We start from the raw sequence: 108,937 nt of genomic DNA on the forward strand, positions 1-108,937 counted from the left end.
CTGGTCGACCAGTCCGCCGAGGGTGATGGCCAGCTCGCGGGTCAGCTGAGCCTGGTCGCCCTCGGGCTCGGTGAGTTGACCGATCGCGGCCAGACAGAGGGTGCGCACGCACAGTGCGATCCACGCGTCCGAGCACGGCGGGTCGAACTCGCCGCTGAGGCGCCGCGCCGTGATGTCGGCCAGGATCGGCTCGTCGTGCACGGCCACTCGCGCCGCCTGCTCGAGGTGGGGGCGATGCTGAGGATGACGTCACGGTAAGCGGCGCTCAGCGAGATCGCCCGCGCCGCGAGGACTTCCATGGCCTCACGCCACGGCAGGGGCCGCATCTCGTCGAGGATCGTGGGCACCAGGTGCATCGCCGTCGTCCGCGCCATGGCCTGCAGCAGGGCGTCCCGGTCGGCGTAGTGGCGGTAGACCGTGGCCCGGGTCAGTCCTGCCCGCTCCGCCACCTCGGCGATGCTCGCCTGGGGGTTGTCCAGCATCGCTTCGGCCGCGGCCTTGAGAATGGCTTCGCGGTTGCGTCGCCCGTCGGCGCGCGCCGATCCCCTCGTGGACATGGGGTGAGGGTAGATCACCCCGTCGTCCACGAGGGAAACGGACGGGTGCACTCAGACCAGGCGGCCGACGTCGTGGGCCACGATCTTGTCCATCGCGCGCTCTGCGACCGCGGCGATCGTCATCGAGGGGTTGCAGGCAGCCGCCGTACCGGGCAGCAGGGCGCCGTCGAGGACGTACAGGCCCTTCTGGCCGAGCACACGACCCTCGAGGTCGCAGACGGTCCCCATCGAGGCGCCGCCGAGCGGATGCCAGGTCGAGGGTGACATGGCCGTGGTGTCGCCGAGGAATGAGGCGAAGCCCGCGATCTTCTTCACCCTGGCGTGGATGCGGGCAGCGCTCTCCCTGTCGCCGTTCTTGGGCCAGTGCAGAATCGCGTCGTCCTTCTCCGCGTCGTAGCGGAACTCTCCCCGGTCCTTGCTCACCCCGTAGCCCACCAGCATGGTGGTGGTGGGCCCCCACGACTTCTTGCTCGGATCGCCACCCGCCATCAGAGGTGGCAACGACGCCTGGATCACGGTGTTGGCGGTCGCCGGGTCCTCCCATGCCTTGGAGCCGTAGACGACGGGGCCGCCCTGCACCGGACCGAAGTCGTCGAAGAGGCTGGTCCACGTGTAGATCCGGTCGGCGTTGGTGCCCCAGTTGGAGCCCAGGGCCTCGGGAAGGTCGGTGATCTCGCCGCGAGCGGCCGACTTCAACAGCAAGCGGGTGGTACCGGTGCTTCCGGCGCCCATGATGAGCGTCGGCGTCGTGTAGACGACCTCCTCCAGCACCCTGCCGGTGGTGTCGGTGCGCTGGGCGCGTACCTCCCACGCTCCCGAGCGGGTGCGCGCGATGCCGGTCACGTTGTGCAGGGTGCGGACCTCCAGGAGACCCGTGGCCTCGGCAGCCCGGATGTAGGTCACGTCGACCGAGTGCTTGCCGCCGTTGTTGACACCGAGCGCGGCGTCGCCGTTGGTGTAGGTGGCCTTCATCTCGCCTCGAAGCTCGCGCAGTGCGTAGGACCAGTCGATGGGCATCGGGATCTTCTCGATGTCGTAGCCAGCGGCGAGCGCCTTCCTGGCGAACACCCGAGCCGCCTTGTAGTTGTCGCTGGAGACGAGGGCATCCGGCGCCGTCCGCAGTTTCAGCATGCGCTCGACCCGGCGGTAGTGGACACGGTGCATCCACTCGCGATCAAGCTCCTCGGGCAGTTCGCTGGCGAAGACTTCCGCGGACGGCTCCAGGCTCATCCCCTGGTAGGCCAACGACCCGCCGCCAAGACCAGCAGCGTTCATCACCGTCATGTTCTCGCCGACGACGCTCTCCAGCAGGCCCGTGTGCGGGGTCTCGAAGAGGGGGCGACCGAAGATCTCCGGCATCGACTCGTGCCACAGGGCCCGCTCGTCAAGGCTCGAGACCCGCGGAAAGGTGTCGGCGTCGGGCCCCGTCACCCACCGCTTGCCGCGCTCGAGCAGCGTGACTGGCACTCCCGCGCGGGTGAGTCGCAGCGAGGCGACGCCGCCGCCGAAGCCGGACCCGATGACGATGACGCGGCGCTCCTCCCGGCGCAGCGGGATGTGGGCCGAGGCCGGTCGGGTGCTGGCACCGACGGTGCCTGCGGCGCCGACGGCGGCGCCAGCTGCCATGAAGGCGCGTCGAGACACCGACCTCGGTGCGTGGGCAGGGGATGCTGTGGGCAAGTGGGGCACGTGTCCTCCCGAGAGTGAGCGAGGTCCGCTCGCTGCGGCCCCGCGGCGGCGACCACCTCCCTCGATGGCGCTCGTGGAAAGTAAGACAGATGTCTCAGATGTGGGCACGGTCTGGTCCATCCCTCGGACGTGGGGTGAAGACAGGGCCGCACCCACCGCAGTGCCGAGAGGGTGTCGGTGGAGCTCAGCCGACGTCGCCGTCGAGGTAGAGCCAGCGTCCGGCGCGTCGGGCGAAGCGGCTGCGCTCGTGCATCCGGCCGTCCTGCCCGCCGGAGCGCCACGTCGCCACGAACTCGACCTCGCCGGTCTCGTCGTCGGGGCCGCCGTCGACGGTCTCGAGGATCTCCAGGCCGGTCCAGACGGTGCCCGGATCCCCGGTCACGTCGTCGGGCCGGGTGCGCGGGTGCCAGGTCGCGAAGACCCAGTCGTCCAGGCCCAGGGCGAAGGCCGAGTAGCGCGAGCGCATCAGCGCCTCGGCGGTGGGCGGTCGCTCGCCGCCGCGGTGGAAACGGCCGCAGCAGGCGTCGTACGTCCGTCGCGTCGCGTCGGTCCCGCCGCACGGGCACTCGGGTTGCAGCACGCAGCGAGCCTAACGTTCGGCAGGTTCGTGGGCGCGCGCCTCTGGGGTGGCTGGTGTGGACGGGCTAGGTTGGGAGTTGTGACGAGCATCGCAACCCAGGCCCCCGCTCCGCGCACCGTGGGGGAGCTCAGGGCCTCCGGCCACGTGCACACCACCCTGCGCGAGGAGCTGCGCGCCAACCTGCTCGCGCGGCTGCGCGAGGGCGTCGACCCGTGGCCCGGCCTGCACGGCTTCGCCGACACGGTGATCCCGCAGGTCGAGCGCGCGATCCTCGCCGGCCACGACATCGTGCTGCTGGGTGAGCGCGGGCAGGGCAAGACGCGGCTGCTGCGCAGCCTGGTCGACCTGCTCGACGAGTGGAGCCCGGTGATCGAGGGCTCGGAGCTGGGGAGCACCCGTACGACCCGATCACGCCGCAGTGGACCACCGCCGCCCGCGCCCAGGGCGACGCCCTGCCGATCGCGTGGGTGCACCGCTCCGAGCGGTACGCCGAGAAGCTCGCCACCCCGGACACGTCGGTGGCCGACCTCATCGGTGACGTCGACCCGATGAAGGTGGCCGAGGGCCGCCACCTCGGTGACCCCGACACCATCGCCTTCGGCCTGGTGCCGCGCAGCCACCGCGGCATCGTCGCGATTAACGAGCTGCCCGACCTGGCCGAGCGGATCCAGGTCGCGATGCTCAACGTGATGGAGGAGCGCGACGTCCAGATCCGCGGCTACCTGCTGCGCCTGCCGCTCGACGTGCTGGTGGTCGCCAGCGCCAACCCCGAGGACTACACCAACCGCGGCCGCATCATCACGCCGCTCAAGGACCGCTTCGGCGCCGAGATCCGCACCCACTACCCGGTGGAGCTCGCCGACGAGCTGGCCGTGATCCGCCAGGAGGCCCACCTCGTCGCCGCGGTGCCCGACGTGCTGCTGGAGGTGCTGGCCCGCTTCACCCGCGCGCTGCGCGAGTCGAGCGCCGTCGACCAGCGCTCCGGCGTCAGCGCCCGCTTCACCATCGCGGGTGCCGAGACGGTCGCCGCCGCGGCGCTGCACCGCGCCACCCGCCAGGGGGAGGACGAGGCGGTCGCCCGCCTGGTCGACCTCGAGTCGGCCGTCGCCGTGCTGCGCGGCAAGGTCGAGTTCGAGACCGGTGAGGAGGGCCGGGAGACGGAGATCCTGACCCACCTGCTGCGCACCGCCGTCGCCGCGACGGTGCGCGACCACCTGGCCGGGGTCGACCTGGGACTGCTGGTCGAGGCCATCGAGGACGGCGCCACCATCGCCACCGGCGCGCAGGTCAGCGCCCGCGACTTCCTGGAGGGGCTGCCGCGCCTCGGCGAGTCGGAGGTCTACGACGACATCGCTGCCCGCGTCGGCGCCCGTACGCCCGGCGAGGTGGCAGGTGCGGTCGAGCTGGCGCTGGAGGGGCTCTACCTGGCCCGCCGGATCGGCAAGGAGTCCGACGGGGCCGAGACGGTCTATGGCTGAGCATGTGACGTCGGAGGGGACGCCGGTGCGAGCCGGCGCGGAGGAGGACCCATGCACGTCGAGCTGAGGGAGGCGACCGCCGAGGACGCCAAGGCCATCCGAGCCCTGGTCGAGGTGGTGCTGCCCGCGACGTACGACCAGATCGACCCGGCGTACGCGACCCGCGAGCTCGAGAGCTGGCAGGTCGAGGACATCCCGGACGCGCTCGAGGACGGCGTCTTCGTCGTCGGCGAGGTCAACGGGCGGATCATCGCCCTGGTCTCGGCGACCATCGACGACCGCGACCGCTTCGTGATGACCACGCTGCACGTCCACCCCGACTTCCAGGGCCAGCGCCTCGGCAGCCGGCTGCTCACCGAGGTGGTCGATTTGGTCGACGACAAGGCGCTGTGGACCCGCTACCCGGAGGGCGACGACAACGCCGCCGCCTTCTGCGAGCGGCACGGCTTCGTGGCCGAGGTGGTCGACGACCCGCCGTTCCCCAAGCAGGTCTGGGCCCGGCTGGACCGGGACTGACCGGAGCGACCGGCGACTGGCGGGGAGAAGGGCTGACGAGATGAGCAGGTACGAGCGCTACCACGGCGGTGACCCCCTCGCGCCCCCGGTCGACCTCGGCGAGGCGCTGAGCGCGATCGGCGAGGACGTGATGGCCGGGGCCTCGCCGGAGCGGGCGCTGTCGGAGTACCTGCGCCGCGGCCCCCAGGGGCAGCAGGGGCTGGACGACCTGGCTGCCCGGGTCGCGCGCAAGCGCCGTGAGCTCCTGACGCAGAACAACCTCGACGGCACGCTCGAGGACGTACGACGCCTCCTCGACGAGGCCGTGCTCGCCGAGCGCGGGCAGCTGGCGCGCGACGTCGCGATGGACGAAGGCGACCGTGCCTTCCGCGAGCTCCAGCTCGACGCCCTCTCGCCCTCGACGGCCGCCGCGGTCACCGAGCTCTCCAGCTATGACTGGGCCAGCTCCGAGGCCAGGGCGAAGTACGAGGAGATCAAGGACCTGCTCGGGCGCGAGATGCTCGACCAGCGTTTCGCCGGCATGAAGCAGGCGCTGGAGGGCGCCACCGACGAGGACCGCGAGCGGATCAACGAGATGCTCACCGACCTCAACGCGCTGCTCGCCGCGCACGGCCGGGGCGAGGACACCACCGAGCAGTTCGCCGACTTCATGGAGAAGCACGGTGAGTTCTTCCCCGAGCAGCCGCGGACCGTCGACGAGCTGCTGGACGCGTTGGCGGCCCGCAGCGCCGCCGCGCAGCGGATGCTCAACTCGATGTCGCCCGAGCAGCGCAACGAGCTGATGCAGCTCTCGGCGCAGGCGTTCGGCTCAGCGGAGCTCGCCGAGCAGCTGGCCCAGATGGACGCCCACCTGCAGGCCCTGCGCCCCGGCGAGGACTGGGACGGGTCGTCGCGCTTCTCCGGCGAGGAGGGCCTCGGCCTGGGCGACGGGACCGGGGTGCTCCAGGACGTCGCTGACCTGGAGGCGTTGGCCGAGCAGCTGGCCCAGTCCTACAACGGCGCCCGGATGGACGACGTCGACCTCGACGCTCTGGCCCGTCAGCTGGGCGAGGAGGCCGCGGTCGACGCGAGGGCGCTGGCCGACCTCGAGAAGGCGCTGCGCGAGTCCGGCTACCTGGAGCGTGGGTCCACCGGTGACCTGCGGCTCAGCCCGCGGGCGATGCGCCAGCTCGGCAAGTCGCTGCTGCGCGACGTGGCGACCCAGATGTCGGGGCGCCAGGGGCAGCGCGACGTACGCCGCAGCGGCGCCGCCGGTGACCTCACCGGCTCGGCGCGGCCCTGGGAGTTCGGTGACACCGAGCCGTGGGACGTCAACCGCACGCTCACCAACGCGATCCGCCGCACCGTCGCCGAGGGCAGCTCCCCGGCCGGGGGCGTACGCATCGGGGTCGACGACATCGAGATCGCCGAGACCGAGGCGCGCACCCAGGCGGCGGTGGCGTTGCTCGTGGACACCAGCTTCTCGATGGCGATGGACGGACGTTGGGTGCCGATGAAGCGCACGGCGCTGGCGCTGCACCAGCTGATCCGCACCCGCTTCCGCAACGACCACCTGCAGCTGATCGGCTTCGGCCGCTACGCCCGGACGATGGAGATCGAGGAGCTCACCGGTCTCGACGCGCGCTGGGACAAGGGCACCAACCTGCACCACGGCCTGCTGCTGGCCGCCCGCCACTTCCGCAAGCACCCCGGTGCGCAGCCGGTGCTGCTGGTGGTCACCGACGGCGAGCCCACCTCGCACCTGGAGTCGGACGGGCAGGTCTGGTTCAACTACCCGCCGCACCCGGTGACGTTGGCCAAGACGGTGCGCGAGCTCGACAACGTACGCCGGCTCGGCGCGCAGACGACCTTCTTCCGGCTGGGGGAGGACCCCGGCCTGGCACGCTTCATCGAGTCGATGGCGCGCCGCGTCGACGGCCGGATGGTCTCGCCCGAGCTCGACGACCTGGGCGCCGCCGTGGTCGGCTCCTACCTCGGCTCCCGGGCCAGCGGCCGGCAGGGTGGCCGCTACAGCGACTTCGGTGGCTGGGGCGGCTGGGGTGGCCGTGGGGACTGGGTCGGTTGAGCGCGCCACGGCGACCGGCCGGGTGCCGCGGGTGCACGGCGTTCGCTGCCTCCGAGGTCGCGGCCGGGGTCTGGGACAGGCGACCCCTTCCCGACTGACGTGTTGTGGGTCACACTGACCCCATGGGAGAGGGTCTGGAGGGGACCGGAACCCGGATGCGACAGCGGCTCGTGCCTGCCCTGCGGGAGCTCGGGCCGCTGCTGGCCGGGCTCGCGCTGATCGCTGCGGTCGGCGTAGGTTTTGCGTGGTCGCAGCGACCCGGCGACCCGCCGACCACCGGTCGGGCCCCGGCCTCGACCACGGTCGTGGAGGCGCCCACCGGCGCCGTGCGCGGCGTGGTGGTCGGGCCGGACGGGGAGCCGGTGGAGGGGGTCGTGGTGAAGGTCGTCACGGCTCCGTTCGAGCCCTACTTCGCCGGGCCCAACCCGGCCTCCGCGGTCCCTGCGGGGGCGACGTGGAGCGGCATCACGGGGCCGGACGGGACGTACGAGATCACCCGGGTCACCCCCGGCCGCACCGCGTGGTCGTGTCCCCTGACGGCGGCGACTGGGCGACGTGGTGGGTGGGCGAGGCGGCGCTGGCGGACGACGCCGAGGACGTCCAGGTGGAGGAGGACGAGGTCCTGCGCCTGGACCTCACCGCGATGCCGGCGGCTCGGATCCGAGGGGCGGTGAGCGAGCCGTTCGCGACCGCGGGCGGCTCCCGCGGGGAGACCGGGGAGTCCGACGGGTCGGTCACCGAGGTGGTCGTCGAGCGCCAGACCGACGACGCCTGGGTCGAGGTCGCCCGGGTCCGCCCCGGCAGGGCTGGCCGGTACGAGGTCGACGGACTGGCGGCCGGCCGCCACCGGGTGCTGGTCGACAGCCCGCGGAGCGGCATCGTCCACGCCCCTTCGGCCACCTCGGAGGACGACGCCCGCGTGGTCGAGCTCGGCGTGGGTCAGGCCGCGGAGGTCGACGTCGTCGTGCCTCCGCCCGCGCTGGTCACGGGCCGTCTCACCACGTCGACCGGGCTGCCGCTGCCGGACCGGGAGATCCGCTTCTCGACCGGGTACCGGGTGGTCGACCCGCGCTTCCCCGCGCTGCCCACGACGACGAGAAGCGTACGCACCGACTCCGAGGGCAGGTATGCAGTGCGGCTCGGCACCGGGCTCTGGTCGGTGCAGACCGACCTGCGGTGCCGCGGGCCGCAGCAGCGGGAGGTGGACGTCGTCGCAGGACAGGACATGGCCAGCGACCTGGTCGAGGACGCCGTCGCCACGGTGTCCGGGCAGGTGACGGATCGCGCCGGGAGGCCACTGTCCGGAGTGGACGTCTTCCTGAGCACGCCCGGCTCGGTGTGCGGTCAGGCTGCCACGACGGACGCCGACGGACGCTGGACGCTCACCGGCGTCGCGCCGGGCCGGGCACGGATCGAGTACGCCGTCACCACCCGCGGGTCCCAGCTCCGCTACTTCCACCCGGGTGTGACGAAGCCCGGGCTTGCCACCCGCGTCGAGGTCGCGCTCGGCGCCACCGTCACCGGGGTGGACGCGGATCTTCCGTGACGTGAGGCGTCACCGACGCCAACGCGAGGAGAAAGGTCAGGGCGCTGGTGAGCGCCGCGGCCAGTGCGTACGTCCGAAGGCCCGGCAGGATGCGGTGGAGCGGCTCGAAACCGCCCACCAGCATCCACACGGCGAAGCCGCAGGTCAGCAGCGAGTTGGTGAGGGTCACGGTCAGCGCCCACGTCGCGGCGGGGCGGAGGAGTGAGGTGAGGCCGCTCGGGACGACCCACAGCGAGGCCAGCAGGTAGGGCGCGACGAGGAAGTAGAAGATCCCGAAGGCGCCCCCGGCCTCGATCTCGTGCTCCGGGGACACGGGCCGGGTGGGGGACAGGATCCAGGCGGCCGCGATGCCACCCAGGCGCCGAGGGTCAGGAGCGCAGCGGTCAGCGCCGCGGTGCGGATCATGCGCCCACTGTGGTGGGGCTTAGGCCGGCGTGGGTGTGGGCGCGGTGCGAGGAGTGTGAAGATCCGGCGGAGACAGGTCGCTCGTTCCGTGACGGTCGCGTCGGAAGCGTTGTCCGTGGGGTGACGTCCATTCGAAGACCCCGTTGGCTGGGGATTCGAGGTGCCAGGCGGTGTGGGTCTTGAGCCGGTGGTGGCCGCGACAGAGGGGCGCGAGGTTTTCGGTGACCGTCGAGCCGGGTTGTGGTCGGCCTTCGGCTGCGGCGTCATGGTCGAACGGGACCACGTGGTCGACGTCGCAGCGTCGGCTGGGGCGGGTGCAGTGCGGGAAGACGCAGGTCTCGTCGCGAAGAAGCACTTGGCGGCGGAGCCGGTCGGTGGGTTCGTAGCGGTCCGTCTCGAGGGTCTGGTTGAGGTCGACCACGGGCAAGACCCGGATGTCGGTGTGGCTGGTGTTGACCCAGCGGCGGACCTGCTCCAGCAGGACGAGTCGCTGGCGGTTCTCCAGCTGGCCGGTGGCCCCGAAGGAGATCGACTCGTCGGGCTCCACGGTGGCGGTGAAGTGCAGGTGCAGGTCGACGCGGCGGGCGGTGGTCCGGCCGACCGTCTCCTCGTCTGCACCCGCGCCAGCGAGGTCGAGCGCGGTCTGGTGCCGGGCCAGCTCGCCCAGGGCGAGGGAGCGGCGTACGTCCAACGACTCCTCGCAGCCGGCGGCCTTCAACCCGGCCGCACCCGCAGCGACGGCCTGCTCCAGGTCGAGCGCATCAGCGATGTCGAGCTCGGCGTGGACCTGCATGGTCTGGGCGAACGGGTCGCGCTCACTCACGATCGTCACGTGCCGGGTGTCCGACGCCCCGTTCTCGTCCTCGTCGATCGCGAGGCCGTAGAGCTTCATCGCCCGCTCGATGAGCCGGTCGACGGCAGCGCGACCCATCTTCTCGATGAACGGAGCAACCTGAGCATCGATCCACGCGACGCCCTCAGCGGGCAACGCCGGGTAGGCATGGATCATGGCCTCGGCCACCAGCCGGGCTCGCCATACCGGCACCTCCCCGGCCGTCACCCGCGCCCACAGCCGCGGCAGCCGGTGCGCCAGCTCGAGCGCGTGTCCGATCAACTTCTTCGCCGCATCCGTCGACAACCCGAGCGCACCGCCGAGCTCGGCGACGGCGTACTCGTTGACCTCGAGGGTTCCGTCGCCCGAGATCGGTTCGAAACCGACGGGCGAGTGGAAGATGGCGGCGTCCGCCCCGTCCTCCCGGGCCGGGTGGGCGACAGCCCACTCGTAGGCAATCAGCAGCGTGTCCGCCTCCGCGCGACGCACCAGCGCCGCGTTGGCACGCGCCAACGCGACCAGGTCACTGGGCGAGGTCATGGATTCGAACATACATTCGATTCTAGGGGTGGTGCGTGTGCTGGACCATCCCCTTGACCGGGTATCCGCTCCGATAGCGTGCCCACTCGACCCGGGGGAGGAGAGCCATGGCTGTGCACGACAAGACGGACGCGCTGGTGCCGTTTCCGGTGGCGTGGGTGGACGCGCCCCCCACTGTCTCGCGACGGCTCGTGCTCGGCAGCGGCGTCGGTGCTCTGCTCGGCGGCCTTGGGGCGGTGGCACTGCTCCTCGACGGCGAGTATCCGTTGGGCTTCACCACCGCCTTGATCGCCGCCTTCTTCGGGGCGTCCGCTCACATCTCTTCCAGGGCGTGGCGCTGGCCCGGCCGACGTCGCCCACTGGTCGACAGCGTCGACGGGATCGGTCTGCGCTTCCGTGCGGGGGCCGGCGGGTGGCGCTTCACCGTGGGCGCCATGGTGGCGGGAGTGCCCTTCGGCGTGGCGCTGGGCTGGGCGGCGTACCACGACCCCACCCCCACCGGCCGCACCTGGGTGGCCCTCGTCAACAGCCCGATCCTCCTCGGGTGGTGCCTGTTCCAGCTCTGGAACGTCGCCACGGGCTGCCTGCGGCGCGGCGAGGTGCTCCTGACGCCCGAGGGTGTCACCTACAGCGCGTGGGGCGACAGGTTCAGCCTGCCGTGGGACCGGGCCGCGCGCGTCGACGCCGAGCTGTCGCCCGGGCTCGGGCGACGGGCGGCTCCGGGGGTCCGCGTGACCAGGCGCCCGGGCTTCTGCACGTCCCACGAGAGGACCGCGCGAGGTTTCAGCAGCACGGCGACGTCACACCTGCCCGACCTCGTCGTGCGGGCCGACCAGGTGGAGGGCGATCCGGCGCTGCTCGCGCACGCCCTGGCCTTCTACGCCACCCATCATGAGCTCCTCGAGGAGCTCGGCGACGCCCGCGCCCTCGAGCGGGTGCGCTCCGGGCGCGCCGTCGCGCCCCACCTGGCCCGCTGAGGTCAGCTGGGGAAGGCGATCCCCGTCTTCGCGTGGCAGCGGTAGCCGTTCGGGTTCTTCGCGAGGTACTGCTGGTGCGGGTCCTCGGCGTAGTAGTACTCACCGGCGGGCGCGATCTCCGTGGTCACCTCGGGGAAGCCCTGGCGCTGGAGCTCCGCAGCGTAGAGACCGGTCAGCTCGCGCGCGACCTCCTCCTGCTCGGGCGAGGTCGTGTAGAGCGCCGAACGGTACTGCGTACCGACGTCGTTGCCCTGGCGCATGCCCTGCGTCGGGTCGTGGATCTCGAAGAAACGCTTCACCAGGTCGGCGTAGGAGACGACCGACGGGTCGAAGACGACGCGCACCGCCTCGGTGTGGCCGGTCAGGCCCGAGCACACCTCCTCGTACGTCGGGTGCGGCGTCGTGCCACCGGCGTACCCCACCGACGTCGACCAGACGCCGGGCACCTGCCAGTAGAACTCCTCGGCGCCCCAGAAGCAGCCGAGGCCGAAGACGGCGACCTCCATGCCTTCGGGCACCTCGTCGGTGACCACGGGCGTGTCGAGGACGACGTGCTGGCCCAGGGCCCACGGGCGCGACGCGCGGCCCGGCAGCGCCTGGTCGGGCGTGGGGACGGAGGACTTGAGGCGGCCGAAGAGCACGGGAACTCCAGACGGTGGGGGACGGGAAGAGCGGTTCGCCCAACGTAACGCTTTGATGGTCGTGAGGCTTCCCGCGTAGGCTCGCCGGTGTGACTGAGCAGCAGTGGGACTCCGCCGGATTCGAGACCAGGGCCATCCACGCCGGCTACGAGCCGGATGAGATGACCGGGGCGGTCATCCCGCCGATCTACGCGACCAGCACCTACAAGCAGAACGGTGTCGGTGGCATGCGCGGCGGCTACGAGTACAGCCGCTCCGCCAACCCGACTCGTACGGCGCTCGAGGGCGCGCTCGCCGCGGTCGAGCGCGGTGCCCACGGCTTCGCCTTCGCCTCCGGCCTCGCCGCCGAGGACACCATCATCCGGGCGCTCTGCCGCCCCGGCGACCACGTCGTCCTGCCCAACGACGCCTACGGCGGCACCTACCGCCTCTTCGACAAGGTCGCCAAGGTCTGGGGCCTGGACCACACGCCCGCCGTGGTCGCCGACCCCGAGGCCGTGCGCGCGGCGATCGAGCCCGGGCGTACGAAGCTGGTCTGGGTCGAGACGCCCACCAACCCGCTGCTCAACGTCGCCGACATCGAGGCGCTCGCCGCCGTCGCCCACGAGGGCGGCGCCCTCTTGGTCGTCGACAACACCTTCGCCTCGCCCTACCTGCAGCAGCCGCTCACGCTGGGCGCCGACATCGTCGTGCACTCGACGACCAAGTACGTCGGTGGCCACTCCGACGTCGTCGGCGGCGCGGTCGTCGTCAACGACGCCGAGGTCGCCGAGAAGATCGGCTTCCACCAGAACTCCATGGGTGCCGTCCCCGGCCCCTTCGACTGCTTCCTCACCCACCGCGGCCTCAAGACCCTCGCGGTGCGCATGGAGCGCCACTGCGACAACGCCGAGAAGATCGTCGAGTTCCTCGACGGGCACCCCGCCGTCGCCGAGGTCATCTACCCGGGCCTGGCGGCACACCCCGGTCACGAGGTCGCCAAGAAGCAGATGAAGCGCTTCGGCGGGATCATCTCCTTCCGGGTCGCCGCCGGCGAGCAGGCCGCCCTCGACGTCTGCGCCAAGGCGCAGGTCTTCACCCTGGGTGAGTCCTTGGGCGGCGTCGAGTCGCTCATCGAGCACCCCGGTCGGATGACCCACGCCAGCGTCGCCGGCACCGAGCTCGAGGTCCCTGCGGACCTGGTCCGGCTCTCCGTCGGCATCGAGACCGTCGAGGACCTCATCGCCGACCTGGAGCGCGCGCTCGGCTGACCTGCCGGCGCCGCCTCCGGCGAGTGTGTCGCCGCTCACCCGGTCGGTAACCTGACTCGGTGACCAACGACGAGGGACGCGAGCGGGCGCAGCCCGCTGGACAGGGTGCCACCCACGACAGCGCGGGGGAGCGGCTCGCGGAGCGTCTCACCCAGCAGCTGGCCCAGCAGTGGGCGCACCTGCGGGCCGAGCGCCGGGCCGAGAGGCACGCGGAGCTGGCGGTGCCGCCGGTGCGCCCCGGGGTCTCGAACTTCTCGCGTGCCCAGGTGCCGTGGGGCCTCGACCTCGCCGCGGCCTGGTCGTGGCGCTTCCTGGTCATCGTGGCCGCCGGCTACGTGATCCTGTGGACGGTCAACCGCTTCGCGCTGGTCGTCTTCCCGCTCGCGATCGCGCTGCTGCTGGCCGCCCTGGTCTCCCCGCTCGTACGGGCCGCCCGCAACGTCGGCATGCCCGCCAGCCTCGGCTCGATCTTCGGGGTGACGCTGACCTTCGGTGTCGTGGGTGTCCTGCTCACCTTCGCCGGGCAGCAGGTGGCCAGCGGCGCCACCGAGCTCGCCGGCGAGGTGGTCAAGGGCCTCGAGGAGATCCGTGCCTGGCTGCGCGACGGCCCGCTCCACGCCTCCGACAGCCAGATCAACGACTACATCGGCGAGGCGCAGGTCGCGATCACCGAGTGGTCGAAGTCCGACGCGCTGGGTCAGGCCGCCACCCTGGGCTCCGCGATCGGCAACGTGACGGCCGGCTTCTTCATCGTGCTCTTCGCGATGTACTTCTTCCTCGCCGACGGCGAGCGGATCTGGACCTGGATCGTCCGCCTCTCGCCCCGTGCCGCGCGCGAGCACGTGGACTCCTCGGGCCGCGTCGCCTGGGTCTCGCTGACCCAGTTCGTGAGGGCCACGATCATCGTCGCCTTCGTCGACTCGGTCGGCATCATGGCGGTGGCCTGGTGGCTCGACGTGCCACTGGTCCTGGCGATCGGCGTGCTGGTCTTCCTCGGCGCGTTCGTGCCGATGATCGGTGCCACCGTCGCGGGCGCCGTCGCCGTGCTGGTGGCCCTCGTCGACCAGGGCCCCGTCGCGGCGCTGCTCATGCTGGTCGGCGTGATCGTGGTGCAGCAGGTGGAGGGCAACGTGCTGCAGCCCTTCCTGATGGGCCGCTTCGTCTCTGTGCACCCGCTCGGCGTCATCATCGCGATCGCGATGGGCCTGATCCTGGCCGGGATCGGTGGCGCGCTGGTGGCGGTGCCGCTGGCCGCCGCGATCAACGCGGTCGTGCTGCACCTCGCGGGGCGCTCCGACCCGGACGAGATAGCCACCACCGACGCCGAGGAGGAGCTCCTCGAGCCAGACGAACCCGAGCACCGGCCCGACGACACCAGCGAGGCGACCTCATGAGCCAGCCCACCCTGCCCGACATCGACGACGTACGCCGTGCTGCCGAGACCCTGCGCGACGTCGCGGTCCGCACCCCGATGGAGGAGTCGCGCTGGCTGTCGTCGCTCGCCGGCGGCCCGGTGCACCTCAAGTGCGAGAACCTCCAGCGCACCGGCTCGTTCAAGGCGCGGGGGGCGTACGTCCGCATCGCCGGCCTGACGCCTGAGGAGCGCGAGCGCGGCGTTGTCGCCGCCTCGGCCGGCAACCATGCCCAGGGCGTGGCGCTGGCGGCCCAGCGACTCGGCATCGCCGCGCGGGTCTACATGCCCGAGGGGGCGCCGATCCCGAAGGAGCGGGCGACCAAGGGCTACGGCGCCGAGGTCGTCTTCCACGGGCGGCACCTCGAGGACGCGCTGGCCGAGGCGCGGGCGTACGCCGAGGAGACCGGTGCCGTGCTGATCCACCCCTTCGACCACCGACCGACGTCGGCCGGGCAGGGCACCTGCGGCCTGGAGATCCTCGAGCAGGTGCCCGACGTGAAGACCGTCCTGGTGCCGACCGGTGGGGGCGGGCTGCTCGCCGGTATCGCGCTCGCGGTCAAGGCGCTGCGCCCCGACGTACGCGTCGTCGGCGTCCAGGCTGCCGGGGCCGCGGCCTTCCCGGAGTCGCTGGCGTCGGGCCACCCGGTCGCGCTGCAGCAGATGCAGACGATGGCCGACGGGATCGCGGTCGGGCTGCCCGGCGAGGTGACCTTCTCCCTCGTGCGCGACCTGGTCGACGACGTCTGGACGGTGGGGGAGGAGTCGCTCTCCCGTGCCCTGCTCTCCCTGGTGGAGCGGGCCAAGATGGTCGTGGAGCCCGCCGGGGCGGCGGCCGTGGCGGCGTTGCTGGACGACCCGCGCCGGGTCGAGACGCCGGCGGTGGCCGTGCTCTCCGGCGGCAACATCGACCCCCTGCTGCTGGGCAAGGTGATCCGGCACGGCCTGGCGGCCGCGGGGCGCTACCTCTACCTGCGGGTCTGCATCCCCGACCGGCCCGGTGGCCTGGCCCGGCTCCTCGCCGAGATCGGCGAGATGGGGGCCAACGTGCTCGAGGTGACCCATGAGCGGATCTCGCCCAGCCTGGCGATCGACGAGGTCGAGGTGCGGGTGCAGCTGGAGACGCGCAGCGCCCAGCACGCCGAGGACGTCATGACGCGCCTGCGCGAGCGCGGCCACCGCATCCAGGAATGACGAACGGCGCCCGGGGTGACCCGGGCGCCGGTCGTGGTGGTGCGTGGGACGTCAGCCGGTGAACGGCACGGCGTCGGTGATCTCGATGTGGATCTCCTTGCCGTTCGGCGCGCTGTAGGAGACCTTGTCGCCGACCTTGCGGCCGTTGATCGCCTCGCCGAGCGCCGACTGCGGGGAGTAGACCGAGAGGCCCTCCTCCTCGATCTCTCGCGCGCCCAGCAGGAAGGTCTCCTCGTCGCCGAAGTCGACGAACTTCACGGTGACCTTCATGCCAGGCTCGACGACGCCGTCGTCGGGCGGGGTCTCGCCGACCTCCGCGCGCCGCAGCATGTCCTCGAGCTGACGGATGCGGGCCTCCTGCTTGCCCTGCTCGTCGCGAGCGGCGTGGTAGCCGCTGTTCTCCTTGAGGTCGCCCTCGTCACGCGCCGCGCTGATGCGGTCGATGATCTCCTGGCGCTTGGGGCCCTTGAGGTCGTCGAGCTCAGCCTGCAGCTTGTCGTAGGCCTCCTGGGTCAACCAGATGGTGCCTGCGCTCTGGGTCATGGATTCACTCCTGTGTGGACAAAAGCAAAACCCGCGGGGCTCGTCGTGAGCGTCACGACCGTTTCCCTGAGAGCCCTGCGGGTGTCAGATGTTCAGGCCACTGTAGCAACAGGGGGCACAACGGCGGCCTCGACGACGCGGACTGCGTCAGCGCCAGCGCTTCTGGCCCTCCGCGCGGCACCCGACCACGTCGGCGCTGGTCGCCGCGCGCTCCGTACGGACGGTGACCTCCTGGACGCCGTCGCTCCCGGTGAACACGAGCTCGCCGACGACCGACTTGTCCCTGGACAGCGCCCTGACCAGGCACTCCGCCTCGTCGACGTCGGTCAGGTCGACCTGCACCCGGACGTCGACGGCGTGGTCGTCGACGACGTCGTAGCCGACCAGCCGGGACTCCGCCGCCGGGTTGCCGTGGAAGAAGGCGGCCCAGGCGACCCACCCCAGGAAGGCGACGGCAATCGTGGCGCTGAGGCCGACGGCGGCCCACCTGCGGACGGGGAGGGAGTGCCGTAGCGGGCGTCGAGCTCAGCCTGGGTGGTCACGCTCCAAGGGTGCCATCCCTGCCAACCTGTCGGCCCGCGCCCCTAGACTCGGGCGCATGTCCGCAGGTCCCCGCGCTGGCTTCCGCCTCATGCACGTGCACGCCCACCCCGACGACGAGTCGAGCAAGGGGGCTGCCTCCACGGCGATGTACGTCGCCCAGGGGGTCGACGTGCACGTCGTCACCTGCACGGGTGGTGAGCGCGGCTCGATCCTCAACCCCAAGATGGACCGGCCCGACATCGCCGAGAACATCACCGAGGTGCGCCGCCAGGAGATGGAGCGGGCCCGCGACATCCTCGGTGTCCGCCAGGACTGGCTCGGCTTCGTCGATTCCGGCTGGCCCGAGGGCGACCCCAAGCCGCCGCTGCCCGAGGGGTGCTTCGGCCTGATGGACCCGGTCGTCGCGGCGGAGCCGCTGGTCAAGCTGATCCGCGAGTTCCGCCCGCACGTCGTCACGACGTACGACGAGAACGGCGGCTACCCGCACCCCGACCACATCATGTGCCACAAGGTGGCGGTCGAGGCGTTCCACGCCGCGGGTGACCCCGAGCGCTACCCGGGCACCGGGGAGCCGTGGCAGCCGCAGAAGCTCTACTACCACCACAGCATGAACCGCCCGCGCACCCAGGCGCTGCACGACGCGATGCTGGCGCACGGCCTGGAGTCCCCGTACGCGGAGCGGCTGCAGAAGTGGACGCCCGACCCCGCCTTCGACGCCCGCATCACCACCCGGGTCGAGTGCTCCGAGTGGTTCGGCGTGCGCGACCAGGCGCTGCTGGCGCACGCGACGCAGATCGACCCCGACGGCTTCTGGTTCTGGATCCCGCGCGAGCTGCAGCAGGAGGTCTGGCCGACGGAGGACTTCGAGCTCGTCGTGAGCCACGTCCCCAGCGAGGTGCCCGAGGACGACCTCTTCGCCGGCCTCCAGCCGGACGCCTGACACACTGGCGACATGCACGACCTCTTCAGCGCCGACCTCGTCACCTCCTTCCTCACCTTCGCCCAGGACACCCCGCGTCCCGTGCCGGAGGACGACGAGGTGAAGGCCGGCTTCGTCGCTCTCTTCCTCTGGCTCGGCATGTGCGTCGCGGTGGCGCTCCTCGGCTGGAGCCTCATGCGTCAGTTCCGTCGTACGACGGAGGCCAAGGCTCGTGGTGTCTACGGCGACCCGGTCGAGGGCGAGACCTCCGACTCCGAGGGTGGCCCGTCCGACCACTGACCAGGTCGTAGGTGTGAACCCCGGATGACGGGGGTACAGGGAGTCCATGATCTGGGACGTGATTGGTTTCCTCGTGTTCGGCCTCGTTGTCGGGGCCGTAGCTCGGCTCATCAAGCCGGGCAAGCAAGACCTGAGTTGGGTGGCCACCTTGGGTCTCGGTGTCGTCGGTTCCCTTGTCGGAGGCCTGATCGCCTCGCTCATCGGCAGCGGTGACATCTTCGAGCTCAACATCATCGGCGCGATCATCGCGATCGTCGTCGCGGTCGCCCTGGTGGGTACGGCCGAGGCGATGACCGGCAAGCGCGGCGCCCGCACCTGAGCCGCAGCGCCCTTCACACAGCACCACACCTCAGCACCACCATCCAGAGCCGTGAGGCACGTCACCCGACGTGCCTCACGGTTTTGCTGGTCCCGGCGCCGCAGCCGTGCCATACTTTTGTTTGTTGAATCCCGAAGGTGAGCCGCTCAGCAGCAGGCTCCCTTCCCCCTGATCCGGGGTGCAGTCGGCGGTCCCCCCATGCGCCGACTGCACCCCTTTCCAGCATTTCGGGGGCAGGTCGTGGCGCCCGGGCGTCCTCGCACGTAGGGCGCACGAGCGCCCAGCCGTCAGGCGCCAGACGTCAGGCCCCAGACGTCAGCGGGCGGAGTAGGTCGCCAGCGAGACGCCGACGTAGTGGGCCACGAAGGCCAGGATCGTGAAGGTGTGAAACACCTCGTGGAAGCCGAACCAGCGCGGCGACGGGTTCGGTCGCTTCGTGCCGTAGACCACGGCGCCGAGCGTGTAGAGCGCACCGCCGACGACCACCAGGGTCATCACGGCGATGCCCATCGCGCGGCCGTACTCCATGGCGCCGTCGATGAAGCCGCCGAAGAAGAAGACGGGCGCCCACCCAAGGGCGAGGTAGATCGGCGCGGAGACCCAGCGCGGGTGGTTCGACCACCACAGCTGCATCGCGACGCCCAGCAACGCACCGGTCCAGACGATGCCGAGCATCGTCCACCGGTCGGAGCCGTCGAGCAGCAGCACCGCGAACGGCGTGCAGGTGCCGGCGATGAGCAGGAAGATGTTCGAGTGGTCGAACCGCTGGAGGAACTTCTGGATCCGCGGCGACCACGTGCCGCGGTGGTAGATCGCCGACACCGTGAAGACCAGCAGCGCCGTCAGCGCGAAGACTGACGAGGCGATCCGCGTCGTGGTGGTCGGGGAGAGAGCGACGAGCGTGACGCCGGCGGCCAGTGCCACCGGCGCGGTGCCGGCGTGCAGCCAGCCGCGCAGGTGGGGCTTGACCTCGGCCAGCGTCTCCTCGACGCGGTCGTGCAGATGGTCCATGCGCACCCGGAGCGAGTCGTTCATGACCCCAACCTACGGGGCCGACGGGAATAGGTCCGCTTTTCGGGACCGGATCTCCTCAGGCTGGGGAAGAGGCATCGGTAGAGTCGAGAGCATGGCCAACTGGAAGGACGCCGTGCGGCGCGTGCTGTACCCGGCGTACGAGTCGCGCGTGGTGAAAGGGCTTCCCGAGGGCCGCATCCCCCAGCACGTGGGCGTGATGCTCGACGGCAACCGACGGTGGGCCCGGGCGGTCGGCGCGGACACCGCCAGTGGCTACCGCGCAGGCGCCGACAACATCCAGCCGTTCCTGGGCTGGTGCGAGGAGGTCGGGGTCAAGGTCGTCACCCTGTGGCTGCTCTCGACCGACAACCTCAATCGCCCGGCCGAGCAGCTCACCGGCCTCCTCACCGCCATCGAGGGCGCCGTCGAGTCGCTGGCGGCCACGGGCCGCTGGCGCGTGCACCCCGTGGGGGCGCTGGACCTGCTGCCGGCCGCGACGGCCGAGAAGCTGAAGGCCGCCGACGAGGCCACCCGCGACGTCGACGGGCTGCTGGTCAACATCGCCGTCGGCTACGGCGGGCGCCGCGAGATCGCCGACGCCGTCCGCTCGCTGCTGCTCGAGCAGAACGAGAGGGGCGCCACCCTGGAGCAGCTCGCCGAGACGATCGACGTCGAGCACATCGCCGAGCACCTCTACACCAAGGGTCAGCCCGACCCCGACCTCGTCATCCGCACCTCCGGCGAGCAGCGGCTGAGCGGATTCCTGCTCTGGCAGAGCGCGAACAGCGAGTTCTACTTCTGTGAGGCGCTGTGGCCCGACTTCCGCCGCGTCGACTTCCTGCGCGCGATCCGTGCGTACGCCGAGCGCGAGCGCCGCTTCGGCACCTGACGCCCGGCGGCGCCGCCGCGCCGACTCTTCACGTACGCGTAACGCACAGGCTGCGGCGTGTCTCCCCACCGGCGGGGGCGCGAGGCGTACGTTCCGAAGCATCGGCAGGTGGGGAAGCCAGCCGATGCCAGGAGGCCCGCTCGTGAGCACTCACGACTTCGTAGGACACACCGTGGAGGTCGGCGCGCGCCGCCCGCTGCCCGTGTCCGGGAGGGGTCGGCACTCCGGCCCCAGGGTTTCTTCCTGGCCCGACATGATCTAGGGCCGGGCGAGAGTGCGCGCGCGTCCTGTGAGGTGAATCCAGTGGCCGCGACCTCTCCTGACCAGCGTCGTACCTACGTCCTCGACACCAGCGTGCTGCTGGCCGACCCGGGGGCGATCCGCCGCTTCGCCGAGCACGAGGTCGTGCTCCCCGTCGTGGTGATCACCGAGCTCGAGGGCAAACGTCACCATCCCGAGCTCGGCTACTTCGCCCGCAGCGCCCTGCGGATGCTCGACGAGCTCCGCGTCGTCCACGGCCGCCTCGACGAGCCCGTCGCGGTGGGGGAGGAGGGCGGCACCCTGCGCGTCGAGCTCAACCACACCGACGCCACGTCGCTGCCCTCGGGTTTCCGGCTCGGCGACAACGACACCCGCATCCTGGCGGTGGCCCGCAACCTCGCCGACGAGGGTGCCGACGTGACCCTGGTGTCGAAGGACCTGCCGCTGCGGATCAAGGCCTCGGCCGTCGGGCTGGACGCCCAGGAGTACCGCGCCGAGGCGGTCAGCGCCTCCGACACCGGCTGGACCGGGATGCAGGAGCTGATGGTCCCGGCCGCCGCGCTCGACGAGCTGTACGACGACGGCGTGCTGGACCTCGACGAGGCGCGCCAGCTGCCCTGCCACACGGGGCTGGTCATGGTCTCCGACCGCGGCACCGCGCTGGGCCGGGTGGGGCCCGACAAGCAGGTGCACCTGGTCAAGGGGGACGCCGACGCCTTCGGGGTGCACGGCCGCTCGGCCGAGCAGCGGATCGCCTTGGAGCTGCTGCTCGACCCCGACGTCGGGATCGTCTCGCTGGGCGGCCGGGCCGGCACCGGCAAGTCGGCGATGGCGCTCTGCGCCGGCCTCGAGGCGGTCATGGAGCGCCGCCAGCACAAGAAGGTCGTCGTCTTCCGCCCCCTCTTCGCGGTGGGTGGCCAGGAGCTGGGCTACCTGCCCGGCTCGGAGAACGAGAAGATGGCGCCGTGGGCCCAGGCGGTCTTTGACACCCTGGGTGCGCTGGTCTCGCCGCACGTGGTCGACGAGGTCGTGCACCGCGGGATGCTCGAGGTGCTGCCGCTGACCCACATCCGCGGCCGCTCGCTGCACGACGCCTACGTGATCGTCGACGAGGCGCAGTCACTGGAGCGCAACGTGCTGCTGACCGTGCTGTCGAGGATCGGGGCCAACTCGAAGGTCGTGCTCACCCATGACGTCGCCCAGCGCGACAACCTGCGGGTCGGTCGTCACGACGGCGTGGTGGCGGTGGTCGAGAAGCTGAAGGGCCACCCGCTCTTCGCCCACGTCACGCTGACCCGCTCGGAGCGCTCGCCGATCGCTGCGCTGGTCACCGAGATGCTGGAGAACGTCTCGCTCTGAGCCACGCTCGCTACGACGTCATCACCCCCGGTGCCTCCAGGTGCCGGGGGTGATGACGTCGCGCAGCGGTGGTGCGGCAGGTGGCTCAGTCGTGCGTGTGCGCGATGTAGACGTCGCAGTGGGCCTTGGCGGCGACCTCGCTCGCGATGCTGCCCAGCAGGCGTCCAGGCCCTTGACCCGTCGGGTGCCGACCACGATCAGGGCGGCGTCGAGCGTCTCGGCCAGGGTCACCAGCGTCTCGGCGGGCTTGTGCCCGGCCACGCCCTGGCCCACGACGCTGAGGCCGGGGACGTCGCGCTGCAGGGTGGCGGCGGCGTCGGCAGCGATCTGGTCGGCCGCGAGCGAGGGCTCGAAGCCGCCTGGCTGGCTCCGCGTCGGAGGTGTCGAACACCGAGACGACGTGCAGGGTCGCGCCGAAGGCAGAGGCGATGCGTGCAGCGGTGGCCGCTGCCTCCTGGGCGGGGACCGAACCGTCGACACCGGTGATGATGGTCTGGGTCACGGTCGACGTGCCTCATCGTTGAGCGGCGCGGGGTGTGCGACGGCACGACCGTATCCGGGACAGCCTGTGCAGTCATGTCGAACGGCCGTGGATTGTGACGGTTGTGACCAAAGTGGTGCTTGGGAGCGGTGTGGCCACGACTTGTGTGACCGGCGTCCCGAATTCAGCGGTTCGGTTTGCACGCCTCCCGGCCTGCGTGCATGGTTGCAGTGGTCCCGTTCCGCCGCTGTCCCGAGCACGACGGAACGGTTCCGCACGTCAGCCCCCAACCCCCGCGAGAGCTGTGTCGAAACCCGAGAAGTACGTCCCCAAGCACCGCGCCCCCGGCAAGCACAAGGCCAGGCGCGACCCGTGGAAGACCCTGCGGTCGACCGGTGTGATCACCGGCGTCGCGGTCGCCGCGACCGCCGGTGTCGTCGGCGTCGGCGTCCTGGGCGACGACGCTCCTCCGGCCACGGCCGACCTCACTGCTGCCGACTCCGCCGCGACCGCCGGCTACCTGGCCGACCGCGACGAGGCCGTGACCCGCTCCGACCGTCGTCAGTCGACCGACCCGGCCAAGGCAGCCGCCCTCTCCACGGCGACCGCCACCGGCGTGGTGACCAGCCACTCCCGGCAGATCTCGACCGAGGACCCGCGCGGCCTCGCCCGCGCCATCATGGGTGAGTTCGGCTTCGCCGACTCGCAGTTCAGCTGCCTCGACTCCCTGTGGACCCGCGAGTCCAACTGGCGCTGGAACGCCGACAACCCGAGCTCGTCAGCGTACGGCATCCCCCAGGCCCTGCCCGGCTCGAAGATGGCCTCGGCCGGCGCCGACTGGGAGACCAACCCGGAGACCCAGATCCGATGGGGCCTGGGCTACATCGCCGGTCGCTACGGCACCCCCTGTGCTGCCTGGGGCCACTCCGAGAGCGTCGGCTGGTACTGACCGCGGCCGAATTGTGGACGTCGTCCACACGAATGGCTGAAAAGCCCGCGCTGCGGCCGCTCGACTGACTACCCTCCCAGAGGCAGTCGCACGGACTGCCGGTAGCCGGAGGTCAGCAGTTGTCGAACCGCGCGCAGGTCCAGGTCGACCCCACCCCGTCACGCCCGATGTCCAGGCGTCGGCTCGTCGGGACGGCCGCGTGGGCGGTGCCTGCGATCACCGTGGCCGCCGCGGCGCCCGCGTTCGCCGGGTCGGGCAGCGACTCCGTGCAGCTCGTGGCCGGCAGCACCGGTGTGGTGCCCACCAGCGACTTCGGCGTCGTCTTCAACGACCTCCGGTTCTCCGGGGCGTCACTGCGGGTGTGGGGCACGCCCGGCCGGGGGCGGCGCTGGTCCTCACCATCTCCTTCGTGCCCTTCCCGGGGCAGCCGGACGCCCAGGGCGGGCTCTTCGTGATGGAGGCGATCCCGGGCTGGTCGAGCACGCAGGTGGGCACCCCGGTGAGCTCTGCCGTCTTCACCTACGCCGGACCGCTCAGCAACGGCGCCACCGTGGTCATCCCGGACGGCACCTACGTCGGCACCAACTACGAGGGTGAGTACGGGACCTACCACCTCACCTTCTCGCTCGCGCCGCTCACGCCCGCGGTGGCCTCCTTCGCCTCGGGCCCGGTGCCCTCGGGTGGCGCGGGCCTGCGGGCCACCGAGCGCGTCAGTCGCGCGGAGCGCGCAGCCGCGCGCGGCTGAGGGACCACACGACGTACGAGAGGGGCTGCACCGCCTGGGCGGTGCAGCCCCTCACTCGTGGTCGCGCTGCGTCAGCGGCGTACGCGCAGGGTCGCCCGGCCCTTGCTGGGCGCGGCCTTCGCGGTGCCCAGGTAGGCGGCCACGGCCCGTCGCTGGCCCACCCGCACCAGACGCGCGGTGCGCGGACGGACCTTCAGGCGGGCAACGCCGTCGACCACCTTCGCGGTGCCGACGACCCTTCCGCCGACGGTGAACCGCACGCGGCCGCCGTCCGTGCCGCTCACCCGAGCGGTCAGGGTGAAGGCGCGCCCGGGGCGTACGCCCCGGGCCGGTGCCTGCACCCGGGTGCGCGTCGCAGCCCGAGCGCCACTGGTGTCGTCAGCGGTCTCGTCGCTGGTTTCGTCTGCGGGGTCGGCAGTGGGCTCGACCTCGTCGAGCAGCTCCAGGGGAGTGCCGCCGGCAGCCGGGGTCACGACGGGCGTCGACGGCACGGCTCCCGGGACGTCGGCCTCGCACCAGGTCACGGAGACGTCGTCGACGGCCCAGCCGTGGATGCCGCCGCAGTAGTCGGTGCCGAGGTCGAAGCGCAGCTTCACCGTGTCGCCGGGGGAGACGCCGGCTGCGGCCAGGTCGAGGACGGTGATGCCCCAGGTCGCGCCGAGGTCGCTCGCGTCGTAGCTGGACCAGGTCCGCTCGCCGACGAGGGGGTTGCTCCGCCCCGGGTCCGCGGGGTTGTCCGTGATGATGGTCGTCGCGGGTGCGTTGTGCAGCCAGCTGCCCGCGGCGGCGCGGTGAAGGGGCCGTCGTTGACGCTGACCTTCACGTTGCCGCCGTCGTAGTCGCCCTCGAGGCTCACCTGGTGGCGGAACCGGAGTCGCGGCGACAGCGCGTCGGTCGGGACCGTCACGGAGGGGGAGAGGAGCATGGAGTTGCCGGCCACGTTGCCCGTCTGGCACTCCCCCTGGGGGTTGGCGGCGAAGGCCACGGTGCCGGCGGATCCGCTGACCCGGGACGTGAGTCCCCACGCGACCGCCTGGCTGTCGGCAGCCTTCTGCACCTCGGCCGTCCAGCCCGCCGCGCCGCCGTCGAAGTCCTCGACGAGGCCGGTGACGGTGGTGGTCCCCGCTCCGCAGGCCGAGGCGATGTCGCCGGGCGTGAAGCGCATCCTGAAGTTGCAGCGCACGGCGACGTCGGTCCGCAGCTCCGTCGCCTCGATGACCTCGTCGAGCTGTTCGCAGTCGGTGGCGGTCAGCGGCGTGACGGAGGCGGCCGGCGTGGTGTCGGTCAGGGTGAGGGGCTTCAGGGGCTGCCCGACCAGGGTCTGGCAGGACTCGGCGAGCGCGTTGGCGAAGTCGGGGAAGCCGCTGATGGGGGTGAGGTGTGCGGTGTTGGCGCGCCACCAGACGTGGGCGGCGCGGTCGAGGCCGACGCCGGTGACCGTGTGGCCGTCGAAGGTGCCCCCGTCGACGAAGAGTGAGAATGCGCGGTTGGGGACGCCGGAGTTGTAGTGCACGCCGCCGCTGTCGCTGGTCGCGCAGTGGTACTGCGCGTCGGTCACGGTGGCGGGGTTGCCGGCGCAGCGGGGGTTCCACATGTCGCGCAGGCTCGAGATCGACGTGGTCTCCCCGATGAGCCAGCGGTGCCGGTCGGCCGGGAGGGAGGGATCCTTGAGGTGCACCGAGGCGGCCACGCCGGCCGGCAGCGACTTGAGGCGGGCGCCGTCGGCCTGGCTGACCATCAGGAACGGCACGGAGGTGGAGACGTTGAGGAGTGCTGAGGGAGCAACGGAGGTGTTGTTGCCGATGATCACCCCCGGGCGCCGGCGGCCACGAGGTTGTCGGCCTTCACCTGGTAGGTGCAGGTGCCCCGGTCGGCGTAAGCCCACTTGCCCGCCACCTGGGCGGGGTTCGTGAGAGTGGTGCAGGCATCGGTGGTGAGGGGGCCACTGGCGTTCGCAGCGTCCGTGGCGACGACCACCTTCACGGTTCCCTCGCCGGTGACGGCCGGCGCGCCGTTGCCGCGGGCGACGTACGTGCAGGGCCCAGCCAGCGAGCGGGGCGAGACGACCTGCATCGCCAGGCTCGGGCTGCCGGTGCCGCTCGGCAGCGCCACGCAGTCGTCCGTGGTGCGCACGGAGTGGTCAGCGCCGTCGTCCTCGCGCTGGTTGAGCAGGTCGACGACCTCGCCCCACACGTCGGAGTAGGACTCGTTGAGCGCGCCGGGCTGGTAGGAGTAGACGAGACCGGAGGTGTGCTGGGTGTAGGCGTGACCCCACTCGTGGGCGATCACGTCGTCGGTCTCCATGCCGGGGCAGAGGCTGATGTACGACCGGTGCCAGGCCGCGTTGGCGCATCCGGTGAGGCGGTTGTCGCGGATGTGCATCGCGGCTCCGGCGCCGTCGTAGCCGTCACGGCCGAAGGTCGACCTGAAGAGGTGGTAGGACTCGGCGGTCGAGTCGAGCAGGTCGCGCTGGGTCTGGGTGAGGCCTGCGGTCGAGTCGCCCTCGGCCCAGGTCGGGGCCCAGGTGTCATCGTCGAAGCTGGCGGTCGGGCCCGTGCCGGTGTAGGAGCCCAGGGTACGGGTCAGGCCGTGCACGTCGCTCCAGCGGTGCAGCGGCTTGAGTCCGCGGTCGGCCAGGATGAGCTGCTCGCGCAGGCCTTCGCCGCCGGTGACCGTGACCTGCCAGGCGAGGTGTGCCGGGCCGGCCTCCCCGAGGGGGGAGCCCACCTCGTACACGACCGGGGTGGCGTCGGCCTCGAGGCCGACAGTGCCGGAGGGGTTGCCCTCCTCGTCGGTCGGCGGGTCGAGACGGACCATCTCCATCGCGCGGCGCTCGGCACGGGCAGCCGTGCTGGCGGGCGAGGTGGGCACGGTGGCCGTCGTCAGGCCCGGTACGACGCGGCCGTTGACGCTGACCAGGTCACCGTCGGCGTCGACGTTGGCCTTGAGCGCAGCGCCCCAGACGGGGACGTCGCCGTGGCGCTGGGAGTAGGTGAAGGTCGAGCCGAAGGCGTCCTCGATCTCGTCGGTGAGGACGAGCTGGTCGGCGGGGACCCCGAAGAGGACGGCGTGCTCGTCCAGCCACGCGCTGGCCTTCGGGCTGCCGGCGCTCGCGGCGCGCAGCGACGGCCCCTGAGGCAGCAGGTCGGCGTCGGCGCCGCGCACCCGGACGAAGGAGACGCGGCCGGTGCGGTCGTCGCGCGTGACGTCGAGGGTCCCATGGGCGTCGGCCCGTACGCCGGCCTCGGTGCCGGGCTGGAGCGTCGTACGCCCGTCAGGCGACGCGGTGGCGGTGCCGGGCAGGCTCAGGAGTGCGGCTCCGAGGGTCAGTGCCCCCAGTGCTCCGGCGAGGCGTGGGCGCAGGGGCGACGTCGACCGTGACGAGGGCAAGGGGTCTCCTGGGGGTGAATGCTGAACGGCGTCCACAATCTAGGGGAGGACGCCGTCCCGCGCAGGAGAACTGCCTCAGGCGTGCGCGCGCTGCTCGTGCCCCTCGTGCTCCATCGCCGGGTTGGGGTGGTTGCGCTCCAGCGCCGCACCCTCGACGTCGACGTTGGGGACGATGCGGTCGAGCCACCTCGGGATCCACCAGGCGGAGTCGCCGAGCAGGTGCATGACGCCGGGGATCACCAGCATGCGGATCACGAAGGCGTCGACGAGCACGCCGAAGGCGAGCGCGAAGCCCATCGACCGGATCATCGCGTCGTGGCTGAAGATGAAGCCCGCGAAGACCGAGATCATGATGATCGCCGCCGCGGTCACCACGACCCGGCCGGCCTTCACGCCGTGCTGGACGGCGACCCGCGACGGTGCGTCGTGGACGTACGCCTCACGCATGCCCGAGACCAGGAAGAGCTGGTAGTCCATCGCCAGGCCGAAGAGGATGCCGATCACGATCACCGGCAGGAAGCTCAGGATCGGCCCGGGGGCGTGGATGCCGAAGAGGTCGGCCAGCCAGCCCCACTGGAAGATGGCGGTGAGCGCCCCGAAGGTGGCGAAGAGCGAGAGCACGAAGCCGAGCGCCGCGGTCAGCGGGACGAGGATCGAGCGGAAGGCCAGCACCATGATCACCAGCGAGAGTCCGACGACGAGCGCGAGGTAGCCGGGCAGCGAGTTGCTGAGCTGCTCGGAGACGTCGATGTTGCCGCTGGCGTTGCCGGCGACGCCGATCTCGATGCCGGTGCCGAACTGCCAGCCCATGCCTCGCAGCTCGTGGACGAGCTCCTCGGTGACCTCGCTGTTGGGGCCCTCTGACGGCACGACCTGGAAGGCGACCAGCTCGCGGGAGTCGGAGACGCCGACCGGCGCGACCGCCTCGACGGCGTCGAGCTCCAGGAGGGCGCTGCCGACCTCGGCCTGCGCCTCCATGCCCTCTGCGTCGGTCTCCAGGGTGCGGCGCATGTCGGCGACGACCAGGAGCGGGGCGTTCATGCCGGGGCCGAACTTCTCCTCGGTCACCGTGTGCGCGCGGTAGGCGCTGGAGTCCTCGGGCTGGCTCGAGCCGTCAGGGAGTCCCAGGCGCATGTCGAGGGCGGGGATCGCCAGGACCACCAGGACGCCGACCCCGAGCAGCGACTGCAGCACGGCGCGGGAGGTCTTCATCGGGGCGGTGCCGGACGTGCTGTGGCTGAGCGGCACGATCGTGCCGCGCTGGCGCTTGGGCAGGATGCGGTGCCCGGTCAGCGAGAGCAGGGCCGGGGTCAGCGTGACCGCGATCAGGACGGCGACCACGACGCAGATGGCGCCCACCGTGCCCATCAGGCCCAGGAAGCCGATGCCGGTGACGTTGAGCGCGGCCAGGGCGGTGACGACGGTGGCACCCGCGAAGACGACCGCGTTGCCGGAGGTGCCGTTGGCCAGGCCGATCGACTCGTGCAGCTCCATGCCGCCGCGCATCTGCGTCTTGTGGCGGTTGATGATGAAGAGGGAGTAGTCGATGCCGACCGCCAGGCCGAGCATCAGGCCGAGCACCGGGGTCACCGACATCATGTCGACGGTGCCGCTCAGGGCCATCGAGCCGGCGACGCCGACGCCGACACCGAGCAGCGCGTTGACCAGCGGCAGGCCGGCGCCCACGAAGGTGCCGAGCATGATGAAGAGGGTGAGGGCGGCGACGGCCAGGCCGACGGCCTCGCCGACGCCGAAGACCTGCGGGATCGTCTGGACGAGGTCGTTGGAGAGCTCGATGTCGACGCCCTCGACCTCGGCGTCGAGGAAGAGGTCGGCCACGTCGGCCTTCTCGTCGAGGTCGACCTCGATGATCGGCTTCTCGAACATCACGGTGCCCAGCGCGGTGCTGTCGTCCTCGGAGACCTGGCCGACGCCGGCGGCCATCTCGGCGACGACGGTGGAGTCCTCGAGCAGGTCACGGTTGGCCTCGAGCTCGTCGCGGCCCTTCTCCAGCTGCGCGGCGCCTGCGTCGAGCTCCTCGCGGGCGGCGTCGAGCTGCGCCTGCTGGGCGTCGAGCTCGGCGAGCTGGGCGGCGGGGGCCCCGGACGACTCCAGCAGTGCGCGGCCTCCGTCGAGCTGGGCCTGGCCGTCGTCGAGCTGCTTGCGCCCCGCCTCGAGCTGTTTCTCGCCCTGCCGGAGCTTGCGCTCACCGGCCTCGAGCTGCTTGCGGCCTGCGGCCAGCTCCTCGAGACCGGACTGCAGCGTCCTCTCGGTGGCGAAGGGGTCGATCGCCTCGCGTACGCCCGGCATCTCGCCCGAGCGCTCGAGCAGCGCCGAGATCTCCTTGCGCTGGGCCTCGGTGAGCGCCTGGCCGTCCTCGGCGGTGAAGACGACCATGGCGGCGCCACCGCTGGCGGCCGGGAACTCCTCGGCCAGGGTGTCGGCGACCTCGGCGGTGGGGGTGCCGGGGATCGTCACGTTCGAGGTGAGCGCGCCGCCGAAGGTCGCGAAGGCGCCGACGGCGAGCCCGAGGGTGAGCACCCACGCCACGATGACGAGCCAGGCGCGGCGGGCGGAGCACCGCCCGAGTCGGAAGAGGAGTTCAGCCACAGGAGGGTGCCTTCGCGGTCTGGAGAGTGGAGGGGCGGGAGCGACCAGATGATACGCAACGTCTCGTCTTGGGAAGCGTACTCTGGGGACCATGAGCGTGGCCGACAGTTCCAGCACTGCCCACCGGAGCGGGCCGGTGCGCAGCGACGACGCCCGCCGGGCGATCCTGGTGGCGACGGCTGAGCAGTTCCTGGCCAAGGGCTACGAGCGCCTCACGATCCAGGGGGTCGCGGCCGAGGCGAAGGTCGGCAAGCAGACCATCTACCGCTGGTGGACCGGCAAGGCCGAGCTGCTCGCGGAGTGCCTGGTCGAGGGGCTGCTCTGGGACGACGAGCTCACCGTCGGCGACACCGGCGACCTGGTGCGCGACGTCTCCGACTGGCTCGCGGGCCTCCTCGACGTGGGGCGTACCGGCGTCGCCGAGCTGTTGCGCTCCCTGCTCGGCGCCGCGGCCGGCGACGAGGCCCTGGCCACCCACCTCGACGCGCTGCTGCGCGGGCAGCTCGAGGGCGGCATCACGCGTCGCTTCCAGCTCGGCCGCGAGCGCGGAGAGGTGGCCGAGGAGGTCGACACGGTGCTGGCGACCGACCTGCTGCTCGGCCTGGTGATGGTGCGCACGCTGACCCGGCGCCCGTCGACGACGGCCGAGGTCGAGGCACTCGTACGCCGGCTCCTCGCCCCCTGATCCCTCGCCCCGGGCGAGCGGCGGTCGCTCAGCCCAACAGGCGCTTCTTCTGCACCTTGCCCATCTCGTTGCGGGGCAGGCCGGCGACGAAGCGGAACTCGCGCGGGCGCTTGTGCCCGGAGAGCTCCTCGCCGACGAAGCGGCTCAGCTCGTCGGCGAGGGCCGACTCGGCGTCGGCGTCGGCGTCGGTCGGCGTGTGCGGGGCGCGGGGCACGACGTACGCGACGATGCGTTGCCCCAGGTCGGCGTCAGGCTCCCCGACGACCGCGACCTCAGCCACGGCCGGGTGGCCGAGCAGCGTCGACTCGACCTCGCCGGCGCCGATCCGGTAGCCGGCCGACTTGATGAGGTCGACCGACTCGCGCCCGACGATCCGGATGCGTCCGTCGGGGGCGATCACCGCGACGTCGCCGGTGACGAACCAACCGTCGTCGGTCCACGACTCGGCGGTCGCCTCGGGGCGGTTGAGGTAGCCGGAGAAGAGGGTGGGGCCGCGCACCTCGAGACGCCCGACGGTCTCGCCGTCGCGCGGCACCTCGGCGCCGGACTCGTCGCGCAGCCGTGCCTCGACGCCGGCCACCGGGACGCCGACCCAGCCGGCCTGGCGGAGGCCGTCGGCGCGGGTCGCGACGGTGATCAGCGACTCGCTCATGCCGTAGCGCTCGGCGACCTCGTGACCGGTGAGCTCCTTGAGCCGCTCGAAGACCGGCACCGGCAGGGCCGCGCTGCCCGAGACCAGCAGGCGGGCGCTGCGCAGCGCCGCGGCGTCGTCGGGGGAGTCCGCGACGCGCGACCAGATCGTGGGGACGGTGAAGAAGAGCGTGGCACCCGCGCGGGCGGCCTCGGCGTACGCCGCGGGGGTGCCCTTGCCGGTGTGCACCAGGCTGCCGCCGACGCGCAGCGGTCCGAGCGTGCCGAGGATGAGGCCGTGCACGTGGAAGAGCGGGAGGCCGTGGGCCAGCACGTCGTCGGCGGTCCAGTCCCAGGCGTCGATGAGGGCGTCGAGGCCGGCGACCACGGCACGGCGCGACTGCAGCACGCCCTTGGGCAGGCCGGTCGTGCCGGAGGTGTACATGACGAAGGCGATCGCCTCGTCGTCGACCGGGTCCAGGATGACGTCGGCCCGGGCGGAGACGTTGACCCGGACCAGCTGCAGGCGCCCCTCGCCGGGCGCGGCGTCGCCCCCCAGGTCGGCCGAGTGGGCCAGCCACGCCTCGGGGGCGGAGTCGGCCAGGATGTGCGCGAGCTCGGCGTGGCCGGAGTCCGGCGGCACGGGCACGACCTCCACGCCCGCGAGCAGGGCGCCGGCGATGCCGACGACGGTCTCCAACGTCGGCAGCGCCAGCACGGCGACGCGGCGGTGCTCCTCGAGGTCGTCGGCCACCGCCGAGGCCGCGGCCAGCAGGTCGGGGTGGCTCAGCCGGCGGCCGGCGACCTCGACGAAGCGGGTGGGGTCAGCAGCGAGCAGGCCGGTCAGCATGGTTCGAGGATAGGTCGAACGGACCCGGCCGCCGCCGTCAGGGACGAGTCATCGACTCCACGTCGAGGGCGGCGTCGAGCTGCTCCTCGGTGAGCTCGCCGCGCTCCACGAAGCCCATCGCCAGGACGGTCTCGCGGATCGTGGCGCCCTCGGCGAGCGCGGTCTTGGCGACCTTGGCCGCAGCCTCGTAGCCGATGTACTTGTTGAGCGGGGTGACCACCGACGGCGACGACTCGGCGTAGCGGCGCATCCGCTCGGGGTTGGCGGTGATCCCGTCGACGCAGCGGTCGGCCAGCAGGCGCGAGGCGTTGGCGAGGATGCGCACCGACTCGAGCACGCCGCGCGCCATCACCGGCATCATCACGTTGAGCTCGAAGTTGCCGGCGGCCCCGCCCCAGGCCACGGCGGCGTCGTTGCCGACGACCTGGGCGCAGACCATCAGGGTCGCCTCCGGCAGGACCGGGTTGACCTTGCCGGGCATGATGCTGGAGCCCGGCTGCAGGTCGGGCAGGTGGATCTCGGCCAGGCCGGTCGTGGGGCCCGACGACATCCAGCGCAGGTCGTTGCAGATCTTCGTCAGGCCGACGGCGTACGTGCGCAGCACGCCGGAGAGCTCGACGAGCGAGTCGCGGGTGCCCTGGGCCTCGAAGTGGTTGCGGGTCTCGGTGAAGGGCTGGCCGGTGAGCTCGGCGAGCACCTCGATGACGCGGGCGGCGAAGCCGGGCGGGGTGTTGATCCCGGTGCCGACGGCGGTGCCGCCCAGCGGCAGCTCGCGGACGCGGGGGAGGACGGCCTCCAGCCGCTCGACCGCCAGGCGCACGGTGGCGGCGTACCCGCCGAACTCCTGCCCGAGCATGACGGGGGTGGCGTCCATGAGGTGCGTACGCCCGGACTTCACCACCCCGGCGAACTCCTCGGCCTTGGCCTCGAGCGAGGTGGCCAGGACGTCGAGCGCGGGAGCAGGTCCTCGACGACGGCGAGCGAGGCGGCGACGTGGATCGAGGTCGGGAAGGTGTCGTTGGACGACTGCGACGCGTTGACGTGGTCGTTGGGATGGACCTCGGTGCCGGCGGCGGTGGCGAGCGAGGCGATGACCTCGTTGGTGTTCATGTTGGAGCTGGTGCCCGACCCGGTCTGGAAGACGTCGAGCGGGAAGTGGTCGACGTGCTCGCCGGCGGCGATGGCGCCCGCGGCGGCCTCGATCGCGGAGGCGCGCTCGGCGGAGATGACGTCGAGCTCGCCGTTGACGCGGGCGGCGGCCTGCTTGACCAGGCCGAGGGCGCGCACGTGGCGCGGCTCGAGCGTGGTGCCGGAGATCGGGAAGTTGTCGATCGCGCGCTGGGTCTGTGCGCGCCAGAGGGCGTCGGCGGGGACCTGGACCTCGCCCATGGAGTCGTGCTCGGTGCGGAATCGGGTCATGCCACGACCGTACTCGGATTGGGCCAACCGTCGAGGGGGCAAGAGGCAGGGGTCCCCCACGACAGGAGTCCCCGTGAAGATCGCAGTCATCGTCGGAAGCACCCGCCCGAAGCGTCTCGGCAGCGCCGTCGGCGCCTGGGTGCTGGAGCAGGCCGAGCAGCACGGCGGGGCGGAGTTCACCCTGCTGGAGGTCGCCGACTTCGACCTCGGCACCAACTACGAGCAGAGCACCGACAAGAGCTACGAGGAGCCCTCCACCCAGCGGTGGAGCGACGTCGTCGACGAGTTCGACGGCTACGTCTTCGTCACCCCGGAGTACAACCACGGCCTGCCGGCGCCGATGAAGAGCGCCGTCGACCTGCTCTACACCGAGTGGGCCGGCAAGGCGGTCGCCTTCGTCGGCTACGGCGGTGTCGGGGCGGCGCGTGCCGTGGAGCAGTGGCGCATGGTGGTCGCCAACCTGGGCCTGCTCGGTGTGCGTCAGGCGCTGCACCTGCAGATGGCCGACGACTTCGAGGACGACCGTGTCGCGCCGCTGCCGAAGCGGACCGGGGAGATGAAGTCGGTGCTCGACCAGCTGGTCGAGCTGACCGCCACGCTGCGCGGCTGAGCCTGCGCGGGCGTTTCCCTCGTACGAGGCTGGGTACTGCTCCGAGTGGACGTCTATGAACCCGAACCACGAAGGAGCACACCATGGCTGACGCACGCAAGGTCGCATTCCTGACTGCCTCCGAGGGGGTGGAGCGGGTCGAGCTGACCGAGCCGTGGGCCGCGGTCGAGGGCGCCGGCCACACCGCCGAGCTGCTCTCGGTCGACGGTGGCACGGTCAAGCTCTTCAACCACCTCGACGCCGCGGAGGAGAAGTCGGCCGACGGCAAGGTCGCCGAGGCCTCCGTCGACGACTACGACGCCCTGGTGCTGCCGGGTGGTGTCGCCAACCCCGACGCACTCCGCATGGACTCCGACGCGGTCGCCTTCGTCCGTGACTTCGTGGCGAGCGGCAAGCCGGTCGCCGCGATCTGCCACGCGGCGTGGACGCTGATCGAGGCTGACCAGGTGCGCGGCAAGCGCGTCGCGTCGTGGCCGAGCCTGCAGACGGACATCCGCAACGCCGGCGGCGAGTGGGTCGACGAGGAGGTCGTCGTTGACGGCAACCTGATCAGCAGCCGCAACCCCGACGACCTGCCGGCCTTCAACCGCGAGCTGCTCTCAGCCCTCGGGAGTACGTCGTGACCATGGTCAAGGTGACGTCGCACGGCGCCGAGCTGCACGTCGACGACCTGTACGGAGACCGGCGACCGATCGTGCTGGTCCACGGCTGGCCGCTGTCGGGCGAGGCCTGGAAGCACCAGGTCGAGGCGTTCAGCGACGCCGGGCACCGCGTGGTGACCTACGACCGGCGCGGCTTCGGCCGCAGCGGGGTGGCGGCCGACGGCGCGTACGACTACGACGCGCTCACCGACGACCTCGAGGAGGTCGTGCGGGCCCTGGACCTGAGCGACGCGGTGGTGGTCGGCTTCTCGATGGGCGGTGGGGAAGCCGTACGCCTGGCCACCCGCGCGTCGGGACGCCTCGCCGGCATCGTGCTCGCGGCGGCCGTGCCGCCCTACCTGCTGAAGACCGAGGACAACCCCGACGGCCCGCTCCCACCCGAGGGCGCTGACGGGATGAAGGCAGGGTTGGCGGAGGACCGCGAGGGCTTCCTGCCCGGGTTCGTACGCGACTTCTTCCGCGCCGGTGACGACGTCGCGGTGAGCGAGGCCGAGGTGGAGGCGGCACTGGGGCTGGCGCTGCAGTCGGACCAGGACGCCGCGCTCGCCTGCATCGACTCGTTCTCGCGGACCGACTTCCGTGACGACGTCGCGGCCGTACGCCTGCCCACCCTCGTCGTGCACGGCGACGCCGACGGCATCGTCCCGCTGGAGGGGTCGGGCCAGCGGGCCCATGACGCCATCGAGGGCAGCAAGCTCGTGGTCATCAAGGGCGGGCCGCACGGGGTGAACGTGTCGCACGCCGACGAGTTCAACCGGGCGGTGCTGGAGTTCGTGAACTCGCTGTAGGGCGCGCGCCGACGCCCCCGCCCTCTGATCAGTGGGGGAGCGGGGGTGCGGCGAGATCCGTGGTGCCGTGGCGGTCGCGCCGGAAGCGTTGGCCGTGGGGTGAGGTCCACTCGAAGACCCCGTTGACGGGGGACTCGAGGTGCCAGGCGGTGTGGGTCTTCAACCGATGGTGACCGCGACACAGGGTGGCGAGATTCTGGGTGGTCGTCGGCCCTGGCTGTGGTCTGCCTTCGCCCGCGGCGTCGTGGTCGAACGGGATCACGTGGTCGACGTCGCAGCGTCGGCTGGGTCGGGTGCAGTGCGGGAAGATGCAGGTCTCGTCGCGCAGCTGAACTTGGCGGCGGAGCCGGTCGGTGGGTTCGTAGCGCTCAGTCGCCAGTGAGGCGTTGAGGTCGACCACCGGGAGGATCCGGATCTCGGTGTGGGAAGCGGCGACCCAGCGGCGGACCTGCTCGAGCAGGATGAGGCGTTGGCGGTTCTCCAGCTGGCCGGTGGCACCAAAGGAGATCGACTCGTCGGGCTCCACGTTGGCGGTGAAGTGGAGGTGGAGGTCGACGCGGCGGGCGGTGGTCCGCTCCACGGTCTCGTCCGAGGCGCCTTCGCTGGGTGATCCGACGCCGGCGAGGTCCAGTGCGGTCTGGTGCCGGGCCAGCTCGCCGAGGGCGAGGCAGCGGCGTACGTCCAACGACTCGTCGCACCCGGCCGCCTTCAAGCCCGCGGCACCAGCGGCGACGGCCTGCTCCAGGTCGAGCGCGTCGGCGATGTCGAGCTCGGCGTGGACCTGCATCGTCGTCGCGAACGGGTCGCGCTCACTCACGAGCGTCACGTGCCGGTTGTCGGAGGGCGCGTCGTCGTCCTCAGCGGTGGTGAGGCCGTAGAGCTTCATGGCCCGCTCGATCAGCCGGTCGATCGCAGCGCGACCCATCTTCTCGATGAAAGGCGCGACCTGCCCGTCGATCCACGCGACGCCTTCCGCAGGAAGCGCCGGGTAGGCGTGGATGGTGGCCTCAGCGACCAGCCTCGCTCGCCACACCGGCACCTCGCCAGCGGTGACCCGTGCCCACAACCGCGGGAGCCGGTGCGCGAGCTCGAGCGCGTGCCCGATCAGCTTCTTCGCCGCGTCGGTCGACAACCCGAGCGCACCGCCGAGCTCAGCGACCGCGTACTCGTTGACCTCCGGCGTCCCGTCCCCCGAGATCGGCTCGATCCCCAGCGCGCAGTGGAACGCGGCGGCGTCGCGCCCGTCCTCAGCGGCGGGGTGCGCGATCGCCCATTCGTAGGCGATGAGCAGCGTGTCCGCCTCCGCGCGCCGCACCAGCGCCGCGTTGGCACGCGCCAGCGCGACGAGGTCGCTGGGCGAGGTCACGGATTCGAACATGTGTTCGATTCTAGACTTGCGGGAGTTGGGTGACCATCCCCCAAACTGGGGGTTCCGAACGCCTCAGCAGTCAGTCAGCCGCCGAAGCTGGCGCCCCTCGCCGTCGAAGTTCGCCGGGGCCAACCACCGCTCGTTGCGCGCCTTGACCGCCGGCCACTCACCGTCGAGCATCGCGAACCAGTCGGTGTCGCGGTTGCGGCCCTTCGTCACCATGTGCTGACGGAAGTGCCCCTCGAAGGTGAAGCCGTAGCGCACCGCCGCCTGCCGCGACGGCTCGTTGAGGCTGTCGCACTTCCACTCCACGCGGCGGTGGCCCAGGTCCTCGAAGAGGTGCTCCAGGAGCAGGTGCACCGCCTCGGTGGCGGCGGTCGAGCGTGCCAGCGTCGCACCCCACAGCACGCTGGAGAGCTCCACGGCGCCGTGCTCGGGTACGCAGGGCCAGCAGGTCAGCATCCCCGAGGGGCCGGCGTCGGGCACCACGACGTACGTCGCCCCCGGTGGGTGGTCGAGGAACGGCTCGACGACGCGCGCGAACTCGTCGAGCGTGCTCGGCATCTCGGTGGCCCGGTAGGTCCAGCGCTCCTCGTCGCCCTCGCCGCACAGGGCGGGGAAGAGCGCCTCGGTGTGGTCAGCGCGGAGGGGCTCCAGCCGCACGGTCCGTCCGGTCAGGGTCGAGCGCCCCGGACGACCACTGGGGGTCCATCCGGGCACGGGCGCCCCGACCGGCTTCACTTCTCCAGCGAGCGGATGCGGATCCCGGTCACCGGCACGGTCACGGCGCCGGACGGGTCGGTGAAGAAGTCGTTGCCCTTGTCGTCGACCACGATGAAGGCCGGGAAGTCCTCGACCTCGATCTTCCAGACCGCCTCCATGCCGAGCTCGGGGTACTCGATGACCTCCTGGCTCTTGATGCAGTCCTGGGCCAGGCGGGCGGCCGGGCCGCCGATCGAGCCGAGGTAGAAGCCGCCGTGGGTGCCGCACGCCTCGGTGACGACCTTCGAGCGGTTGCCCTTCGCGAGCATCACCATCGAGCCGCCGGCCGCCTGGAACTGCTCGACGTACGAGTCCATGCGACCTGCGGTGGTCGGCCCGAACGAGCCCGACGCCATGCCCTCGGGCGTCTTGGCGGGGCCGGCGTAGTAGACCGGGTGGTTCTTCAGGTATTCCGGCATCGGCTCGCCCGCGTCGAGGCGCTCCTTGATCTTGGCGTGCGCGATGTCGCGCGCCACGACCAGCGGGCCGGTCAGCGACAGGCGCGTCTTGACGGGTGCTTGCTCAGCTCGGCGAGGATCTCGCTCATCGGCTGGTTGAGGTCGATCTTCACGACCTCGCCGCCGGCGATCTCCTCGGCCATGCCCGCGTCGGGCATGTACTGCGCCGGGTCGGTCTCGAGCTGCTCGAGGAAGACGCCCTCCGGCGTGATCTTGCCGAGCGCCTGGCGGTCGGACGAGCAGGAGACGGCGATCGCGACGGGGCACGAGGCGCCGTGGCGGGGCAGGCGTACGACGCGCACGTCGTGGCAGAAGTACTTGCCGCCGAACTGCGCACCGATGCCGAACGACTGGGTCAGCTCGAAGACCTGCTGCTCGAGCTCCTTGTCACGGAAGCCGTGCGCACCCATCGAACCCTCGGTCGGGAGGTCGTCGAGGTAGTGCGCGGAGGCGTACTTCGCGGTCTTGAGCGCGAACTCCGCCGACGTGCCGCCGATGACCACGGCCAGGTGGTAGGGCGGGCAGGCCGCCGTGCCGAGCGAGCGGATCTTCTCGTCGAGGAACTTCAGCATCGACGCCTCGTTGAGGATCGCCTTCGTCTCCTGGAAGAGGAACGACTTGTTGGCCGAGCCGCCGCCCTTCGCCATGAAGAGGAACTTGTACTCGGGCTTGCCGGAGGTCTGCGGCGTCGAGTAGATCTCGATCTGCGCCGGCAGGTTGGTGCCGGTGTTCTTCTCCTCGTACGTCGTCAGCGGCGCGAGCTGCGAGTAGCGGAGGTTGAGCTGGGTGTAGGCGTCGTAGACGCCGCGGCTGATCGACTCGGCGTCGTCGACGCCGGTGATGACGCCCTCGGACTTCTTGCCCATCACGATCGCGGTGCCGGTGTCCTGGCACATCGGCAGCACGCCGCCCGCGGAGATGTTGACGTTCTTCAGCAGGTCGAGCGCGACGAAGCGGTCGTTGCCCGACGCCTCGGGGTCGTCGATGATCTTGCGCAGCTGCTTGAGGTGGCCGGGGCGCAGGTAGTGGGAGATGTCGTGCATCGCCTCACTGGTGAGCCGCCGGCTCGCACCTCGCTCCCTCCCCCTTCAGGAAGGTCTGGCCGTCGACCTCGAAGGTCGAGACACCCTCCGTGGTGACCAGGCGGTACGGCGTCTGCTCCTCGCCGTTGGAACCGTGGGTCGGCAGGGGTCGGAGTAACGGAATTCAGGCCCTGTGCTCACGAGGGTCATCCTACGACGCGCACGGCCTGTGACGAGTCCCGGTGCGGGAGACCCTGGACATCCCTGCGGGCCCTCGCTAGTGTCTCCGGCGTCCACCACGGGAGCCTGCGGCAGCGGGCTGAGAGGGAGCTGGGGCCGCTCCGACCGTCGAACCTGATCCGGGTCATGCCGGCGAAGGAAGCGTCCAGGAGCTGATCATGGTTGTGCCTCGTTCCGTCCACCCTGCCCACACCCGCGTGACCGAGGGCGACCTCGGTGTCCCGGTCACCCGCATCCGCCTGACCAACGGCGAGACCTTCGACCGTTACTGCACCTCCGGCCCGGCTCGGACCCGGAGGTCGGTCTGCCACCCCTGCGCCGGGCCTGGATCGAGGCGCGCGGCGACCACGCAGCGTACGACCGTCCGGTCACCCAGATGCACCACGCGCGGCGGGGCGTCATCACGCCCGAGATGGAGTTCGCCGCGGCCCGCGAGGGGTGCGACCCGGAGCTCGTACGCAGTGAGGTCGCGGCGGGACGGGCGATCATCCCGGCCTGCGTCAACCACCCCGAGAGCGAGCCGATGGTCATCGGCCGGCGCTTCCTGGTCAAGGTCAACGCCAACATCGGCAACTCCGCGGTCACCAGCTCGATCGCCGAGGAGGTCGAGAAGCTGACCTGGGCGGTGACGTGGGGCGCCGACACGGTGATGGACCTCTCCACCGGCGACGACATCCATGCCACGCGGGAGTGGATCCTGCGCAACTCACCCGTCCCGGTCGGCACGGTGCCGCTCTACCAGGCGCTGGAGAAGGTGGGCGGCGTGGCCGAGCGGCTCACCTGGGAGGTCTTCCGCGACACCGTCCTCGAGCAGTGCGAGCAAGGTGTCGACTACATGACCGTGCACGCCGGCGTCCTGCTGCGCCACGTCCCGCTCACCGCCCGCCGGGTCACCGGCATCGTGTCGCGCGGCGGCTCGATCATGGCTGGCTGGTGCATCGCCCACGACCGGGAGAACTTCCTGTACGAGCACTTCGACGAGCTCTGCGAGATCTTCGCCCGGCACGACGTGGCCTTCTCGCTGGGCGACGGGCTGCGACCCGGCTCGGTGGCCGACGCGAACGACGCGGCCCAGTTCGCCGAGCTCCGCACCCTGGCGGAGCTGACCGAGAGGGCCTGGCGCCACGACGTCCAGGTGATGGTGGAGGGCCCCGGCCACGTGCCCCTGCACCTGGTCGAGGAGAACGTGGTGCTCCAGCAGGAGTGGTGCCACGGCGCGCCCTTCTACACGTTGGGGCCGCTGGCCACCGACGTCGCTCCCGGCTACGACCACATCACCTCGGCGATCGGGGCGGCCGCGAGCGCCATGCACGGCACGGCGATGCTCTGCTACGTCACGCCCAAGGAGCACCTGGGCCTGCCCAACCGTGACGACGTGAAGACCGGGGTCATCACCTACAAGCTGGCCGCGCACGCGGCCGACGTGGCCAAGGGGCACCCGCGGGCCCGCGACTGGGACGACGCCCTCTCGCGGGCACGGTACGACTTCCGTTGGCACGACCAGTTCGCGCTGGCGCTCGACCCGCCCACCGCCCAGGCGTTCCACGACGAGACGCTGCCGGCCGAGCCCGCCAAGACCGCGCACTTCTGCTCCATGTGCGGGCCGAAGTTCTGCTCGATGAGGATCAGCCGCGACGTGCAGGAGCGTTTCGCGCGCGCCGGAGGTCCCGAGCTCCTCGACCTGAGCCCGACCGTCCGCGCCGACGAGTGAGGCGCGGCGGGTCGAGGTGGCCGTCGATAGGGTGCGCCCATGCGCTACTCACGACTCGGCACCACCTGACTCGAGGTCTCGGCGATCACGCTCGGCTGCATGAGCTGGGGCGACAGGTCGCGCGGCTGGCACCCGTGGATCCTCGACGAGGAGCAGGCGCGCCCGCTGATCATTGCGGCCTGGGAGGCCGGGGTCAACGCCTTCGACACGGCCAACGTGTATGCCGCCGGCTCCAGCGAGGAGGTCACCGGGCGGATCCTCAAGGAGATCGCGCCGCGCGAGGAGGTCGTCATCGCGACCAAGGTGCACGGCCGGATGCGCCCCGGCGCCAACGGAGCCGGGCTGTCGCGCCGCGCCATCATGACCGAGATCGACGCCTCGTTGACCTGGCTCGGCACCGATCACGTCGACCTCTACCAGATCCACCGGTGGGACGACGAGACGCCGATCGAGGAGACGGTGGAGGCGCTGCACGACGTGGTGAAGGCCGGCAAGGCCCGCTACATCGGTGCCTCGTCGATGTTCGCCTGGCAGTTCGCCAAGGCCCAGCACGTCGCCGAGCGCAACGGCTGGACGAAGTTCGTCTCCATGCAGAACTACTACAACCTGCTCTACCGCGAGGAGGAGCGCGAGATGCTCCCGCTCTGCGCCGACCAGGAGGTGGGGGTGCTGCCCTGGAGCCCGCTGGCACGGGGCCGCCTGACCCGCCCGTGGGGCGAGGAGACGACGCGCTCCGAGGGTGACGCGTGGGGCCGCGACCTCTACCCGGACTCCGACCGGGTGATCGTGGAGAAGGTGGCCGAGCGCCGCGGCGTCTCCCGCGCCCAGGTGGCGCTGGCGTGGCTGATGGCGCAGCCGCAGGTGACCTCGCCGATCGTGGGCGTCACCAAGCGCACCACCTCACCGACGCCGTCGCGGCGGTCGAGCTCGAGTTCACCGCCGACGAGCTCGAGGAGCTGGGGGCTGCGTACGAGCCGCACCGGATCGCCGGCCACGGCCCGGCGACGGTGCACGCCTCGCGCTGACCAGGGTGGCCGCCGGAGGTCAGGCGGACTCCGCCTCGCTGCCGGACTCGTCGCCCGGCTCCTGACCGGCCTCCTTGGCCTCCTTGCGACGGCGACGCTCCTCGCGGGCCGCCTCCTCGGCGGCCTGCTCGGCGCGACGCTTCGCCTCGTAGTCGCGGCGCTGCTGCTCGGCGCGCTCACGCACCTGGCGCAGGAAGGCGTCGTCGTTGCCTTCGTCGACTGCCGCGGCGCGGCCGGGGCGGTCGTACTCGGGGAAGTGCGGCGTCGACCGCTCACCCGAGCGCGGGCGCGCGGCCTGCGGCTGCCCGGCCACCAACCAGGCGATCGAGCCGACGACCGGGAAGAAGAGGATCAGCAGGATCCACGCCACCTTCGGCAGGTTGCGGATGTCGCCGTCGCGGCTGGTGATCGCCTGCACCAGGCAGAAGATGCACAGCACGATCGGCAGCACGTAGAAGACGATGATCCGCAGCATGGCCCCTCCGACCTCGCCCCGGGTCGTACGCCCGGAGGACGCGCTCATCGTAGGGGCGCGGCGACCGCTGGGCGAGAGGATTCCAGAAGCCCGTCGAGGGGGTTCTGCTACGGTCCGAGGTGTCCACACGGGAGTCCGCGGTAGCGGGCTGAGAGGGAGCTGGGACCGCTCCGACCGTCGTACCTGATCCGGGTCATGCCGGCGAAGGAAGTGAGTTCCCACTGTGTTGTCACCTGCGTCGTCACCTGCGTTGTCACGCCTGTTCTGCCTCGTCAGCTGCCGCGACGACCTGGCCCTGCTGCCCGACCTGGCCCTGGCCGGCGTCGACGGCTTCCAGGTGCGCGACCCCGACGCCACCACCGCCGAGCTGCTCACCCTGGCCCGGGTGACGATCAGCGCCGTCCGCCCCCACGGTGCCCGTGTCGTCGTCAACGACCGCCTCGACGTGGCGCTCGCCGCCGGCGCCGACGGGGTGCACCTCGGCGCCGAGGACCTGCCGGTCGCCGACGCCGTCCGCCTGGCGCCGCACCTGTGGGTCGGCGCGACCTGCCGCAGCCTGCGGGCCGTCGAGCGGGCCGCGGCAGCCGGGGCGACGTACGCCGGCTTCGGACCGCTCTTCGCGACCGCGAGCAAGCCGGGGCTCCCCGCGCCCCTCGGACTCGAGGCGCTCACCCGCGCGACCGGCCCGCTGCCCCTGGTCGGGATCGGCGGCCTCGACGCCGAGCGGGCAGCCGCTGCCCGCGCCGCCGGGGCGCACGGGGTCGCCGTCATCGGAGGGATCTGGCGGGCCCCCGACCCACTCTCCGCCGCGAAGGAGCTGGTGAAGGCGGTCGGCTGATGCGGGTGCACGTGCTCGGCGGCGGGATCGTCGGCCTGGCCTGCGCCGACGAGCTCGTCGCGCGCGGTCACGACGTGACGGCCGTCGACCGGCGCCCGGGCAGCGGAGCCAGTTATGTGGCGGCCGGGATGCTCAGCCCCGGCGGGGAGGCGTGGTTCGGCGAGGAGGTGGCGTTCCGGCTGGGGGTCGAGGCGACAGCGCTCTGGCCTGCGTACGCTGCCCGCCTCGGCGTCGGCCTCGACGCCCGCGGCACGCTGCTGGTCGCCCGTGACGCCGCGGACGCCGCGGCGCTGCGCCGCCACCTCGACCTGCTCGACCGGCTCGGCCACCGCGCCGAGGAGGTGGCGGCGGACGTCGAGCCCGGGCTGGGCCGCACCAGCCTGGTCGCCCGCCTGGACGAGCGCTGCGTCGACCCACGCGCGGTGGTCGCAGCGCTGCTGGGGCGACTGGGCGGCCGGGTGGTCGCCAACCGGCCGACCGAGCCTCCCGACGCGGTGGTGGCGGCCACCGGGGCGCGGCTGCCGGCGCCCTACGACCACCTGGTGCGCGGGGTGCGCGGCGAGCTGGTGGTGCTCGCTCCGTCGCGCGTGCCCGGCCACGTGGTCCGTGCCCGGGTGGGGGAGGAGGTCTACCTGGTGCCGCGTCGCGACGGCCGCCTGGTCGTCGGCGCCACCAGCGAGGAGCACGACCGGCCCCCGGTGGTGACGGCCGGCGGGCTGCTCCGCCTGCTGCGGGCCGGCCGCACGCTGTGGCCGGCCGTGGAGACCGCCGCGGTCGTCGAGACGCTGGCCGCCGACCGGCCCGCCACCCCCGACCACCTGCCGCTGCTCGGCCCGGCCGCACCCGGCGTCTGGCTCGCGGCCGGGGCCTTCCGCCACGGCGTGCTGCTCGCGCCGCTGCTGGCCCGGATGCTCGCCGACCAGCTCGAGGGTGCCGCCACCGTGCGGGCGCTCGACCCACGCCGATTCATGCCCGACCACGATCCCGACCAGGAGGAGGAGAGATGCAGGTGACGCTCAACGGGACGACGGTCCCGACCGCCGCGACGACCGTGGCGGCGCTGCTCGTCGAGCAGTACGAGGAGCTGGCGCCCGGGTGCGTGCCCACCGGGTGCGCCGTCGCGCTGAACGGGGAGGTGGTGCCACGCTCCGCGCTGGCGCACGCCCGGCTCCGGCCGAGCGACCGGGTCGAGGTCGTCGGGGCGGTGGCGGGCGGATGAGCGCACCGGAGCTCCTGGAGATCGCCGGACGCACCTTCGAGTCGCGGCTGCTGCTCGGCACCGGCGGACTGCCGTCGCCCCACCTGGTGGCGCCGGTCCTCGAGGCGGCGCGGCCGGCCCTGGTCACGGTCAGCGTGCGGCGCACGTCGTCCACCGCGCCCGGCGGGCTGCTCGACGCGATCGCCCGCTCCGGTGCCGAGGTGCTGCCCAACACGGCCGGGTGCCTGGACGCCGACGAGGCGGTGCTGACGGCGGAGCTCGCCCGCGAGGCGCTCGGCACCGACTGGGTCAAGCTGGAGGTGATCGGTGACGACGTCTCGCTGGTGCCCGACGTGGTCGAGCTGCTGCGGGCGGCCGAGGAGCTGGTCCGCCGGGGGTTCGTGGTGCTGCCCTACACGAGCGACGACCCCGTGGTGGCCGCCCGCCTGCGCGACGTCGGCTGCGCCGCGGTGATGCCGTTGGGCTCACCGATCGGGTCGGGGCTGGGAGTGCTCAACCCGTTCGCGATCGAGGCGGTGGTGGCGGCCGTCGACGTGCCGGTCGTCCTCGACGCGGGCATCGGCACCGCCTCCGACGCCGCCCTGGCGCTGGAGCTGGGGTGCCATGCGGTGCTGGCGGCCAGCGCCGTCACGCGGGCGGCGGACCCGGTCGCGATGGCCCGGGCGCTGCGCCTCGGGGTGGAGGCCGGGCGCTCCGCCCGGCTCGCCGGCAGGATCCCGGCCCAGGCCGTCGCCCGCTCGGCCAGCCCGCTCGACGGGAGGATCGCATGATCTCGCGGCTCGTCCTGCTGACCGACCGCCGTCAGCTCTCCCCGCGCCACGACCTCCTCAGCGTGGTCGCGGACTGCGTCGCGGCAGGGCTGCGTACGGTCGTCGTGCGCGAGCACGACCTGCCGCCCAGCACGCGCCACGGCGTGATCGTGGCCCTCAAGGCCCTGCCCGGGCTGACGGTGATCTCGTCGCGGCTGGCCGACGAGGCCGCCGACGGCCTCCACCTGGCGGCCAGCCAGCCGGAGCCGCCCGAGGGCTGGTGGGGGAGGTCGTGCCACCGCGCGTCGGAGGTCGCCGAGGCGGGGGCGCAGGGCGCCCGGTGGGTGACGCTGTCGCCGTGGGCGGCGAGCCTCAGCAAGCTGGGCTACGGGCCGCCGCTTCCGCGTCAGGCGTACGCCGGGCACGCGCTCCCGGTGCTGGCGCTCGGCGGCGTACGCCCGTCCAACGCGGCCGCGGCCGTCGAGGCCGGCGCCCACGGCGTCGCAGTGATGGGTGAGGTGATGCGCGCCGACCATCCCGGGCGTGTGGTCCGCTCCGCTGCGGGCGCTGGCATGACGGGCCCGACACCGGGGACGCCCCCGGTGGTGCTGACGGTGGCCGGCACGGACTCGGGAGGTGCCGCGGGCGTCGCGGCTGACCTGACCACGTGGTCGCACCTGGGCGTCCACGGGGCCTGCGTGGTGACGGCCGTGACGGCCCAGGACACCACCGGGGTGCGGGCGGTGCACGCCGTGCCGCTGCCGGTGGTGGCGGCGCAGGTGGAGGCGGTGACCGACGACCTGGCCGTGGCAGCGGTGAAGACCGGGATGCTGGGCAGCGTGGACGTGGTCCGGCTGGTCGCCGAGCGCCTCGGGCACCTGCCGCTGGTCGTCGACCCGGTCCTGGTGGCCACGAGCGGCGCCGTGCTCGGTGGCGCCGACGTGGCCCGGGCGTACGCGGCCCACTTGCTCCCACGCGCCACCGTCGCCACGCCCAACCGCGACGAGGCGGTCGCGCTCTGCGGCGTCGAGGTGCCGTCGTCGGAGCTCGCCGAGCGCCTGGCCGACACCGGCTGCGCCGTGGTCGTCACCGGGGGACCGGAGTGGCGTGCGGAGGGGGCGGTGGCCGCCGACTGCGTCGACTGGCTCTGCCTGCCCGGGGGAGTGCCGCAGGCCGTCCGGCACCCGGTGGTGGCGACCACCCACGACCACGGCAGCGGCTGCACCTACTCCAGCGCGGTCGCCGCGGGCCTGGCTCACGGTCGGACGCTGGAGACGGCCGTGGCCGACGCGGCGGCGTACGTCACCGGGCAGCTGCGGCAGGGGAGCGGGTGGTCGTTGGGCCGCGGACGTGGTCCCGTCAGCCACCTGGTGCCCTGCGTGGGCGAGTACGGAGTGGAGCGGCGACGCCGGTCGCCTCGGTAGGCTGCCGGGCATGGACCACCAGCACGGCGACCCCTCCCGGCTGCGCATCTCCGACGCCGACCGGCACAAGGTCGCCGACGTGCTGCGTGACGCGGCCGCCGACGGCCGCATCGACCTCGACGAGCTCGAGGAACGCCTCGAGGCGACCTACGCGGCGAAGGTGTACGCCGACCTGGTCCCGATCACCCTCGACCTGCCGGGCCCGCACCTGCCCGCGCCCCAGACGTTCGGCGGGATCCCGGCGACGGCGGCCCCGGGCGGCGTGCCGCTGCCGGTGCACACCTCGAGCTTCGCGTTGATGTCGAGCGTGGACCGCAAGGGCGTCTGGCGGGTCCCCGACCAGCTGACCGCCTTCGCGGTCATGGGGGCGGTGACGCTCGACCTGCGTCAGGCCGTCTTCACGGCGCAGGAGACCGTGATCTACGCCCACACCCTGATGGGGTCGGTCGACATCCACGTCAACGCCGGCACCCAGGTCATCGTGGAGGGTCACGGCGTGATGGGTGCCTACGAGCAGGGGCGCGACCGGGTGCAGCCCGAGATCGGCCTGCAGTCACCGACGATCCGGGTGAAGGGCCTGGCCCTGATGGGTGCGGTGACCGTGACCCGCAAGCGCATGCCGGGGGAGCCGCGGAACCTCCGCAAGAAGCCGGGCCGCTGACGTCACGTCAACGGCCCAGCACTCCCAGGTTCTGCGTTCGTCGGTGACCCTCAGCCGACCTGGTCGGCCTCGTCCGCCATCTTCTCGGCGTGCGCCTGCTCCTTCGGGTCCTCCAGGCCGGGGATGCGTCCGGCGTGCTCGACGTCGACGGTGAGGTTCTCGCCGGTCGCCGGGTCGAAGAGGTGCATCTTGGAGGAGTTGACCCAGATCTGCGCCTCGTCGCCGTCGGAGATGCGGCTCGCGCCGTCGAGTGAGACGACCATCTGCGTACGCAGCGACTCGCCGTCGAGGTCCTTCTCGAGCTGCTCCAGCTGCTCACGGACCTCCGGCGGCGCCTCGAAGGGCACGTAGGCGTAGGCCTGGTTGCCCAGCCACTCCACCACGTCGACGGTCGCCGAGAAGGTGGAGCCCTCGCTGGCCTTGTCGCCGACCACGCTGGCGTCCTCGAAGTGCTCGGGCCGGATGCCAGCGATCAGCAGGCCCTTGCCCTGCGCCTTGTCGGCCTTGGCCTGCGGGATCTGCACCTCGCCGAACGGCAGCTTGACGGTCGTGCCGTCGACCTCGGCCGGCAGGAAGTTCATCGGCGGGGAGCCGATGAAGCCGGCGACGAAGAGGTTGCCGGGGTTCTCGTACAGCTCGCGCGGCGAGGCGAGCTGCTGCAGCACGCCGCGCTTGAGCACCGCGACCCGGTCGCCCAGCGTCATGGCCTCGGTCTGGTCATGGGTGACGTAGATGGTGGTGATGCCGAGCCGCTTCTGCAGCCGGGCGATCTCGGTGCGCATCTGCCCGCGCAGCTTGGCGTCGAGGTTCGACAGCGGCTCGTCGAAGAGGAAGGCGTCGGCGTCGCGGACGATCGCGCGGCCCATGGCGACGCGCTGGCGCTGGCCACCGGACAGGTTGCCGGGCTTGCGCTCCAGGTGCTCGTCGAGCTCGAGGGTCTTCGACGCCTCGCGCACCTTCTTGTCGACCTCCTTGTCGTCCGCACCGGCCAGGCGCAGCGGGAAGGCGATGTTCTCGTAGACGGTCAGGTGCGGGTAGAGCGCATAGTTCTGGAAGACCATCGCCAGGTTGCGGTCGCGGGGTGCGAGGTCGTTGACCCGACGGTCGCCGATCATCATGTCGCCGTCGGTGATGTCCTCGAGGCCGACGACCATGCGCAGCAGGGTCGACTTCCCGCAGCCCGAGGGGCCGACGAGGATCATGAACTCGCCGTCGGCGACGTCGATGCTGACGTCGTTGACGGCGGGGAAGCCGTCGCCGTAGCGCTTGACGATGTGGTTCATTGTGATGGCAGCCATCGGATCAACCCTTCACTGCGCCGGAGGTCAGTCCGGCGACGATCTTGCGCTGGAACAGCAGGACGATGATGACGATCGGGATCGTCGAGAGCACGGCGCCCGCGGCGAGCAGGGAAGCCGGTCGGTTGAACGGGTCGGCCCCGACGAAGAACGAGAGCGCGGCGGGGATCGGGCGGGCCGTCTCGGTGGAGGTCAGCGAGATCCCGAAGACGAAGTCGTTCCAGGCGAAGAAGAACGTCAGGATCGCGGCGGTGAAGACACCCGGGGCCGCGAGCGGGACGATCACCTTGCGGAAGGCCTGCCACGCGGTGGCGCCGTCGACCTGCGCCGCCTGCTCCATCTCCCACGGGATCTCCCGGAAGAATGCCGAGAGCGTCCAGATCGCCAGCGGGAGCGTGAACGACATGTAGGGGATGATCAGGCCGGGCCAGGTGTCGTACAGCCCGACCGTGCGCCACATGTCGAAGAGCGGGCCCACGAGCGAGACCACCGGGAACATCGCGATCACCAGCGCCATCGTGAGCACGAACTTCTTGCCCTTGAACTCCAGGCGCGCGATCGCGTACGCAGCCAGCGTCGCGATGATCACCGAGAGCAGCGTGGCGATCAGCGAGATGCCGATGGAGTTGAGGATGGCCCGCCGGAACTGGTCGTTGTCCCAGACGAGCTCGTAGTTGTCGAAGCCGACGTAGGCGTCCCCGGGCAGGAAGCCCGGCGACCCGGCGGCGACGGCGTTGGGGTCCTTGAGGCTGAGCGACAGGATCCAGGCGACCGGGAGCAGGCACCAGGCGAGGATCAGCAGGGCGCCGAGCACGACGCCGACCTTCTGCAGTGGCTTCATCTCTTCACTCCTGCCTGGCTGCGGCCAGGTCGACGCGGAAGACCTTCACGATCACGAAGGCCACGATGAGGACGGACAGGAAGAGCAGCACCGAGAGCGCGGACCCGATGCCCAGCTGGAACTGCTCGATCACCTGCCGGTAGGTGAGGAACGAGACCGACTCGGTGCCCTGGGCACCTGCCGTCATCACGAAGATGTTGTCGAAGATGCGGTAGGCGTCCAGCGCGCGGAAGAGGACAGCGACCATGATCGCCGAGCGCATGTTGGGAAGGATCACCTTCCACAGCCGCTGCCACCAGGTGGCGCCGTCGACCTTGGCGGCCTCCAGCATGTCCTCCGAGACCTGGGCCAGGCCGGCCAGCAGGAGCAGCGACATGAAGGGCGTGGTCTTCCAGATCTCCGAGACCATGATCGCGGCCATCGCCGAGCCGTACTCGCCGAACCAGTTGAAGTCGGAGCCGACGAAGGGCAGCCAGTCGTTGACGAAGCCGTTGGTGTTGGAGAAGGCGAACTGCCACGCGAAGCCCGAGACCACGGTGATGATGCCGTAGGGGATCAGGATCGAGGTGCGGATGATGCCGCGGGCGAAGATCACCCGGTGCATCACCATGGCGAAGGCGAAGCCGATGACCAGCTCGACCGCCACCGTCACCACCATGATGAAGACGGTGTTGAGGGTGGTGGACCAGAAGAGTGAGTCGGTGAGGGCCGTGACGTAGTTGCGGGCCCCCACGAAGCTCTTGTCGTCAGGTGCGGTGAGGCTGTAGTCGTACACGCTCAGCCAGATGGCGCGGACCATCGGGAAGGCCGTGACCAGCAGCATCAGGGCGATGGCGGGGCGACCAGCTTCTGGCCCAGCTTGTTCTCGGCGACGGCCCGGTCGGAGGCGTCGACGCGCTCCTTGCGAGCCTTGACGCGAGGAGCTGTCACTGTGCTCACAGGAGTCTCCTTCCGTCCAGGACGTCGGAGAGGAACGAGGCCGACTCCTTCGGGGTGGTGTCGGGGCTGACCGACGTCGGGGGGTGCCAGACCGACTGGAGCGCACCGGAGATCTGGCTGTAGAAGGCGCTCTGCGGGCGGGGACCGGCCGAGTCGACCGACTCGCGGAAGAGCGCCAGCAGGTCCTCGGGGTAGGCCTCCTTGAGGGCTTCGGCCTCGTAGACCGAGCCACGGGACGGGAAGAGCCCGGCCTCGACGGCCAACGCCTCCTGCGCGTCGGGGTTGGTCACGCAGAGCGCGGCCTCCTGGGCCATCTCCTTGTGGTCGCTGTAGGCGCCGACGCCGACCTGGATGCCGCCGATCGGCGGGCGGGACTCCTCGCCCTCGACGGTGGCCGGGTAGCGGGCCCAGCCGAGGTCCTTCATCGCGCCCTTGACCAGGGTGCCGTTGGCCTCGCCGTCCTCCATGTTCTTGTAGACGAAGGTCCAGTTGACCATGAAGGAGCCGTTGTCCTCGGTCGACGGACCCTCGAGCAGGCGGCCGAGGCTGGTGCCCTCGTTGGAGACCGAGAGGTCGTTCTGTGCGGCGCCGGAGTCGGCGAGCTGCTGGATCACCTCGGCAGCGGCGCGGCCGGCGTCGGAGTCGACGTCGACCTTCGCGTCGCGGCCCTGCTCGGTGTCGCTGACCAGGTCGCCGCCCGCGCCCGTCACGAGTGCGTTGAGCCAGACCACGTAGCCCTCGTACTTGTTGGCCTGGACGCCGACGGTGCCGTCGTTCTGGTCGGCCGCCTCGATGATCTGCTTCCAGGTGACGGGCTGCGTCATGTCGAGCCCGGCCTTCTCGGCGAGCGACTTGCGGTACCAGAGCACCTGGGTGTTGGCCCACTGCGGGACCACCACGACCTCGTCCTCCCAGGTGGCGGTGGCGGCGGCGCCTCGAGCACGTCGTCGTCGATGGCCCGGTCGGCCAGCTCGCCGGTGAAGGGCTCGAGCCACCCGGCGCTGGCGAACTCCGGCACGAAGATCGGGTCGAGGTTCATCAGGTCGGTGGACGAGTCCTTGGCCGCCAGGCGGCGGGCGAGCTGCGTACGCTGCTCCGTCGCGTTGTTGGGCAGCAGCTGCACCGAGATGTCGTAGTCGTCGGTCGAGCAGTTCTCGGCGATCGTGGCGACCGTCTCCTGCGCGTCCGGGTTGATGTACCAGTTCAGTGAGACCTTGCCGTCGTCCCCGAGCCGCAGGCCGCCAGGACGGACGACCCGAGCAGGACTGCGGCCACGGCCAGGCCCGCGCGACGCAGGCGTGGTGTTCCTTGACGTGGGCGGAAGCGTTGCGTTCGCATGACCCTCCTCGATGTGGTCTCCATCACATGTAGTCCTTGTGGGTCACTTGCCGCAACCCCCTCAGGCCTTGCGTTGTGCCTGACAACGTGTCTCCTGATGGGTTGTGGGGTGGATGGGACCGTGCTTGTGTCGACGCCATGAACTCTTCTCGGGAATCCCTGCGTCGTGCCGGGGCGGGGCTGTCCGCCCTCGCCTGCGCGTCCGTGCTCGCAGGCCAGTCACCTGCCCACGCGTCACCCGGCGCAAACGCGCGCAGCGCGACGTCAACCTCGGTTGCGGGGCAGGTGGCGGCCGCAGGCCGCGTGGAGGGGCCGACGCCCACCGGCGTACCGGCCTTCCAGACCGCCCGCAACCGGCAGGTCAAGACGCGCGTCATCGACTACGTACGCGTGTGCCCGGACTGCGTCTCCGGCAAGGAGGTGCCGCCGTCCTACCGGTCGAAGCAGGCGTCGGCGCGGATCCGGGTGACCGCCTCGACCTACAAGATCCTCGACCAGAACAACCGGTACGACTTCTACGCGGTCGACGTGACCTCGGAGATGCGCAAGCGCAAGGGTGACCAGGACTGGGGCTGGTACGACGTGGTCATCACCAGCGTCGGACGGACGAAGCTGCGCGGGACGTCGTACTCGGCGGGGCGGAACTTCGAGAACGTCGACCGCTGCAAGTCGTTCCCGGTGGACCTGGGTGTCAGCTTCTACGGCGTGAGCGCCGGGACGACGGTCGGCAACGTGTCGTTCTGCAACAAGGGCTCACGGATGCTGCACTCGAAGGTCGCCAAGGGGCGCAAGTACCACGCCACGGGGGTCTCGGGGATCCGCTCGGTGCAGGGGCAGCGCTACGTACGCGTGCCGCAGGGCAAGCTGCCGAAGTTCCGGGTACAGCTGGTCACAACAAGGACCGCTTCTTCTGCTACACGGTCTCCGACGGCACCCACTGCCGCGTCGACCACCTCATGCAGTCGAAGGGGCTGACGATCGGGACGACGCGGCAGAAGAAGTGAGCCCGACCGGGCTCACGTGATCACTGGGAGGTGGTCACTGGGAGAAGTTGATCGCGGAGAACTTCTTCATCTTGCTGAGCTGGTGCTCGGAGATGACCTGGCGGATCGTGCCGCTGCGCGAGCGCATCACCAGCGAGTGGGTGGTCGCGGCGCCGTTTGCTTTGTAGCGGACGCCCTTCATCAGCTCGCCGTCACTGATGCCGGTGGCGACGAAGAAGCAGTCGTCACCGGTGACCAGGTCGTCGGTGGAGAGGACGAAGTTGGGGTCGAGGTTGTGGCCGGCGTCGATGGCGCGCTGGCGCTCCTCGTCGTCGGTGGGCCACAGGCGACCCTGGATCACGCCGCCGATCGCCTTCATGGCGCAGGCCGCGATGATGCCCTCGGGGGTGCCGCCGATGCCGAGCATGAGGTCGACGCCGGTGTCGGGGCGGGCCGCCATGATCGCGCCGGCGACGTCGCCGTCGCTGATGAACTTGATCCGCGCGCCGGTGGAGCGGATCTGCTCGACCATCTCTCGTGGCGCGGGCGGTCGAGGATGACGACGGTGACGTCCTCGGGGCGGGTGCCCTTGGCGCGGGCCACGGCGCGGATGTTCTCCGGGACGGGGTTGCGGATGTCGACGACGTGGGCGGCCTCGGGGCCGGTGACCAGTTCTCCATGTAGAAGACGGCCGACGGGTCGTACATCGCGCCGCGCGGGGCGACCGCCATCACGGCGATCGCGTTGTTCATGCCCTTGGCGGTCAGCGTGGTGCCGTCGATCGGGTCGACGGCGACGTCGACCTCGGGGCCGGTGCCGTCGCCGACCTGCTCGCCGTTGAAGAGCATCGGGGCGTCGTCCTTCTCGCCCTCGCCGATGACGACGGTGCCGTTCATGGCGACCGAGGAGATCATCACGCGCATCGCGTTGACGGCGACGCCGTCGGCACCGTTCTTGTCGCCGCGTCCGACCCAGCGACCCGCTGCCAGTGCGGCGGCCTCGGTGACGCGCACCAGCTCCATGGCCAGGTTGCGGTCGGGCGGGGTGGGCGAGACGGAGGCGTCGACGTTCGTCATGGGGCGCATCGTATCGGGCGCGGGACGCCCCGCCGCGCCCGGCCGCGGGGCGTGAACGAGGTCCCGCTCACAGGGCCCGCCCACGGCGGGGAGGGGGCGGCGGTCGGGTGGGCGCCACCTGCGAGGATGGGCGCGTGAGTGAGAGTCCCGGTCGCTACCAGACCTCGATGGCAGGCATGGTCGGCGCGATGATCGTCCTGGTCGGATGCGTGCTGGCCTTCGTCGCCTTCCGCGAGACCAGCCGCGAGGTGCCGCAGGTCGAGCCCGAGGCCGTCGAGTGGCAGGCCGCCGTGACGGCGCTCGTCGACGAGGGGCGCGAGGTGGTGGCACCCGAGGTGCTCCCCGAGGAGTGGATCGCCACGAACGTCCGGATCGCGCCCAGCGACCCGCCCGTGCTCGAGCTCAGCATGCTCACCGACCAGGAGAAGTTCGTCGGGTTCCGCCAGGACGACGAGGACCTCGAGGACCTGCTCAAGACCTACGTCGACGAGAAGGCCCGGCCCGGCGACCCGTCGCGGTGACCGGCGACTTCGCCGGCGAGTGGCGCAGCTGGTCCGACGAGGGCGGCGACCACGCGCTGGTGCTCGACCACGGTGAGACCCAGCTGATGGTCTACGGCTCCGCCCCGCTCGAGGACCTGGTCGAGCTCGCCTCGATGCTGGTCGTGGCCGACCCGTCGGTGACCGAGCCGCGGGAGATGGGCACGCCGGTCCCGACCCCGTCGGGCTCCCCGACGCCGAGCTGACCTCAGTCGTCGGGTCGAGGCGTCGGGCTCAGTCGTCGGAGGGTGCGTCCTTGGCGATCGCGTCGTCGAGCCGCTGGCGCGCCCCGTTGAGCCACGCCTGGCAGGCCGTCGCCAACGCCTCGCCGCGCTCCCACAGCGCCAAGGACTCCTCGAGCGTGGTGCCGCCCTGCTCGAGCGTGCGCACCACCTCGATCAGCTCCTCCCGGGCCTCCTCGTAGGAGAGGTCCTGCGGGGCGGTCTCACTCATCGTCGGCTCCTGCGGTCTGAGGCTGGCTGGGGTGGGGCTGGCTGTGGTCGGGCTCGGTGTCGGTGGAGGTCGCGTGCACGCGGCCGTCGGCCAGCCGCACGGTCAGCGCGCTGCCCGCGGGCAGCGCCGTGACCGAGGTGACCACGTGGCCGTCGCCGTCCTGCACCACGGCGTAGCCGCGCTGCAACGTGGCCAGGGGGGACAGGGCACGCGCGCGGGCGCGGTGGTGGTCGACGTCGTCGGCGGCGCGGTCGAGCCGGTGCGAGAGCGTACGCCTGGCGCGGTCGCGCAGGGCGGCGACCTCGTCGGCCCGGGCGTCGAGCAGCGTACGAGGGTCGGCCAGCGCGGGGCGGGAGCGCAGGGCGTCGAGGGTGTGCTGCTCGCGCTCCACGTAGGCGCGGACCAGTGACCGGACGCGTCCGTGGGCCCAGACCACGCCGGCCAGCTCCTCGGCCATGTCGGGCACGACCTGCTTGGCGGCGTCGTGGGGGTGGAGGCGCGGACGTCGGCGACCAGGTCGAGCAGCGGCTGGTCGGGCTCGTGGCCGATGGCGGAGACCACCGGCGTACGCATCGAGTGGACCTGCCGGACCAGGCTCTCGTCGCTGAAGGGCAGCAGGTCCTCGACCGAGCCGCCGCCGCGGGCCACGACGATGACGTCGACGGCCGGGTTGGCCTCGAGGCGCTGGAGCGCGGCGATCACGGTGGCGGCGGAGTTCTGGCCCTGCATGGTGGCGTGGGCGACCTCGAAGCGGACCGCCGGCCAGCGGCGCCGCGCGTTGTCGAGGACGTCGCGCTCGGCGGCCGACTTGGGGGCGGTGACCAGGCCCACGCAGTCGGGCAGGAAGGGGAGCTGGCGCTTGAGCTCGGGGGCGAAAAGTCCTTCGGCGGCCAGCAGCTGGCGGCGGCGCTCGAGGCGGGCGAGCAGCTCGCCGAGGCCGACCATCCGGATGTCGCGGGCGACCAGCGAGAGGGTGCCGCGGTTGGCGTAGTAGCTGGGCTTGGCGTGCAAGACGACGCTGGCCCCCTCGACCAGCGGCGGGTTGAGGGAGTCGAAGAGGCTGCGCGCACAGGTGACGTTGACCGAGATGTCGGCGTGCGAGTCGCGCAGCGTCATGAAGACGGTCTGCAGGCCCGGTCGCCGCGAGACCTGGGTGACCTGGCCCTCGACCCAGACCGCGCCGAGACGGTCGATCCATCCCGAGAGCGCGTTGGCGATCGACCGGACCGGTGCCGGTTGCTCCAGGGAGGTCTCGAGTGCCACGCGGTGAGCCTAGTGGCGCGCTCCGACAGGACCGGACAGGCTCGGCACGTGACGGAGACGGGGAGGACCGTGGCGGACGGACTGGTGGCGCCGTTGCGCGCTGCGGGCTGCGTCTTCGCCGAGGACGAGGCACGGTTGCTGGTCGAGGCCGCTGGCGACGCCGGCGATGCTGCCGACCCCGACGCGCTGGAGGCCATGGTGGGCCGGCGGGTGGCGGGGGAGCCGTTGGAGCTTGTGCTGGGGTGGGTGGAGTTCGACGGGCTGCGGCTGCAGGTGGCGCCGGGCGTCTTCGTGCCGCGCCAGGGGACGGTGGCGATGGTCGACGAGGCCGTCGCGTTGCTGGCCGGGATCGAGCGGCCGCGGGTGGTCGACCTCTGCTGCGGCGTGGGCGCGGTGGGGTGCGCCGTCGTACGCCGCGTGCCCGACGCCGACGTGGCGTTGAGCGACGTCGACGCCACGGCCGTACGTCTGGCGCGCGCGAACCTTGACGCGCACGGTGGGGCCGGTGCGGACGAGCGTGAGCGTGTCGCCGTGGCCGGCGACCTCTTCTCCGGGCTGCCCGAGGGCTGGCGCGGACAGGTCGACGTGTGCACGGCCAACGCGCCGTACGTCCCCTCCCGCGCCGTCGCGTTCATGCCGCGGGAGTCGCGTGACCACGAGCCGTTGGCGACCGTGGACGGTGGGGAGGACGGGCTCGCCGTGCACCGTCGGCTCGCGGCCGTGGCGGGGGAGTGGCTGCGGCCCGGCGGGCACCTGCTGGTGGAGGTGTCTCCCGACCAGGTGGACGGTGCGCTGACGCTCCTCGCGGAGCGTGGCCTGGCCGTCCGGGCCGTGGCGTCGACGGACGACGGGCCGGTCGTGGTGGTCGCGACCACGCCGTTCGACCCGGCGCCTCCTAGACTCGGACCATGACCACCGACCTCGGCATTCCCCCGGTCCTCGACCCCGACGCCGCCAGGAGCGTCCTGCTGGCTGCTCCGCGCGGCTACTGCGCTGGCGTCGACCGGGCTGTGATCACAGTCGAGAAGGCGCTCGACCTCTACGGCGCACCGGTCTACGTGCGCAAGGAGATCGTGCACAACAAGCACGTCGTCGCGACCCTGCAGGACCGCGGCGCGATCTTCGTCGAGGAGCTTGACGAGGTGCCGGCCGGCTCGACCGTCGTCTTCTCGGCGCACGGTGTCTCCCCGGCCGTGCACGCCGAGGCCGCCGAGCGCAGCCTCAAGACGATCGACGCCACCTGCCCGCTGGTGACGAAGGTGCACCACGAGGCCAAGCGCTTCGCCGCCGACGACTACGACATCCTGCTGATCGGCCACGCCGGTCACGAGGAGGTCGAGGGCACCGCCGGTGAGGCGCCCGACCACATCCAGCTCGTGGAGTCGCCCGACGTCGCCGGCATCGAGGTGCGCGACCCGGCCAAGGTGGCCTGGCTGTCGCAGACCACGTTGTCGGTCGACGAGACGATGGCGACGGTGCGGGCGATCCGGGAGAAGTTCCCGCTGCTGCTCGACCCGCCGAGCGACGACATCTGCTACGCCACCCAGAACCGCCAGCTCGCGGTGAAGGAGATCGCCCAGGGCGCCGACCTGGTGATCGTGGTGGGCTCGCGCAACTCGTCCAACTCGGTCCGCCTGGTCGAGGTCGCCCTGGAGGCCGGAGCGAAGGCCTCCTACCTGGTCGACTACGCCCACGAGATCGACGAGGCGTGGCTCGAGGGCGTGGAGAACGTGGCCGTCACCTCCGGCGCCTCGGTCCCCGAGGAGCTCGTGCAGGGGGTGCTGTCGTTCCTGGCCGACCGTGGCTACCCCGACGCCCGCGCGGTGCAGTCGGCGGAGGAGTCGCTGATCTTCGCGCTGCCGCCAGAGCTGCGACGCGACATCCGCGCGGCCCAGCAGGCCGCCCAGGCCGCCGCGCAGCCCGACCAGGCGAGCTCCTGATGGCCCGCTACCTCGACGTCCACCCGGACAACCCGCAGGCCCGCACCATCGGCCAGGTCGTGCAGGCGCTGCGTGACGACGCGCTGATCGCCTACCCGACCGACTCCGGCTACGCGCTGGGCTGCCAGCTCGGCAACCGCGAGGGCCGCGACCGCATCCTGAAGATCCGTGACCTCGACGAGCGTCACCACTTCACCCTGATGTGCTCGGACTTCGCCCAGCTGGGCCAGTTCGTGCACCTCGACAACTCGGCCTTCCGGGCGATAAGGCGGCGACCCCGGGGCCGTACACGTTCATCCTGCCGGCGACCTCGGAGGTGCCCAAGCGCCTCATGCACCCCAAGAAGCGGACCGTCGGCGTGCGCATCACCGACCACCCGGTGGTCTGCGCGCTGCTCGGCGAGCTGGGGGAGCCGCTGCTCACCAGCACGCTGATCCTCCCGGGCGAGACCGAGGCCCGCACGATGGGCTGGGAGATCAAGGAGGAGCTCGACCACCAGGTCGACATCGTGATCGACTCGGGTGACGTCAGCGCCCAGCCGACCACCGTCGTGGACTGGTCGGAGGGTTACCCCGAGGTGCTGCGCGAGGGCGCAGGCGACACGTCGCGCTTCGAGTGAGGCGCGTCCCGGCGTGACGCTCAGCGGTCGTCGGAGCTGAGGACGCCGCGGCGGCGTCCCTCGAGGGCGATCAGGGCCAACGCCCAGCCGGCCACCAGCGCCACGCTGTGGTTGGTGAGCCCGGTGACGACCGCCTGGACCACCGCGTCGTCAGCGCGGGCGACGACCTGCGGCGCGGCGAGGCCGAGCAGCACGAGGACCGCGAGCATCAGCGCAGGCGGCAGCATCGCACCCAGCGAGAGCGCCGACTGCTCGACCCGGATGGCCAGGTAGAGGCAGAGGGTGATGAAGCAGAGGTCGAAGAAGAGGCTGAGGTGACCGCTCATCAGGTAGTCCAGCGCCACGGCGCTGAGCACCAGCGCGAACCCGAGGGCCACGACCTGGCGCCTGGGTTCGGTTCCGTACAGCCACGACGGCTGGTCTGGGGTCACGGGCCAAAAATAGGCCACGGTCACTCCCCGGCGACACGGCGCGCCGCAATCTGGCCCTCCGAGTGGGTTGGGAGACCCCGCGGCGCGGGGTTGTCGTCGAACTCGGGGGCAGCCAGCAGGCGGGGTGTGGTCTCGACCTGGGACGGCTCGACGAGGTCGCTTCGGACCACCCCGAGGTCGTTGAACTTGCGGGCGGTGACGAGGACGCGCCCCTCCAGCGAGCCGACCGCGCTGTTGTAGGACTGCACTGCGCTGGACAGGCTGCGGCCGACCTTGGAGAAGTGGGCGCCCATGGTGCCCAGCCGCTCGTGGAGCTCGCGGCCGAGCTGCTGCACCTCCGCGACCTGGGCGGCCACCGCCTCGTGGCGCCAGCCGTGGGCGACGGTGCGCAGGAGGGCGATCAGCGTGGTCGGGGTGGCGAGCACGACGTCGCGCGCGGCTGCGTACTCGAGGAGGTCGCGCTGGCTCTCCAGCGCGACGGAGAGGAAGGCCTCGGCGGGGAGACGAAGAGGACCACGAACTCGGGGCTCTCTGGCAGCGAGCGCCAGTAGGCCTTGGCGCCGAGCTGGTCGACGTGCGTACGCAGCTGGCGCGCGTGCCGGGTGAGGTGCTCGGCGCGGCGGGCGTCGTCCTCGGCGGCCGAGGCGTCGAGGAACGCGTCGAGCGGGACCTTGGAGTCGACGACGACCTGTCGTCCGCCGGCGAGGTGGACCACCAGGTCGGGGCGCAGGACGCCGTCGTCGAGGCGGACCTGCTCGGAGAAGTCGACGTGGTCGACCATCCCGGCCAGCTCGACTGCGCGGCGCAGGTGCATCTCGCCCCACTGGCCGCGGACCTGCGGCTTGCGCAGGGCGGTGGCCAGGGAGGCGGTCTCGCGACGGAGGGTCTCGGTGGTGCTGCGCATCGACTGGACCTGAGCGTTGAACTCGCCCTGCCAGGTGGCGCGGTCGTGGTCGATGAGGCGCAGGTGCTCGGCGAGCCGGTCGAGGCCCTCCTTGACCACGGCCTGGTCGCCGGCGCGTGCCTCGAGGAGCTCGGGCAGGAGGTCGTCGGCGGCGGGGGTGTGGGCGCGCGCCCACAGCCACCCGATCAGACCACCCAGGCCGAGGCCCAGGAGGAGTCCGACCAGCAGCGTCACCAGCGTCGAGATGTCCATGCGTCGATCATGGAGGAGGGCGCCGACATTTCTGGCTCACCACCTCCATTCGTCGTCCGGGTTGAGGTCCTCCAGCACCCACGACCCTCGGTCGACCCAGAAGAGGTGCGGGCGGGGCGCCGCCTCGTGGTGGACGTGGCCCACGAGGACGGGGCGCTGGAACCAGTGGGTGGAGACGAAGGGCGCCAACCACGACAACGCCTCGCTCACCTCCTCCGGACCGGTCTTCCAGGCGACCCGGCAGTCCAGGTTCCAGGCATCCATCTCGCCCCACGTCAGCACGGCGTGAGCGGTGGTGGTGCCGCCCATCGAGAGGGCGAGGTGCGGTGCCCAGTTGTGGCGCCACGGCTCGTCGCGGAACGGGTCGGCCTCAGGGTCGCCGTAGGCCGCACGCCAGTCCGGGATGAACTCGTACCACGGCTCGACGGTGGGTGTCGGCAGCGTGGGCGCTTGATCCGGAAGCACGGGAGGGGCCAGGGCGGAGAACCCGGCGATCACCTCGGCGGGGGTGTCGTCGCGGAAGTCGAACGACAGCACGATCTCGCTGAAGGAACCCGTGGCAGCACCCTAGGGTCAGCCGGGTCTGCCCGGGGCGCTGTGTCACCCGGCGCGCTGTGTCACCCGGCGCGCTGTGTCAGAGGTCGATGTCGGCGATCACGGGGGCGTGGTCGCTCGGCGTGCCCTCGCCGAGGGCGGGGTTGCGCTCGTCGACGTCGATGAAGGCGTGGGTCACCTTCGCGGCGACCGAGGGGGAGCCGAGGATGAAGTCGATGCGCAGGCCGCGGTTCCGCTCGAAGCGCTGCCTGTAGTAGTCCCAGTACGTGTACACGTCCGGGCCGGGGGCGTGCGGACGTACGACGTCCACGTAGCCATCCTCCAGGAACGCGCCGAAGGCAGCGCGCTCGGGCGGCGTGACGTGGGTGGAGTTGCGGAAACTGCTTGGGGTCGAAGACGTCCTCGTCGGTGGGGCAGACGTTCCAGTCGCCGACCAGGACGGTGTCCTCGGCAAGCCACGGCTGGGCCTGCTCACGCAGGCGACCGAGCCAGTCGAGCTTGTAGACGTAGTGCGGGTCCTCGGGCTTGCGGCCGTTGGGCACGTAGAGCGACCAGATCCGCAGTCCACCGCAGACGGCACCGATGGCCCGGGCCTCCTGGGTCTCGGGGTCACCGAAGCCGGGCATGGTGTCGAAGCCGACCTGGACGTCCTCGAGCCCGACGCGGCTGATCAGTGCCACGCCGTTCCACTGGCTGAAGCCGGCCGCGGCCACCTCGTAGCCGCGCGACTCCAGGCCCATCAGCGGCAGCTGCTCGACCTTCGCCTTCGTCTCCTGGACGGCCAGGACGTCGATGTCGTGGCGGTCGAGGAAGGATTCGACGCGGTCGATACGGGTCCGGATGGAGTTGACGTTCCAGGTAGCGATTCGCACCGGGCGAGCCTAGTCGTCGGCGGTCAACGCACGAGGAACGGCCGGACCGACTCCCGTGTGGCCTGGGCGGCCAGGCGTACGGCCCTCTCCTCGGGCACGTCGGTCAGCGTCACGTGCTCGTCGCCCGCCGCGGTGGTCGCGACCAGGGTGACCAGCCCGAGGCGGCGCTGGAAGATGTTCTGCTGGACGGCCCAGCCGATGATCCCGTCGATCTCCAGGACCGTACGTTTGCGGGCCGTCACGCCGTGCCCGGCGACCAGGTGGTCGTCGCTGAGCGCGTGGCCGAGGTGGGCGTAGGAGAGCTCGGCCAGCACGACGGCGATCGGCAGCCAGACGGCTGCGGGGAGCAGCAGCCACCACAGCGGCGCCTCGGTCTCGTTGAGCGGCAGGACGACCTGGTGGATGGCGACACCGGCCGCAGCCAGGAAGAGGGTGACCCACTGCTGCGCGACGTGCCGGCGGCGCCGGGCGGCCGGGCCGTGCGGGGTCAGCAGGACGCGCATCGGGTGGTGGTCGCCGAGGACCTGCCCGGCGACGTCCGCGGCGACGGGGGTCGGGCACTGCGGGAGGATCTTGGTGGTGCCGCCCTCACCGACGCCGGTGGCGAGGGTGGCGAGCTCGGCGCCCTTCACCGGACGCATCAGCAGCGGCTCGACGATCTCGATGCCACGCACGCGCTTCTCCTCGACGCTGATCGAGCGGGTGGAGAGCAGGCCCGCCGACATGTGCAGCGAGCCCTGGCCGCGGGTGAGCGTGAGGCCGAACCACTGCACGACGTAGCCGATGATCGAGATGAGCAGCCAGGCCACGACCGCGCCCAGCACGATGGCGACGACGAGGGCGGCGATGCCGACCTCCATCAGCGAGTCCCTGGTGCGCTCGACGTCGCTGGCGTCGACGGAGATCTCGAAGTCGTTGAAGAACTGCCCGAGGAAACCGATGGCGGCGGCGACGACGGCAGGCGGGCGACGTTGAAGGGCGCGAAGCGGACCCAGCTCCACTGGAAGCGGGCCAGCTCCTCTGCCGGCTCCTCGGCGGGCTCCACGGCCGGCACGGTTGGCGTCGACGCCCCATCGGGGGTGTCACCGGAGACGTCGTACGAAGGGCTCGGCTCCACCGGTGCCGTGGAAGGTGTCGACCGCTGGGTGAGGAGCAGGCGGCGCAGCTCCTCGGCCCGCTCGGTGGTCACGGCGTCGAGCTCGATGCGCTCGTTGTCGACCCCGGTGCCGATCTGCACCTTGCGCATCCCGAGGATGCGGTGCAGCACGGTGGCCTCGAGGTCCACGCTGCGTACGCGGTCGAGCGGCGCCGTCTGGGTGCTCCGGTTGAGCAGCCCGTGGCGGAGCTGCAGCTGCGACTCAGTGATCCGGTAGGAGGTGGTGAACCACGGGATCAGGCCGAAGACGGCCGCGAGGGCCGCGACCACGGGGATGCCGAGCGCCATCCACCAGCCGCCGAAACTCGACGCACCGACCGCGACGGCGGCGATCGGGACGATCGACTGGCGCAGGGCCGTGATCGGGTCGAGCAGCAGCTTGCGCTTGTCCAGGCGCAGCCAGCCGTCGTCCTCGGAGACCGTGACCCACGGTGAGCGTGCCGGCGTGGGCGGCGGGGTGGGGAACGGGTCGGGGGAGGGGGGGGAGCCGCGGTGAAGTCGTCGCTCACGTCGCGTCGCCCTCGGTGGCTGCGGTGATGGTGGTCAGGGTGGCGACCAGCTCGCGGGCCTCGTCGGCGTCGAGCCCGACGATGTCGACGCTGCCGGCCGAGGAGGCGGTGGTGACGGTGATCGAGGCCAGGTTGAAGAGGCGCATGATCGCGCCCTGCTGGGAGTCGACGGTCTGCACGCGGTTGAGCGGGGCGATGCGCGACTCGAGGTTGATCCACCCGTCGCGGGTGTGGATCGCGATGTCGTTGACCTCCCACCGGTGGACCCGGTAGCGGACGGTCGGCATCGCGGCCACCTCGACGAGGCTGCCGATGACGATGACCGCCACGATCGCCGTGGCCCACCACGGGCGCGAGGGCACCAGGAAGTAGACGGTGAAGGTGATCGCCAGGACGATGACGGAGCCGATCGCGGCATTGGTGCGCCAGTAGGCCACGGCGCGGGGGCTGACCCGGTTGGCAGGCTCGCGCAGGGCGTCGTGCACCGTGCGCGAGGCGTCGTGGTCAGCGTGGATCGGGGCGTCGTTCGTCACGGCGCAGAGCCTGCCACACCCCGCCGACAGCAGGGTGGGGGTGAGCGGGGACGTACGCGATGGGGCGCGGTTCCCGGCACATCCTGCGCCCCAAGATGCGAGTCGTTGCATCGCACGAACGCGCAGGCGAGAAGATCTGGCGCGGGGCATGGGCCGGTGGTTTGACTCGTATTCCCATCGTCGCTCCGCAGAGGAAGAACTCATGCACTTCCGCAGGATCACCGCAGTCGTCGCGGCCACCGCCGCAGCTGGCGCCGTGGCGCTGGCCGGCACCCCGGCCCTCTCCGCCGCGAAGGACTCCGTCGCCAAGGACAAGACGCCCTCCTTCAAGCAGTACGTCAAGCAGGCCCACCGCGACACCGACGGCCAGTTCATCGTCAACGGCGACGAGCCGGTCGCCAACCGTCGCGCCCTTCAGCAGTACTACTTCTCGATGACGGCCAAGAAGCTCAAGGCGCAGCGTACGAACGCCAGGTCGACCCAGCGCGCGCTGAAGGGCAGCGCCGGCAACCAGGGCCTCATCATCAACCGCTACGGCGGCCGCGACGACAAGTGGTCGGCCACGACCGCGCGCAACCTGACCTACTGCGTCAGCACGCGCTTCGGCACGCGGCAGTCGACGATCATCAACGCGATGGCCAACGGTGCGGCGATCTGGGAGGGCGCGAGCTCGGGCGTCAACTTCGTCTACGTCTCGTCGCAGAACGCCAGCTGCAACACCAGCAACCCCAACGTGGTCTTCTCGGTGGAGCCGACGAGCACCACGTCGTACATCGCGCGTGCGTTCTTCCCGAGCAGCTCGAAGAGCTCGCGCAACATCCTGGTCAACGCCTCGTCGCTGGTGAACTCCGGCTCCTGGACGCCGGCCAACATCATGGCGCACGAGCTCGGCCACGTGCTGGGCTTCCGCCACGAGCACACCCGTCCCGAGGCCGGCACCTGCTTCGAGGACAACAACTGGCGCGCGCTGACGCCGTACGACAACCGCTCGATCATGCACTACCCGCAGTGCAACGGCGGGTCGAGCAACCTGACCTTCTCGTCGTACGACCGGACCGGGGTGCGTGCCGTCTACGGCAGCTGATCCCGCTCGCCGGGCCCGTCGCGGGCCCGTGAGCCAGAGCCTGTGATTTAGAGGGCCACGGTCGCCGGACCTAGACTCGGCGACCGTGGCCCTCACCATCGGAATCGTCGGACTTCCCAACGCTGGCAAGTCGACCCTCTTCAACGCCCTGACCAAGAACGACGTGCTCGCGGCGAACTACCCGTTCGCGACGATCGAGCCCAACGTCGGCGTCGTCGGCGTGCCGGACGAGCGGCTCGCGAAGCTCGCCGAGATCTTCGGCTCGGAGAAGATCCTTCCCGCGACCGTCGAGTTCGTCGACATCGCCGGCATCGTGCGCGGCGCCTCGCAGGGTGAGGGCCTGGGCAACAAGTTCCTCTCCCACATCCGCGAGTCGGCCGCGATCTGCCAGGTCACCCGCGTCTTCCGCGATGAGGACGTCACCCACGTCGACGGTGAGGTCAACCCCGGCAACGACATCTCCACCATCCAGACCGAGTTGATCCTGGCCGACCTGGAGACCGTCGAGAAGTCGGTCATGCGGCTCGAGAAGGAGTCGCGCAAGAACAAGGAGCTCGTCGCGAACCTCGAGGCCGCGAAGGCTGCCCAGGCGGCGCTCGAGGCCGGTACGCCGATCATCGCGACCGACATCGACCGTACGCTGCTGCGCGAGCTGTCGCTGCTGACCGCGAAGCCCTTCATCTACGTCTTCAACTGCGACGCCGAGGAGCTCCAGGACGAGGAGCTCAAGGCGAAGATGCGCGAGCTCGTCGCGCCCGCCGAGGCGATCTTCCTGGACGCCAAGTTCGAGTCCGAGCTGATCGAGCTCGACGACGAGGAGGCCGCTGACTTCCTCGCCGACGCCGGTGTGGAGGAGCCGGGCCTCGAGGTCCTGGCCCGCGTCGGCTTCGACACCCTCGGCCTGCAGACCTACCTGACGGCTGGCCCCAAGGAGACCCGCGCCTGGACGATCCGCAAGGGCGACACCGCCCCTGAGGCGGCCGGCGTGATCCACACGGACTTCCAGAAGGGCTTCATCAAGGCCGAGATCGTCTCCTTCGACGACCTCGTCGCCGCGGGCACCATGGCCAAGGCCAAGGAGGCCGGCAAGGTGCGCATGGAGGGCAAGGACTACGTCATGGCTGACGGCGACGTGGTGGAGTTCCGCTTCAACGTCTGAGCCGCACGCTCGTGTGGAAGCTCCCGGTCGCCGGGCGGCCGGGAGCTTTCGCGTTGTGTGGGGACTGTCGGCCAGCCGTGGTCAGCCAACCGCTGTGTCGTGCGATTTGATCACCTCACGCGATTGACCCCCGGCGCGAGCGGGTGTGTATTGGACGCTGGGGCTGGTCCGGCGGCCCACGCCAGGGGCAGACATGGGTGGAGCGACGTACCTGACCGGCAATTACGCGCCGGTGGCCACGGAGGTGACCGCCACGGACCTCGAGGTCACGGGCGCGGTGCCGCCGGACCTCGCGGGCCGCTACCTCCGCACCGGGCCGAACCCGTTCGCGGCGCAGGCCGACACGTACCGCTGGTTCGCGGGCGACGGGATGGTGCACGGCGTCGACCTGCACGGCGGCCGACCGCGCTGGTACCGCAACCGGTGGGTGCGCAGCCCCGAGGCCAGTGCACACCTCAGTGCGGCCGACGTGCCCCACGAGGAGGGCGGCTGGTACCCGGGGTCGGGCAACACCAACGTGTTCGCCCATGGCGGTCGGATCCTGGCGGTGACCGAGGGGTCGTTGCCGTACGAGCTGACGGGCGAGCTGGACACCGTCGCGACGCGCAACTTCGGCGGCCCCCTCCCGGCCGGCATCAACGCGCACCCCAAGTTTGACCCGAGCACCGGCGAGATGCACGTGATGAGCTACGGCTTCGCCAACCCCGCGGTGCGCTACCACGTGATTGACCCGGCGGGGGCGCTCCTCAGCACCGTCGACATCGACCTCCCCGCCCCGGTCATGCTTCACGACATGGGCCTGACGGCCTCCCGAGTCGTGCTCTTCGACCTGCCGGTTCGACCCGGAGCTCGCACTGGAAGGCGTACGCCTGCCCTTCCGCTGGCGCCCCGACAACGGGGCCCGCGTCGGGCTCCTGCCCAGGGCTGGCACCGCGGCCGACGTCGTGTGGATCGACGTCGAACCGTGCTTCGTCTACCACCCGCTCAACGCGTACGACGACCGTGACCGTGTGGTCATCGACCTGGTGGTGCACGACCACGCCTTTGCCGACGACGACGAGCCCGTGGCCGACTGACCCCGCCTGGAGCGCTGGACGATCGACCCGGCCCGGGCGACGTGACGTCCGCCTCGGCCTAGCTGGAGGATTCCAGCCATCTGCTGGCTGAAATCCTCCAGTCAAGGGCGCTCAGGACCCTCCTCCTACGCTGACGGAAACGCGCACCCCAGGAGGATCCACATGAAGTGCCCCAATGATTCAGCGACTCTCGTGATGAGCGAGCGCCTCGGCGTGGAGATCGACTACTGCCCGGAGTGCCGGGGCGTGTGGCTCGACCGTGGTGAGCTCGACAAGATCCTCGAGCGTGCGGAGGCGGACGTGTCCCGTTCGACCCCCGCCCCGCCTGCGCCGCCGCAGAACGCGCAGTACGGCAACCGACCGGCGTACGACGACCGTCGCTATGACAACAGCGGCTACCAGCGCAAGAAGAAGAAGGAGCACTGGCTGATGGAGCTGTTCGACTGAGCCCTCTCAGCCTGCCGACTCCGCTGCCGAGATCGAGTCGGCGATCACCCGCGCGCACAGCTGCGGATCGTCGATCATCGGGACGTGGCCGGTGCCGGACAGCACCACGTGCCGAGCGCCCGGCACGACGCGGCGTGCTGTCTCACCGTTGACCCGCTGCGGGAAGATGCGGTCGTGCTCGGGCCACACCAGGTGATCGGGCACGGGGTCGGGTCGAGCGGGGCGATCGACTCCGTCGTCGACAGGATGTCGAGGCCGGCGGTGCACCGCAGCAGGTCGGTGGCAGCCACGGTCGCTGCCTCGGGGGTGAGCCGGTCGCCGCGTACGGCGATGTCGCGCATGCTGAGGCGTCGTACGAGGGCAGAGCGCATCACCGTCGACGTCACGGGCGCGCTCGCTCGGGTGAGCTGGCGTACGAATCGCAGCCTGCGCGCCGACCCCGTCTGGTCGCGGCCGCCCGGCATCCAGAAACCGGCCGGCGACAGCGCGCAGACCGACCGGGCCCGGCCGCGGCGGGCCAGCTCGATCCCCATCCAGCCGCCCAGGCTGTTGCCCGCGACGTGCACGGTGTCGAGCCCAGGTCGTCGAGGTGAAGTTCGGTGTCGTCGACCAGGGCGGCGACCGTGGCCCGTCCCTCCAACGCAGACCCACCGTGGTGGCCGGCCGCCGTCGGGGTCAGCACCTCGAACGGTCCTCGAGCAGCGGGACGACCTCCGACCAGGCGTTGGCGGACATCATCACGCCGTGGAGGAGCAGGAGCGGGGGCCGTTCGGGCATGGCAGTCCTTCGCAACGGGTCGGGGGAGCGCACACCTTGCCGCACTTGGCTGGGGCGCGCCAGCCCGTCTAGCGCCGGGAGGTCTGCTGGGCGGTGTTGTTGCCATCCATGCCGGGGCGCTCGCCACCGCCGCTGACGCTGCCGGTGGATGTGGCCCCGAGGCCTGGAGGGCGGAGCGTCGCCCCTTTGCGGTGCATTGTGTCTCGACGACGCGTAGGGAACAAACCGGGGGAGCGCGACGTACGAGGTCTTCGCCCTGAGTCGCTGACCCCGCCTGCACTCCGCGGCCTCACGTCCACGAGAATCGACCCGTGCCTCGACCCATCACGCTTCTCGTCGAAGGCGAGTCCGACCGGGCCGCCGTCGTCTCCCTGGCTCCCCGGTTCGGCGTCGACCTCGACGCCGAGCAGATCGCCGTCACCGTCATCGGTGGCGCCGGCAACTTCGGCCGCGCCATCGCCGAGGCGGCCGCCCAGGGCCACCGTGTCGGCGGCCTCTACGACGAGGCCGAGGAGCGCTTCGTGGCCGGCGCGCTCAACCGCCAGGAGGGCGAGGACCTGACGCGTCAGGGCTTCTTCGCGTGCCGCCCCGACCTCGAGCTGGAGCTGGTCCGGGCGATCGGCGCCGTCGAGCTGGCCCCGCTGCTGGAAGCCAACGGCGACCTCAAGACCTTCCGCAACTTCCAGGACCAGCCGAAGTACCGCGACGCCGACGCGCTCGAGCAGGCGCGCCGCTTCATCGGCGCCAACGGCTCGCGCAAGGCCAAGTACGCCGCGCTGATGGCCGAAGCCGTCGACTTCGGCTCGGTGCCCGAGCCGCTCGAGGGCCTCGTCAACTGGATCTGGAGCGCCTGACTCCGCCCGGTCGGGGTGCCGAAGGTCAGGAAGTGACCACGCTCGGCGGCAGGTCCAGGTCGGGCACGAGCTCGCGCAGCAGCTCTCGTACGCGGCCGTCGAGGTCGGCAAGCACGCGGCGTACGGTCGCCTCGTCCTGGCCACCCGGGTCGTCGACCGGCCAGTCGCGGTAGGTCACCCCGGGGACGTAGGGGCAGGTCTCCCCGCAGCCCAGGGTGATCGCCAGGTCGCTGGCCGCGATCATCTCGCGGGTCAGGTGCTTGGGGTGCTCGCGCGAGGTGTCGAGGCCCAGCGCCTCCAGCTCGACGGCGACCTCGGGGTGGATGTGCTCGCCGGGCTGGGTGCCTGCCGAGAGCGCCACGACCCGGCCCCGGGCGTAGTGCTCGGTGAGCAAACGCGCGGCGACGGAGCGGCCTCCGTTGCGTACGCACGCGAAGACGACCTGCGGGACGTGCGGCGTGGTCTGTGTGGTCATGCGGAGGCTCCTCGGGTGTCGGGGAAGAAGCGTCGGGCCCAGAGGCTGACGTGGACCAGCCCGACCAGGACGGGCACCTCGATCAGGGGGCCGACGACGCCGGCGAGCGCCTGCCCGCTGGTGACGCCGAAGACGGCGATCGCGACGGCGATGGCGAGCTCGAAGTTGTTGCCGGCGGCGGTGAAGGCGACCGTCGTGGCGCGCGGGTAGGTCAACCGCATCCGGTGTGCCACCACCATCGAGCCGGCCCACATCACCGCGAAGTAGATGACCAGCGGCACCGCGATGCGGGCGACGTCGAGCGGCTGGTTGGTGATCGTGTCGCCCTGGAGGGCGAAGAGGACGACGATCGTGAAGAGCAGGCCGTAGAGCGCCCACGGTCCGATGCGCGGCAGGAACGTGTCCTCGTACCACTCGCGGCCGCGGCGGGCCTCGCCCACGCGGCGCGTCAGGAAGCCCGCCGCCAACGGGATGCCGAGGAAGACCACGACGCTCCAGGCGATCAGCCACGGGGAGACGTCGAGGCCGGTCGTGGAGAGGCCGAGCCAGCCGGGCAGCAGGTCGAGGTAGAACCAGCCGAGCAGGGCGAAGGCCAGCACCTGGAAGACGGAGTTGACAGCCACGAGCACGGCCGCGGCCTCACGGTCGCCGCAGGCCAGGTCGTTCCAGATGATCACCATCGCGATGCAGCGGGCGAGGCCGACCACGATCAGGCCGGTGCGGTACTCCGGCAGGTCGGGCAGGAAGAGAGCCACGCCAGCGCGAACATGAGCGCTGGCCCCACCACCCAGTTGAGCACCAGCGACAGCGTCATCAGCCGTCGGTCGCGGGCCACGTGGCCGACCTCGTCGTAGCGGACCTTGGCCAGCACCGGATACATCATCACCAGCAGGCCGAGCGCGATCGGCAGCGAGATCGACCCGATCGTGATGCTGTCGAGGGCCTCGGCGATGCCCGGTACCCACCGCCCCGCGAGCAGGCCGGCGACCATGGCGAGCCCGATCCACGCCGGGAGGTAGCGGTCCAGCGTGGAGAGCCGGGTGGGTACGGCCCGTGCGGCGGTGCGGTTGGCGACGCTGCTCATGCGGCCGGCTTGGTGGCGCGGATGATGGCGCCGTGCATGCCCGGGGCGGCCTCGTGGGTGAACTCGACCTCGGCGTCGACGAAGCCTGCGGCGGCGAGCCCGTCGAGGTACTCCGAGCGCGAGAGGGCGCCGGCGATGCACCCGACGTACGACCCGCGCTCGGCGCGCTCGGCCGGGCTGAGGTGGTCCTCGGCGACGACGTCGGAGATGCCGATCCGACCGCCGGGGGTGAGCACGCGGTGCATCTCGGCGATGACCTGCGGCTTGTCGACCGACAGGTTGATCACGCAGTTGGAGATGACCACGTCGACCGAGGCGTCGGGCAGCGGGACGTCCTCGATGGTGGCCTTGAGGAACTCCACGTTCTCCGCGCCGGCCTTCGCGGCGTTGGCGCGGGCCAGGTCGAGCATCTCGTCGGTCATGTCGACCCCGTAGGCGAACCCCGTCTCGCCGACGCGGCGCGCGGAGAGCAGCACGTCGATGCCGCCGCCGGAGCCGAGGTCGAGCACGCGCTCGCCGGCGCGCAGGTCGGCCACGGCCGTCGGGTTGCCGCAGCCCAGGCTGGCGGCGACCGCCTCGACGGGGAGGGCGTCCTGGTCGTCGGCGCCGTAGAGCGCTGCGCCGAAGGAGTCGTCGACGGCGACGTCGTCGCTGCAGCACGAGGAGGTGCCGCAGGAGTCGTCGACGACCGTGAGGGAGTCGCCGGACTGGAGGTCGGCGTTGAGCTCGGCGTTGGTGGTCCCGCGGGTGACGGCGGTCGCGGCCTGCGCGTAGCGGTCGCGCACCTGCTCGCGGAGCTGGTCAGGGGTCGGGGCGCCCGCGGGGGAGTCGGTGGTGGTCATGGTGCCGGTCCTCTCGTCTCGCATCGACAAACGTCAATGTATCGAGGTTGGTCGATGCATCGACGTTTGTCAATGCGTCTGTCACACTGGCTGGCATGGCCACACGCACCGCCCTCCCTGTCGCCGACGAGACAGCCTGCTGCGCCGCCGTCACCGACGGCGCGCTCGAGGTCGACGAGGCCCAGCGGCTCGCGCGGCAGTTCAAGGCGCTGGGTGACCCGACCCGCGTACGCCTGTTGTCGCTGATCGCCGCCCAGCCCGAGCGCGAGGCCTGCGTCTGCGACCTCACCGATCCCGTCGGGTTGTCGCAGTCGACCGTCTCGCACCACATGAAGCAGCTCGTCGACGCCGGGCTGGTGCTGCGTGAGCAGCGCGGGCGGTGGGCGTTCTACCGCGTGGTCGACGAGACGCTGAGCCAGCTGAGCCGGGCGCTCGCGCCCTGAGCCCCGCTGAGCGGGGGCCCGGAACCTCCGCTCGGCTCACACGTGACCGCTGAGCTGCGCCAACCGGTCCGCGAGGGCGTCGACCATGGCGCTGGCCCGCTTCCCGGAGATCGCCGCCGTGCGGTCGCCGCCCTGGCTGGAGACCGGGAGCACGTCGACGGAGAGCTTCGCGCCCCCGGCCAACGCCCGCAGCTCGTCGACCTTGTCGCCGAAGGGGCTGCCGCTGCCGGGGGAGTAGTACCGCACGACCTCGTCCAGGTCGTCGGCGAAGAGGTCGGCCTTGGTCACGGCGATGACCAGCCAGACCGGCTTGTCACGGCGCACGGCCATCGAGGCGATCCGGTGTGCCGTGATCGCCCAGTCCTCGAGCTCGGCGGCGAGCTGCTCCTCGCGTGACGCGGTCGCTGCGCCGCTGGTCCCGGCGGTACGACGCGGGGTGGCGTAGCCGTTGGCCACCACGTGGATGACGCCGTCGACGGGCTCGTCGTGGAAGACCTCGTCCAGGGCGCCGAGCCGGGTGGCCGCATTGTCGCCCGGCACCACCAGGAAGCGGAACCCCTGCAACCGCGCCGAGCGTCGCGTACGCCGCTCCATCACCGCCGAACCGACCTCGCCGACCCCGGCCCCGGACGTACGCCGTGCGAGCCGGTCGGCCAGCTGCGTCTTGCCGACACCCGTCATGCCGGTCACGGCGACCGTGGGAAAGCGCCGCCGGAAGAGCCGGTGGACGCGCTCGGGGGCGGCTGACAGGCCAGCCAGCACGCCGCCCGCGATCGTGGCGCCGATCGCGGTGCGGCCGGAGCTGGGCAGGATCGTCCGGAAGGTGCTGGTGGTGCGGGACACAGGGCCTCCATGCCCGGTGGGGCGAGGTCGGTGCGGATGGTTCCTGGGAGGCAGAGCCTACGACCCGGTGTCGAGGTCAGGCGGTCGCCTTCGGGCGACGGCGTACGGCACGACGGATCGTCGAGCCGGGCTTGGAGGCCAGCAGCGGGTCCCAGACGTCGGTGATCTCGGTCAGCCGGGACTCGTCGACGAAGACCGCGCCGTCCTTGACCTCCTGCTCGAGGTCGCGCCCGAGGATCGTGCCGGCCGTCTTCATGCCGCCCCAGATCGTGGCGTTGATGCCGACCATGTGCTCGGTGCTCGCGCCACCCAGGAAGAGGCCGGGGATGTGGGTGGTGACCTTCGGCCGGAACGGGCCGAGGTTCTTGAGCAGCGGGGCGATGCCGTAGCAGGAGCCGTCCGAGGTCAGGGTGAAGCGCTCCTGGGTCATCGGCGTCGACGCCTCGCAGAAGACCATCCGCTCGCGCAGGTCGGGGATCATCAGCGAGGCCGTGTCGAGCACGCGCTCGGTGACGGCGGCGAGCAGGCCGTCCTTGGTGCCGAAGTGCACGTAGACCGACGCGGCGGAGATGCCGGCTCGGGCGGCGACGTCCTCGACCCGGATCTCTTCGGCGGCCCGTTCGGAGAGGAGCTGCTCGCAGGCGTCGAGGACCTGCGTACGCGTGCGCTCACGGCGCCGGGAGCCGCGCGCCGCGGGGTCGGTGTCAGGCATCGGTGCTGCCTCCGTCGGGCTCCTTGCGGCGGGCGCGCTTGCCGCCGGGGACCCGGTCGGAGCGCTTCACCCTCGGGGTCGGGACGGCGACCATCGCCTGGGCCGGGTGCTCCCCGCGGCGCAGGTGCTCGCCCTGCGCGGCGATCGCCACGCGGCTGTCGGACCAGGTGCCGGCCTCGGCCTCCCAGACGCGCTCGAAGCCGTGGCGCACCTCCACGTGCCAGCGGCGCCCGAACGCCACCCGGGCGAGCACGGCGAAGGGAAGCAGGACGGCGAGCAGGAGGAGCTCGACCAGGGAGAAGGCCAGCGCGGCGAGGGTCAGGACGACCAGGGGGAGGGTGATCACCAGGCCGACGAGCCAGACGGCGCACCCGATCGGGTCGTCGGCGTCGCCGTCGAGGAGCGAGGGAAGCTCGCCGTGGTCGGAGAGCTCGCCGCGGCGACGCCACGGGACCCACCGGCGCGAGACGCGCCAGACCCTCCCGTGCGGGTCGGTGACCTTCACCCGGCCACGCCCTCAGAAGGCACGGCTCTCCTCGGAGAGCCGCGGCTCCACGCGCTTGTCGGGGTGGTAGCCGGCCTTGTCGGCGTAGAAGGCCCGGATCCGGTCCATGTCGGCGGCCACGTCGCCGGTGAGCTCGATCGTGATGCCCAGCCCCGAGGTCTTCGTGGTGCGGTCGACGTAGCCGAGGGTGACGGGCATGCCGGTCTCGCGGGCGATCCGGTAGAAGCCCGACTTCCAGTGCGTGTGCGGGCCGCGGGTGCCGTCGGGGGTGACGACGAGGCCGAAGACCTCGCCCTCGTTGATGCGACGCACGACACCGCTGACCACGTCCCCGGGGTTGGCGCGGTCGACGGGGATGCCGCCCAGGGCGCGCATGACCGGTCCGGCCGGGCCCTTGAAGAGGCTCTTCTTGCCCATCCAGCGGATGTCCATGTCGAGACTCCAGGCGATGCCGAGCATCAGCAGGAAGTCCCAGTTGGAGGTGTGCGGGGCCCCGATCAACACGGTCGGGCGGGTGGGGCCGGGCTCGGTGACGAGCGTCCAGCCGCTCAACTTCCAGCCGGCACGGGCGACGAGGCGTCGGATCATGGGGTCACGCTAGGCCATCGCGGCGGGTCGCCTGCGCAGGCGTTCACGGCCGGGTGGGGCGCTCACGGTGAGACGGCACGCTCCTCGGCGTCGTGGCCGGGCTCGAAGTGGGCGGCGTCGGAGAGCCGCAGGGGCGTGAAGGGGCCGCTCGAGGCCGCCGAGCGCACCCGGGTCGTCACGCAGACGTGGTCGCCGCCGTCGTCGAGCACCGCGACCCGGTCGACCAGCATCCGGTTCGGGCAGGCGCGGATCACCGGGACCCCGTGCTCGTCGAGCTCGACGTCGAGCCCGGAGAACTTGTCGGTCTCCTCGCCGGTCTGGGTGCCGAAGCGCTCCGCCAGGTCGAGGTCCTCGGTGGTGAGGAAGTGCACCGCGAAGTGCGCGGAGCGCAGGCTGGTGCGGTAGGTGTGGTTGGCCTTCGACAGCCAGAACGAGTAGCCCTCGGCGTCGATGCTCGACTGGGCGTGGAAGCCGACCACGCAGCCGGCGAGGGTGCCCTCGGCTGCCGTGGTCACCACGACGAGGGGCGTGTCGACGGATTCCATCAAGGTGTCGAAGGGCGTGTCCACGCCTCCACGGTAGCCCTCGGACCCACCTCCCAAACCTGTCTCCTCGGCCGTCCCCACCGGTGAACGGGCGCGCCTGCTCTGGACGCGCCCGAGGCGCTTTGCTTGGCTGGGGCCATGGCTGACGAACCGGCGTGGGAGACCCAACCCGTCACCCCTGAGCGCTTCGACGACCTGGCCGACGTGATCAACCCGAACCGCCGTGACAACCACTGCTGGTGCCTGTCGCACCGGTGCACGGCGGGCGAGATCGCCGAGCTGGGGGAGACGCGTGAGGCGGCGATGCGCGCGCTCACCGAGGGCGAGCCCCAGGGCGTGGTGACCTACCGCGACGGGCTGCCGGTCGGCTGGTGCAGCATCGGGCCGCGCTCGCACATCACCCGGTTGACCCGGTCGAAGCTGATCCGGCCCCTCGACGACCTCGACGTCTGGAGCATCATCTGCGTCGTCGTCCGCGGCGGCCACCGACGCCAGGGCGTCACCGCTGCGATGCTCGAGGGAGCGGTCGCGTACGCCGCCGCCCACGGTGCGCCGGGCGTGGAGGCGTACCCCGTCGACCCCGAGGGGCGGATGGACCTGACCATGGCCTTCGTCGGCACCCGATCGATGTTCGAGCGGGCCGGCTTCGAGGTGATGGGCACGACCGACGCGGTGGCGAGCCGGATGCCGCGCCTGGTGATGCGGCGGATGCTGGGTTAGGGCTGCTCGAGGTCGTCGTCGGGGGTGACGCCGGCGACCTCCAGGGCACGCAGCACCTCGTACTGCCGCACCAGGAAGACCTTCTCGTCGAGCTTCTTGCGGCGCATCCACGTGGTCAGCTCGAGGTTGCCCTTCGAGGCGTTGCAGGAGCGGCAGGCCGGCACCACGTTGTCGAGGGTGTAGCGCCCGCCGCGGCTGATCGGGAGCATGGTGTCGCGCTGGAGCGCCAGCTCCTCGGCCCCGCAGTAGGCACACCCGGCCCACGCCTCCATGAGCGCGAGCCACTGGACGTCGGTGAGGTCGTTGACGCGGCTCGCGACCCGGCGGCGGCGACGACGGGCGTACGTCGCGGAGCGGCTGCGGGACGGGCTGCGGGTCGGCACGACGTGAGCCTATGCCGGGGCGCAGCTCAGCCCATGCCCTGGCCGATGATCCGCCACGGCGCGTCGGCGCTCGGGCGGGCGAGGCGGTAGCTCCAGGCCTCGACCCCGTCGAGGGAACCGTCGCCGAAGGGGCGTCGCTCCAGGTCGAGGTCGACCCCCACGCTGACGACCTCGACCCCGGCCGGCTGGCCCGACCACTCCGGCTGCTCGATGCGGGCCGGCTCGAGGCTCACGAGGGCGAGGGAGACGACGTGTCGCACCAGCTCGAGTCGCGGCTCGCCGGGTCGTGAAGGGCCAGAGCGGTGTCGCAGTCACCGGCATCGAGGGCGTCGACGTAGACCTCGACCACCCTCTCCGGTGCGGCGTCATCGGCCGGCATCGCGACGGACCGGTCCTGGTGGGGCGTCAGGACCCACCACCCCGCCAGTGCCACCCCGACGAGCACCACCACGACCGCGCCGGCCAGCCCCCACCTCTTCATGGCGACACCTTGGCAGAGCCGGCCGACATCGCGCCGCGACTCGCCTCAGGCGCTCAGCGGACGCACTCGAGGTGCGGGGCGCCGGGTCAGCCACCCGAGGGCGACGCCGACCACCACGCCGAGCAGGGTCTCCACCGCACGGTCGACCAGCAGCTCCCGTGGCGAGGTGGGGGCGACCAGGTGGACCATCAGCAGCGCCAGCGGGGTCACCACGACCAGCGCCAACGCGTAGTTGCGCCCGATCAGCAGCTCCGCCAGGCCCTGCAGCGCGATCACCACGGCGACCAGCGCCGGGGTCGGCAGCTCGACCGCCAGCAGCCCGGCGGCGAGCAGCAGCCCGCCGAAGGTGCCGAGCAGCCGTTGCACGCCTCGGGCCACCTGCTGCGACCAGTCCCGGGCCACCAGCGGGACGACCGCAGCGACCATCGCCCAGTAGGGGTGACCGATCCCCAGCGGACCGCTCAGCGCGGTGGCGGCCGTGCCGGCGAGCAGGCAGCCGAGGGCGCAGCGTACGACGTGCCGACGCGCCACCGACGCCCAGTCGGAGGGGCGCGGCGTGGCCGCCCACGGTGAGCTCGCGCGACGTCCACGCCACCAGGCACCGGAGGCTCCGACCAGCACCGAGAAGGCGGCTGACGCCGACGAGACCAGCAGCGCCGGCAGCAGGTCGCCGACCTCGGAAGGGGTCGAGGCGCAGGCGGTGAAGGCGAAGACCAGGAAGAGCGGGCCGGGAGGGTGCCAGCGCTGCGCGTCGGAGACGTACGACCCCACGGCCGCGACCAGTGCGGCGCCCGGCACGACCCACCACGCGCGGTGCTCGGAGATGCCCACGGCCGTGCCGGCCACCACCGCGCCGACGAACATCGCCATCAGGGTCACCTGGAGCCGCAGCCGGTGCGGAGCGACCTCGTTGCGGCCGTAGAGGGCGACGAAGGCGCCGAACGCGGCGAAGATCGACCACTCCATCCGCTCGGTCGCCAGGAGGAGCGCCAGCGGCACGGCGAGCGAGACCGACGCGCGCAGCGCCACCCGGTGGGCTCCCGCGTGCGGCCCCAGACCCAGGACCTGCTCGCGCAGCGAGGGGCGCGGAGCAGGATCGGTCACCCCACCATCATCGCTGCCCGGCGGGCCGCGTCGGCCAGCGGCCGCCGACGTGACGGGGCGGATGTGACCTGGACCCACCTGCCATGCTGCAGGGCATGCTCCGTGGACTCCTCTCGCTGCTGCTCATCCTGGCCGGGCTGGCCCTGACCTTCGTGTCGATCCCGTCGGTCTGGGTCGACCGCGACCTGCTCGACACCGAGCAACACACCGCTGCGGTGGCGCCGCTGATCGAGGAGCCGACGGTGCGCGACCAGGTCGCCGACGCGATCGCGACACCGATCAGCCAGCGCCTCGGGCTGGGGTCGCTGCTCGACCGGGCACTGCGCGAGGCGACCGTGCGGGCCGTGGAGACGGACGCCTTCGCCCGGGCCTGGACCGACGCCGTACGCCTGTCGCACCAGCACGCCGTCGAGGGCCTGCGCGACGAGGGCACCGGAGTCAACTTCGCCGAGGACGGCGTCGTGGTCGACCGGGCTGCCCTGGTGGAGGCGCTGCGTCCGCGGCTGGCCGAGGCCGGGCTGCCCTTCGCCGACCGCATCCCGCCCGGCGAGGGCAGCATCGTCCTGGCTCGTGGGCCCGAGGTGGCCCGGGCCGCCACGGTGGCCCGGTTGGCCGACGAGTGGGCCACGCCGATCGCCGTCGCAGCCGGGCTCCTGCTGCTGCTCGGGGTGGTCGTCGCCCGCCGCCGCGGACTCGCGCTGGTCGTCGCGGGCCTGGGTGTGCTCGCCGTCGCCGGCGTGTGGTGGTGGGGGATCAGCTCCGACGCCAACGGCGTGCTCTCGGTCGTCGACGACCAGCCCGCCTCCACCACGGTCCTGCTCTGGGACGCGCTGTCGGATCCCCTGCACGACCTGGTCCGGAGCGTCGCCCTGGGTGGCGGGGTGATGGCTGCCGCGGGCGTCGTGCTGGCCGTGGTCGGGGGCGTACGAGGTCAGCGCACCGCCGACAGGTGATTTCGTCGGTGCCGCGGGGCATGCTGGCGTGAGGCCGGGGCGTCCGTCCCCTGCGCAGGAGGCGTCGCATGTCAGATGGCTGGGTGGAGTCCGGTGGTCAGGTCGCAGGTGCCGGTGAGCTGGGGGTCCACTCGGAGGTCGGGCGCCTGCGGACCGTCATGGTCTGCGCCCCCGGGCGAGCCCACGCGCGGCTGACCCCGTCGAACTGCGACGACCTGCTCTTCGACGACGTGCTGTGGGTCGAGAAGGCCCGCGCCGACCACGCCGACTTCGTGGCCAGCATGACCTCGCGCGGCATCGAGGTGCTGGAGCTGCTCGACCTGCTGACCGAGACGGTGGCGATGCCGGCGGCCCGTGACTGGGTGCTCGACCAGCAGGTGCACCCGCACCGCGTCGGCGTCGAGCTGGTCGACGACGTACGTGCGTACCTCGAGCAGCTCGACCCACGCGAGCTCGCCCAGACCCTGATGGGCGGGCTGAGCACGCACGAGTTCCCCGGGGCCGGCAGCGCCGACCTGATGCGCCTCGTCCGGGACTCCTCGGGCGTCGCGGAATACCTGCTGCCCCCGCTGCCCAACCTGCTCTACACCCGCGACACCACCTGCTGGGTCTACGGCGGCGTCACCCTCAACCCGCTCTTCTGGGCCGCGCGCACCGAGGAGACGGTGCTGACCGCGGCCGTCTACCGCCACCACCCGCGCTTCGCCGGGCAGGTCACGGAGTGGTGGGGCGACCCGACGGAGAACTGGGAGCTCGCCACCGTCGAGGGTGGCGACGTGATGCCGATCGGCAACCGGACCGTGCTCGTCGGGCTCTCCGAGCGGACCTCGCGCCAGGGGATCAGCTCGCTGGCCACCGCGCTCTTCGCGCGCGGTGCCGCCGACCGCGTGATCGTGGCTGCGCTGCCGCGGATGCGCGCCACCATGCACCTCGACACGGTGCTCACCTTCGCCGACCGCGACTGCGTGCTGCTGCACCCCGACACCATGGACGACGTACGCACCTTCTCGCTGCGGCCCGGGCGCGGAGGCGGGCTCGACGTGCGCGCGGAGGAGAAGCCGCTGACCGAGGTGATCGCCGAGGCGCTCGGGCTGCCGCGGATGCGGGTCGTGGAAACCGGCGGCAACGACTACGTGCGCGAGCGCACCCAGTGGGACTCCGGCGCCAACATCGTCGCCCTGGAGCCGGGCGTCGTGATGGCCTACGACCGCAACACCCACACCAACGCGCTGCTGCGCGCCGAGGGCATCGAGGTGATCGAGATCGTCGGCTCCGAGCTGGGGCGTGGGCGCGGTGGCGGCCACTGCATGACGTGCCCGATCAGCCGGGACGCCGTCGAGCTGTGAACGCAGCGGCGCGGACACCCCGGAGGGTGCCCGCGCCGTCGACGTGCGTACGCCGGTGCCAGACCTGCGTCAGCGACCTCGCTGCACGAGCGCCTGGGTGAGCAGGGCCACCATCGCCTCGACCTGGATGTCGGCCGACGTGGTGACCTCCTCCTCCGAGCCGTCGAGGGCGCGGGCGGCCAGCCCGGCCTTGGAGTCGATGAGCTCGGCGATCCGGGTGTCGATCGTCTGCGCGGCGATGATGCGCCACGCGGTGACCGGCATCTCCTGGCCGATCCGGTGGACCCGGTCGATGGCCTGGGTCTGCTCGGCGTCGGTCCACGAGAGCTCGGCGAGCACCACGTTGGAGGAGACCTGCAGGTTGAGGCCGACGCCCGCCGCGGTGAGCGAGCAGACGACGATCTCGACGTCGGGGTCGTTGACGAAGGAGTCGATGGCCTTCTCGCGGGCCGCCGGGGTCTGGTTGCCGCGGATCGAGGCGTAGCCGATGCCACGGTCGGCGAAGACCTTCTCGCACATGTCCATCACGTCGACGTGCTTGGCGAAGACCACGACCTTGCCGACGCTGCGCGCCAGCTGGGCGGCGTAGTCGGCGGCCAGCGGGGCCTTGGCGGTGCCGATGCGGCGGATCATCGAGAAGACGTTCTCGCCGGAGTTGTCGTCGCTCGCCTCGTCGCGCTCCCACTCGGCGACCCGGCGCACCAGCTCCTCGTCGATCCCGGACGCCTGGTTCTCCGGGGCGCGGGCCGACATGACGCGGTCGTAGCGCTCCACCAGCCGGCGGGCCAGCTCGCGCTCGGCCGCCCGGATCGAGCGACCCGCCTCGTCGTCGAGCTCGACGGGGATGTCGGCGATGCGGCGCGCAGGGATGTCAGCGGCCACGTCGACCTTGCGGCGACGCACGATGCCCATGTCGATGACGGCCCGGCGCGCGGCCGGGTAGAAGGCCTTGTCCTCGGGCGTGAAGCCGGTCTCCTCGAGACGGGCCATCAGCTCGGAGAGCGGCTTCTTCTCGTCGGTCCAGCCGAGGAACTGCCAGATCGAGGTGAAGTCCTCGATGTCGTTGATCAGCGGGGTGCCGGTGAGCGCCATCATCAGCGGGCGCACGGTGCGGTTGCGGATCCGGTCGGCGATCTCCAGGACGTGCTGGGAGCGCTGCGACTTGCGGTTCTTGATGAAGTGGGCCTCGTCGACGACCATGCCCTTGAAGCCGATGTCACCCAGCCAGCCGACGTGGCGGTCGAGGACCTCGTAGTTGACGATCACGATGTCGGCGAAGCCGTCGATGTCGTGGCCGTCGCCGTGGATCACGGTGGTCGTCCGACGCGGCACCCAGCGCTGGGCCTCGCGGGCCCAGTTGGTCTTGACGACGTTGGGCACGACGCAGAGCAGCGGGAAGGCGTCGGCGGCCTGCGCGGCGAGCAGCGCCTGGGCGGTCTTGCCCAGGCCGGGCTCGTCGGCGAGCAGGAAGGTGCGGTGGCCGGCCTGCACGGAGGCGACCAGCCGGGCCTGGTGGAGCATCATCTCCTGGCCGTCGCGGGTGGTGAGCCCGGTGGGCTCGGGCATGTCGAGCACGGCGGGGGAGCCGTTGCCGATCTCGAAGGCCCGCAGCAGGGGGCCGATCAGCTCCCACGTGGAGAGGCGGTGCGTCTTCGGCTCGATGCGCTTGGCGGCGGCCTCGAAGTCGGGCCGCTGGAACGGGTTGGCCAGCTGGCGCGAGATGACCGACTGGGGCACCACGCGACGCTCACGGCCGGGCACGTCCGCGGCCGCGGTCTCGGGCTCCGCGTCGTCGACGAACTCGAGGCCGGCAGCCTCGACCATCTTCCGCTTCATCGTGCGGGCGGCCTCGCTGACCTCGGCGCCCTCGTCGAGGAGCATCAGCAGCGTGGTGTCCCGGGCAGCCGTCTTGGCCAGGATCGTCGCGACGCCGTCGAGACGCTTGAACTGCTCGGCCTTCGACGCGTCGCTGGACTCGGCGTCCTCCTTGATCCGCGCCCGCTCCTCACGCACGAGGAGCGCCACCACCTGGAATCGGGTGCGGGCGTGCGGGGAGACCTTGCCGCGCTGGGCCTCGTTCTCGATCTCGCGCACGGCGCGGGCGAGGACCGGGATGATCCCCTCGTTGTCGAGATGACGGGTCTTGCGGGGCGCGACGGCCGCCGCGGTTGCCACCGCGTGATGCCGTCTTGTTCGAGCCGGCCAAGCAGTTCCTCCATGAGAGTGCCGTGACGGGGAGTCGTGGGGACCCCTCGCCAGGACGTGGTAGGCAGGGCCGACGCAGGCGTCGAGGCGGGCTCGTGAACCTCGCTCGAGGGTCCGCCTCGGTCGAGGCCCACCTCGGGAGAGCAGCGCGAGCGACGATCCCTCGGCGCCGCTGACTCCTTGCGGACGTCAGGTGGGGCGCCAGCCGCGGCTGTGCTGCGTACAGCGTATCGCTTCAGCCCCAACCCGGAGGCATCGCCCACATGCTCGTCGACGTGTGTCGGCTGGGGAAGCCCCGCGGCTGCCCGCGCGCCCGGGGAGGGGTCGCCTCAAGCGCGTACGCCGTCGCGTGAGCTCGCGGCGCACCATGGCGGGCAGCGCCTCGACGATGCGCCGCCAACGCCGCACCCGCAGCAGCCACAACGGTGTGGTCGTCGTCTGGTCGCCGTGGTAGGCGCGCAGCTCGTCGTCGTTGAGCATCAGGGCGTGCCACAGGAGCCCGGCCACTGGTGCGGGCGCAGGGAGCGGAAGCGGTAGACCCAGGCCATCCGCGGGTCGCTCGTGGTGGCCAGCCGCCAGTCGTCGATCTGCTCGGCCTCGGCGGGGTGGGTGGGGGCCGGGGAGTGGCCCAGCCGCTCGAGGAACGGGTCAGCGTCAGCACCGAGCCGGTCGCCGGGCGCAGTCGAGCAGGTCCTGCCCCGCCTCGCCGGTGAGCTGGGGGGCAGCCAGCCCGGTCAGGGCGTCGAGCGCAGCCATGTTGGTGGGCTGCCACGGGGCGCGGAGGTGGTGCAGCGCGGCGATGGAGGCGCTGGAGGCCAGGCGGTGGCCCAGACCTCGCGGCCTGCCTGGACGATCGGGACCCGGCGACGCCACAGCTCCTCGAAGACCTCGTCGCTGGCGGCCAGGAAGCCGGGGAAGTAGACGTGGGCGTCGATCCCCATCGGCCAGTGGTCGTTGAGCAGGTTGACCGAGTGGAACCGCATCATCTTGGGGCCGGTCATCTCCGCGTCTGCGCCAACCGGCGGCCTCCATCCCGGCGACGAAGGTGTCGACGTCGTCGGGGTGCATCAGCACGTCGATGTCGGCGGAGACCCGGGGCGCCCGCAGCCCGTGGTGGGAGAGCGTGGCGCCCTTGATCGCCAGCACCCGGGTGCCCGTACGCCGGGCGACGTCGGCGGTGAGGGCGTACAGCAGCTGCATCGCCTCGGCGCCGGTGACGCGCTCTGCGTCGAGCGAGCCGTCTGGGTGCTGGACCTCGGTGGCCGGCCCGGTCACCGGGCGACCTCCTCGACCAGACGCGCCTCGAGGAGCGAGGCGACGAAGGCGGAGACGTCTCCGGCGACGGTGTCGACCGGGGCGTCGAAGGCCTCGGCGACCACGCCGGTCACCTCCGCCAACGTGCGGCGGCCGTCGACCGCCGTCCAGATCTCGGCCGCCGGGCCGGTGAGGATGCGCGGCGGGTGGGCAGGGTCGTCCAGGTCGAGCAGCACCACGCGGTCGGCGTCGCCGACCTGGACCACCGTGTCACGGTGTGCCAGCGCCCCCACGGCCTCGTCACTTCCGGGTGAGGCGACGCTTGGGCTGCTGGTCACGTCGGGCCGCCTTGGTGACCGCCTTCGACTCCTTCTTCTCGGTCCGGGAGGCGTAGCCGCCGTAGGACCCGTAGGAGCCGTAGCCGCCGTAGGAGCCGTACGTGCCGTAGCCGAGGACCTTGCGCTTCTGCGGGACCCGGTTGACGATCACGCCGAGGGTCTTGGCGTCCACCCGGTTGAGGTGCTCCAGCGCGCTCTCGAGGTGGTGGTCCTTGGTCTTGCCCGAGGAGATCACGATCAGGGCGCCGTCGGTGCGGGCCGCGAGGATCGCGCCGTCGGTGACGGGCAGCAGCGGCGGGGCGTCGATCACGACGATCGAGTCCTGCGACAGGCGGGCGAGCAGGTTGCGCATGGCCTGCGAGCCGAGCAGCTCGCTCGGGTTCGGGGGCACGGGGCCAGCCGCCAGGACCCGGAGGCCGTCGTGGCCGGGGATGCGCTGGAGCGCGTCCTCGATACCGATCTTGCCGGTGAGCACGTCGGTGAGGCCGACGCCTTCGACCAGGCCGAGGCTGGCTGCGACCATCGGGCGGCGCAGGTCGCCGTCGACGAGGATGACCGGACTGGCCGGAGCGCTCGATCGCAGCCACGAGGTTGGCCGACACGGTCGACTTGCCGTCACCGGGCATGGGGCTGGAGACGACGATGATGCGCGGCGGGTTGTCGACGTCCATGTAGGTCAGGTTGGTGCGCAGCTTGCGGAAGGCCTCCGAGGCCGGGCCCTGGCCGATGATCCGGGTGTCGGCGTCGACGGCGAGCTGGGCGTTGCCGGAGTTGCCACGGTTGAGCAGGTCGGTCGCAGGGATCTGGCCGACCACGCTGACCGAGAACTTCTCCTCGATCTCGCGCTTGTTCATCAGGCGGCGGTCGAAGGTGCCGCGCAGGACGGCGTAGCCGAAGCCGAGCAGGAGGCCCACCAGGAGCGAGAGCGCCAGGTTGCGGACCGGGTCGGGCGAGACCGGCGAGCTGGGCAGGTCGGCCGCCTCGACGGGCATGATCCGCAGCGGCGCGGTGCCGCGGCCCTGCGGGTTCTGGATCTCCTCGACCGTCTCGGCGAGCGAGCTCACCCAGGCGTCGGCCAGCTCGACCGCACGCTCGGGGGTGCTGGCGCGGGCGGTGATCTGCAGCAGGACCGTGTCCGGGGGCTGGATGGCCTCGATGCTGTTGACCAGCGAGGCGGGCGACTCGGTGAGGCCGAGGTCGTCGATGACCCGCTCGGCGACCGCGCGGCTGCGCGCGATCTGGAGGAACGAGGTGGCCTTCGACTTCGCGAGGCTGTCGTTGACCGAGGCCAGCGACGTGTTCTCGTCGGTCGTCGACGTCGTCACGAAGCCGTTCGCGTTGGCGGCGTAGATCGGCGACCGGGTCGCCGTCCACAGCGCGCCCAGTGCCACGCACAGCACCACGATCGTCAGCACGCCGCGCCAGTGGTTGCGCAACAGCCGTACGTAGTCCTTCAGCTCCACGAATTGCCCCTCGGTCGAGAACGGGTCCCTCGCAGTCTACGGGGACGAAGGCGGGAGACGGGCCTCAGTGCACGGGCTGCCACCCCTACACTGCCCGGCATGGTGGAAATGAACGGCGCGTCCGACCTCGCGCCCGTGGTCCTGAGGGTGATGGGCGTGGTGGTCCACCTCCGGGCCACCGGTGGCCGCGCCGCGGAGCTCCGTGCTGACCTCGTACGCGCCTGGGAGCGCTGCCTGGAGGAGACGTCGGAGGCCCCGGCCGCCACCGTCGAGATCTGCCTGGACGACGACCCCGACCTGGTGGTGCGGGCGCGTGCCCGCGGCGCCGTCGCCGGCACCGACCTCTTCCTCGTGATGGACGAGGTCAGCAGCAGCCTCACCCAGACCACCCTCGAGCAGGTCGTGGGCACCCGGTGGCTGCTGCACGCCTGCGCCCTGGCCGACACCACGACCGGTCGCACGGTCGTCCTGGTCGCCCCCTCGGGCACCGGCAAGACCACGGCGTCGCGCACCCTGGGCCAGTCGCTGGGCTACCTCACCGACGAGACCGCGGTGATTGCGCTCGACGGGTCGATCGTCCCCTTCGCCAAGCCCCTCTCGCTGCTGGTCGACGGCAAGCGCCCCAAGCGCCAGGTGTCGCCGGCCGAGGCCGGCCTCGTGGTGGCCCCGCCCGACTGCACGGTGGTCGCGGTCGCGCTGCTGCAGCGCGAGTCGGAGCCGACCGAGGTGCGCGTCGAGGACGTGCCGATGGTCGAGGGCCTCTCGATCCTGGCCGAGCAGACCTCCTCGCTCCACCTGCTGGACCGACCCCTGCACACCGTCGCCAACCTCCTGAACGCGCGGCGGGCTGCGCCGTCTCGTCTACTCCGAGGCCGTCGACCTGGTGCCCGTCGTCAGCTCCTGGCTGCGCGGGCCCGACCCGGTCGCCGCCCCCGCCCTCGAGGAGGTCCACCGGTGAGCAGCTCCCTGGTCAACGTCCGCCGACTCCCGGTGATCGACGAGTACGTCGAGGACGGCCGCAGTGCGGTCCTGGTCGAGGGTCGCGCCCTGACGCTGTCGGAGATCGCCACCTACGTCCTCTCCCGGATCGACGAGGAGTGGACGGCGTACGACGCGCTCGTCGCGACCGTCGAGGAGGAGGTCGGCGCGCCGCCCGAGGGCAGCACCGGCGAGGCGCTCGAGCAGCTGCTGCGCGACCTGGCGGGCCACCACCTGGTCGAGCTCGACGAAGTCGGGTCGGACGCACCCGCCTGAGCGGCGGCCTCAGTCGAACCAGGACCGCCGCATCGAGTAGATCCATCGACGCCGCGGCCACTCCGAGACCGACCAGAGGGTGTCCGTCGCGGGCCAGTAGGTGAGGTCCTCGGGGCCCATCGGGGTGGCGAAGCGGTGCCGGCGCAGCCGTCCGGGCTGCCCGGTGAAGATCGCGCCGGGGGAGACCGGCCCCTGCGAGACGCTGATGTGGTGGCGCCCGCGGGCGACCACGTCGCCCTGCATCTGCACCCGCCCGGTCTCGTGGACGACGGGGCGTGACAGCCCGGACTCGTCGGTCTGCGGCAGCCACGTCTCCAGGTCGAGCTCGAACTGCGCGAGCCGGGTGCTCTGGCCGCCACGGCCGTACTCCCCGGCGAGCAGGCCGGGCGGGTTGGCCGCCCGGTCCAGCGAGAGGAACGAGTAGCGCAGCGGCACGTGGCCTTCGTCGGTGAAGGCCCGGTGAGCGACCCGGACCGGGAGCACGTAGTGGTGCCCGAAGGAGGAGACCCGGCTGCTGCCGTCCTCGTCGAAGACCCCGATCTCGTCGGGGCGGGCGTTGTCGTCGGCCACCCGCATCAGGTCGCCGACGTGGCAGGAGACGAAGCCACGTGCGGTCGCGGCGACGTGGAGCCACGGCCCGGCCCAGACGAGGCCGCCGGCGTGGATCTTCACCGGGCTCAGGGTCAGGCGCCCCTGGTCGTCGACGACCGGGTCGACCAGCAGCACGTGCCGGTAGCGCAGGGTGTCGAGGTCGAGGAAGGTCAGGCGCGACCCGCGCTTGATGCCGTCGACGGGCTTGGCGTACCAGGTCGTCACGACCACACGGCGCCCGGCCACGGTGCCCGTGACGTCGGCGTCGGCCGACGTGGTGATCCCCTGGGGCCACCAGACCGGGTCGGCCTGGTCGTGGGCGTCGAACGCGATGGCGCGCTGCACGGCGCGGCCCATCATCCGTCCGCGCCACGAGTCGGAGGCGGTGAACTTGAGGTCTCCCAGCAGCTCGGCCACGGTGGTCCGCCCGCCGAGGCGGTCGGCGAGCTGGTCGATCCGGTCGCCGTGCTCCTCGGAGCGCTCGAGGTGGACGCCCACCACGGGCCCGCCCTGGTCTCCCACCCGTCCTCCTCGCGCGTCAGGTGCGTCGGTCGCCACCCACGCTAGCGACCGGCCGCCGGCCGGGGGAGGATGGAGGCGTGAGGGCGATCTTCTTCGACGAGGACGACGCGCGTGCCGTGACGGCCCGGCTGCAGCGCGACGGCTACACCGCAGACCTGGTCCGCGAGCGGCTCCAGGGCGAGGACGACGACGAGGACCACCCGTGGGCGGTGGTGAGCGACGCCCCCGAGCTCGTGCTCGACCTGCTCGCCGACGAGTACGACGGCTGGCTCGACGTCGAGGAGCCCGAGGCCGCCCCGCCCGTCGTCCTGCCCCCGCTGCAGCTGCCGACGGCGCCCAAGCGGGTGAAGCGGCCGGACCTCCTCGGCGAGTAGAGCCGGACTAGGCTCGCGTCCATGACCTCCCAGCCGTCCGCGCTGCCCGCGCAGCGCCTCCTGCTCGTGCACGCCCACCCCGACGACGAGGCGATCGGCAACGGCGCCACGATGGCCAAGTACGTCGCCGAGGGCCGCCACGTCACGCTGGTCACCTGCACGGCGGGCGAGCAGGGCGAGATCCTGGTGCCCGAGATGGAGCACCTGGCCGCCGACCGCGAGGACGGCCTGGGGCCCGTGCGCCGCGAGGAGCTGGCCGCGGCCATGGCCGAGCTCGGCGTCACCGACCACCGCTTCCTCGGCGGCTTCGGCGCCTACCGTGACTCCGGCATGAAGTGGCACGCCGACGGCCACGCCGTGGCGGCCGACGAGATCCACGACAACGCGTTCTGGCGGGCCGACCTCACCGAGGCCGCCGACCACCTCGTCGCGATCATCCGTGAGGTGCGTCCGCAGGTGCTGGTGACCTACGACCAGTTCGGCGGGTACGGCCACCCCGACCACATCCAGGCGCACCGGGTCGCGACGTACGCCGCGTCCCTGGCCGCCGTCCCGTCGTACCGCCGCGACCTGGGCGAGGCCCACGACATCGCGAAGGTCTACTGGACCGCGATGTCGGAGTCGAAGATGCGCGAGGGCCTGCGGGCGCTGCGCGCCGCCGGTGACCACACCACCTTCGAGGGGATGGACCCCGAGGGCCCGATGCCGATGGCCGCGCCCGACGAGGACCTCGCCGCGGCGGTCGACGTCACCGCGTACATCGACCAGAAGATGGCCTCCATGAAGGCGCACGCCACGCAGATCACCGTGGACGGCCCGTTCTTCGCGCTCTCCAACAACGTCGGCTCCACGGCCTTCGGCATCGAGTACTACCGCCTCGCCAAGGGCACCCTCGGGCCGGTGGGCCCGGACGGCCTGGAGACCGACCTCTTCGCAGGTCTGTGAGCAGGGGAGCGGCGCTGCGCGGCGCCGCGGCCCTCGGGATGCTGGTGGCCGGCGCAGCGACGGCGCTCGCCGGGATGCTGCTGCAGGGGCGCTGGTGGGGGTTGGCCCTGACGGTCGTGGTCACCCTGGCGGCCACCTGGCTGCTGCCCGGCCGCTGGTGGGGCGCGACTCGCCTTCGTGGTCGGCTGGGTGGTGCTGGTGATGGTGGCGCTGCAGGGACGCCCCGAGGGCGACTTCCTGGTCGCCTCCACCGTGCAGGGCTACCTCTTCCTCGGCACCGGTGCGGTGCTGGCCTTTCTGGCGGCGCTGGGGCTGCGACACGCCGGCCCGGCGCGTGGCGACGAATCGGAGCGGCTGGACCCACCCTCCTAGACTCGCCTTCGTGTTTGCTTCGAAGCCCGAGTCCAGCTCGGCGCCCACGTCCGCCGAGGACTCCGAGGAGAAGGCAGGCGGCCGGGTGGTCGTCGGGGTCCTCCTCGGGATCGTCCTCCTGATCGGTGGCGCCCTACGCGGTCGCCCACCTGGTCACCGGCGGCAAGGTGCCCCGCGGTACGACCGTGGCCGGCGTCGCCATCGGGGCCACACCACCGAGGAGGCCGAGGAGCTGCTGCGCGACGGCCTGGCCGACCGGGTGGACCAGCCCCTCGAGCTGGTCGTCGGCGACGAGAAGCGCTCGGTCGTGCCGCGCGAGGCAGGCCTCACCGTCGACTACGCCGAGTCCGTCGAGGCGGCCGGGGGCGGCGACTCGTGGTCGCCGGAGCGGCTGTGGACGTACTTCACCGGCGGACACGACCTGGACGCGCGCGTCGACCTCGACGAGCCCACCTTCGACACGCTCCTCGACGAGCTCGGCGAGGAGTACGGCAACCCGCCGGTCGACGGCGAGGTGACCTTCGTCGACGGCAGGATCAGGACCACCGAGCCGAAGGCCGGGGAGGCGCTCGACCCCGAGGTCGCCCGCAAGGCCCTGCTGACCGCGTACCTCGGCCCGTCGCAGGTCGTCGAGCTCGAGCTCGACGAGCAGCAGCCCGAGATCGACGAGGCCGACGTGTCGGCCGCGCTCAACGACTTCGCCAACGCAGCGGTCTCCGAGCCGGTCGAGCTGGTCTTCGACGAGACCACGGTGCGGCTCTCGCCCAAGGAGTACACCAAGGCGATCGCCATGGAGCCCGTCGACGGCGCCCTCGAGCCGAAGCTGCGGCCCAAGCTGCTCAAGGCCGTCCTGGCCGACGCGCTCGCCGGCGACGGTGGCCCGGTCGAGGCGACCGTCGCGATCCGCAACGGCGCGCCCGTGGTGGTCCCCGACAAGCCGGGCGTGGCCTTCAGCCAGAAGGAGGTCAACGACCTCTTCCTCGACCTGGTGACCGCCGAGTCCGGCCAGCGCCGCGCGACCGTGGAGGCCGAGGTCGCCCGCTCCGACTTCCGCACCCAGGACGCCGAGGCGCTGAACATCAAGGAGGTGGTCGCCGACGTGACCACCCAGTTCCCCTACGCCGAGTACCGCAACATCAACATCGGCCGCGCCGCCGAGCTGGTCGACGGCACCGTGCTCAAGCCCGGCGAGACCTTCTCGATGAACGACACCGTCGGTGAGCGCACCCGCGCCAACGGCTTCACCGAGGGCTTCATGATCGCCGACGGCGTCTTCAAGGAGGACCTCGGCGGCGGTGTCTCCCAGATGGCGACCACCCTCTTCAACGGCGGCTTCTTCGCCGGCCTCGAGGACGTCGAGCACAAGCCGCACTCGTTCTACATCAGCCGCTACCCGGTCGGCCGGGAGGCCACCGTGGCCTGGGGCTCGGTCGACCTGAAGTTCCGGAACAACACCGACCACGGGGTGCTCATCGAGGCCAAGGTGACGCCGGCGACGCCTTCGAGCCAGGGCGTCGTACGGGTCCGCATGTGGTCGACGAAAGTCTGGGACATCAAGGCCGTCACGGGCAACCGCTACAACTTCACCCAGCCCAAGACGCGCACCATGACCACGTCGAACTGCGTGCCGAACACGGGCTACGGCGGCTTCGACATCGACGTGAAGCGGGTCTTCCGCAAGCCCGGGTCGAGCAAGGTCGTGCGCACGGAGAACTTCCACACCACCTACACGCCCTCCGACACGGTGGTCTGCAAGAAGCCCTGACGCCCCCAGCCAGAGCTCAGTCGGCGACCCGGTAGCGGTAGGCGTGGTGGGTGCTGAAGCCCGCCGCGCCCCACAGCTGCACGGCCGGGGCGTTGCTGGCGGTGACCTGCACCTGCGCCGTCGTCGCGCCGCGTGAGGCAGCCCAGTCGAGGGCCTCGGCCACCACGGCTCGCGCCAGGCCGCGGCGTCGGTGCTCGGGTGCGACCAGCAGGTCGTGCAGCGTGACCACGTCGCCGTCGAGGTGCGCCCGCAGGCTCGCCTCCTCGCCGAGGCGCAGCGCCGCGCGCGCCACCTCGGCCCCGAGCTCCTCCTCGTCGAGGGAGACGTCGTACGCCGTCGCCCGCCCGCGCAGCTGGCGCACGGCACGCGACACCGCCACGACCTGCACCAGCACCTCACCGACCGGGTCGAGGCCCCAGCCCAGGTCGGCCAGCTCGCGGTCGACGACGTCGTCGACGACCGCGGTCGCGTACGCGGCCTGCCCGCGCTGCGCGTAGAAGTCGCGGACCCGCTCGGCCGCCTGCACGGTCGGCATCCCCGGGTCACCGATCGCCAGCGCGGAGTTGGCACGGCGTACGAGGCGTCCCTGCGGGTGCTGGGCGTCGGGGACGAGCCCGGTGGCCCGCAGCACCCACTCGCCGAGCTCCTCGTGCTCGGTGCTGGGCCAGGCGTCCGAGCGCAGGTGCAGCTCGCGCGGCGGCACCCGCAGGCGCACCGAGGGCCGCGGCGGCACCGGCTTGCCGGAGACGATGTCGGCCAGGTGGATCGTCACCACCGTGCCGTCGGCCGTGCGCACCTCGCAGAGCCCGCGGCCCCAGGAGAGGCACTCGCCGAGGGTGTCGGTCATCGCCGGACCACCGGTGGGACCGGTCTCGCCGGGCAGCAGACGCCTGACGACGACCCGCTGGCCCACGACGTGGGGTCCCAGCCCGTGTGCGCCGGTCGCGGGGCTGCCGACATTGGGGGAGACTTGGGGGGTGTCGGGGGATTCGGCCACGTCCGGATACTAGGCTTCCACCATCTGCTTGAGCATTGCGAACCCGAGGAGGAACGGTGACCTACGTCATCGCCCAGCCGTGTGTCGACGTCAAGGACCGTGCGTGCGTCGACGAGTGCCCCGTCGACTGCATCTACGAGGGCAAGCGCATGCTGTACATCCACCCCGACGAGTGCGTCGACTGCGGTGCCTGTGAGCCGGTCTGCCCGGTCGAGGCCATCTTCTACGAGGACGACACCCCGGAGGAGTGGAAGGACTACTACGACGCCAACGTCAACTTCTTCGACGACCTCGGCTCGCCCGGTGGCGCCGCGAAGATGGGTGAGATCGACAAGGACCACCCGATGATCGCCGCGTTGCCCCCGCAGAACCAGGAGTGACCCGCGTGGCGCACCACGGGCGCGGAGCGGTCTCGGCCTCGTTGCCGGACTTCCCGTGGGACAAGCTGACCGAGCACGCCGCCCGGGCCCGTGGCCACGAGGGCGGCCTCGTCGACCTCTCGGTCGGCACGCCGGTCGACCCGACCCCCGAGGTGGCGCAGCAGGCGCTGCGCGACGCCGCGGACTCCCCGGGTTACCCGGTCACGATCGGTCGGGTCGAGACCCGGCAGGCGATCGTCGACTGGCTGACGCGCACCTGCGGCGTGCAGGGGATCGGCCTCGACGGCGTGCTGCCGGTGATCGGCTCGAAGGAGCTGATCGGCGCGCTGCCGCTGCACCTCGGCCTCGGCCCCGGCGACCTGATCGTGCAGCCGGCGCTGGCCTACCCGACGTACGAGGTCGGCGCGGCGCTGGTGGGCGCGGAGATCATCGCCACCGACAGCCTCACCGCCATCGGCCCGCGCACGCCCGCACTGCTGTGGCTCAACAGCCCCTCCAACCCGACCGGCCGCGTGCTCGGCGTGCCGCACCTGAAGAAGGTCGTGGAGTGGTGCCGCGAGCGCGGCGTCCTGCTGGTCTCCGACGAGTGCTACCTCGAGTGTGCCTGGGACGAGGACAACCTGCCCGTTTCGGTGCTGCACCCCGACGTCTGCGGCGACAGCCACGAGGGGATCCTCACCGTCCACTCGCTGTCGAAGCGATCCAACCTGGCCGGCTACCGCTGCGCCTTCGTCGCCGGGGACCCGAAGGTCGTGGGCGAGCTGCTGGCGGTCCGCAAGAACCTCGGCCTGCAGATGCCAGACCCGCAGCAGAAGGTGATGGCCGCCGTGCTGGCCGACGACGCCCACGTGGTCGAGCAGCACGCCCGCTACGCCGCGCGCCGCCGCGACCTGAAGGCGGCGCTCGAGGGCGCCGGATTCACCGTCGAGCACAGTGAGGCGAGCCTCTACCTGTGGACGACCCGCGAGGGTGACGAGACCTGCTGGGACCTCGTCGAGTGGTTCTCCGAGCGCGGCATCCTGGTCGCCCCGGGCGACTTCTACGGGGCTGCCGGGCGACGCCACGTGCGCATCGCCTTCACCGCGACCGACGAGCGCGTCGCCGCGGCCGTGGAGCGTCTGCGCGCCTCCTGACGACCAGACCGGACCACTCGGCGCGACGCGTCAGGAGCAGGCGTCAGCAGTAGTAGGTGGTGATCCGCTGCCCGTCGAGCTCGTGCACGGCGATCGGCAAGCCGTAGATGCCGCTCAGCAGCTCGGGGCGGATGATCTCCTCCGGCGTCCCGCTGGCCACCACTCGACCCTGCGACATCGCCACGATCGTGTCGGCGTAGCAGGAGGCGACGTTCAGGTCGTGCACCACCACGACGATCGTCCGGCCCAGCTCGCGGGCGGCGTCGCGCAGGCGCCCCATCATGGCGACGGCGTGGCGCAGGTCGAGGTTGTTCAGCGGCTCGTCCAGCAGCACCACGTCGGCGTCCTGGCAGAGCACCATCGCCACGAAGGCGCGCTGCCGCTGCCCGCCGGAGAGCTGGTCGAGGAAGCGGTCGGCCAGGTCGGTCAGGTCGAGGTAGGCCAGCGCGCGCTCCACGTGCACCAGGTCGTCGGCGGTGGGGCGCCCCTTCGAGTGGGGGTAGCGACCGAAGGCGACGAGGTCGCGCACGGTCAGCCGGATGTCGAGCCGGTTCTCCTGGCGCAGCACGGCCAGCTTGGTGGCGAGCACGTCGCCCTTGGTGGTCGCGACGTCCAGCCCGGCGACGGTGACCCGCCCCTCGTCGGCGCCGAGCAGCCGCCCCATCACCGAGAGCAGCGTCGACTTGCCGGCGCCGTTGGGGCCGATCAGGGCGGTGACGCCCCCGGTCGGCAGCTCCAGGCGTACGTCGTCGATGACGACCGTCTGCCCGTAGCGCTTGGTGACGCCCTCCACGCGGACGGCGGGGGTGGCCGGTGAGGTGACGCCGGTGGGGGCTGTGCTGGTGGGGGGCAGGTCGAGGGTCTCACTCATGCGAGGTTCCTCCGGGCTCGGTGGATGAGGAGTGCGATGAAGGTCAGGCCGCCGACGAGCTCGATCACCACCGACAGGGTGGTGGTCACCTCGAGCAGGCGCTCGAGCACGAACTGGCCGCCGACGAGGCAGACCACGGCGGACAGGCCGGCCATCGGCAGCACGACGGCGTGGCGGTGGGTGCCGGCGAGCTGGTAGGCGAGGTGGGCCACGAGCAGCCCGAAGAAGGTGATCGGGCCGACCAGCGCGGTGGAGACCGAGACGAGCACGGCGACCAGAGCCAGCACCTTGGTTGTCTCGCGGCGGTGGTCGACGCCCAGGTTGGTGGCGGTCTCGGCGCCCAGGGCCAGCACGTCGAAGACGTGCAGCCGGCGCACCACGACCAAGGTCGCCACCGCCACGACGGCGGCGGTGATCCAGACGAGGTCCTCGTCGACGGTCGTGAACGAGGCGAACATCAGGTTCTGCAGCGTCTGGAACTCGCTGGGGTCGATGAGCCGCTGCAGGAAGGAGGCGATGCTGCGGAAGAGGGTGGCGAAGACCATCCCGACCAGGATCAGCACGTGCAGCGGGTAGCGGCCCGAGGCGAAGAGCCAGCGGAAGAGCGTGAGCGCGAAGGCCAGCATCAGCAGCGTCTCGGCGACGAACTGCAGGCGCGGGTCGAGGTCACGCAGCAGCTGGCTGGAGAAGGCGAAGACCACGACGGTCTGCAGGAGCACGTAGAGCGCGTCGAAGCCCATCAGTGCCGGGTCAGGATGCGGTTGCCGGTCACGGTCTGGAAGAGCACCGTCGAGAGCGCGACCGCCCACCCGACCACGACCAGCGCGGCCAGGCGACGCAGCCGCAGCGGCACGACGAACTCCGCGTAGCCGTGGGTGTCGGCGAGCAGGAAGCCGGCGACGACAGCCAGGGCCAGCGCGGCGGCGAGCGCCAGGCGCAGCCGCGGGGAGGGCGTACGACGCGTGCGTGCGCCCCGGCCCGTCGGCGCGGCGGCGAGCGGGGGAGCGGTGAGCTGGTCAGGCGTCACGGGCGGTCCTCCTCAGGAGCAGGACGAGGAAGAAGGCAGCGCCGAGGACACCCATCACGGTGCCCACCGGGATCTCGTAGGGGTGACGGACGAGCCGGCCGACGATGTCGCAGGCCAGCACGAGCCCGGAGCCGAGGATCGCGACCCAGGGCAGGCCGCGGCGGGCGTTGTCGCCAACCATCGTGCTGACGACGTTGGGCACGACCAGACCGATGAAGGGGATCATCCCCACGGTCACGACGACGACCGCACTGACCACGGAGATGATGCCGAGGCCCATGGCCATCACCTTGCGGTGGTCGAGGCCGACGTTGGTGGAGAAGGTCTCGCCCATGCCGGCGACGGTGAAGCGGTCGGCGGCGACGAAGGCCACCGCGACCAGGAGCGCGGCCACCCAGAGCAGCTCGTAGCGCCCGCGCAGGATGCCCGAGAAGTCGCCGGTCATCCAGCTGTTGAGGGTCTGGAGGAGGTCGTTGTGGAAGGCCAGGAAGGTGGTGAGCGCGCCGACCACGCCGCCGAGCATCAGCCCGACCAGCGGCACCAGGATCGTCTCCTGCACCGGCATCATCCGCACCACCCGCAGGAAGAGCCAGGTGCCGGCCAGCGCGAAGAGCGCGGCGGTGCCCATCTTGGCCATCAGCGGGGCCCCGGGCGCCACCAGGGTGACCACGAGCAGCCCCAGGCCGGCGGCCTCGGTGGTGCCCACGGTCGACGGCTCGACGAAGCGGTTGCGCACGAGCAGCTGGAGCAGCAGGCCGCAGACGGCCAGGGCGGCCCCCGCGAGCACCAGCGCGAGCGTGCGCGGCAGGCGCGAGGTCAGGAAGATCTCGCGGTCGACGTCGGCCACGCCGATGGAGGCGCTGACGGCCGCCAGGACGAGCAGACCGGCGACGCCGCACACCACCCCGACGGCACGGGTGGCCGGCGGGGTGGTGCGGGGGAGGACGGAGACCGTCACGTCAGGAGAGGCTCTGCTCGACCTCGTCGATGAGCGTGCCCATGGAGGTGAGCCCGCCGACGACGATGTACCAGGCTTCGCCGTCGACGTAGGTGACCTGCTTCTGCTTCCAGGCCTTGGTGGCGCGGACGAGGTCGTTGTCGAGGATCTCCTCGGCCGACTTGCCCTCCTCGCCGATGGCGGCGTCGCGGTCGACGACGTAGAGGCGGTCGGGGTCGGTCTTGCGGACGAACTCGAACGAGATCGCCTCGCCGTGGCGGCTCTCCTCGTCGCCGAGCTCGCCGGTGGCGGCCTCGACGCCGAACTCCTCGTGCAGGAAGCCGAAGCGCGAGCCGACGGAGTACGCCGTGACCTCGCCGCCGCTGGTGAGCAGGACCAGGCCCTTGCCGGCACCGTCGGCCTTCTCGCGCACCGTCTCGATGCGCTCGGTCTGCTCCGCGATGACCTTCTCGGCCTCGTCGGTCCTGCCGAAGATCTTGGCGAGCTCGAGCACGTTGCTGCGGGCGCTGGTGAAGTAGTCGCCCTCGTCGACGGACATGTCCAGGACGGGGACGCCGTCGAACGTCTCCTCGAGGGTGTCGTGCATGGCCGAGGAGCGGCCGCCGACGATGATCAGGTCGGGCTCCGCGCGGGGGATCGCCTCGAGGTCGGGCTCGAAGAGGTCGCCGACGGTGACGTAGTCGTCGCTGGCGTACTTCTCCAGGTAGGACGGGACGGCACCACCCTTGGCGACACCGGTGACGGCGTCGACGCCGAGGGTGTCGAGGGTGTCGAGCACGCCCATGTCGAAGACCACGACGCTGTCGGGGTCGAGGGGGACCTGCTCCTCGCCGCGGGAGTCGGTCACGGTGACCGTCTCGCCGGAGTCGGCGGAGCTGGCGTCGTCGGAGCCGCAGCCCGCGAGGGAGAGGGTCAGGGCCGAAGCCAGGGCCGCAGCGGCCAGTGCCTTGGGGGTACGCATGGGATCCACCTTCCGAGTTCAGGTGAGGCTAACCTAACCTCACGTTCGTTCGGGTGGTGACCTGGGGTCCCGTCGATGGACGGACGGCCGGGCGCGACGAACGGCCCGCAGCCTCACTCGTGGACGTCGACGTGCACGTGGTCGCGGTGCTCGAGGATCTTCCGGTCGCCCTTCGAGGAGCGCGGCACGCGGTAGTCGCGCCACCCGTCGCCGGAGCGTCGACCCGAGTGCCAGATCCGGTCGTCGAAGATGACGGTGGCGATGCCGAGCCGGTCGGCCATCGCGACCAGGTAGTGGGCCATCGCCCAGCCGCGCCGCTTGTTCTCCGCGTTGATCGGTCGGTAGAAGATGTCGACCGCGCGTCCGTCGTAGTGGGCCGAGCCGCGCATGTGGCCGCTGCTCACGCCGCGCGGCTCGAAGCCACCGAGCGACTGCTGGCCGAAGACCGAGACGACCTCCTCGCGCACCACGTCGGCGCGCTCGGTGAGGCCGTTCGGCAGCAGGGCCGTCGAGCTCCGGTCGGGGTTGCCCTCGGTGGTGCAGTGGAAGGCGGCGCGCGAGTGCCCCCGCAGCGCCGAGGCCAGCACCCGGGCATCGGCCTCGTGGTCGGCGTACGCGTCGGGGTAGGCGGAGCGCTGCACCTTCTGCGCCGCGACGGTGACCTCCATGTCGCGGTAGCCGTCGAGCTTGACCAGGGCGTCGTAGAAGGCGTGGGTCGCGAAGACGGGATCCATGATCTCCTCCTCCGAGCCCCACCCTTGGGAGGGGCGCTGCTGGAAGAGGCCCAGGGAGTCGCGGTCGCCGTAGCTGATGTTGACGATCTTCGACTCCTGGTAGGCCGTCGCCAGGGCGATCGTCACCGCGCGCGCCGGGAGGCCGCGCGCCTCGCCGATGGCAGCGATCAGCGCGGCGTTCTCCGCCTGCTCGAGGCTGAGGGTGACGGTGGCGCCGTCGACCTCGGCGACGCACTCCTCACGGGCGAGGAGCGGGCGTACGCCGCGGTCGACGAGCAGCCAGACGCCGGCGACGACGGCCGCGACCAGGGCCAGGGTGACCAGGGTCCCGACCGCGCGCCGACGTCTGGACATGCGTCAGTTGGCGTGCAGCGCCGCGTTGAGCTCGATGCCCTGGCCGGTGCGGGCCACGGCCTCGACGGCGCCGGTCTGCGAGTTGCGACGGAAGAGCACGTTGTCGGCGCCGGAGAGCTCGGCGGCCTTGACGACGCGGGAGGAACCGCCGTCGTCGACGACGGTGACCTTGGTGCCGGCGGTGACGTAGCAACCGGCCTCCACGACGCAGTCGTCGCCCAGGGAGATGCCGATGCCGGCGTTGGCGCCCAGGAGGCAGCGCTCACCGATGGAGATGACCTCCTTGCCGCCGCCCGACAGGGTGCCCATGATCGAGGCGCCACCGCCGATGTCGGAGCCGTCGCCGACGACGACGCCGGCCGAGATGCGGCCCTCGACCATCGAGGCGCCCAGCGTGCCGGCGTTGAAGTTGACGAAGCCCTCGTGCATGACCGTGGTGCCCGACGCCAGGTGGGCGCCGAGGCGGACGCGGTCGGCGTCGGCGATGCGGACGCCGGAGGGGACGACGTAGTCGACCATGCGGGGGAACTTGTCGACGCCGTGGACGGCGACGTGGTGGCCGGCGGCCTTGAGGCGGGCGCGGGTGATCTCGAAGCCCTCGACGGCGCAGGGGCCGGCGGAGGTCCACACGACGTTGGTGAGGAGGCCGAACACGCCGTCCATGGAGATCGAGTGCGGCACGACCAGGCGCGACGACAGCAGGTGCAGGCGCAGCCAGGCGTCCTGGGCCGACGCGGGAGCGGCCGAGAGGTCGTCGACCGTCACGAGCTCGACGCTCGTGCGCACGCGGCGGACCTGGTCGGAGCCGGCCATCTCCTCCAGCACGGAGGGGGCCGGGGTGCCGTCCGGGGTGCCCAGCGCGGGGGCCGGGAACCAGGCGTCGAGCACGGCGTCGTTGGTGTCACGGGTGACGAGGGCGTAGCCCCAAGCAGCAGTCAGACTCACAGGCGTCACTCTACGGGGCCACCGATACCCTCACCGACGTGTATCCACCGCTCACCTACGCCGTCGCGGCCTTCCTGGGGCTCGTCGCCGTGCTGGCCCTCGTCGCCCTCAAGCAGCCCTCCCTCGAGCCCTTCGTCCGCCGGGCGATGAGGGCGGCCCACGCCGCCACGGCCGCGGTCGTCGCGCTCGACGCGATCAAGCTCATGCAGGGCCACGAGGTCGACAACATGGTGACCCACGTCGGCTACATGGTGGCCTCGGTCGGCCTGCCGGTGATCCTGCTGTCGCAGCGCGGTGAGTTCGACGAGGAGGGCAACGCGGTGCTCGACGACGAGGGCAACCCCGTCGACTCGCCGCCGCCGCACCTGGCCGTCGTCGCGATCTGTGCGACCGCGATGCTGGTGCTGGTCGTCCGTCTGCAGCTGACGCTGTGAGCGGGCCGAGGAAGCCCCCGGCGCGGCACCGCGCCATGGGGCAGGTGCTCATCGCTGCGTACGCGGTCTTCGCGGTCTCCGCAGGCGCCCGCACCTTCTCGCAGGCGGTCACCCAGTTCGAGGTCGCCCCCGTGGCCTACCTGCTGTCGGGTGCCGCCGCGCTGGTCTACCTCGTCGCGACGCTCGCCTTCCGCAAGCCCGGGCGTACGTGGTTCCGGGTCGCGCTGGTGGCCTGCCTCTTCGAGCTGGTCGGGGTGCTGGGCATCGGCCTGTGGACCACCCTGCACCCCGAGCTCTTCGCCGACGCCACCGTCTGGTCGCACTTCGGGTCCTACGGCTACGTGCCGCTGGCGCTGCCCTTCGTCGGGCTGGCGTGGCTCAGGCACGTGGAGCCGGAGACCCGTCCGGTGCGCTGAGCCCCGTCGTCCGTTGTGTGCGTACGTTGTGTGCGCAAACGCCCGCGACACGCCGCGCCGCGGCTCGGTTCGTGCACACAGACAGCGGAGTGCCGGGTTCGAACCTGCCGGTCACTGGCCGGTGCGGCCGTCCAGGCACTCACGCAGCAGGTCGACGTGGCCCAGGTGGCGGGCGTACTCCTCGACCATGTGCACGGCCATGTCGCGCACGGTCAGCGTGTCGCCGTGGCCGTCGGGCAGACGGGCGCCGAGGTTGGCCTCGGGCCACTCCTCCCAGAGCCGGCGGGCGTGCTCGACCTCCGCGCGCCAGGCCATCCATGCCGACGCGACGCCCTCCTCGGTGGGCGTGATCTCGGTGAAGCCGCCGGTGCCGTCGTCGAAGATTCGTCGTCCGGTGGGGTCGCCGCCGAGGAAGAGCCGGAACCACCGGTGCTCCACGCGCGCCATGTGCTGCACCATGCCGAGCAGGGAGAGGTCCGAGGGCGGCACGGCGCGGGTCCCCATCTGCTCCGGCGTCAGGTCCTCGCACTTCATCTCCAGCGTCAGCCGGTAGTGCTCCAGGTAGCTGGTCAGCGTCGCCTTCTCGTCCGCCCGACGGCAGCTGCCCCCGGGGGTCGTCCTCGGGGCGGATCCACGTGTCTGGCATGTCGTCCACCCGACCACAACCCGGCACGGCCGACAAGGGCGTGACGTGCCTCCGCGGCGTGTGACGCAATCGCGTTGGCGGGCGCCGTGCCCAGCCGCGTACGATGGCCGGAGGCGTCTGAGCCGTCATCAGCGGCGAGCCTCCGGAAGAACAGGCCTCCCACGCCGGGGAGCGCCCCACTAGAACCGGACGGGTCCGGCCCGACACAGCCGAAGAACGAGTGGCTGGGTGCGACTGCGCCCGGCAATCGAGGTGGTACCGCGGCTCCCGTCGTCCTCGTGTGAAGACCCCACGACCGACGCACGCAGGAGCCCCCTCATGGCCTATCCCTTGGTCTCGCACACCGGCGAGAGCAACGTCCCCTCGAGCCCGCGCTTCCCCGCGATCGAGGAGTCGGTGCTGGCCTACTGGAAGGCCGACGGCACCTTCGAGGCCTCCGTCGCGCAGCGCGACGGCGGCGAGCACGGCGAGGACGAGTTCGTCTTCTACGACGGCCCGCCCTTCGCCAACGGCCTGCCGCACTACGGCCACCTGCTGACCGGCTACGTCAAGGACATCGTCCCGCGCTACCAGACGATGCGCGGCAAGAAGGTGGAGCGCCGCTTCGGCTGGGACACCCACGGCCTGCCCGCCGAGCTCGAGGCGATGCGCCAGGGCGGCATCAAGACCACCGACGAGATCGTCGAGATGGGCATCGACAAGTTCAACGACGCCTGCCGCGCCTCGGTGCTGAAGTACGCCGGCGAGTGGCAGACGTACGTCACCCGCCAGGCGCGCTGGGTCGACTTCGACAACGACTACAAGACCATGAACCCCGAGTTCATGGAGTCGGTCATCTGGGCCTTCAAGCGGCTGCACGACAAGGGCTACGTCTACGAGGGCTTCCGCGTCCTGCCCTACTGCTGGAAGGACGAGACGCCGCTCTCCAACCACGAGCTGCGCATGGACGACGACGTCTACAAGATGCGCCAGGACCCGGCCGTCACCGTCGGCTTCACCCTCGAGGACCGTGGTGAGGGCAGCCCGCTCGACGGCGCCCGGATCCTGGTGTGGACGACCACCCCGTGGACCCTGCCCTCCAACCTGGCCGTGATGGTCGGCTCCGAGATCGACTACGTCGTCGTCGAGGCGACCGTGCCGGGCAGCGAGGAGAAGGCGCGGTACGTCCTCGCCGAGGCCCTGCTCGGCAAGTACGCCCGTGAGCTGGCCGACGCGGACGGCGAGTTCACGGTGCTCGCGACCTACAAGGGCGCCGACCTGGTCGGACGCACGTACGCGCCGCCGTTCTCCTACTACCTGGGCCACGAGAACGCCTTCCGCGTCGTCGCGGCCGACGACGCCGTCACCACCACCGACGGAACCGGTGTCGTGCACACCGCCGGCGCCTTCGGCGAGGTCGACAAGGAGGTCACCGACCGCGAGGGCATCGAGGCGGTCATGCCGGTCGGCAAGGACGGTACCTTCACCCACCCGGTCTCCGAGTACGCCGGGATGCTGGTCTTCGACGCCAACCCGCACGTGATCGACCACCTCAAGGCCGCCACCCGCGCCGCCGGCGGCGACGCCTCGGGTGAGCAGGGCGCGGTCACCCCCGGCACGGTGCTGCTGCGCCGTGAGTCCTACGAGCACTCCTACCCGCACTGCTGGCGCTGCCGCGAGCCCCTGATCTACAAGGGCGTCTCGTCGTGGTTCGTCGAGGTGACCGCGTTCAAGGACCAGATGCTCGCCAACAACGAGCTGATCAACTGGGTGCCTGACCACATCAAGCACGGCCAGTTCGGCAAGTGGCTCGAGAACGCCCGCGACTGGTCGATCACCCGCAACCGCTTCTGGGGCTCCCCGGTGCCGGTGTGGAAGTCGGACAACCCGGAGTACCCGCGCCTCGACGTCTACGGCTCCTTCGAGGAGATCGAGCGCGACTTCGGCCGCCTGCCCCGCAACGCCGACGGCGAGCGCGACCTGCACCGCCCGTGGGTCGATGAGCTGACCCGCCCCAACCCCGACGACCCGACCGGTCAGTCGACGATGCGCCGCGTCACCGACGTCCTCGACGTCTGGTTCGACTCGGGCTCGATGTCGTTCGCCCAGAACCACTACCCGTTCGAGAACGCCGACTGGTTCGACGGCACCGCCGAGAAGAAGGCCCACTTCCCGGGCGACTTCATCGTCGAGTACATCGGCCAGACCCGCGGCTGGTTCTACACGCTGCACATCCTGGCCACCGGCATCTTCGGCAAGCCGGCCTTCAGCAACTGCATCAGCCACGGCATCGTGCTCGGCTCCGACGGCCAGAAGATGTCGAAGTCGCTGCGCAACTACCCCGACGTCTCCGAGGTCTTCGACCGCGACGGCGCCGACGCGATGCGCTGGTTCCTGATGTCGAGCCCGATCCTGCGCGGCGGCAACCTGGTCGTCACCGAGCAGGGCATCCGTGACTCGGTGCGCCAGGTGATGATCCCGCTGTGGAACACCTGGTACTTCTTCCAGATGTACGCCAACGCGGCCGGCTACACCGCCCAGCGCCGCACCGATTCGGCGCACCCGATGGACCGCTACCTGCTGGCCAAGACCCGCGAGTTCGTCGCGACGTCGACCGAGCAGCAGGACGCCTACGACATCGCGGGTGCCTGCGAGTCGACGCGCACCTTCCTCGACGTGCTGACGAACTGGTACGTCCGTCGCTCGCGCGAGCGGTTCTGGGCCCAGGGCGTCACTGACGGCAACGTCACGCCGGAGACCGCCGACGCCTTCGACACGCTCTACACGGTGCTCGAGACGGTGCTGCGCGTCGCCGCGCCGCTGCTGCCGCTGGTCACCGAGGAGATCTGGCGCGGCCTGACCGGTGGTCGCTCGGTGCACCTGACCGACTGGCCCACGCTCGACGAGCTGCCGGCCGACGACGCGCTGGTCACCCAGATGGACCTCGTGCGTGAGGTCTGCTCGGCCGGCTCGGCGCTGCGCAAGGGCGCCAACCTGCGCAACCGCCTGCCGCTGAGCGCGCTGACCGTGGTCGCCGACGGCGACTCGGTGACCGGCTTCGAGGCGTTGGTCGCCGACGAGCTCAACCTCAAGTCGGTGCGCGTCGTCGCGCCCGGCAGCGAGGAGGCGGCAGCGTACGCCGTCGAGCAGAAGCTCACCGTCAACGCGCGCGCCGCCGGCCCCCGCCTGGGCAAGAACGTCCAGCTCGCGATCAAGGGCTCGAAGAGCGGCGACTGGTCGGTGGCCGCCGACGGCACCGTGACCTCGGGCGGCCTGGAGCTGGTCGAGGGGGAGTACACCCTCGAGACCGTGGCCGGCGCCGCCGACGGTGGCACCGTGACCGGGATGCTGCCGGGCGGCGGGTTCGTCGTCCTCGACACCCGGGTGACGCCCGAGCTGGCCGCCGAGGGCATCGCGCGCGACGTCGTGCGTGCCGTCCAGCAGGCCCGCAAGGACGCCGGGCTGGAGGTCTCCGACAAGATCGCGCTCACGCTCGACGGCGACGAGGCCGTGCGGGCCGCCGTGGTCGCGCACGAGTCGCTGATCGCCGCCGAGGTCCAGGCCACCGCGTACGCCGTGGCTGCGGTCGAGGGCGAGTCCGTCGCCGTCGGTGACGGCAACACGGTGCGCTTCGTGGTGGCCAAGGCCTGAGCACGGCGTGATCGCCGCAGACGGGGGACAGCTCGACCGCCTCGCCGACGCCCTGCGCGTCGACGGGGTGGTCGTCGAGCAGTCGATGGGGGCCGGGGAGGCCGAGCAGGCGCACGACAGGATCGCGGCGCTCGTCCGGGAGACACCCTTCCCGGTGTACGTGGCGCTGGTCGCGGACACCCGCGGCGTCGCGGGGGCCGGTGTGGACGTCAACGAGTCGCTCGCCGGCCTGCTGCACCGGCGGCTGGGCGACGAGCAGGCCCTCTTCGTCGTGGACAGCCCCGAGGGCATCGCCCAGGTCGTCTCCTTCGGGTTGGGGGCAGACCCGTCGCTCCTGTCGCTGAGCGCCAGCGCCGACCAGGAGCTCCTCCGGGCCGGGCTGGAGGAGGCGGTCGTCGACGAGATCGGGCACGGGGCCCCGCTGCCGTCGGTCGTGCTGGCCGAGGCGTGGGCGCAACAGGTCGAGGAGCTCGTGGCCGAGGCCAAGGACAGCGACGGCGACGTGTATCCCCCCACCCTCACCGACGACGAGGTCGACCGCCTGGTCGAGGTGGCAGTGCCCCTCGCAACGCGCAGTGACTGGCGCCCCGACGTCGGCGACTTCGTCGAGGTCCGGGCCGCCTCCCGCGGCTTCAGCTGGCTCGTCTCGCTCCTCGCCGGCATGGTGGTCGCGCTGCTGCTCGGCCAGTCCTTGCGGGGCTGGCCCTCGCCGCGTGGTGCGAAGAGGCGGCAGGGCAGGAGCCCTGCCGCCGTTCCGGAGCCGACGACTCCCGCGCCGGAGGCGGCGCGGAGGAAGGCACGCCAGCTGGTGGGCGCCCTGGCCGAGGAGCTGGCCGCGGTCGACTGGACGGTGGTGGACCGGGAGTGGGCCGACCGTGCGGACGCCGCACGTGTCGCCGCCGAGATGCTGCTCGACTCCGACGACGTGGGCGACCTCCTCGGGGCGCAGGCGTTGGCCCGGACCGGCAGCGTCGACCTGCGACGGGCGCAGGGCGAGGACGCGGCGTACCGCCCCTGCTTCTTCGACCCGCGGCACGGCGACGCGGGGCACACCGTGGGGTGGCGCCTCGGACAGGGGCGTGTCGACGTGCCGTGCTGTGGCGAGTGCAGCCGCGTGGTGGAGGCAGGCCGCCGTCCGCAGCCGTTGCGCCTGCCCGGTCGGCGGGGCGCACAGGCGTACTGGAAGCGCGACGACGTGTGGGCGCGCACCGGGTTCGGGGCGGTGACCGACACGTTGGCGCGTGACGTGCTGAGCGATCGTGAGGCCCGCCGGTGAGCGCCGCGTCCGGGCGCAGGCCTGCGACCCAGCAGGTCTGGTGGCGCCGCCACGGGTGGGTGATCGGTGCCGCCGCGGGTGTCGCGACGACCGTCTTCATGGTGCCCGCGGTCCAGGAGGTCCAGGAGGAGCGCGAAGCCCGGGAGTGGGCCCAGCGGGTGGAGGTCTTCGAGCGCGAGGAGCAGTTCCCGCCGCCGAACGACGTGGTGCGCGAGCTGCTCGCGCAGGACGGAACGGTGGTGGTCGCCGAACGGCTGGCCCGCGGGTGAGTGCCGCGGACGAGGCGCGGGCGGAGCGGTCCTGGCCACCACGTCCGTCCCGGTCCGCGTCGCCCTGCTGCCGGCCGGCGACCGCGACAGTGGCTACACCCACTCCGGTGCGGTGGCGATGTGGGCCGGTGCCGTGGGCGAGCCGGGGCACTACGTCGCGATCTTCGACGACGGGACCGACGAGGTCTACTCGATCGGCCACGAGGACCCCTTCCTGGCCGACGTCGACACCAAGGGCCAGCCGGGCCCGGCCCTCGTGCGCCTCGCCGAGGCCGCCACCGCGTGGGAGGCCGAGCCCAGGACGATCACCCCGGTGGCCGAGCAGGACGACTGGGGAGGCGTCGGCGGCGGCATCGGCTTCGCGTTCCTCGTCGGCTGCTTCGTGGTGCTGCCACTCTTCTGGGTGCTGCGGATCGTGGTGGGCGTGCGCAAGGAGAGGAAGGGACTGTGATGGCGCGGGAGATCGACGACACGACGCTGGCCAAGATCGAGGCGGAGATGCGGGGCGACGGCGTCTGGATCGACGCCGACTTCGCGCGTGAGCACGGCATCTCCGCAGCGGACGAGTCACGGCTCGAGCAGCTGGTGGCGGGTGCCGACCACGCTGACCTGCGCATGCTGCTGGTCGACGTGGCCCGTGACGACGACCGGTTCCACGGCCGCGCCGCCCACCTGGTCGCCTGGGTGCAGGACAGCGTCGGCGGCGACGCGACGTACCTCGGCTGGGAGCGGTACGGCGACCCCCAGCTCACCGTCGTCACCTACGGTGACCAGCCGTCCGCCGACGCGGTCGCACGGATCGCCGAGCGCGAGCACCCCGACGACCTCGTGGAGGCCCTGGCCCGCTCCGAGCAGCTGCTCGAGGATGGCAACGCCCGGGAGCTGTGGGAAGCGATCCCGCGCGAGGAGCGGTATCCGTGGACCGCCGACGACGGCGGGCTCCAGCAGTGGCTCGGCGATGCCACCCTCGGTCAGTGGGTCCTGCTCGGCGCCGGCGTCGCGGTGGTCCTGACGGCCGGGTACGCGTGGTGGTCCCGGCGGCGTGGTCGGCGCACGGGCGACGAATTCGTGCTGCCCACTGCCGTGCTGCGCTCCGTACGCCTGGCCGAGGACAAGCAGGTGCGGGAGCGGGCCGAGCGTGAGGTGCTGGGGCTGGGTGAGGCGCTGGGCGCCCAGGATCCGGACGCCCGCTCGCTCGAGGTGTGGCAGCAGGCGCTCGACCACTACGACGCCGCCCGGTCCGTCCTGGCGCGGGCGGGGTCACCGGCCGACGTCGTCGGGGCCCTGGTCCTGGCGCGCCGTGGCGACGCGGCGCGGGCGGCTGCCCTTCCCGGCGCCCCGGACGGTGCAGGGGCTGGTGCCGCAACGACCTTGACGTGGCACCCGCCCACCCCCTGCTTCTTCAACCCCCTCCACGACGGTCCCGTCCGCAGGGTGACCTGGCACGGCGACGACAGGTCGGTGGAGGTCCCGGCGTGCGAGGCCTGTGCCGTGCGAGTGGAGCAGGACCGTGAGCCTGACGACGTCCTGGACTTCGTCGCGCAGGGATCGACCGTGCACTACTTCCGCCTCGACATCGGTGCGTGGAGCCGGACCGGTTACGGCGCCCTGGACCCCGACCTCCTCGGCGCGCTGCGCTCGCGCCAGGGGCGACGACCGAGGTAGCCCCCTCGGGCCTTCGACCCGCGTGGTGACGGCCGAGGGCGACCGTGGCGAGCGTGATCGCCCACATGAACGCGACCCGGTTGGCGGCACGACTGACGTGACACGTGCACGCCGCGTGCGGGGTCGCCTGATTGGATGAGGTCATGGCCTCCCTCGACCTGAGCACCGACGTCGTCACCCTGACCGAGCAGCTGGTCAACATCCCCTCGGTCAGCCACCAGGAGGCGGAGATCGCCGACGCCGTGGAGGTGGCGTTGCGCGCACTGCCGCACCTCACGGTGGAGCGGCGCGGCCACACGCTCGTCGCGCGCACCCAGCTCGGGCGTGCCGAGCGCGTCGTCATCGCCGGCCACCTCGACACCGTCCCGGTCAACGACAACATGCCGGCTCGGCGCGACGGCGAGATCCTGCACGGCCTCGGCACCTGCGACATGAAGGGCGGTGACGCCGTCATCCTCAAGCTCGCCGCCACGGTCACCGAGCCCAACCGCGACCTGACCCTGGTGCTGTACGACGCCGAGGAGGTCGCCAGCATCCACAACGGCCTGCGCAAGCTCGCCGAGTCGGAGCCGGAGCTGCTGGCCGCTGACTTCGCGATCCTGATGGAGCCCTCCAACGCCGGCGTCGAGGCCGGCT

At 71.7% G+C, this 108,937-nt stretch carries 119 protein-coding genes, 12 pseudogenes and 1 riboswitch (2 of these 132 only partly in view); of the genes and pseudogenes, 61 read left to right on the plus strand and 70 right to left on the minus strand.

Features of this window, described 5'->3' with window-relative positions; all coding sequences use genetic code 11:
• The 4 genes and pseudogenes from E2C04_RS19230 to E2C04_RS04035 all read right to left on the minus strand — a co-directional run.
• Positions 1-207: the 5' portion of a hypothetical protein gene (locus E2C04_RS19230; protein WP_238694418.1), read on the minus strand. Its footprint begins 18 nt before the window's first position; 207 of the gene's 225 nt are visible here — the first part of the coding sequence; the start codon lies at positions 205-207; the stop codon falls past the left edge of the window.
• Between the two features lie 176 nt (positions 208-383).
• Positions 384-557, minus strand: a pseudogene (locus E2C04_RS21810) (TetR family transcriptional regulator); the annotation flags it as partial.
• Between the two features lie 51 nt (positions 558-608).
• Positions 609-2,183: a GMC oxidoreductase gene (locus tag E2C04_RS04030; RefSeq protein WP_135831638.1), complete on the minus strand. Its 1,575-nt coding sequence runs from the start codon at positions 2,181-2,183 to the stop codon at positions 609-611.
• Positions 2,184-2,430: 247 nt separating this feature from the next.
• On the minus strand, positions 2,431-2,826 hold the full coding sequence (locus E2C04_RS04035) for a YchJ family protein (protein ID WP_229721443.1): 396 nt from the start codon (positions 2,824-2,826) through the stop codon (positions 2,431-2,433).
• A 78-nt stretch (positions 2,827-2,904) separates the two neighbouring features.
• On the opposite strand from E2C04_RS04035, the gene E2C04_RS22240 reads away from it, so the two are divergent.
• The 5 genes from E2C04_RS22240 to E2C04_RS04055 all read left to right on the plus strand — a co-directional run bounded on the left by E2C04_RS22240 (position 2,905) and on the right by E2C04_RS04055 (position 8,431).
• Positions 2,905-3,378 carry a hypothetical protein gene (locus tag E2C04_RS22240; protein WP_477529295.1) on the plus strand — a complete coding sequence of 158 codons (474 nt, stop codon included), beginning with the start codon at positions 2,905-2,907 and terminating at the stop codon, positions 3,376-3,378.
• Positions 3,294-4,304, plus strand: a complete 1,011-nt coding sequence (locus E2C04_RS04040; RefSeq protein ID WP_477529296.1) for a MoxR family ATPase — start codon at positions 3,294-3,296, stop codon at positions 4,302-4,304. Before E2C04_RS22240 ends, E2C04_RS04040 begins: the two co-directional genes overlap by 85 nt.
• Positions 4,305-4,355: 51 nt before the next feature.
• The gene (locus E2C04_RS04045; protein ID WP_135831639.1) at positions 4,356-4,820 is read left to right on the plus strand and encodes a GNAT family N-acetyltransferase; all 465 of its coding nucleotides are present in this window, start codon (positions 4,356-4,358) and stop codon (positions 4,818-4,820) included.
• A 40-nt stretch (positions 4,821-4,860) separates the two neighbouring features.
• Positions 4,861-6,885, plus strand: a complete 2,025-nt coding sequence (locus E2C04_RS04050; protein ID WP_135831640.1) for a vWA domain-containing protein — start codon at positions 4,861-4,863, stop codon at positions 6,883-6,885.
• Between the two features lie 526 nt (positions 6,886-7,411).
• On the plus strand, positions 7,412-8,431 hold the full coding sequence (locus E2C04_RS04055; protein ID WP_135831641.1) for a carboxypeptidase-like regulatory domain-containing protein: 1,020 nt from the start codon (positions 7,412-7,414) through the stop codon (positions 8,429-8,431).
• On the opposite strand, the gene E2C04_RS04060 is transcribed toward E2C04_RS04055, so the two are convergent.
• Together E2C04_RS04060 and E2C04_RS04065 are read right to left on the minus strand one after the other, a co-directional pair.
• Positions 8,403-8,744, minus strand: coding sequence for a hypothetical protein (locus E2C04_RS04060; RefSeq protein WP_135831642.1), 342 nt, complete (start codon positions 8,742-8,744; stop codon positions 8,403-8,405). The genes E2C04_RS04055 and E2C04_RS04060 overlap by 29 nt on opposite strands.
• A gap of 111 nt (positions 8,745-8,855) precedes the next feature.
• A complete protein-coding gene (locus tag E2C04_RS04065) occupies positions 8,856-10,208 on the minus strand; it encodes an HNH endonuclease signature motif containing protein (protein ID WP_158630586.1) in 1,353 nt (450 codons plus the stop codon).
• 107 nt (positions 10,209-10,315) lie between these two features.
• Here E2C04_RS04065 and E2C04_RS04070 point away from each other — a divergent pair, with 107 nt between their 5' ends.
• Positions 10,316-11,185 (plus strand): hypothetical protein, encoded by an 870-nt coding sequence (locus E2C04_RS04070; protein WP_135831644.1) that lies wholly within the window; start codon positions 10,316-10,318, stop codon positions 11,183-11,185.
• A gap of 2 nt (positions 11,186-11,187) precedes the next feature.
• Here the strand turns inward: E2C04_RS04070 and msrA are convergent, their stop codons facing one another.
• Positions 11,188-11,826, minus strand: coding sequence for a peptide-methionine (S)-S-oxide reductase MsrA (gene msrA / locus E2C04_RS04075; RefSeq protein ID WP_135831645.1), 639 nt, complete (start codon positions 11,824-11,826; stop codon positions 11,188-11,190).
• A gap of 89 nt (positions 11,827-11,915) precedes the next feature.
• Here msrA and E2C04_RS04080 point away from each other — a divergent pair, with 89 nt between their 5' ends.
• The 3 genes from E2C04_RS04080 to ilvA are packed head-to-tail and all read left to right on the plus strand — an operon-like array spanning position 11,916 to position 15,681.
• Positions 11,916-13,076 (plus strand): cystathionine gamma-synthase, encoded by a 1,161-nt coding sequence (locus E2C04_RS04080; RefSeq protein WP_135831646.1) that lies wholly within the window; start codon positions 11,916-11,918, stop codon positions 13,074-13,076.
• 59 nt (positions 13,077-13,135) lie between these two features.
• The gene (locus E2C04_RS04085; protein WP_135831647.1) at positions 13,136-14,470 is read left to right on the plus strand and encodes an AI-2E family transporter; all 1,335 of its coding nucleotides are present in this window, start codon (positions 13,136-13,138) and stop codon (positions 14,468-14,470) included.
• Positions 14,467-15,681: a threonine ammonia-lyase gene (ilvA, locus tag E2C04_RS04090; protein WP_135831648.1), complete on the plus strand. Its 1,215-nt coding sequence runs from the start codon at positions 14,467-14,469 to the stop codon at positions 15,679-15,681. Before E2C04_RS04085 ends, ilvA begins: the two co-directional genes overlap by 4 nt.
• Positions 15,682-15,732: 51 nt before the next feature.
• Here ilvA and greA read toward each other — a convergent pair whose 3' ends face one another.
• Positions 15,733-16,224 carry a transcription elongation factor GreA gene (gene greA, locus E2C04_RS04095; RefSeq protein WP_135831649.1) on the minus strand — a complete coding sequence of 164 codons (492 nt, stop codon included), beginning with the start codon at positions 16,222-16,224 and terminating at the stop codon, positions 15,733-15,735.
• Positions 16,225-16,371: 147 nt separating this feature from the next.
• Positions 16,372-16,704, minus strand: a pseudogene (locus E2C04_RS04100) (DUF4307 domain-containing protein); the annotation flags it as partial.
• A 118-nt stretch (positions 16,705-16,822) separates the two neighbouring features.
• On the opposite strand from E2C04_RS04100, the gene mca reads away from it, so the two are divergent.
• Genes mca through E2C04_RS04115 form a run of 3 tightly spaced genes read left to right on the plus strand, consistent with a single transcriptional unit; the run spans position 16,823 to position 18,305 of the window.
• A complete protein-coding gene (mca, locus tag E2C04_RS04105; protein WP_135831651.1) occupies positions 16,823-17,707 on the plus strand; it encodes a mycothiol conjugate amidase Mca in 885 nt (294 codons plus the stop codon).
• 12 nt (positions 17,708-17,719) lie between these two features.
• On the plus strand, positions 17,720-17,986 hold the full coding sequence (locus E2C04_RS04110; protein WP_135831652.1) for a hypothetical protein: 267 nt from the start codon (positions 17,720-17,722) through the stop codon (positions 17,984-17,986).
• Positions 17,987-18,032: 46 nt separating this feature from the next.
• Positions 18,033-18,305, plus strand: a complete 273-nt coding sequence (locus E2C04_RS04115; protein WP_229721445.1) for a GlsB/YeaQ/YmgE family stress response membrane protein — start codon at positions 18,033-18,035, stop codon at positions 18,303-18,305.
• Between the two features lie 315 nt (positions 18,306-18,620).
• Here the strand turns inward: E2C04_RS04115 and trhA are convergent, their stop codons facing one another.
• Positions 18,621-19,340, minus strand: coding sequence for a PAQR family membrane homeostasis protein TrhA (gene trhA / locus E2C04_RS04120; protein WP_135831653.1), 720 nt, complete (start codon positions 19,338-19,340; stop codon positions 18,621-18,623).
• Positions 19,341-19,431: 91 nt separating this feature from the next.
• On the opposite strand from trhA, the gene E2C04_RS04125 reads away from it, so the two are divergent.
• Positions 19,432-20,208 carry an isoprenyl transferase gene (locus tag E2C04_RS04125; RefSeq protein WP_135831654.1) on the plus strand — a complete coding sequence of 259 codons (777 nt, stop codon included), beginning with the start codon at positions 19,432-19,434 and terminating at the stop codon, positions 20,206-20,208.
• 303 nt (positions 20,209-20,511) lie between these two features.
• Positions 20,512-21,828 (plus strand): PhoH family protein, encoded by a 1,317-nt coding sequence (locus E2C04_RS04130; RefSeq protein WP_229721446.1) that lies wholly within the window; start codon positions 20,512-20,514, stop codon positions 21,826-21,828.
• Between the two features lie 21 nt (positions 21,829-21,849).
• Here E2C04_RS04130 and E2C04_RS04135 read toward each other — a convergent pair.
• A pseudogene (locus E2C04_RS04135) lies at positions 21,850-22,330 on the minus strand (universal stress protein).
• A gap of 283 nt (positions 22,331-22,613) precedes the next feature.
• On the opposite strand from E2C04_RS04135, the gene E2C04_RS04140 reads away from it, so the two are divergent.
• Positions 22,614-23,258, plus strand: a complete 645-nt coding sequence (locus E2C04_RS04140) for an aggregation-promoting factor C-terminal-like domain-containing protein (protein WP_135831655.1) — start codon at positions 22,614-22,616, stop codon at positions 23,256-23,258.
• A gap of 112 nt (positions 23,259-23,370) precedes the next feature.
• Here E2C04_RS04140 and E2C04_RS04145 read toward each other — a convergent pair whose 3' ends face one another.
• Positions 23,371-23,628, minus strand: a complete 258-nt coding sequence (locus tag E2C04_RS04145) for a hypothetical protein (RefSeq protein ID WP_135831656.1) — start codon at positions 23,626-23,628, stop codon at positions 23,371-23,373.
• Between E2C04_RS04145 and E2C04_RS04150 the strand changes: the two genes are divergently transcribed.
• Positions 23,620-24,003, plus strand: coding sequence for a hypothetical protein (locus E2C04_RS04150; protein WP_135831657.1), 384 nt, complete (start codon positions 23,620-23,622; stop codon positions 24,001-24,003). The two genes, E2C04_RS04145 and E2C04_RS04150, sit on opposite strands and share 9 nt — an antisense overlap.
• Before the next feature lie 71 nt (positions 24,004-24,074).
• Here E2C04_RS04150 and E2C04_RS17615 read toward each other — a convergent pair whose 3' ends face one another.
• The 4 genes from E2C04_RS17615 to E2C04_RS04170 all read right to left on the minus strand — a co-directional run bounded on the left by E2C04_RS17615 (position 24,075) and on the right by E2C04_RS04170 (position 30,003).
• Entirely contained in the window at positions 24,075-24,599 is a 525-nt protein-coding gene (locus E2C04_RS17615; RefSeq protein ID WP_158630587.1) for an Ig-like domain-containing protein, read from the minus strand.
• Positions 24,596-25,813, minus strand: coding sequence for a M4 family metallopeptidase (locus E2C04_RS04160; RefSeq protein ID WP_135831658.1), 1,218 nt, complete (start codon positions 25,811-25,813; stop codon positions 24,596-24,598). Before E2C04_RS04160 ends, E2C04_RS17615 begins: the two co-directional genes overlap by 4 nt.
• The gene (locus E2C04_RS04165; protein WP_135831659.1) at positions 25,810-27,393 is read right to left on the minus strand and encodes a M4 family metallopeptidase; all 1,584 of its coding nucleotides are present in this window, start codon (positions 27,391-27,393) and stop codon (positions 25,810-25,812) included. The genes E2C04_RS04160 and E2C04_RS04165 overlap by 4 nt, the downstream gene beginning before the upstream one ends.
• Positions 27,394-27,468: 75 nt before the next feature.
• Positions 27,469-30,003, minus strand: coding sequence for an MMPL family transporter (locus E2C04_RS04170; protein WP_135831660.1), 2,535 nt, complete (start codon positions 30,001-30,003; stop codon positions 27,469-27,471).
• Between the two features lie 91 nt (positions 30,004-30,094).
• Between E2C04_RS04170 and E2C04_RS04175 the strand changes: the two genes are divergently transcribed.
• Positions 30,095-30,688: a TetR/AcrR family transcriptional regulator gene (locus tag E2C04_RS04175; protein WP_135831661.1), complete on the plus strand. Its 594-nt coding sequence runs from the start codon at positions 30,095-30,097 to the stop codon at positions 30,686-30,688.
• 28 nt (positions 30,689-30,716) lie between these two features.
• Here E2C04_RS04175 and E2C04_RS04180 read toward each other — a convergent pair whose 3' ends face one another.
• Together E2C04_RS04180 and E2C04_RS04185 are read right to left on the minus strand one after the other, a co-directional pair.
• A complete protein-coding gene (locus E2C04_RS04180; protein WP_135831662.1) occupies positions 30,717-32,168 on the minus strand; it encodes an acyl-CoA synthetase in 1,452 nt (483 codons plus the stop codon).
• A 37-nt stretch (positions 32,169-32,205) separates the two neighbouring features.
• Positions 32,206-33,587, minus strand: a pseudogene (locus E2C04_RS04185) (class II fumarate hydratase).
• A gap of 73 nt (positions 33,588-33,660) precedes the next feature.
• Between E2C04_RS04185 and E2C04_RS04190 the strand changes: the two are divergent.
• From E2C04_RS04190 to E2C04_RS04200, 3 genes are all read left to right on the plus strand, one after another.
• Positions 33,661-34,197, plus strand: coding sequence for an NADPH-dependent FMN reductase (locus tag E2C04_RS04190; RefSeq protein WP_158630588.1), 537 nt, complete (start codon positions 33,661-33,663; stop codon positions 34,195-34,197).
• Positions 34,198-34,280: 83 nt separating this feature from the next.
• A complete protein-coding gene (locus E2C04_RS04195; RefSeq protein WP_135831664.1) occupies positions 34,281-34,820 on the plus strand; it encodes a type 1 glutamine amidotransferase domain-containing protein in 540 nt (179 codons plus the stop codon).
• Positions 34,821-34,822: 2 nt separating this feature from the next.
• A complete protein-coding gene (locus E2C04_RS04200) occupies positions 34,823-35,647 on the plus strand; it encodes an alpha/beta fold hydrolase (RefSeq protein WP_135833649.1) in 825 nt (274 codons plus the stop codon).
• Positions 35,648-35,675: 28 nt separating this feature from the next.
• Here the strand turns inward: E2C04_RS04200 and E2C04_RS04205 are convergent, their stop codons facing one another.
• The 4 genes from E2C04_RS04205 to E2C04_RS22250 all read right to left on the minus strand — a co-directional run bounded on the left by E2C04_RS04205 (position 35,676) and on the right by E2C04_RS22250 (position 39,279).
• On the minus strand, positions 35,676-37,025 hold the full coding sequence (locus E2C04_RS04205) for an HNH endonuclease signature motif containing protein (protein WP_135831665.1): 1,350 nt from the start codon (positions 37,023-37,025) through the stop codon (positions 35,676-35,678).
• A gap of 63 nt (positions 37,026-37,088) precedes the next feature.
• Positions 37,089-37,679 (minus strand): GNAT family N-acetyltransferase, encoded by a 591-nt coding sequence (locus tag E2C04_RS04210; RefSeq protein WP_202977896.1) that lies wholly within the window; start codon positions 37,677-37,679, stop codon positions 37,089-37,091.
• Between the two features lie 74 nt (positions 37,680-37,753).
• Complete coding sequence (locus E2C04_RS22245) at positions 37,754-38,254, minus strand: FumA C-terminus/TtdB family hydratase beta subunit (protein WP_477529297.1); 501 nt, start codon at positions 38,252-38,254, stop codon at positions 37,754-37,756.
• A gap of 14 nt (positions 38,255-38,268) precedes the next feature.
• Positions 38,269-39,279 carry a fumarate hydratase gene (locus tag E2C04_RS22250; RefSeq protein WP_477529298.1) on the minus strand — a complete coding sequence of 337 codons (1,011 nt, stop codon included), beginning with the start codon at positions 39,277-39,279 and terminating at the stop codon, positions 38,269-38,271.
• Between the two features lie 595 nt (positions 39,280-39,874).
• Between E2C04_RS22250 and thiC the strand changes: the two genes are divergently transcribed.
• The 3 genes and pseudogenes from thiC (at position 39,875) to E2C04_RS20705 (ending at position 42,234) form a co-directional block, all read left to right on the plus strand.
• A complete protein-coding gene (gene thiC / locus E2C04_RS04220) occupies positions 39,875-41,209 on the plus strand; it encodes a phosphomethylpyrimidine synthase ThiC (protein ID WP_338088804.1) in 1,335 nt (444 codons plus the stop codon).
• A 99-nt stretch (positions 41,210-41,308) separates the two neighbouring features.
• Positions 41,309-42,043 (plus strand): annotated as a pseudogene (locus E2C04_RS04225) (aldo/keto reductase); the annotation flags it as partial.
• 5 nt (positions 42,044-42,048) lie between these two features.
• Complete coding sequence (locus E2C04_RS20705; protein WP_275106560.1) at positions 42,049-42,234, plus strand: hypothetical protein; 186 nt, start codon at positions 42,049-42,051, stop codon at positions 42,232-42,234.
• Positions 42,235-42,253: 19 nt separating this feature from the next.
• Here the strand turns inward: E2C04_RS20705 and E2C04_RS04230 are convergent, their stop codons facing one another.
• The gene (locus E2C04_RS04230; protein ID WP_229721450.1) at positions 42,254-42,757 is read right to left on the minus strand and encodes a PLD nuclease N-terminal domain-containing protein; all 504 of its coding nucleotides are present in this window, start codon (positions 42,755-42,757) and stop codon (positions 42,254-42,256) included.
• Positions 42,758-42,826: 69 nt separating this feature from the next.
• A riboswitch (TPP riboswitch) is annotated at positions 42,827-42,936 on the plus strand.
• A 23-nt stretch (positions 42,937-42,959) separates the two neighbouring features.
• On the opposite strand from E2C04_RS04230, the gene E2C04_RS04235 reads away from it, so the two are divergent.
• From E2C04_RS04235 to E2C04_RS04260, 6 genes are read left to right on the plus strand one after another with little or no spacing between them, the layout of a single operon-like run.
• On the plus strand, positions 42,960-43,547 hold the full coding sequence (locus E2C04_RS04235; RefSeq protein WP_170213485.1) for a thiamine phosphate synthase: 588 nt from the start codon (positions 42,960-42,962) through the stop codon (positions 43,545-43,547).
• Entirely contained in the window at positions 43,547-44,560 is a 1,014-nt protein-coding gene (locus tag E2C04_RS04240; protein ID WP_202977897.1) for an FAD-dependent oxidoreductase, read from the plus strand. The genes E2C04_RS04235 and E2C04_RS04240 overlap by 1 nt, the downstream gene beginning before the upstream one ends.
• Positions 44,551-44,766, plus strand: coding sequence for a sulfur carrier protein ThiS (gene thiS / locus E2C04_RS04245; RefSeq protein ID WP_135831666.1), 216 nt, complete (start codon positions 44,551-44,553; stop codon positions 44,764-44,766). The genes E2C04_RS04240 and thiS overlap by 10 nt, the downstream gene beginning before the upstream one ends.
• The gene (locus tag E2C04_RS04250) at positions 44,763-45,536 is read left to right on the plus strand and encodes a thiazole synthase (RefSeq protein ID WP_135831667.1); all 774 of its coding nucleotides are present in this window, start codon (positions 44,763-44,765) and stop codon (positions 45,534-45,536) included. Before thiS ends, E2C04_RS04250 begins: the two co-directional genes overlap by 4 nt.
• A complete protein-coding gene (thiD, locus tag E2C04_RS04255; protein WP_135831668.1) occupies positions 45,533-46,939 on the plus strand; it encodes a bifunctional hydroxymethylpyrimidine kinase/phosphomethylpyrimidine kinase in 1,407 nt (468 codons plus the stop codon). The genes E2C04_RS04250 and thiD overlap by 4 nt, the downstream gene beginning before the upstream one ends.
• Before the next feature lie 10 nt (positions 46,940-46,949).
• On the plus strand, positions 46,950-47,600 hold the full coding sequence (locus E2C04_RS04260; RefSeq protein WP_135831669.1) for a DUF1707 SHOCT-like domain-containing protein: 651 nt from the start codon (positions 46,950-46,952) through the stop codon (positions 47,598-47,600).
• Between the two features lie 50 nt (positions 47,601-47,650).
• Here E2C04_RS04260 and E2C04_RS04265 read toward each other — a convergent pair whose 3' ends face one another.
• The 5 genes from E2C04_RS04265 to E2C04_RS17620 form a co-directional block, all read right to left on the minus strand.
• A complete protein-coding gene (locus E2C04_RS04265) occupies positions 47,651-48,898 on the minus strand; it encodes an ABC transporter ATP-binding protein (protein WP_135831670.1) in 1,248 nt (415 codons plus the stop codon).
• 4 nt (positions 48,899-48,902) lie between these two features.
• A complete protein-coding gene (locus tag E2C04_RS04270; protein WP_135831671.1) occupies positions 48,903-49,739 on the minus strand; it encodes a carbohydrate ABC transporter permease in 837 nt (278 codons plus the stop codon).
• A gap of 4 nt (positions 49,740-49,743) precedes the next feature.
• Entirely contained in the window at positions 49,744-50,562 is an 819-nt protein-coding gene (locus tag E2C04_RS04275; RefSeq protein WP_135831672.1) for a carbohydrate ABC transporter permease, read from the minus strand.
• 112 nt (positions 50,563-50,674) lie between these two features.
• Positions 50,675-51,577: an extracellular solute-binding protein gene (locus tag E2C04_RS04280; RefSeq protein ID WP_158630589.1), complete on the minus strand. Its 903-nt coding sequence runs from the start codon at positions 51,575-51,577 to the stop codon at positions 50,675-50,677.
• Positions 51,499-51,801 (minus strand): hypothetical protein, encoded by a 303-nt coding sequence (locus E2C04_RS17620; protein ID WP_158630590.1) that lies wholly within the window; start codon positions 51,799-51,801, stop codon positions 51,499-51,501. The genes E2C04_RS04280 and E2C04_RS17620 overlap by 79 nt, the downstream gene beginning before the upstream one ends.
• A 500-nt stretch (positions 51,802-52,301) precedes the next feature.
• Between E2C04_RS17620 and E2C04_RS04290 the strand changes: the two genes are divergently transcribed.
• A complete protein-coding gene (locus E2C04_RS04290; protein ID WP_135831674.1) occupies positions 52,302-52,991 on the plus strand; it encodes a hypothetical protein in 690 nt (229 codons plus the stop codon).
• 63 nt (positions 52,992-53,054) lie between these two features.
• On the opposite strand, the pseudogene glpX reads toward E2C04_RS04290, so the two are convergent.
• Positions 53,055-54,075, minus strand: a pseudogene (gene glpX / locus E2C04_RS04295) (class II fructose-bisphosphatase).
• A gap of 134 nt (positions 54,076-54,209) precedes the next feature.
• On the opposite strand from glpX, the gene E2C04_RS04300 reads away from it, so the two are divergent.
• Together E2C04_RS04300 and E2C04_RS04305 are read left to right on the plus strand one after the other, a co-directional pair.
• Positions 54,210-54,596: a DUF4245 family protein gene (locus E2C04_RS04300; protein ID WP_135831675.1), complete on the plus strand. Its 387-nt coding sequence runs from the start codon at positions 54,210-54,212 to the stop codon at positions 54,594-54,596.
• Positions 54,593-54,820, plus strand: a complete 228-nt coding sequence (locus E2C04_RS04305; protein WP_135831676.1) for a hypothetical protein — start codon at positions 54,593-54,595, stop codon at positions 54,818-54,820. The genes E2C04_RS04300 and E2C04_RS04305 overlap by 4 nt, the downstream gene beginning before the upstream one ends.
• A 28-nt stretch (positions 54,821-54,848) precedes the next feature.
• Here E2C04_RS04305 and E2C04_RS04310 read toward each other — a convergent pair whose 3' ends face one another.
• The 3 genes and pseudogenes from E2C04_RS04310 to xseA form a co-directional block, all read right to left on the minus strand.
• Complete coding sequence (locus E2C04_RS04310) at positions 54,849-55,067, minus strand: exodeoxyribonuclease VII small subunit (RefSeq protein WP_135831677.1); 219 nt, start codon at positions 55,065-55,067, stop codon at positions 54,849-54,851.
• Positions 55,060-55,524 carry an exodeoxyribonuclease VII large subunit gene (locus E2C04_RS21225; RefSeq protein ID WP_338088805.1) on the minus strand — a complete coding sequence of 155 codons (465 nt, stop codon included), beginning with the start codon at positions 55,522-55,524 and terminating at the stop codon, positions 55,060-55,062. Before E2C04_RS21225 ends, E2C04_RS04310 begins: the two co-directional genes overlap by 8 nt.
• 83 nt (positions 55,525-55,607) lie before the next feature.
• Positions 55,608-56,330, minus strand: a pseudogene (gene xseA / locus E2C04_RS21230) (exodeoxyribonuclease VII large subunit); the annotation flags it as partial.
• A 48-nt stretch (positions 56,331-56,378) separates the two neighbouring features.
• Here xseA and E2C04_RS04320 point away from each other — a divergent pair.
• From E2C04_RS04320 to E2C04_RS04330, 3 genes and pseudogenes are all read left to right on the plus strand, one after another.
• Positions 56,379-57,242 (plus strand): putative protein N(5)-glutamine methyltransferase, encoded by an 864-nt coding sequence (locus E2C04_RS04320; RefSeq protein WP_202977899.1) that lies wholly within the window; start codon positions 56,379-56,381, stop codon positions 57,240-57,242.
• Entirely contained in the window at positions 57,239-58,270 is a 1,032-nt protein-coding gene (locus E2C04_RS04325; RefSeq protein WP_135831678.1) for a 4-hydroxy-3-methylbut-2-enyl diphosphate reductase, read from the plus strand. Before E2C04_RS04320 ends, E2C04_RS04325 begins: the two co-directional genes overlap by 4 nt.
• Positions 58,270-58,889, plus strand: a pseudogene (locus E2C04_RS04330) (L-threonylcarbamoyladenylate synthase). Before E2C04_RS04325 ends, E2C04_RS04330 begins: the two are co-directional and overlap by 1 nt.
• A 20-nt stretch (positions 58,890-58,909) precedes the next feature.
• Here E2C04_RS04330 and E2C04_RS04335 read toward each other — a convergent pair.
• The 9 genes and pseudogenes from E2C04_RS04335 to E2C04_RS04365 all read right to left on the minus strand — a co-directional run bounded on the left by E2C04_RS04335 (position 58,910) and on the right by E2C04_RS04365 (position 64,101).
• Complete coding sequence (locus tag E2C04_RS04335) at positions 58,910-59,320, minus strand: DUF6542 domain-containing protein (RefSeq protein WP_135831679.1); 411 nt, start codon at positions 59,318-59,320, stop codon at positions 58,910-58,912.
• A 20-nt stretch (positions 59,321-59,340) separates the two neighbouring features.
• Positions 59,341-59,793, minus strand: a complete 453-nt coding sequence (locus E2C04_RS19235; RefSeq protein WP_238694487.1) for a DNA recombination protein RmuC — start codon at positions 59,791-59,793, stop codon at positions 59,341-59,343.
• Positions 59,721-60,476 (minus strand): DNA recombination protein RmuC, encoded by a 756-nt coding sequence (locus tag E2C04_RS04340; RefSeq protein ID WP_238694419.1) that lies wholly within the window; start codon positions 60,474-60,476, stop codon positions 59,721-59,723. Before E2C04_RS04340 ends, E2C04_RS19235 begins: the two co-directional genes overlap by 73 nt.
• A gap of 36 nt (positions 60,477-60,512) precedes the next feature.
• Positions 60,513-61,013, minus strand: coding sequence for a hypothetical protein (locus E2C04_RS04345; RefSeq protein ID WP_135831680.1), 501 nt, complete (start codon positions 61,011-61,013; stop codon positions 60,513-60,515).
• Between the two features lie 97 nt (positions 61,014-61,110).
• Positions 61,111-61,341 carry an endonuclease/exonuclease/phosphatase family protein gene (locus E2C04_RS19240; protein ID WP_238694563.1) on the minus strand — a complete coding sequence of 77 codons (231 nt, stop codon included), beginning with the start codon at positions 61,339-61,341 and terminating at the stop codon, positions 61,111-61,113.
• 22 nt (positions 61,342-61,363) lie between these two features.
• Positions 61,364-61,903 (minus strand): annotated as a pseudogene (locus E2C04_RS19245) (exodeoxyribonuclease III); the annotation flags it as partial.
• A 23-nt stretch (positions 61,904-61,926) separates the two neighbouring features.
• The gene (locus tag E2C04_RS21235) at positions 61,927-62,763 is read right to left on the minus strand and encodes a PH domain-containing protein (RefSeq protein ID WP_135831681.1); all 837 of its coding nucleotides are present in this window, start codon (positions 62,761-62,763) and stop codon (positions 61,927-61,929) included.
• Positions 62,763-63,347: a PH domain-containing protein gene (locus E2C04_RS19255; protein WP_135831682.1), complete on the minus strand. Its 585-nt coding sequence runs from the start codon at positions 63,345-63,347 to the stop codon at positions 62,763-62,765. The genes E2C04_RS21235 and E2C04_RS19255 overlap by 1 nt, the downstream gene beginning before the upstream one ends.
• Positions 63,348-63,564: 217 nt before the next feature.
• Entirely contained in the window at positions 63,565-64,101 is a 537-nt protein-coding gene (locus E2C04_RS04365; RefSeq protein WP_229721453.1) for a PH domain-containing protein, read from the minus strand.
• A gap of 202 nt (positions 64,102-64,303) precedes the next feature.
• Between E2C04_RS04365 and E2C04_RS04370 the strand changes: the two genes are divergently transcribed.
• The 4 genes and pseudogenes from E2C04_RS04370 (at position 64,304) to E2C04_RS04385 (ending at position 67,867) form a co-directional block, all read left to right on the plus strand.
• Positions 64,304-65,185 (plus strand): M57 family metalloprotease, encoded by an 882-nt coding sequence (locus E2C04_RS04370; protein ID WP_158630592.1) that lies wholly within the window; start codon positions 64,304-64,306, stop codon positions 65,183-65,185.
• An 85-nt stretch (positions 65,186-65,270) separates the two neighbouring features.
• Complete coding sequence (gene ychF / locus E2C04_RS04375) at positions 65,271-66,344, plus strand: redox-regulated ATPase YchF (RefSeq protein WP_135831685.1); 1,074 nt, start codon at positions 65,271-65,273, stop codon at positions 66,342-66,344.
• Positions 66,345-66,537: 193 nt separating this feature from the next.
• A pseudogene (locus E2C04_RS04380) lies at positions 66,538-67,420 on the plus strand (carotenoid oxygenase family protein).
• Between the two features lie 162 nt (positions 67,421-67,582).
• Positions 67,583-67,867: a TFIIB-type zinc ribbon-containing protein gene (locus tag E2C04_RS04385; protein ID WP_135831687.1), complete on the plus strand. Its 285-nt coding sequence runs from the start codon at positions 67,583-67,585 to the stop codon at positions 67,865-67,867.
• Between the two features lie 74 nt (positions 67,868-67,941).
• Here E2C04_RS04385 and E2C04_RS18490 read toward each other — a convergent pair whose 3' ends face one another.
• Both E2C04_RS18490 and E2C04_RS21815 read right to left on the minus strand, forming a co-directional pair.
• Positions 67,942-68,433 carry a hypothetical protein gene (locus E2C04_RS18490; protein ID WP_202977900.1) on the minus strand — a complete coding sequence of 164 codons (492 nt, stop codon included), beginning with the start codon at positions 68,431-68,433 and terminating at the stop codon, positions 67,942-67,944.
• A 109-nt stretch (positions 68,434-68,542) separates the two neighbouring features.
• A complete protein-coding gene (locus E2C04_RS21815; RefSeq protein ID WP_420873092.1) occupies positions 68,543-68,644 on the minus strand; it encodes an alpha/beta fold hydrolase in 102 nt (33 codons plus the stop codon).
• Positions 68,645-68,955: 311 nt separating this feature from the next.
• Here E2C04_RS21815 and E2C04_RS04395 point away from each other — a divergent pair, with 311 nt between their 5' ends.
• On the plus strand, positions 68,956-69,498 hold the full coding sequence (locus E2C04_RS04395) for a TOPRIM nucleotidyl transferase/hydrolase domain-containing protein (RefSeq protein WP_135831688.1): 543 nt from the start codon (positions 68,956-68,958) through the stop codon (positions 69,496-69,498).
• Positions 69,499-69,523: 25 nt separating this feature from the next.
• On the opposite strand, the gene E2C04_RS04400 is transcribed toward E2C04_RS04395, so the two are convergent.
• The 3 genes and pseudogenes from E2C04_RS04400 to arsM all read right to left on the minus strand — a co-directional run bounded on the left by E2C04_RS04400 (position 69,524) and on the right by arsM (position 71,899).
• Positions 69,524-69,973 carry an arsenate-mycothiol transferase ArsC gene (locus E2C04_RS04400; protein WP_135831689.1) on the minus strand — a complete coding sequence of 150 codons (450 nt, stop codon included), beginning with the start codon at positions 69,971-69,973 and terminating at the stop codon, positions 69,524-69,526.
• Positions 69,970-71,057 (minus strand): annotated as a pseudogene (gene arsB / locus E2C04_RS04405) (ACR3 family arsenite efflux transporter). The gene E2C04_RS04400 and the pseudogene arsB overlap by 4 nt, the downstream one beginning before the upstream one ends.
• Entirely contained in the window at positions 71,054-71,899 is an 846-nt protein-coding gene (gene arsM, locus E2C04_RS04410) for an arsenite methyltransferase (protein WP_135831690.1), read from the minus strand. Before arsM ends, arsB begins: the two are co-directional and overlap by 4 nt.
• Positions 71,900-71,994: 95 nt before the next feature.
• Here arsM and E2C04_RS04415 point away from each other — a divergent pair, with 95 nt between their 5' ends.
• Positions 71,995-72,342 (plus strand): ArsR/SmtB family transcription factor, encoded by a 348-nt coding sequence (locus tag E2C04_RS04415; RefSeq protein ID WP_135831691.1) that lies wholly within the window; start codon positions 71,995-71,997, stop codon positions 72,340-72,342.
• Between the two features lie 36 nt (positions 72,343-72,378).
• Here E2C04_RS04415 and E2C04_RS04420 read toward each other — a convergent pair whose 3' ends face one another.
• From E2C04_RS04420 to E2C04_RS04440, 5 genes are all read right to left on the minus strand, one after another.
• Entirely contained in the window at positions 72,379-73,185 is an 807-nt protein-coding gene (locus E2C04_RS04420; RefSeq protein WP_202977901.1) for a GTPase domain-containing protein, read from the minus strand.
• A 76-nt stretch (positions 73,186-73,261) separates the two neighbouring features.
• The gene (locus E2C04_RS04425) at positions 73,262-73,897 is read right to left on the minus strand and encodes a TetR family transcriptional regulator (protein WP_135831692.1); all 636 of its coding nucleotides are present in this window, start codon (positions 73,895-73,897) and stop codon (positions 73,262-73,264) included.
• Positions 73,890-74,402 (minus strand): hypothetical protein, encoded by a 513-nt coding sequence (locus E2C04_RS04430; RefSeq protein WP_135831693.1) that lies wholly within the window; start codon positions 74,400-74,402, stop codon positions 73,890-73,892. Before E2C04_RS04430 ends, E2C04_RS04425 begins: the two co-directional genes overlap by 8 nt.
• Before the next feature lie 12 nt (positions 74,403-74,414).
• Positions 74,415-74,990 carry a 1-acyl-sn-glycerol-3-phosphate acyltransferase gene (locus tag E2C04_RS04435; protein WP_135831694.1) on the minus strand — a complete coding sequence of 192 codons (576 nt, stop codon included), beginning with the start codon at positions 74,988-74,990 and terminating at the stop codon, positions 74,415-74,417.
• 62 nt (positions 74,991-75,052) lie between these two features.
• Positions 75,053-75,559 (minus strand): flavin reductase family protein, encoded by a 507-nt coding sequence (locus E2C04_RS04440; protein ID WP_202977902.1) that lies wholly within the window; start codon positions 75,557-75,559, stop codon positions 75,053-75,055.
• A gap of 114 nt (positions 75,560-75,673) precedes the next feature.
• Between E2C04_RS04440 and E2C04_RS04445 the strand changes: the two genes are divergently transcribed.
• Positions 75,674-76,255 carry a GNAT family N-acetyltransferase gene (locus E2C04_RS04445; protein ID WP_135831695.1) on the plus strand — a complete coding sequence of 194 codons (582 nt, stop codon included), beginning with the start codon at positions 75,674-75,676 and terminating at the stop codon, positions 76,253-76,255.
• On the opposite strand, the gene E2C04_RS04450 is transcribed toward E2C04_RS04445, so the two are convergent.
• Genes E2C04_RS04450 through E2C04_RS04465 form a run of 4 tightly spaced genes read right to left on the minus strand, consistent with a single transcriptional unit; the run spans position 76,252 to position 78,223 of the window.
• Complete coding sequence (locus E2C04_RS04450; RefSeq protein WP_135831696.1) at positions 76,252-76,638, minus strand: HNH endonuclease; 387 nt, start codon at positions 76,636-76,638, stop codon at positions 76,252-76,254. The genes E2C04_RS04445 and E2C04_RS04450 overlap by 4 nt on opposite strands.
• A 26-nt stretch (positions 76,639-76,664) precedes the next feature.
• Positions 76,665-76,871 (minus strand): hypothetical protein, encoded by a 207-nt coding sequence (locus E2C04_RS04455; protein WP_135831697.1) that lies wholly within the window; start codon positions 76,869-76,871, stop codon positions 76,665-76,667.
• Positions 76,868-77,119 (minus strand): hypothetical protein, encoded by a 252-nt coding sequence (locus tag E2C04_RS04460; RefSeq protein WP_135831698.1) that lies wholly within the window; start codon positions 77,117-77,119, stop codon positions 76,868-76,870. Before E2C04_RS04460 ends, E2C04_RS04455 begins: the two co-directional genes overlap by 4 nt.
• Positions 77,120-77,164: 45 nt before the next feature.
• A complete protein-coding gene (locus tag E2C04_RS04465) occupies positions 77,165-78,223 on the minus strand; it encodes an FUSC family protein (RefSeq protein WP_202977903.1) in 1,059 nt (352 codons plus the stop codon).
• Between the two features lie 95 nt (positions 78,224-78,318).
• Here E2C04_RS04465 and E2C04_RS04470 point away from each other — a divergent pair, with 95 nt between their 5' ends.
• Together E2C04_RS04470 and E2C04_RS04475 are read left to right on the plus strand one after the other, a co-directional pair.
• Positions 78,319-79,176 carry a hypothetical protein gene (locus tag E2C04_RS04470; RefSeq protein ID WP_135831699.1) on the plus strand — a complete coding sequence of 286 codons (858 nt, stop codon included), beginning with the start codon at positions 78,319-78,321 and terminating at the stop codon, positions 79,174-79,176.
• A gap of 68 nt (positions 79,177-79,244) precedes the next feature.
• Entirely contained in the window at positions 79,245-80,522 is a 1,278-nt protein-coding gene (locus E2C04_RS04475; RefSeq protein ID WP_135831700.1) for an arginine deiminase, read from the plus strand.
• 69 nt (positions 80,523-80,591) lie between these two features.
• Here E2C04_RS04475 and E2C04_RS04480 read toward each other — a convergent pair whose 3' ends face one another.
• Positions 80,592-82,697, minus strand: a complete 2,106-nt coding sequence (locus E2C04_RS04480) for a DEAD/DEAH box helicase (protein WP_135831701.1) — start codon at positions 82,695-82,697, stop codon at positions 80,592-80,594.
• 307 nt (positions 82,698-83,004) lie between these two features.
• Between E2C04_RS04480 and E2C04_RS17625 the strand changes: the two genes are divergently transcribed.
• Complete coding sequence (locus E2C04_RS17625) at positions 83,005-83,181, plus strand: hypothetical protein (protein ID WP_158630593.1); 177 nt, start codon at positions 83,005-83,007, stop codon at positions 83,179-83,181.
• A gap of 200 nt (positions 83,182-83,381) precedes the next feature.
• Here E2C04_RS17625 and E2C04_RS04485 read toward each other — a convergent pair whose 3' ends face one another.
• The 3 genes from E2C04_RS04485 to E2C04_RS17630 are packed head-to-tail and all read right to left on the minus strand — an operon-like array spanning position 83,382 to position 84,938.
• Positions 83,382-84,002, minus strand: coding sequence for a nucleotidyltransferase family protein (locus E2C04_RS04485; protein ID WP_135831702.1), 621 nt, complete (start codon positions 84,000-84,002; stop codon positions 83,382-83,384).
• Positions 83,999-84,319 (minus strand): PqqD family protein, encoded by a 321-nt coding sequence (locus E2C04_RS04490; RefSeq protein ID WP_135831703.1) that lies wholly within the window; start codon positions 84,317-84,319, stop codon positions 83,999-84,001. The genes E2C04_RS04485 and E2C04_RS04490 overlap by 4 nt, the downstream gene beginning before the upstream one ends.
• Positions 84,282-84,938 carry a CpsD/CapB family tyrosine-protein kinase gene (locus tag E2C04_RS17630; RefSeq protein WP_275106561.1) on the minus strand — a complete coding sequence of 219 codons (657 nt, stop codon included), beginning with the start codon at positions 84,936-84,938 and terminating at the stop codon, positions 84,282-84,284. Before E2C04_RS17630 ends, E2C04_RS04490 begins: the two co-directional genes overlap by 38 nt.
• Before the next feature lie 314 nt (positions 84,939-85,252).
• On the opposite strand from E2C04_RS17630, the gene E2C04_RS19260 reads away from it, so the two are divergent.
• Positions 85,253-85,669, plus strand: a complete 417-nt coding sequence (locus E2C04_RS19260) for a hypothetical protein (protein ID WP_238694420.1) — start codon at positions 85,253-85,255, stop codon at positions 85,667-85,669.
• Here E2C04_RS19260 and E2C04_RS21820 read toward each other — a convergent pair.
• Positions 85,573-85,782 (minus strand): annotated as a pseudogene (locus E2C04_RS21820) (hypothetical protein); the annotation flags it as partial. The gene E2C04_RS19260 and the pseudogene E2C04_RS21820 overlap by 97 nt on opposite strands.
• A 99-nt stretch (positions 85,783-85,881) precedes the next feature.
• Here E2C04_RS21820 and E2C04_RS04500 point away from each other — a divergent pair.
• On the plus strand, positions 85,882-87,036 hold the full coding sequence (locus E2C04_RS04500; RefSeq protein WP_135831705.1) for a PqqD family peptide modification chaperone: 1,155 nt from the start codon (positions 85,882-85,884) through the stop codon (positions 87,034-87,036).
• A gap of 9 nt (positions 87,037-87,045) precedes the next feature.
• Here E2C04_RS04500 and E2C04_RS04505 read toward each other — a convergent pair whose 3' ends face one another.
• Positions 87,046-88,149 carry a hypothetical protein gene (locus tag E2C04_RS04505; protein WP_135831706.1) on the minus strand — a complete coding sequence of 368 codons (1,104 nt, stop codon included), beginning with the start codon at positions 88,147-88,149 and terminating at the stop codon, positions 87,046-87,048.
• 77 nt (positions 88,150-88,226) lie between these two features.
• Here E2C04_RS04505 and E2C04_RS04510 point away from each other — a divergent pair, with 77 nt between their 5' ends.
• From E2C04_RS04510 to E2C04_RS04525, 4 genes are all read left to right on the plus strand, one after another.
• The gene (locus E2C04_RS04510) at positions 88,227-88,523 is read left to right on the plus strand and encodes a hypothetical protein (RefSeq protein ID WP_135831707.1); all 297 of its coding nucleotides are present in this window, start codon (positions 88,227-88,229) and stop codon (positions 88,521-88,523) included.
• A 21-nt stretch (positions 88,524-88,544) separates the two neighbouring features.
• The gene (gene mshB, locus E2C04_RS04515; protein WP_135831708.1) at positions 88,545-89,468 is read left to right on the plus strand and encodes an N-acetyl-1-D-myo-inositol-2-amino-2-deoxy-alpha-D-glucopyranoside deacetylase; all 924 of its coding nucleotides are present in this window, start codon (positions 88,545-88,547) and stop codon (positions 89,466-89,468) included.
• A 177-nt stretch (positions 89,469-89,645) separates the two neighbouring features.
• Positions 89,646-89,840, plus strand: a complete 195-nt coding sequence (locus E2C04_RS04520) for a DUF6113 family protein (RefSeq protein WP_135831709.1) — start codon at positions 89,646-89,648, stop codon at positions 89,838-89,840.
• A 10-nt stretch (positions 89,841-89,850) separates the two neighbouring features.
• Positions 89,851-91,605, plus strand: a complete 1,755-nt coding sequence (locus E2C04_RS04525) for a VanW family protein (RefSeq protein ID WP_135831710.1) — start codon at positions 89,851-89,853, stop codon at positions 91,603-91,605.
• Positions 91,606-91,621: 16 nt separating this feature from the next.
• Here E2C04_RS04525 and E2C04_RS04530 read toward each other — a convergent pair whose 3' ends face one another.
• Entirely contained in the window at positions 91,622-92,602 is a 981-nt protein-coding gene (locus tag E2C04_RS04530; RefSeq protein WP_135831711.1) for a GNAT family N-acetyltransferase, read from the minus strand.
• Between the two features lie 56 nt (positions 92,603-92,658).
• Between E2C04_RS04530 and fdxA the strand changes: the two genes are divergently transcribed.
• Together fdxA and dapC are read left to right on the plus strand one after the other, a co-directional pair.
• Positions 92,659-92,982: a ferredoxin gene (fdxA, locus tag E2C04_RS04535; protein WP_135831712.1), complete on the plus strand. Its 324-nt coding sequence runs from the start codon at positions 92,659-92,661 to the stop codon at positions 92,980-92,982.
• A gap of 5 nt (positions 92,983-92,987) precedes the next feature.
• Positions 92,988-94,115, plus strand: a complete 1,128-nt coding sequence (dapC, locus tag E2C04_RS04540) for a succinyldiaminopimelate transaminase (protein ID WP_135831713.1) — start codon at positions 92,988-92,990, stop codon at positions 94,113-94,115.
• 43 nt (positions 94,116-94,158) lie between these two features.
• Here dapC and E2C04_RS04545 read toward each other — a convergent pair whose 3' ends face one another.
• The 7 genes from E2C04_RS04545 to dapD form a co-directional block, all read right to left on the minus strand.
• Positions 94,159-94,986, minus strand: coding sequence for an iron ABC transporter ATP-binding protein (locus E2C04_RS04545; protein ID WP_135831714.1), 828 nt, complete (start codon positions 94,984-94,986; stop codon positions 94,159-94,161).
• Positions 94,983-95,726 (minus strand): iron chelate uptake ABC transporter family permease subunit, encoded by a 744-nt coding sequence (locus E2C04_RS04550; protein WP_202977904.1) that lies wholly within the window; start codon positions 95,724-95,726, stop codon positions 94,983-94,985. The genes E2C04_RS04545 and E2C04_RS04550 overlap by 4 nt, the downstream gene beginning before the upstream one ends.
• A complete protein-coding gene (locus E2C04_RS18495) occupies positions 95,726-96,013 on the minus strand; it encodes an iron chelate uptake ABC transporter family permease subunit (protein ID WP_202977905.1) in 288 nt (95 codons plus the stop codon). The genes E2C04_RS04550 and E2C04_RS18495 overlap by 1 nt, the downstream gene beginning before the upstream one ends.
• Positions 96,003-96,971, minus strand: a complete 969-nt coding sequence (locus E2C04_RS04555) for an ABC transporter permease (protein WP_135831715.1) — start codon at positions 96,969-96,971, stop codon at positions 96,003-96,005. The genes E2C04_RS18495 and E2C04_RS04555 overlap by 11 nt, the downstream gene beginning before the upstream one ends.
• A 1-nt stretch (position 96,972) precedes the next feature.
• Positions 96,973-97,932, minus strand: coding sequence for a siderophore ABC transporter substrate-binding protein (locus E2C04_RS04560; protein WP_135831716.1), 960 nt, complete (start codon positions 97,930-97,932; stop codon positions 96,973-96,975).
• A 113-nt stretch (positions 97,933-98,045) separates the two neighbouring features.
• Positions 98,046-99,020, minus strand: coding sequence for a VldE C-terminal domain-containing protein (locus E2C04_RS04565; RefSeq protein WP_135831717.1), 975 nt, complete (start codon positions 99,018-99,020; stop codon positions 98,046-98,048).
• A gap of 3 nt (positions 99,021-99,023) precedes the next feature.
• Positions 99,024-99,965: a 2,3,4,5-tetrahydropyridine-2,6-dicarboxylate N-succinyltransferase gene (gene dapD, locus E2C04_RS04570; protein WP_135831718.1), complete on the minus strand. Its 942-nt coding sequence runs from the start codon at positions 99,963-99,965 to the stop codon at positions 99,024-99,026.
• Between the two features lie 38 nt (positions 99,966-100,003).
• Between dapD and E2C04_RS04575 the strand changes: the two genes are divergently transcribed.
• Complete coding sequence (locus E2C04_RS04575; protein WP_135831719.1) at positions 100,004-100,399, plus strand: hypothetical protein; 396 nt, start codon at positions 100,004-100,006, stop codon at positions 100,397-100,399.
• Between the two features lie 35 nt (positions 100,400-100,434).
• Positions 100,435-100,815, plus strand: a complete 381-nt coding sequence (locus E2C04_RS04580) for a hypothetical protein (RefSeq protein WP_135831720.1) — start codon at positions 100,435-100,437, stop codon at positions 100,813-100,815.
• Positions 100,816-100,926: 111 nt separating this feature from the next.
• Here E2C04_RS04580 and E2C04_RS04585 read toward each other — a convergent pair whose 3' ends face one another.
• Positions 100,927-101,349, minus strand: a complete 423-nt coding sequence (locus tag E2C04_RS04585) for a mycothiol transferase (protein ID WP_202977907.1) — start codon at positions 101,347-101,349, stop codon at positions 100,927-100,929.
• A 430-nt stretch (positions 101,350-101,779) separates the two neighbouring features.
• On the opposite strand from E2C04_RS04585, the gene ileS reads away from it, so the two are divergent.
• The 6 genes from ileS to dapE all read left to right on the plus strand — a co-directional run.
• A complete protein-coding gene (gene ileS / locus E2C04_RS04590; RefSeq protein ID WP_135831721.1) occupies positions 101,780-105,091 on the plus strand; it encodes an isoleucine--tRNA ligase in 3,312 nt (1,103 codons plus the stop codon).
• Positions 105,092-105,098: 7 nt separating this feature from the next.
• The gene (locus E2C04_RS04595; protein WP_135831722.1) at positions 105,099-106,367 is read left to right on the plus strand and encodes a hypothetical protein; all 1,269 of its coding nucleotides are present in this window, start codon (positions 105,099-105,101) and stop codon (positions 106,365-106,367) included.
• Positions 106,364-106,636 carry a hypothetical protein gene (locus E2C04_RS04600; RefSeq protein WP_135831723.1) on the plus strand — a complete coding sequence of 91 codons (273 nt, stop codon included), beginning with the start codon at positions 106,364-106,366 and terminating at the stop codon, positions 106,634-106,636. The genes E2C04_RS04595 and E2C04_RS04600 overlap by 4 nt, the downstream gene beginning before the upstream one ends.
• Positions 106,637-106,748: 112 nt before the next feature.
• Positions 106,749-107,087 carry a hypothetical protein gene (locus E2C04_RS04605; RefSeq protein WP_135831724.1) on the plus strand — a complete coding sequence of 113 codons (339 nt, stop codon included), beginning with the start codon at positions 106,749-106,751 and terminating at the stop codon, positions 107,085-107,087.
• Positions 107,087-108,301 carry a hypothetical protein gene (locus E2C04_RS04610; RefSeq protein ID WP_135831725.1) on the plus strand — a complete coding sequence of 405 codons (1,215 nt, stop codon included), beginning with the start codon at positions 107,087-107,089 and terminating at the stop codon, positions 108,299-108,301. The genes E2C04_RS04605 and E2C04_RS04610 overlap by 1 nt, the downstream gene beginning before the upstream one ends.
• A 143-nt stretch (positions 108,302-108,444) precedes the next feature.
• Positions 108,445-108,937, plus strand: partial view of a succinyl-diaminopimelate desuccinylase gene (gene dapE, locus E2C04_RS04615; protein ID WP_135831726.1) — the start only. The gene runs 590 nt beyond the window's last position; the window shows 493 of its 1,083 coding nt (coding positions 1-493); it begins with the start codon at positions 108,445-108,447; the stop codon falls past the right edge of the window.

Source organism: Nocardioides daphniae (genome assembly GCF_004777465.1).
Taxonomy (GTDB): domain Bacteria; phylum Actinomycetota; class Actinomycetes; order Propionibacteriales; family Nocardioidaceae; genus Nocardioides; species Nocardioides daphniae.

Excerpts from the sequence above, each read along its gene's own strand:
- E2C04_RS04400 (WP_135831689.1), bottom strand. The coding sequence starts at position 69,973 with ATGACCACACAGACCACGCCGCACGTCCCGCAGGTCGTCTTCGCGTGC.
- E2C04_RS04180 (WP_135831662.1), bottom strand. The coding sequence starts at position 32,168 with ATGCTGACCGGCCTGCTCGCTGCTGACCCCACCCGCTTCGTCGAGGTC.
- E2C04_RS04310 (WP_135831677.1), bottom strand. The coding sequence starts at position 55,067 with ATGAGTGAGACCGCCCCGCAGGACCTCTCCTACGAGGAGGCCCGGGAG.
- greA (WP_135831649.1), bottom strand. The coding sequence starts at position 16,224 with ATGACCCAGAGCGCAGGCACCATCTGGTTGACCCAGGAGGCCTACGAC.
- E2C04_RS04125 (WP_135831654.1), top strand. The coding sequence starts at position 19,432 with ATGGCCAACTGGAAGGACGCCGTGCGGCGCGTGCTGTACCCGGCGTAC.
- E2C04_RS04545 (WP_135831714.1), bottom strand. The coding sequence starts at position 94,986 with ATGAGTGAGACCCTCGACCTGCCCCCCACCAGCACAGCCCCCACCGGC.
- E2C04_RS04265 (WP_135831670.1), bottom strand. The coding sequence starts at position 48,898 with ATGGCTGCCATCACAATGAACCACATCGTCAAGCGCTACGGCGACGGC.
- E2C04_RS04200 (WP_135833649.1), top strand. The coding sequence starts at position 34,823 with ATGGTCAAGGTGACGTCGCACGGCGCCGAGCTGCACGTCGACGACCTG.
- E2C04_RS04560 (WP_135831716.1), bottom strand. The coding sequence starts at position 97,932 with ATGCGTACCCCCAAGGCACTGGCCGCTGCGGCCCTGGCTTCGGCCCTG.
- E2C04_RS04270 (WP_135831671.1), bottom strand. The coding sequence starts at position 49,739 with ATGAAGCCACTGCAGAAGGTCGGCGTCGTGCTCGGCGCCCTGCTGATC.
- E2C04_RS04550 (WP_202977904.1), bottom strand. The coding sequence starts at position 95,726 with ATGGGCTTCGACGCGCTCTACGTGCTCCTGCAGACCGTCGTGGTCTTC.
- E2C04_RS04425 (WP_135831692.1), bottom strand. The coding sequence starts at position 73,897 with ATGCCTGACACCGACCCCGCGGCGCGCGGCTCCCGGCGCCGTGAGCGC.
- E2C04_RS04415 (WP_135831691.1), top strand. The coding sequence starts at position 71,995 with ATGGCCACACGCACCGCCCTCCCTGTCGCCGACGAGACAGCCTGCTGC.
- E2C04_RS04205 (WP_135831665.1), bottom strand. The coding sequence starts at position 37,025 with ATGTTCGAATCCGTGACCTCGCCCAGCGACCTCGTCGCGCTGGCGCGT.
- mca (WP_135831651.1), top strand. The coding sequence starts at position 16,823 with ATGTCCGCAGGTCCCCGCGCTGGCTTCCGCCTCATGCACGTGCACGCC.
- E2C04_RS04565 (WP_135831717.1), bottom strand. The coding sequence starts at position 99,020 with ATGTCCAGACGTCGGCGCGCGGTCGGGACCCTGGTCACCCTGGCCCTG.
- E2C04_RS04250 (WP_135831667.1), top strand. The coding sequence starts at position 44,763 with ATGAGCGCACCGGAGCTCCTGGAGATCGCCGGACGCACCTTCGAGTCG.
- E2C04_RS21815 (WP_420873092.1), bottom strand. The coding sequence starts at position 68,644 with ATGCCCGAACGGCCCCCGCTCCTGCTCCTCCACGGCGTGATGATGTCC.
- E2C04_RS04030 (WP_135831638.1), bottom strand. The coding sequence starts at position 2,183 with ATGGCAGCTGGCGCCGCCGTCGGCGCCGCAGGCACCGTCGGTGCCAGC.
- E2C04_RS04195 (WP_135831664.1), top strand. The coding sequence starts at position 34,281 with ATGGCTGACGCACGCAAGGTCGCATTCCTGACTGCCTCCGAGGGGGTG.
- E2C04_RS19255 (WP_135831682.1), bottom strand. The coding sequence starts at position 63,347 with ATGGCGCTCGGCATCCCCGTGGTCGCGGCCCTCGCGGCCGTCTTCGGC.
- E2C04_RS22250 (WP_477529298.1), bottom strand. The coding sequence starts at position 39,279 with ATGCACGACATCTCCCACTACCTGCGCCCCGGCCACCTCAAGCAGCTG.
- E2C04_RS04065 (WP_158630586.1), bottom strand. The coding sequence starts at position 10,208 with ATGACCTCGCCCAGTGACCTGGTCGCGTTGGCGCGTGCCAACGCGGCG.
- E2C04_RS04050 (WP_135831640.1), top strand. The coding sequence starts at position 4,861 with ATGAGCAGGTACGAGCGCTACCACGGCGGTGACCCCCTCGCGCCCCCG.
- E2C04_RS04460 (WP_135831698.1), bottom strand. The coding sequence starts at position 77,119 with ATGAAGAGGTGGGGGCTGGCCGGCGCGGTCGTGGTGGTGCTCGTCGGG.
- E2C04_RS04275 (WP_135831672.1), bottom strand. The coding sequence starts at position 50,562 with ATGCTGCTGGTCACGGCCTTCCCGATGGTCCGCGCCATCTGGCTGAGC.
- E2C04_RS04240 (WP_202977897.1), top strand. The coding sequence starts at position 43,547 with ATGCGGGTGCACGTGCTCGGCGGCGGGATCGTCGGCCTGGCCTGCGCC.
- thiS (WP_135831666.1), top strand. The coding sequence starts at position 44,551 with ATGCAGGTGACGCTCAACGGGACGACGGTCCCGACCGCCGCGACGACC.
- E2C04_RS21235 (WP_135831681.1), bottom strand. The coding sequence starts at position 62,763 with ATGGAGGTCGGCATCGCCGCCCTCGTCGTCGCCATCGTGCTGGGCGCG.
- E2C04_RS04115 (WP_229721445.1), top strand. The coding sequence starts at position 18,033 with ATGATCTGGGACGTGATTGGTTTCCTCGTGTTCGGCCTCGTTGTCGGG.
- E2C04_RS04385 (WP_135831687.1), top strand. The coding sequence starts at position 67,583 with ATGAAGTGCCCCAATGATTCAGCGACTCTCGTGATGAGCGAGCGCCTC.
- E2C04_RS04475 (WP_135831700.1), top strand. The coding sequence starts at position 79,245 with ATGTCAGATGGCTGGGTGGAGTCCGGTGGTCAGGTCGCAGGTGCCGGT.
- E2C04_RS21225 (WP_338088805.1), bottom strand. The coding sequence starts at position 55,524 with ATGGCCGAGGAGCTGGCCGGCGTGGTCTGGGCCCACGGACGCGTCCGG.
- E2C04_RS04045 (WP_135831639.1), top strand. The coding sequence starts at position 4,356 with ATGCACGTCGAGCTGAGGGAGGCGACCGCCGAGGACGCCAAGGCCATC.
- E2C04_RS04110 (WP_135831652.1), top strand. The coding sequence starts at position 17,720 with ATGCACGACCTCTTCAGCGCCGACCTCGTCACCTCCTTCCTCACCTTC.
- thiD (WP_135831668.1), top strand. The coding sequence starts at position 45,533 with ATGATCTCGCGGCTCGTCCTGCTGACCGACCGCCGTCAGCTCTCCCCG.
- arsM (WP_135831690.1), bottom strand. The coding sequence starts at position 71,899 with ATGACCACCACCGACTCCCCCGCGGGCGCCCCGACCCCTGACCAGCTC.
- E2C04_RS04230 (WP_229721450.1), bottom strand. The coding sequence starts at position 42,757 with ATGAGCGCGTCCTCCGGGCGTACGACCCGGGGCGAGGTCGGAGGGGCC.
- E2C04_RS04325 (WP_135831678.1), top strand. The coding sequence starts at position 57,239 with ATGACCACCGACCTCGGCATTCCCCCGGTCCTCGACCCCGACGCCGCC.
- E2C04_RS04585 (WP_202977907.1), bottom strand. The coding sequence starts at position 101,349 with ATGAAGTGCGAGGACCTGACGCCGGAGCAGATGGGGACCCGCGCCGTG.
- mshB (WP_135831708.1), top strand. The coding sequence starts at position 88,545 with ATGACCTCCCAGCCGTCCGCGCTGCCCGCGCAGCGCCTCCTGCTCGTG.
- ilvA (WP_135831648.1), top strand. The coding sequence starts at position 14,467 with ATGAGCCAGCCCACCCTGCCCGACATCGACGACGTACGCCGTGCTGCC.
- E2C04_RS04370 (WP_158630592.1), top strand. The coding sequence starts at position 64,304 with ATGCACTTCCGCAGGATCACCGCAGTCGTCGCGGCCACCGCCGCAGCT.
- E2C04_RS04580 (WP_135831720.1), top strand. The coding sequence starts at position 100,435 with ATGGGGCAGGTGCTCATCGCTGCGTACGCGGTCTTCGCGGTCTCCGCA.
- E2C04_RS04445 (WP_135831695.1), top strand. The coding sequence starts at position 75,674 with ATGGCTGACGAACCGGCGTGGGAGACCCAACCCGTCACCCCTGAGCGC.
- E2C04_RS04175 (WP_135831661.1), top strand. The coding sequence starts at position 30,095 with ATGAGCGTGGCCGACAGTTCCAGCACTGCCCACCGGAGCGGGCCGGTG.
- E2C04_RS04260 (WP_135831669.1), top strand. The coding sequence starts at position 46,950 with ATGGACCACCAGCACGGCGACCCCTCCCGGCTGCGCATCTCCGACGCC.
- thiC (WP_338088804.1), top strand. The coding sequence starts at position 39,875 with ATGCACCACGCGCGGCGGGGCGTCATCACGCCCGAGATGGAGTTCGCC.
- E2C04_RS04435 (WP_135831694.1), bottom strand. The coding sequence starts at position 74,990 with ATGATCCGACGCCTCGTCGCCCGTGCCGGCTGGAAGTTGAGCGGCTGG.
- ileS (WP_135831721.1), top strand. The coding sequence starts at position 101,780 with ATGGCCTATCCCTTGGTCTCGCACACCGGCGAGAGCAACGTCCCCTCG.
- E2C04_RS04340 (WP_238694419.1), bottom strand. The coding sequence starts at position 60,476 with ATGGACATCTCGACGCTGGTGACGCTGCTGGTCGGACTCCTCCTGGGC.
- E2C04_RS04070 (WP_135831644.1), top strand. The coding sequence starts at position 10,316 with ATGGCTGTGCACGACAAGACGGACGCGCTGGTGCCGTTTCCGGTGGCG.
- trhA (WP_135831653.1), bottom strand. The coding sequence starts at position 19,340 with ATGAACGACTCGCTCCGGGTGCGCATGGACCATCTGCACGACCGCGTC.
- E2C04_RS04470 (WP_135831699.1), top strand. The coding sequence starts at position 78,319 with ATGCTCCGTGGACTCCTCTCGCTGCTGCTCATCCTGGCCGGGCTGGCC.
- E2C04_RS04610 (WP_135831725.1), top strand. The coding sequence starts at position 107,087 with ATGGCGCGGGAGATCGACGACACGACGCTGGCCAAGATCGAGGCGGAG.
- E2C04_RS04500 (WP_135831705.1), top strand. The coding sequence starts at position 85,882 with ATGGTGGAAATGAACGGCGCGTCCGACCTCGCGCCCGTGGTCCTGAGG.